At 57.7% G+C, this 115,343-nt stretch carries 85 protein-coding genes and 2 pseudogenes (1 of these 87 running past the window's edge); 41 read left to right on the forward strand and 46 right to left on the reverse strand.

All coding sequences use genetic code 11. The features are described 5' to 3' along the window. Positions 1 to 22: 22 nt before the first annotated feature. From ACR0E6_RS07005 to ACR0E6_RS07050, 10 genes are all read left to right on the forward strand, one after another. Positions 23 to 595, forward strand: coding sequence for a TRAP transporter small permease subunit (locus ACR0E6_RS07005; RefSeq protein WP_480581867.1), 573 nt, complete (start codon positions 23 to 25; stop codon positions 593 to 595). Continuing rightward, positions 592 to 1,920: a TRAP transporter large permease subunit gene (locus ACR0E6_RS07010; protein WP_170734429.1), complete on the forward strand. Its 1,329-nt coding sequence runs from the start codon at positions 592 to 594 to the stop codon at positions 1,918 to 1,920. Before ACR0E6_RS07005 ends, ACR0E6_RS07010 begins: the two co-directional genes overlap by 4 nt. Before the next feature lie 67 nt (positions 1,921 to 1,987). After that, the gene (locus ACR0E6_RS07015) at positions 1,988 to 3,025 is read left to right on the forward strand and encodes a TRAP transporter substrate-binding protein (RefSeq protein WP_480581870.1); all 1,038 of its coding nucleotides are present in this window, start codon (positions 1,988 to 1,990) and stop codon (positions 3,023 to 3,025) included. 238 nt (positions 3,026 to 3,263) lie between these two features. Beyond that, on the forward strand, positions 3,264 to 3,458 hold the full coding sequence (locus ACR0E6_RS07020; protein WP_170451767.1) for a hypothetical protein: 195 nt from the start codon (positions 3,264 to 3,266) through the stop codon (positions 3,456 to 3,458). A 92-nt stretch (positions 3,459 to 3,550) separates the two neighbouring features. Beyond that, on the forward strand, positions 3,551 to 4,696 hold the full coding sequence (locus tag ACR0E6_RS07025; RefSeq protein ID WP_480581873.1) for a hypothetical protein: 1,146 nt from the start codon (positions 3,551 to 3,553) through the stop codon (positions 4,694 to 4,696). Beyond that, positions 4,693 to 14,463 (forward strand): DUF6603 domain-containing protein, encoded by a 9,771-nt coding sequence (locus tag ACR0E6_RS07030; protein ID WP_480581876.1) that lies wholly within the window; start codon positions 4,693 to 4,695, stop codon positions 14,461 to 14,463. The genes ACR0E6_RS07025 and ACR0E6_RS07030 overlap by 4 nt, the downstream gene beginning before the upstream one ends. 2 nt (positions 14,464 to 14,465) lie before the next feature. Next, a complete protein-coding gene (locus tag ACR0E6_RS07035; protein ID WP_480581878.1) occupies positions 14,466 to 16,568 on the forward strand; it encodes a hypothetical protein in 2,103 nt (700 codons plus the stop codon). Beyond that, on the forward strand, positions 16,565 to 17,611 hold the full coding sequence (locus ACR0E6_RS07040; protein WP_480581881.1) for a hypothetical protein: 1,047 nt from the start codon (positions 16,565 to 16,567) through the stop codon (positions 17,609 to 17,611). The genes ACR0E6_RS07035 and ACR0E6_RS07040 overlap by 4 nt, the downstream gene beginning before the upstream one ends. Before the next feature lie 3 nt (positions 17,612 to 17,614). Then, complete coding sequence (locus ACR0E6_RS07045; RefSeq protein WP_480581884.1) at positions 17,615 to 21,457, forward strand: hypothetical protein; 3,843 nt, start codon at positions 17,615 to 17,617, stop codon at positions 21,455 to 21,457. Then, positions 21,457 to 24,918 carry a hypothetical protein gene (locus tag ACR0E6_RS07050; RefSeq protein WP_480581887.1) on the forward strand — a complete coding sequence of 1,154 codons (3,462 nt, stop codon included), beginning with the start codon at positions 21,457 to 21,459 and terminating at the stop codon, positions 24,916 to 24,918. Before ACR0E6_RS07045 ends, ACR0E6_RS07050 begins: the two co-directional genes overlap by 1 nt. A 76-nt stretch (positions 24,919 to 24,994) precedes the next feature. Here ACR0E6_RS07050 and ACR0E6_RS07055 read toward each other — a convergent pair whose 3' ends face one another. The 7 genes from ACR0E6_RS07055 to ACR0E6_RS07085 all read right to left on the reverse strand — a co-directional run bounded on the left by ACR0E6_RS07055 (position 24,995) and on the right by ACR0E6_RS07085 (position 33,094). After that, complete coding sequence (locus ACR0E6_RS07055; RefSeq protein ID WP_480581889.1) at positions 24,995 to 25,873, reverse strand: hypothetical protein; 879 nt, start codon at positions 25,871 to 25,873, stop codon at positions 24,995 to 24,997. Between the two features lie 174 nt (positions 25,874 to 26,047). Then, positions 26,048 to 26,470, reverse strand: coding sequence for a hypothetical protein (locus ACR0E6_RS07060; RefSeq protein ID WP_480581892.1), 423 nt, complete (start codon positions 26,468 to 26,470; stop codon positions 26,048 to 26,050). 17 nt (positions 26,471 to 26,487) lie between these two features. After that, positions 26,488 to 28,023, reverse strand: a complete 1,536-nt coding sequence (locus tag ACR0E6_RS07065; protein WP_480581895.1) for a c-type cytochrome — start codon at positions 28,021 to 28,023, stop codon at positions 26,488 to 26,490. Next, positions 28,020 to 29,372 (reverse strand): NADH:flavin oxidoreductase, encoded by a 1,353-nt coding sequence (locus ACR0E6_RS07070; protein WP_170451782.1) that lies wholly within the window; start codon positions 29,370 to 29,372, stop codon positions 28,020 to 28,022. The genes ACR0E6_RS07065 and ACR0E6_RS07070 overlap by 4 nt, the downstream gene beginning before the upstream one ends. Then, complete coding sequence (locus tag ACR0E6_RS07075) at positions 29,369 to 30,241, reverse strand: hypothetical protein (protein ID WP_480581898.1); 873 nt, start codon at positions 30,239 to 30,241, stop codon at positions 29,369 to 29,371. Before ACR0E6_RS07075 ends, ACR0E6_RS07070 begins: the two co-directional genes overlap by 4 nt. Before the next feature lie 3 nt (positions 30,242 to 30,244). Continuing rightward, positions 30,245 to 31,984 (reverse strand): peroxidase family protein, encoded by a 1,740-nt coding sequence (locus ACR0E6_RS07080; RefSeq protein WP_480581900.1) that lies wholly within the window; start codon positions 31,982 to 31,984, stop codon positions 30,245 to 30,247. Positions 31,985 to 32,185: 201 nt separating this feature from the next. Then, positions 32,186 to 33,094, reverse strand: coding sequence for a LysR family transcriptional regulator (locus ACR0E6_RS07085; RefSeq protein WP_480581903.1), 909 nt, complete (start codon positions 33,092 to 33,094; stop codon positions 32,186 to 32,188). A gap of 196 nt (positions 33,095 to 33,290) precedes the next feature. Here ACR0E6_RS07085 and cuyA point away from each other — a divergent pair, with 196 nt between their 5' ends. The 6 genes from cuyA to ACR0E6_RS07115 all read left to right on the forward strand — a co-directional run bounded on the left by cuyA (position 33,291) and on the right by ACR0E6_RS07115 (position 40,716). Next, a complete protein-coding gene (gene cuyA / locus ACR0E6_RS07090; RefSeq protein WP_480582229.1) occupies positions 33,291 to 34,304 on the forward strand; it encodes a D-cysteate sulfo-lyase in 1,014 nt (337 codons plus the stop codon). A 43-nt stretch (positions 34,305 to 34,347) separates the two neighbouring features. Then, positions 34,348 to 35,307 (forward strand): ABC transporter substrate-binding protein, encoded by a 960-nt coding sequence (locus ACR0E6_RS07095; protein WP_170451792.1) that lies wholly within the window; start codon positions 34,348 to 34,350, stop codon positions 35,305 to 35,307. 71 nt (positions 35,308 to 35,378) lie between these two features. Further along, positions 35,379 to 36,434 carry a quaternary amine ABC transporter ATP-binding protein gene (locus ACR0E6_RS07100; RefSeq protein ID WP_480581905.1) on the forward strand — a complete coding sequence of 352 codons (1,056 nt, stop codon included), beginning with the start codon at positions 35,379 to 35,381 and terminating at the stop codon, positions 36,432 to 36,434. Beyond that, the gene (locus ACR0E6_RS07105) at positions 36,431 to 37,972 is read left to right on the forward strand and encodes an ABC transporter permease subunit (protein ID WP_170517472.1); all 1,542 of its coding nucleotides are present in this window, start codon (positions 36,431 to 36,433) and stop codon (positions 37,970 to 37,972) included. Before ACR0E6_RS07100 ends, ACR0E6_RS07105 begins: the two co-directional genes overlap by 4 nt. Beyond that, entirely contained in the window at positions 37,969 to 38,694 is a 726-nt protein-coding gene (locus ACR0E6_RS07110) for an alpha/beta fold hydrolase (protein WP_480581908.1), read from the forward strand. The genes ACR0E6_RS07105 and ACR0E6_RS07110 overlap by 4 nt, the downstream gene beginning before the upstream one ends. 138 nt (positions 38,695 to 38,832) lie before the next feature. Beyond that, complete coding sequence (locus tag ACR0E6_RS07115; protein ID WP_480581911.1) at positions 38,833 to 40,716, forward strand: SLC13 family permease; 1,884 nt, start codon at positions 38,833 to 38,835, stop codon at positions 40,714 to 40,716. 19 nt (positions 40,717 to 40,735) lie between these two features. Here ACR0E6_RS07115 and ACR0E6_RS07120 read toward each other — a convergent pair whose 3' ends face one another. Then, the gene (locus ACR0E6_RS07120) at positions 40,736 to 41,698 is read right to left on the reverse strand and encodes a LysR family transcriptional regulator (RefSeq protein WP_480581914.1); all 963 of its coding nucleotides are present in this window, start codon (positions 41,696 to 41,698) and stop codon (positions 40,736 to 40,738) included. Positions 41,699 to 41,826: 128 nt separating this feature from the next. On the opposite strand from ACR0E6_RS07120, the gene ACR0E6_RS07125 reads away from it, so the two are divergent. The 6 genes from ACR0E6_RS07125 to ACR0E6_RS07150 all read left to right on the forward strand — a co-directional run bounded on the left by ACR0E6_RS07125 (position 41,827) and on the right by ACR0E6_RS07150 (position 49,012). After that, entirely contained in the window at positions 41,827 to 42,834 is a 1,008-nt protein-coding gene (locus ACR0E6_RS07125; protein WP_170451802.1) for a TAXI family TRAP transporter solute-binding subunit, read from the forward strand. Between the two features lie 81 nt (positions 42,835 to 42,915). After that, positions 42,916 to 45,129, forward strand: a complete 2,214-nt coding sequence (locus ACR0E6_RS07130; protein WP_480581917.1) for a TRAP transporter permease — start codon at positions 42,916 to 42,918, stop codon at positions 45,127 to 45,129. A gap of 4 nt (positions 45,130 to 45,133) precedes the next feature. After that, positions 45,134 to 46,372, forward strand: a complete 1,239-nt coding sequence (locus ACR0E6_RS07135) for an NAD(P)/FAD-dependent oxidoreductase (RefSeq protein ID WP_480581919.1) — start codon at positions 45,134 to 45,136, stop codon at positions 46,370 to 46,372. 43 nt (positions 46,373 to 46,415) lie between these two features. Then, positions 46,416 to 47,156, forward strand: coding sequence for an aspartate/glutamate racemase family protein (locus tag ACR0E6_RS07140; RefSeq protein WP_170451809.1), 741 nt, complete (start codon positions 46,416 to 46,418; stop codon positions 47,154 to 47,156). 85 nt (positions 47,157 to 47,241) lie between these two features. Beyond that, on the forward strand, positions 47,242 to 47,979 hold the full coding sequence (locus ACR0E6_RS07145; RefSeq protein WP_170451811.1) for a TSUP family transporter: 738 nt from the start codon (positions 47,242 to 47,244) through the stop codon (positions 47,977 to 47,979). Positions 47,980 to 47,998: 19 nt separating this feature from the next. Continuing rightward, positions 47,999 to 49,012, forward strand: coding sequence for a D-cysteine desulfhydrase family protein (locus ACR0E6_RS07150; RefSeq protein ID WP_480581922.1), 1,014 nt, complete (start codon positions 47,999 to 48,001; stop codon positions 49,010 to 49,012). Between the two features lie 46 nt (positions 49,013 to 49,058). Here ACR0E6_RS07150 and acdA read toward each other — a convergent pair whose 3' ends face one another. Further along, the gene (acdA, locus tag ACR0E6_RS07155; RefSeq protein WP_480581925.1) at positions 49,059 to 50,279 is read right to left on the reverse strand and encodes a 3-sulfinopropanoyl-CoA desulfinase; all 1,221 of its coding nucleotides are present in this window, start codon (positions 50,277 to 50,279) and stop codon (positions 49,059 to 49,061) included. Between the two features lie 112 nt (positions 50,280 to 50,391). Here acdA and ACR0E6_RS07160 point away from each other — a divergent pair, with 112 nt between their 5' ends. Beyond that, a complete protein-coding gene (locus tag ACR0E6_RS07160) occupies positions 50,392 to 51,273 on the forward strand; it encodes a LysR family transcriptional regulator (RefSeq protein WP_170621443.1) in 882 nt (293 codons plus the stop codon). A gap of 46 nt (positions 51,274 to 51,319) precedes the next feature. Here the strand turns inward: ACR0E6_RS07160 and ACR0E6_RS07165 are convergent, their stop codons facing one another. The 9 genes from ACR0E6_RS07165 to ACR0E6_RS07205 all read right to left on the reverse strand — a co-directional run bounded on the left by ACR0E6_RS07165 (position 51,320) and on the right by ACR0E6_RS07205 (position 60,905). Further along, positions 51,320 to 52,423 (reverse strand): Gfo/Idh/MocA family protein, encoded by a 1,104-nt coding sequence (locus tag ACR0E6_RS07165; RefSeq protein ID WP_170517439.1) that lies wholly within the window; start codon positions 52,421 to 52,423, stop codon positions 51,320 to 51,322. Beyond that, positions 52,420 to 53,490 carry a Gfo/Idh/MocA family protein gene (locus tag ACR0E6_RS07170; protein ID WP_170517436.1) on the reverse strand — a complete coding sequence of 357 codons (1,071 nt, stop codon included), beginning with the start codon at positions 53,488 to 53,490 and terminating at the stop codon, positions 52,420 to 52,422. The genes ACR0E6_RS07165 and ACR0E6_RS07170 overlap by 4 nt, the downstream gene beginning before the upstream one ends. Before the next feature lie 14 nt (positions 53,491 to 53,504). Continuing rightward, positions 53,505 to 54,512: an ABC transporter permease gene (locus ACR0E6_RS07175; protein ID WP_480581928.1), complete on the reverse strand. Its 1,008-nt coding sequence runs from the start codon at positions 54,510 to 54,512 to the stop codon at positions 53,505 to 53,507. Next, positions 54,509 to 55,447 carry an ABC transporter permease gene (locus ACR0E6_RS07180; RefSeq protein WP_170451826.1) on the reverse strand — a complete coding sequence of 313 codons (939 nt, stop codon included), beginning with the start codon at positions 55,445 to 55,447 and terminating at the stop codon, positions 54,509 to 54,511. Before ACR0E6_RS07180 ends, ACR0E6_RS07175 begins: the two co-directional genes overlap by 4 nt. Next, on the reverse strand, positions 55,444 to 56,928 hold the full coding sequence (locus tag ACR0E6_RS07185) for a sugar ABC transporter ATP-binding protein (RefSeq protein ID WP_480581931.1): 1,485 nt from the start codon (positions 56,926 to 56,928) through the stop codon (positions 55,444 to 55,446). The genes ACR0E6_RS07180 and ACR0E6_RS07185 overlap by 4 nt, the downstream gene beginning before the upstream one ends. Before the next feature lie 75 nt (positions 56,929 to 57,003). Further along, a complete protein-coding gene (locus ACR0E6_RS07190; protein ID WP_170451830.1) occupies positions 57,004 to 58,032 on the reverse strand; it encodes an ABC transporter substrate-binding protein in 1,029 nt (342 codons plus the stop codon). Positions 58,033 to 58,085: 53 nt separating this feature from the next. Continuing rightward, a complete protein-coding gene (locus ACR0E6_RS07195) occupies positions 58,086 to 59,000 on the reverse strand; it encodes a sugar phosphate isomerase/epimerase family protein (RefSeq protein WP_480581934.1) in 915 nt (304 codons plus the stop codon). A 10-nt stretch (positions 59,001 to 59,010) separates the two neighbouring features. After that, on the reverse strand, positions 59,011 to 60,165 hold the full coding sequence (locus tag ACR0E6_RS07200) for a Gfo/Idh/MocA family protein (RefSeq protein ID WP_480581937.1): 1,155 nt from the start codon (positions 60,163 to 60,165) through the stop codon (positions 59,011 to 59,013). Positions 60,166 to 60,176: 11 nt separating this feature from the next. After that, the gene (locus tag ACR0E6_RS07205; protein ID WP_480581940.1) at positions 60,177 to 60,905 is read right to left on the reverse strand and encodes an SDR family NAD(P)-dependent oxidoreductase; all 729 of its coding nucleotides are present in this window, start codon (positions 60,903 to 60,905) and stop codon (positions 60,177 to 60,179) included. Between the two features lie 195 nt (positions 60,906 to 61,100). Between ACR0E6_RS07205 and ACR0E6_RS07210 the strand changes: the two genes are divergently transcribed. Continuing rightward, positions 61,101 to 62,135: a LacI family DNA-binding transcriptional regulator gene (locus ACR0E6_RS07210; RefSeq protein WP_480581943.1), complete on the forward strand. Its 1,035-nt coding sequence runs from the start codon at positions 61,101 to 61,103 to the stop codon at positions 62,133 to 62,135. A gap of 1 nt (position 62,136) precedes the next feature. Here the strand turns inward: ACR0E6_RS07210 and ACR0E6_RS07215 are convergent, their stop codons facing one another. Then, a complete protein-coding gene (locus tag ACR0E6_RS07215; protein ID WP_480581946.1) occupies positions 62,137 to 62,916 on the reverse strand; it encodes an oxidoreductase in 780 nt (259 codons plus the stop codon). Beyond that, on the reverse strand, positions 62,913 to 63,950 hold the full coding sequence (locus ACR0E6_RS07220) for a LacI family DNA-binding transcriptional regulator (RefSeq protein WP_480581948.1): 1,038 nt from the start codon (positions 63,948 to 63,950) through the stop codon (positions 62,913 to 62,915). The genes ACR0E6_RS07215 and ACR0E6_RS07220 overlap by 4 nt, the downstream gene beginning before the upstream one ends. 289 nt (positions 63,951 to 64,239) lie before the next feature. Between ACR0E6_RS07220 and ACR0E6_RS07225 the strand changes: the two genes are divergently transcribed. From ACR0E6_RS07225 to ACR0E6_RS07235, 3 genes are all read left to right on the forward strand, one after another. Next, positions 64,240 to 65,376 carry a fatty acid desaturase family protein gene (locus tag ACR0E6_RS07225; protein WP_480581951.1) on the forward strand — a complete coding sequence of 379 codons (1,137 nt, stop codon included), beginning with the start codon at positions 64,240 to 64,242 and terminating at the stop codon, positions 65,374 to 65,376. A 17-nt stretch (positions 65,377 to 65,393) separates the two neighbouring features. Continuing rightward, positions 65,394 to 65,702 (forward strand): MocE family 2Fe-2S type ferredoxin, encoded by a 309-nt coding sequence (locus tag ACR0E6_RS07230; RefSeq protein WP_480581955.1) that lies wholly within the window; start codon positions 65,394 to 65,396, stop codon positions 65,700 to 65,702. Positions 65,703 to 65,766: 64 nt separating this feature from the next. Then, entirely contained in the window at positions 65,767 to 66,831 is a 1,065-nt protein-coding gene (locus tag ACR0E6_RS07235; RefSeq protein ID WP_480581957.1) for a hypothetical protein, read from the forward strand. A gap of 95 nt (positions 66,832 to 66,926) precedes the next feature. Here the strand turns inward: ACR0E6_RS07235 and ACR0E6_RS07240 are convergent, their stop codons facing one another. From ACR0E6_RS07240 to ACR0E6_RS07250, 3 genes are all read right to left on the reverse strand, one after another. Then, a complete protein-coding gene (locus ACR0E6_RS07240) occupies positions 66,927 to 68,393 on the reverse strand; it encodes a uracil-xanthine permease family protein (RefSeq protein ID WP_480581959.1) in 1,467 nt (488 codons plus the stop codon). Between the two features lie 298 nt (positions 68,394 to 68,691). After that, on the reverse strand, positions 68,692 to 69,399 hold the full coding sequence (locus ACR0E6_RS07245) for an IS6 family transposase (RefSeq protein ID WP_480581961.1): 708 nt from the start codon (positions 69,397 to 69,399) through the stop codon (positions 68,692 to 68,694). 145 nt (positions 69,400 to 69,544) lie between these two features. Continuing rightward, complete coding sequence (locus tag ACR0E6_RS07250; protein ID WP_480581963.1) at positions 69,545 to 70,252, reverse strand: IS6 family transposase; 708 nt, start codon at positions 70,250 to 70,252, stop codon at positions 69,545 to 69,547. 112 nt (positions 70,253 to 70,364) lie between these two features. Here ACR0E6_RS07250 and ACR0E6_RS07255 point away from each other — a divergent pair, with 112 nt between their 5' ends. The 7 genes from ACR0E6_RS07255 (at position 70,365) to ACR0E6_RS07285 (ending at position 78,848) form a co-directional block, all read left to right on the forward strand. After that, a complete protein-coding gene (locus ACR0E6_RS07255; RefSeq protein WP_480581966.1) occupies positions 70,365 to 72,299 on the forward strand; it encodes a DUF3604 domain-containing protein in 1,935 nt (644 codons plus the stop codon). 266 nt (positions 72,300 to 72,565) lie between these two features. After that, positions 72,566 to 73,960, forward strand: a complete 1,395-nt coding sequence (locus ACR0E6_RS07260; protein WP_170556624.1) for an alpha/beta fold hydrolase — start codon at positions 72,566 to 72,568, stop codon at positions 73,958 to 73,960. Between the two features lie 4 nt (positions 73,961 to 73,964). Continuing rightward, positions 73,965 to 74,912 carry an alpha/beta fold hydrolase gene (locus ACR0E6_RS07265; protein ID WP_480581969.1) on the forward strand — a complete coding sequence of 316 codons (948 nt, stop codon included), beginning with the start codon at positions 73,965 to 73,967 and terminating at the stop codon, positions 74,910 to 74,912. 364 nt (positions 74,913 to 75,276) lie between these two features. Beyond that, positions 75,277 to 76,323, forward strand: coding sequence for a DUF1214 domain-containing protein (locus ACR0E6_RS07270; RefSeq protein ID WP_480581971.1), 1,047 nt, complete (start codon positions 75,277 to 75,279; stop codon positions 76,321 to 76,323). 131 nt (positions 76,324 to 76,454) lie between these two features. Then, positions 76,455 to 77,396 carry a DUF1254 domain-containing protein gene (locus ACR0E6_RS07275; RefSeq protein WP_480581974.1) on the forward strand — a complete coding sequence of 314 codons (942 nt, stop codon included), beginning with the start codon at positions 76,455 to 76,457 and terminating at the stop codon, positions 77,394 to 77,396. A gap of 46 nt (positions 77,397 to 77,442) precedes the next feature. After that, positions 77,443 to 77,724 carry a DUF3302 domain-containing protein gene (locus ACR0E6_RS07280; protein ID WP_170452293.1) on the forward strand — a complete coding sequence of 94 codons (282 nt, stop codon included), beginning with the start codon at positions 77,443 to 77,445 and terminating at the stop codon, positions 77,722 to 77,724. Continuing rightward, a complete protein-coding gene (locus tag ACR0E6_RS07285; RefSeq protein ID WP_480581977.1) occupies positions 77,721 to 78,848 on the forward strand; it encodes an HlyD family secretion protein in 1,128 nt (375 codons plus the stop codon). The genes ACR0E6_RS07280 and ACR0E6_RS07285 overlap by 4 nt, the downstream gene beginning before the upstream one ends. A gap of 491 nt (positions 78,849 to 79,339) precedes the next feature. Here the strand turns inward: ACR0E6_RS07285 and ACR0E6_RS07290 are convergent, their stop codons facing one another. Further along, positions 79,340 to 79,663: a 5-aminolevulinate synthase gene (locus ACR0E6_RS07290; RefSeq protein ID WP_170556606.1), complete on the reverse strand. Its 324-nt coding sequence runs from the start codon at positions 79,661 to 79,663 to the stop codon at positions 79,340 to 79,342. 576 nt (positions 79,664 to 80,239) lie between these two features. Here ACR0E6_RS07290 and ACR0E6_RS07295 point away from each other — a divergent pair. Further along, on the forward strand, positions 80,240 to 81,007 hold the full coding sequence (locus ACR0E6_RS07295) for an inositol monophosphatase family protein (protein ID WP_480581980.1): 768 nt from the start codon (positions 80,240 to 80,242) through the stop codon (positions 81,005 to 81,007). A gap of 6 nt (positions 81,008 to 81,013) precedes the next feature. On the opposite strand, the gene ACR0E6_RS07300 is transcribed toward ACR0E6_RS07295, so the two are convergent. The 6 genes and pseudogenes from ACR0E6_RS07300 to ACR0E6_RS07325 all read right to left on the reverse strand — a co-directional run bounded on the left by ACR0E6_RS07300 (position 81,014) and on the right by ACR0E6_RS07325 (position 87,744). Then, positions 81,014 to 81,580 (reverse strand): histidine phosphatase family protein, encoded by a 567-nt coding sequence (locus tag ACR0E6_RS07300; RefSeq protein ID WP_170660750.1) that lies wholly within the window; start codon positions 81,578 to 81,580, stop codon positions 81,014 to 81,016. 2 nt (positions 81,581 to 81,582) lie between these two features. Continuing rightward, on the reverse strand, positions 81,583 to 82,656 hold the full coding sequence (locus ACR0E6_RS07305) for an ABC transporter ATP-binding protein (RefSeq protein WP_480581983.1): 1,074 nt from the start codon (positions 82,654 to 82,656) through the stop codon (positions 81,583 to 81,585). Next, entirely contained in the window at positions 82,653 to 84,464 is a 1,812-nt protein-coding gene (locus ACR0E6_RS07310) for an ABC transporter permease (protein ID WP_480581986.1), read from the reverse strand. The genes ACR0E6_RS07305 and ACR0E6_RS07310 overlap by 4 nt, the downstream gene beginning before the upstream one ends. A 405-nt stretch (positions 84,465 to 84,869) precedes the next feature. After that, positions 84,870 to 85,910 carry an ABC transporter substrate-binding protein gene (locus ACR0E6_RS07315; RefSeq protein ID WP_480581990.1) on the reverse strand — a complete coding sequence of 347 codons (1,041 nt, stop codon included), beginning with the start codon at positions 85,908 to 85,910 and terminating at the stop codon, positions 84,870 to 84,872. Between the two features lie 789 nt (positions 85,911 to 86,699). Beyond that, a pseudogene (locus ACR0E6_RS07320) lies at positions 86,700 to 86,984 on the reverse strand (DDE-type integrase/transposase/recombinase); the annotation flags it as partial. 52 nt (positions 86,985 to 87,036) lie between these two features. After that, positions 87,037 to 87,744 (reverse strand): IS6 family transposase, encoded by a 708-nt coding sequence (locus ACR0E6_RS07325; protein WP_480581992.1) that lies wholly within the window; start codon positions 87,742 to 87,744, stop codon positions 87,037 to 87,039. On the opposite strand from ACR0E6_RS07325, the gene ACR0E6_RS07330 reads away from it, so the two are divergent. Then, a complete protein-coding gene (locus ACR0E6_RS07330; RefSeq protein WP_480581995.1) occupies positions 87,743 to 87,925 on the forward strand; it encodes a hypothetical protein in 183 nt (60 codons plus the stop codon). The two genes, ACR0E6_RS07325 and ACR0E6_RS07330, sit on opposite strands and share 2 nt — an antisense overlap. A 157-nt stretch (positions 87,926 to 88,082) precedes the next feature. Further along, on the forward strand, positions 88,083 to 89,894 hold the full coding sequence (locus tag ACR0E6_RS07335; RefSeq protein ID WP_480581998.1) for a BCCT family transporter: 1,812 nt from the start codon (positions 88,083 to 88,085) through the stop codon (positions 89,892 to 89,894). A gap of 21 nt (positions 89,895 to 89,915) precedes the next feature. Here ACR0E6_RS07335 and ACR0E6_RS07340 read toward each other — a convergent pair whose 3' ends face one another. After that, the gene (locus ACR0E6_RS07340; RefSeq protein ID WP_170565504.1) at positions 89,916 to 90,524 is read right to left on the reverse strand and encodes a TetR/AcrR family transcriptional regulator; all 609 of its coding nucleotides are present in this window, start codon (positions 90,522 to 90,524) and stop codon (positions 89,916 to 89,918) included. 171 nt (positions 90,525 to 90,695) lie between these two features. On the opposite strand from ACR0E6_RS07340, the gene ACR0E6_RS07345 reads away from it, so the two are divergent. Then, complete coding sequence (locus ACR0E6_RS07345) at positions 90,696 to 92,090, forward strand: aminotransferase (protein ID WP_480582001.1); 1,395 nt, start codon at positions 90,696 to 90,698, stop codon at positions 92,088 to 92,090. A 64-nt stretch (positions 92,091 to 92,154) separates the two neighbouring features. Here the strand turns inward: ACR0E6_RS07345 and ACR0E6_RS07350 are convergent, their stop codons facing one another. The 7 genes from ACR0E6_RS07350 to ACR0E6_RS07380 form a co-directional block, all read right to left on the reverse strand. Further along, entirely contained in the window at positions 92,155 to 93,723 is a 1,569-nt protein-coding gene (locus ACR0E6_RS07350; protein WP_480582005.1) for a trimethylamine methyltransferase family protein, read from the reverse strand. Between the two features lie 25 nt (positions 93,724 to 93,748). Further along, positions 93,749 to 94,948, reverse strand: coding sequence for an aromatic ring-hydroxylating oxygenase subunit alpha (locus ACR0E6_RS07355; protein WP_170380953.1), 1,200 nt, complete (start codon positions 94,946 to 94,948; stop codon positions 93,749 to 93,751). 8 nt (positions 94,949 to 94,956) lie between these two features. Continuing rightward, positions 94,957 to 97,023 carry an oxidoreductase gene (locus ACR0E6_RS07360; protein WP_170380955.1) on the reverse strand — a complete coding sequence of 689 codons (2,067 nt, stop codon included), beginning with the start codon at positions 97,021 to 97,023 and terminating at the stop codon, positions 94,957 to 94,959. Between the two features lie 94 nt (positions 97,024 to 97,117). Then, on the reverse strand, positions 97,118 to 98,173 hold the full coding sequence (locus tag ACR0E6_RS07365; RefSeq protein WP_480582008.1) for an extracellular solute-binding protein: 1,056 nt from the start codon (positions 98,171 to 98,173) through the stop codon (positions 97,118 to 97,120). Positions 98,174 to 98,191: 18 nt separating this feature from the next. After that, positions 98,192 to 99,292, reverse strand: coding sequence for an ABC transporter ATP-binding protein (locus ACR0E6_RS07370; protein WP_480562614.1), 1,101 nt, complete (start codon positions 99,290 to 99,292; stop codon positions 98,192 to 98,194). A 20-nt stretch (positions 99,293 to 99,312) separates the two neighbouring features. Then, on the reverse strand, positions 99,313 to 100,107 hold the full coding sequence (locus ACR0E6_RS07375) for an ABC transporter permease (RefSeq protein ID WP_480582013.1): 795 nt from the start codon (positions 100,105 to 100,107) through the stop codon (positions 99,313 to 99,315). Further along, complete coding sequence (locus ACR0E6_RS07380) at positions 100,104 to 100,967, reverse strand: ABC transporter permease (RefSeq protein ID WP_170380962.1); 864 nt, start codon at positions 100,965 to 100,967, stop codon at positions 100,104 to 100,106. Before ACR0E6_RS07380 ends, ACR0E6_RS07375 begins: the two co-directional genes overlap by 4 nt. Positions 100,968 to 101,157: 190 nt before the next feature. Here ACR0E6_RS07380 and ACR0E6_RS07385 point away from each other — a divergent pair, with 190 nt between their 5' ends. Beyond that, on the forward strand, positions 101,158 to 101,799 hold the full coding sequence (locus tag ACR0E6_RS07385) for a TetR family transcriptional regulator C-terminal domain-containing protein (RefSeq protein WP_170380964.1): 642 nt from the start codon (positions 101,158 to 101,160) through the stop codon (positions 101,797 to 101,799). A gap of 167 nt (positions 101,800 to 101,966) precedes the next feature. On the opposite strand, the pseudogene ACR0E6_RS07390 reads toward ACR0E6_RS07385, so the two are convergent. Both ACR0E6_RS07390 and ACR0E6_RS07395 read right to left on the reverse strand, forming a co-directional pair. Further along, positions 101,967 to 102,674: pseudogene (locus ACR0E6_RS07390) on the reverse strand (IS6 family transposase). A 56-nt stretch (positions 102,675 to 102,730) separates the two neighbouring features. Then, entirely contained in the window at positions 102,731 to 103,519 is a 789-nt protein-coding gene (locus ACR0E6_RS07395; protein WP_480582016.1) for a hypothetical protein, read from the reverse strand. A gap of 430 nt (positions 103,520 to 103,949) precedes the next feature. On the opposite strand from ACR0E6_RS07395, the gene ACR0E6_RS07400 reads away from it, so the two are divergent. Together ACR0E6_RS07400 and ACR0E6_RS07405 are read left to right on the forward strand one after the other, a co-directional pair. Further along, the gene (locus ACR0E6_RS07400) at positions 103,950 to 105,326 is read left to right on the forward strand and encodes an ammonium transporter (RefSeq protein WP_480582019.1); all 1,377 of its coding nucleotides are present in this window, start codon (positions 103,950 to 103,952) and stop codon (positions 105,324 to 105,326) included. Positions 105,327 to 105,578: 252 nt separating this feature from the next. Continuing rightward, positions 105,579 to 106,745 (forward strand): cytochrome P450, encoded by a 1,167-nt coding sequence (locus tag ACR0E6_RS07405; RefSeq protein WP_480582022.1) that lies wholly within the window; start codon positions 105,579 to 105,581, stop codon positions 106,743 to 106,745. On the opposite strand, the gene ACR0E6_RS07410 is transcribed toward ACR0E6_RS07405, so the two are convergent. From ACR0E6_RS07410 to ACR0E6_RS07435, 6 genes are all read right to left on the reverse strand, one after another. Further along, positions 106,742 to 108,055, reverse strand: coding sequence for an NAD(P)/FAD-dependent oxidoreductase (locus ACR0E6_RS07410; RefSeq protein ID WP_170375259.1), 1,314 nt, complete (start codon positions 108,053 to 108,055; stop codon positions 106,742 to 106,744). The two genes, ACR0E6_RS07405 and ACR0E6_RS07410, sit on opposite strands and share 4 nt — an antisense overlap. Further along, positions 108,052 to 110,424 carry a trimethylamine N-oxide demethylase gene (locus ACR0E6_RS07415; protein WP_480582025.1) on the reverse strand — a complete coding sequence of 791 codons (2,373 nt, stop codon included), beginning with the start codon at positions 110,422 to 110,424 and terminating at the stop codon, positions 108,052 to 108,054. Before ACR0E6_RS07415 ends, ACR0E6_RS07410 begins: the two co-directional genes overlap by 4 nt. Before the next feature lie 4 nt (positions 110,425 to 110,428). Continuing rightward, positions 110,429 to 112,414 carry an ABC transporter permease gene (locus tag ACR0E6_RS07420; RefSeq protein ID WP_480582028.1) on the reverse strand — a complete coding sequence of 662 codons (1,986 nt, stop codon included), beginning with the start codon at positions 112,412 to 112,414 and terminating at the stop codon, positions 110,429 to 110,431. Continuing rightward, a complete protein-coding gene (locus tag ACR0E6_RS07425; protein ID WP_480582031.1) occupies positions 112,414 to 113,433 on the reverse strand; it encodes a quaternary amine ABC transporter ATP-binding protein in 1,020 nt (339 codons plus the stop codon). Before ACR0E6_RS07425 ends, ACR0E6_RS07420 begins: the two co-directional genes overlap by 1 nt. Before the next feature lie 75 nt (positions 113,434 to 113,508). Next, complete coding sequence (locus ACR0E6_RS07430) at positions 113,509 to 114,462, reverse strand: ABC transporter substrate-binding protein (RefSeq protein WP_480582034.1); 954 nt, start codon at positions 114,460 to 114,462, stop codon at positions 113,509 to 113,511. A 67-nt stretch (positions 114,463 to 114,529) separates the two neighbouring features. Next, on the reverse strand, positions 114,530 to 115,343 hold the 3' portion of the coding sequence (locus tag ACR0E6_RS07435; protein ID WP_480582037.1) for a flavin-containing monooxygenase. Its footprint extends 521 nt past the window's final position; 814 of the gene's 1,335 nt are visible here — the last part of the coding sequence; its start codon lies off the right edge, out of view; its stop codon occupies positions 114,530 to 114,532.

The raw sequence follows: 115,343 nt of genomic DNA on the forward strand, positions 1-115,343 counted from the left end.
CAGAACTTGCAAAGGCGGCTTCGTGACGGGTGTGATGAAGGCTTATGTCCGGCAAGTGGACCGCGCCAACCGTATGCTTGGTCGGATCATCATGTATGGCATCTTCGTCATGATGGCGATCCTGCTGTATTCGTCCGTGTCCAAAACCTTCTTTGTCCCGTCGCTGTGGACGCTTGAAATGGCGCAGTTCGCGATGGTGGCCTATTACATCCTTGGCGGGCCATACGCGATGCAGATGGGCGCGAATGTCCGCATGGACCTGCTGTACGGAGAGTGGTCGGACCGGCGCAAAAGTCAGATCGATGTGATGACGGTGCTGTTTCTGATAGTCTACCTGGCCTTTCTGCTGTGGGGCGGCTGGGACAGTCTGATGTACTCGTTCCAATACGGAGGCGAGCGGTCCTCGTCCGCGTGGCGCCCTTATATCTGGCCCATCAAGACCATCATGGTGATTGGCATCTTTCTGATGCTGCTTCAGGCGATCTCGGAACTGTTCAAAGACATCTTGCGGCTAAAAGGCCATGACATGGGCCCAAAGGATGACGAGCCCGTGCACATGGCCCCCGAGGACCTTGAAGGAGGACACCGCGGGTGAGTTACGAACTGATCGCCGCGCTCATGTTCTCGACCATGATGCTGATGCTGCTGACCGGCCAGCGGGTCTTTGGCGCCATCGGGTTCGTCGCGGTGATCGCCGCGTTTTTCCTGTGGGGCGACCGGGGCGGATATGATCTGGGCTTTGCGGCCGCGATCAAGGTGATGCGCTGGTATCCCCTGCTGACGCTGCCGATGTTCATCTTCATGGGCTACATCCTGTCCGAATCCCGGATCGCCGATGACCTCTACCGCATGTTCCATGTCTGGATGGGCGGCCTGTCCGGCGGGCTGGCCATCGGCACGATTGGCCTGATGGTTCTGATCTCGGCCATGAATGGGTTGTCGGTGGCAGGTATGGCGATCGGGGCGACCATCGCCCTGCCCGAGTTGCTGCGCCGAAACTATGACAAACGCATGGTGACGGGGGTCATACAGGCCGGGTCATCTCTGGGTATTCTTGTGCCACCATCGGTCGTGCTGGTTCTTTATGCCATGATCGCACGGCAACCGGTGGGGCAACTTTGGCTGGCAGGCGTCGTTCCCGGTTTGATGATGGCGACCCTCTTCATCATCTACATTGCGATCCGCTGCCGTCTGAACCCCTCACTCGGCCCAGTGATGAGCGCAGAAGAACGTGCGCAAGTCACATGGGGCGAGAAACTGCGCCTCTTGGGGGCCGGTCTGCTGCCCATAGGCATCTTTGCGGTGATGATGGTGCCTTTTGTGAACGGCTGGACTTCGCTGGTCGAAAGCTCGGCCCTAGGGGCAATCGCTGCATTCTTGGCTGCGGTTCTGAAACGCCGCATGACGTGGCAAGTCTTTGAAACCTCGATCAAGCAGACGCTTGGGATCACCTGCATGTTCATGTGGATTATCCTGGCGGCGCTTGCTTTTGGCGCGGTGTTTGACGGCTTGGGTGCGGTCAAGGCGATTGAGAACCTGTTCACCGTGCAGCTGGGTCTGAACCCCTGGATCATCCTGATCCTGATGCAGCTTAGCTTTCTGGTGATGGGCACGTTTCTGGATGACACAGCCATGCTGGTCATCGTCGCCCCGCTATACGTGCCGTTGGTCGGCGCGCTGGGGTTCGATCTGATCTGGTACGGGGTCCTTTATACCATCACCTGTCAGATCGCCTATATGACCCCGCCTTTTGGGTACAACCTGTTCCTCATGCGGGCCATGGCCCCGCCAGAGGTAACGATTGGAGATATTTACAGGTCCATCATACCGTTTGTCGCGGTGATGGCCTTGGCTTTGGGATTGGTGATGGCCGTCCCAGAGATCGCATTGTGGCTTCCGGGCATCGTCTACGGAAACTGAGCACGTAAAGAACGAGAAACCGGGTCAACCGGATCAAGTTCAATGAAAAGCACAGGAGAGGACGACCATGACTACAAGACGCAGATTTTTACGGACCGCTGCCCTGGCCGGGCCCGCAACGCTTGCCGCACCGGCCATCGTCAAGGCGCAGGCCCCGATCAAGTGGCGGTTTCAGACCTATGCCGGGGGCGCGTTGGGCGAGCATGTGACCAAGCCTGCAATCGACTACATCAACGCCAACGCCAATGGCGAGCTGGAGATCGAGCTGTTCTTCGCAGATCAGATCGTCCCCACGGGTGAGCTGTTCCAGGCCCTGCAACGCGGCACGATTGACGGGGTGCATTCGGACGATGACTCGATGGCGTCACCCACGCCGCTGCGCGTGTTCGGCGGGTACTTCCCCTTTGCCACCAAGCACATTCTCGACGTGCCGGTATTGTTCAACCAATACGGTCTGGCGGATATCTGGCGCGACGAATACGCCAAGGTTGGGGTGCAGTGGCTGTCTGCCGCCGGTCAGGACCCGTGCAACTTCAACACTAAAAAGGAAATCACCTCGGTTGCTGATCTGGATGGGCTGAAGCTTTACACCTTCCCGACCGCTGGCCGCTTCCTGGCCAAGTTCGGCGTCGTGCCGGTGAACATTCCTTACGAAGATGCCGAGGTGGCGGTTCAGACCGGCGAGTTGGACGGCATGGCTTGGTCCGGCATCACCGAGGATTACACCGTGGGTTGGGCCGATGTGACCGATTACTTCCTGACCAACAACATCTCGGGCGCGTGGATCGGATCGTGGTTTGCCAATCAGGAACGCTGGAACGAGCTTCCCGACCACCTCAAATCCATCGTGATGGCGGGCATCGAAGCGGGCCACACCTACCGCAACCAATGGTATTGGGGTGGCGAGGCCGCGCTGCGGGCCAACGGCGACAAGCTGGAACTGCGGTCAGTACCAGCCTCTGAATGGGCCGAGGTCGAAAACGCCGCCAAAGAGTTTTGGGATGAGATCGCACAGGAAGGCGAAGTTCACGAGAAGATCGTGGGAATCTTCCGCGAATACAACAGTGTGATCAATCAGGCGGGTGCACCGTATAACTTCGAATAAGACGTTTCCAAGTGGCCTCGGACCGGGGCCACTTGGACTTTTTTCATCGCGTTTTGACGTCGGCCCACAGGGCGTACGGCGTGAAACTGGTGGGTTGAATGCTTCTCGGTCAGCGACGCAAACGACGGACCTGTTTCGCCGCCATCGGCTGTTTCCCGCCACCCGGAATCATTGACCCAACGTCAACTTCGATGTAAAAATCAAGGCATCCTGAATTCAAATTTGGGGCAGTCATTTCATGTTTTCTCTTTTCAATGCCAACGGCCTGCGCACCGTTCTCGAGCAGGAATTGATACCGTTCTCAGTGTCCCTGGTTATCGCGCAGGTGTTCTTCAAATGGGGAAGCTTCGGTCTGGAGCTTCTTGGTTTTCTCGCACTTTGGTTTGTGCTCGGCCTCATCGTCGTTCCCCTCCTGAGAAAACTCAAAAGATAAATCCGGTTCGCCCCGCTTTGCGGGATTTTTGCGAACTCAATTCCGGTGCATCGCTCTCACGTGCGTGATCGCTGCGCCTTGAAGGTACGCCCATGAGACCGCCAAGGGGGTCCGGCAGGGACCCGTTCGACGACGACAATGACAATGGCCGCTCGGGCGGGCTGCGCCGCCGCATCGAACGGCTTGTCACCGAACGGTCGGTTCCCGACCAGATCCGCAAACGTGTCACCAACGCGCTGCAAGATCTGGAACGCGTAGAGTTGGGCGGTCGAAATCTGGGCGATCTGATCCTGTCGCGCGATGATGTGGACAATGACACCGATGAAGAAAAGCAAAGCGATGTAAGCGCCGTTCAGTCAGCGCGTTTGCAGCGGGCCATCGGGCGCGCTTTGGGGGATACCGTGCTGTCCGATCTGGACCGTGATCGCCTGAGGAACGCAACCGATCAAATCGCCCAGATCGATTTGGGTGATGGCCGCACCATCGGCGATTTCATTCTCGACATAGACGATATCCGTCCACCCGGCGGCGGAAAGGTTGATATTCCCACCGGAGACCTGAAGATCGATGTCGGCGTTCTGGACAAGTTCGTCGAGGCCGAGCTTTACCGGCCAGAAACCCGTGGGCAGGGATTGAGTTCCGTAATTGACGGCGCGCTGGCCAATATCCGCGACACCTCGCCCAACCTGCTGCCCAATCGGCCATTGAAGGTCGGCCGCCCCGGAGCCACGCTGCCACTGGCCGCGCCTGCGCTGGGAAATCTGGTTCGGCTGGCTGCCGCACAGAACTTTGCCGATCCAACATCTGAACCCGACCCGGATACGGCTTCGGAGCCTGTGATCTGGGATGACGGCACAAATGAGTTGTTGGTCTATCCCGACAAGGTCGAAACCGAACTGGACGATGGCATTGTGCGGGTCACGGTGCCTGTCGAAACTGATGCGGGCAGCGCCAAGATGGTCGTGCCCTTCGCCGTGGGCAGCGAAAAGCGCGTGACGGGGCTGATAGCAGCCGCACCCGACCGCCCATTGGGCGATCCCCTGATCGCCGAAATCTGGGGCGAGGCGTTGATCGCTTTTGCCTACAAGGCCCTGCTGGAGGTCGCTGACAACATCGCGGGCGCGTCGGGTCGAGACGTCTTTAATGACCGGCTTATCGCGCAAGGTTTGGCAGTTCGGGATGGTGCCTTGGTCGTGCAATCGCAAGCCGCATTCCGTTATCGGAGGGACAAGCCGTGAACGCGTTCTCACCCGGTGATTTTGGCGAACTGTCCTCTCTGCTTCAGGCGTTGGGTCTGTCGAACGCCGAAGGTGAGTTCAACGCCGATTGGATCACGGGGCCCGAGGATTATCTGGCCAGCATCCTTGCCGATGATGACCAGCGCGCCGCGCTGCTGGACTTTGTCGCGACGGTTCGCGAAGGCGAGATTGAGACGGACGCAGATGGGCGGCAATGGATCGAGCTGTTCTCGGAACAGGTTCAGGCCGGATTGGATGTCGCGTTTTTCGTGGTGGTCGATGACCAGCCGGCGGGTCAGGTAAACCTGTTCCTTGGCATCCGCATGATCACAAGCGGCGCGCTGGCGGACAGCACGTCATCGCTGATGTTCCCGCTGTTTCGCGCGGCCAAAACCAACGGCCCTGCCCCTGCCGACGCGTTTCTGGCCGGTCAGGAAGGCGGCCATATTGCGCTGTCGTCCGAGATTACTGTCGGGCCGCCACCACAACCGGGCGAGGCCGGGCTGGCACGTGTTGGTGTCCGGATCGCCTTGCCAACAGCGGCGGGTGATGGCGCGCCGGATGTGGCCCTGTCCCTGGGCGGTCTGCAATTGCCCGGCGAACAGGCCCCGCGGTATCTGGTTCTGTCGCTCACCGATCCCGACGCGCTGCAGGATACGGCCACAGAGCTGATCCTGTCGCTTCTCGAAGCGCAACTGCGAGGCGGCGGAGGAGACGAGGTTCGCGCCCTTGCAACGGCACTGGGCCTTGGCGGCGCGCCCGAGATCCCGGCCATTCCCGCCTCGGACTTGCTGGACCGGGGTCTGGACGCCGTCGCGGACTGGATCGCTGACGTCCTTGGCAATGCACCATCGCGCGCCCGCTGGCTTGAGGCTTTGGCCGATATTCTGGGGTCCGGGGCCGCGGCGGACCAAACCGGCATCGACCTGCCGCTGGGCGGCGGAACCGTTCGCATCGGCTTCATGGCCGAGCCCGGAGCCACGGCGCGGCCCAAGGTCACTGTTTCTCTGGGCTTCGGCTTGACCAGCGGCACTGCCGAGGCGCGTTTTGCCGCCGACATCCTGCAATTGGATCTGGGCACTGCAGATGCAATTGCCGTGCCCGCACTTGAAGCATCGCTGCGCTTCGATCTGTCGGGTCTGGCCATGCCCGACGTATCGATCGAGCGTCTTATCCTTGGCCTGACGCTGAACGAAGATCGGCGTCCCGATGTTGTGGTTGCGGTCGAAAACGCCGTGATTTCCCAAACCACGCACCCCCGCTTGGATCTGACCAACCCGGATGCTTTGGCGGCGGCCGCAGCACAGGCCGTGACCGACATCCTGACCGAGCTGTTGTCCAATCTTGGCCCCGGCGCGGAACTCATCGGCGTTGCATTGGGCTGGCGGGCCCCCACCGGCGCAGGGTCCGGGTTCCCGACGCTGGATCCGATCACCTTTCTGGGCGATCCAATCGCCCGCCTGCGCGACCATTGGCTGACAATCCTGGAAGACCACACCAGCGACGTCACGGCGGTGCTGCAAAGCCTGCGGACGCTGTTGACCGGAGCGGCCGACGTCACCGGCACGGGCACCGAGGTCGATCCATGGCGGCTGTCGATCCGGCCCGGCATCTATGTGGCCATCTGGCGGACAGACACCGGTGCGCTGGCGCTTGGTCTGGGCTGGATGACGCGAGTGGACGATCTGGGCGACCGCTGCACCGTGCTCGAGATGCGCGGGCGTCTGGCTTTGGTGTCGATCAACCTGTCCTCGGGCGCGACGGCCTTTGTGCCGTCTGTCGATATTGCCGCGACCGGGCGTCCGCGCGGTGGTGGCCGGATGCAAACCGGGGCTGGCGGGCTGTCGGCTGAGGTTGATCACCTTGGCTTTGTGGCATCATGGGCCGCTCAGCCGGGGCTTTCATTCAGGTTTGACGCACCCAACCCCACGATTTCAGTCGAAGGAATTGAGATCCCGCTGGACCTGCCCGATCTGACCAGCGACATCGACGTCGATCTGATCACGCCCGAGCAATGGGATGGCATCGAACGGCTGCTTGGCCTGCTGGCCGAGCGCAGCGGAAACGCATTCCTGCTGGCCATTATCGACTGCCTCGGCTGGCGGCGCGAGCGGCGGGTGTTCGGCGAACCCGATCCCAACCGCCTGCAGCTTGCCGCCCTTGTCTCGGAACCCGCTGACGCGCTGCGGGACTGGCTGGGCAAGTTGCTGTCCGACCCGATTTCGCGCATCGCCCCCAGATTGGAGGTTTTCGCCGCCACATTGGAAACACCCAGCGGGCGCGTGTCCGGTGCCGGTACGCTTGGGGATCCGTGGCGTATCGAGCTGCCCGGTATTGAAAACGGCCCCGGCCTGGCCGCATGGCGGATGCCCGAACGCTCGGAACCTGCGCCGGACCGGTTTGATTCCCTGCCCCTGCGCAGATGGCGTCCGGGTAACACAGGGCTTGAGGCAGGCGCGCTGGCTTTGGCCTTGCAAAGTGAATTGCCCGCCGCGCTGAACGGGTTTGGCACCGCAGAATTTCAGGTCGGGCTGGACGCCCTGACGACCGAATGGACCCTAAGTGATGGCATGGTGCGGCCGCCGGCCAACGCCCCCACCGGGACGGTTCTGCACATCATTGAAAACGCGGACGCGGACAGCCTGATCTCGCTTGCCGATGCCGAGCCCTATCTGGGTGCCGCACCGCCCGTTCTCTTCGTCGTCAGAACGCTGTCCGAGAATGCCCCGCCACCTGCGGATACAACGGCTGCTCGGCGCATCGATCTGCGCATCAGCGACCGCGAACCAACGGCCTTTCCGCAGGTTCCGGCGGATGCCAGCGGCACCTGGACGATATTGCTGGCTCCGCGCCCGGACACACCGGAAGGCGGGGCAGCCGGGCAAGCCGCGCGCCTTGCACATGCTCTGGCACCGGCATCGAATATTGCCGATGCCGCCGTCTTGGCGGACCGGGCGGCGGGTCACGCGGCGTGGCTTGCGCTGAACGGTATGGCGGCTGGGCCGGACCGGTTGCTGATTGCCGGTCTTGCGGGGGCGAGTATCGATCCCCTTTCGTCCGAAGCATCCGAGGCGCTGAGCCGTTTGGACGAGCTGTTGCCCCCCATCGATCCGGCAGAGCCTGACGATCCTGATCTGGCACTGGGCCGACAATTGATCGGTCAACGGCGCAATGGCCGCCCCCTGTCCGAACTCGCGCCGCCCGCCGGTTGGACCGGCGCGGTGCGTGCGGGCCTTGAAATCCATCTTTTGCACGGCGTGATCCAGCGCGATGTGATCCAGCGCGCGATGACGGCCGTCACGGCCGCCGGGCTCAGCACTTACGCGGTGGGCCGTGCCGCACGATCCAGCGCCAAACGTATCGAGGCGGCAGGGCTTGGCGTCTACCTGCCCGTTGGTGAAGCCCCGGCAAACGGCACCATCGGCTTCGAAGGTCGTGCCATGGCCGAGCTGTTGTCGACCGGTCTCGACCGCGATGGCCTCTCGGTGCCGCTAATCACCGCCCGCCTTGCCAGCAAGGTTGTGGTTTCGGGCCGGATCACCCGAGGAAATGGCTGGTTGATCGGCGGTCCGGACAGCGACGATGCCGTTGCCCCCCTCGCGCTTCGGTCCATCGAAGTATCGGCCTGCGTCGGTACGGGCGGCACATCCGAGCCCGAAACGGATGGCATAGAACTTATCTTCCACGGTGTTCGGATACTGGGCGAAAGCCACGCCCGGCTGGCGATCACCCCCGACAGCCTCAGCGATCCGGGCCTCGCCAGCGCGGCCCCGACAGCCCCCGGCATACGCGAGTTGCTGGCTGAAATCGTTGCCGAAGCCTCGATCACACCTGCGGCAGGCATGGCCGAACTGCTCGACCTGCTACGAGCGACCGGCATTCTTGGCGCAGACGATGCCTTTGATCCGCTGTCCCTGTCGCATTGGATCGACGACCCAACCGCGCAGCTTCAGGTCGCGTTGGGCGACCCCAGCCTTGGCGCGGACCTGTTGGCGTTGGTGCAGTCCTTCGTGGCAGGCACCGGCAGCGGAATTTCATTCGACAGCGCTCAGAACCGGCTAAACGTCTCGCTCAGCGGCAGCGCCGATGACCTGATCTTTGGTCAGTGGTCGCTTGAGGCCAGCCTTGGCGCGTCCGGCCTTTTGTCAGGTGCGTTGGAGTTTGGGGTTCCCGATGGCCTTGGCCTACAGGTGGGCTTCGCGCCCTTCTCGGCGCAGATCACCCTGCCCGGCGGGCTACCTGACATTCCCGCATCAATGCCGTTGTGGCCCGATCCGAACTTCGTGACCCATCTGCGGGCTGTGCCTCCGATCCTGTCCGCACTTGCGCTTTCCCGGCTGCTGGAAGGCTTGCGCAGTTTCGATCCCGCCGTGACGCCTATTGTGGATGCAGGGCTTGCAGCCTTTGGCCTGAACACCGAGCCGGTTCGGGTGCCTCCGATCCTGTTCACCAATCCCGGCGTTTGGCTTAGCCAGGCGGATGTGCTGGGCGGCCCGGGTGGTGGCGTACGCGCGGCGCGGGTAATTGCCGTCATGGATGCGCTGCGGCCATTGATTGGCGTGGGCGGCGGATCCGGCATCTGGACGCTGTCGCAGGGCGTCGATCTGGTTGCACGAGACGCCGGCGGCCTGGTGCTGGAATTCCAGATCGATCCCAGCGCCTTCCTTCCCGACGGCGACATTGCCTTTGGCGGAGCCTTTGGTCTGCGCTTTCCAACCTCAGGCGGGCAGACGCGGCCAGAGGTATCGTTCTTTGCCGGTTTGCCAGGCGGAACCCCCGGTACACGCGCGGTCCACCTGTCGGTCTCTGGCGACGTTGTGCGCTTGCTGCTGCGACCCGATACCGGTGCCGACATCGAAATTTATCCCGGCCCACCCGACCTGACCAGCCTGCTGACAACGGCCCTGGTCGCGGCATTGCCGCAGGCTTTGGACGCCATTGTGGATACCGGCACCGATGTCGGGGATGTGGTGGCCGATATTGGCGACGCCCTCGCGCTGCGCGTCGCGGGCAGCTTTGACGCGGGTGAGCTGGCTGACTGGGCCGCTGATCCGCAAGGCAGTCTGGCCGCCCGATGGCCGACGCTTTTGTCCAGCGGGTTGGCACAACTGGGTCCGGTTCTGCCAACCGGGGTTTCGGTTGCTGGCACAGCAAGCGGGCTGCGCGTGACCGTCGCCAATGCAGGCACACCCGGTTCATCGGTATCGGTGGAACTGTTCACGGCACCTTTGGCGGTCGAGTTTGCCGCCGACCTGACGGCCATTCCTTTCGTAGAAGACATCGACGTGCTTGTCCGCGTCGATACTGGCGGTCTGGCCCGTCTGAATACCACCATAGGCCCCGCCGAGATACCGGTCGCCGACGGATTTGTCCTGCGCCCGATTGTCGAAATGGACGTCGGCAGTAGCGTCGCAACCCCCGAGATCAGCACGGGCCTGTCCTTCGATCCGGCTGCAAATCAGGTGCTGCGTCTGACCTACGACTTCCAGACACAGCAGTTCCGACTGGGCGTTGGCGCGGACACCCCAGCCGAAATCGCCGCCGCGCTGATGCATCTGGCGGTGGAACTTGTCGGTGGGTTTGTCCTTGGCCTTGAAGAGGTTGACGCGTTGCTCGATCTGCCTGTCGGATCAAGCGATGTGCGCGGCATTTTGGGCGGTGTTATCCTGACGCCCGGCGGTGCGTTGGACGCGGACTTCTTCCGCGTTCTGCCGGGTGACGGCGAAGACATCGAGGCGCTTCTGCTGACCAAGCTGGACCGGCTGCTGACCCTGATCGAAAACATCGCCGATGCCGGGCCAAGCGTGCGCGTCGGTGGCGAGGTGGATATCGGCATCGCCCGCGTCGGAAACTCCATCGGCCTGTCGCTGGCCATCGCCAACAGGTTCGAGATCGTCGGCGGAGACATTGCGATCTGGCTGGAGAATGACAGCCGCTGGATCAACGGGGATGTGGATCCCGGCCTTCAGATCGGATTGCTCAGCACAAGTGGCGGGCTGGATTTCGCCCCGACGCTGGCCGTAAACGGGATCGGGATCAGGATCGGGCGCAGCAACGCTCCGCTTGTGAAATCCCCCATCGCGCTGGGATCAATTGCGATACACGCCTTTGCACGCGTCGAGACTGGCGAGGTTCTGGGCGGTGCTCAGGTCGAACTTGCCGAAGTTGGGGCGGCCGTCGGCGGCGGGTCCGGCGACAATGCGGTGGCCTCTGGCCTGCTGAGCGAAACCAATGACGGCGACGCCGCCCTTGCCCCTGCGTTCAGCCCGGCGCTGTCGGTCCAAACCTTGTCCGGTGGCGGTTTCCGTTTCGGGTTCCGCGCAGGCGAAGGATCGGGGCCTTGGTGGCTGCCGATTCGCAAGGGCTTTGGCCCGCTTTATGTCGATCAGATCGGTCTGGGTGCGCAATCGGATGAAACCGACGGGCTGCAATCCATTTCGCTGCTGTTTGATGGTTCGGTCACGATTGCGGGGCTGGCGGCCAGTGTTGATGATCTGGAACTGATTTACAGAACGGATCGGGGTGGCCTGCTGGACAGCGCATCCTGGGGCGTCGATCTGGCCGGGCTGGGTATCTCAGCCGATCTGTCCGGGATCAGCCTTGCCGGTGGATTGCGCAAATTCGGTGAAACGCCGGATATCGAATATGTCGGCATGATCGCCGCGCGGTTCGCGGTTTACGGCCTGTCGATCTATGGCGGCTACGCCTCCACCTCGGACGATCAGGGGCGCTATACCGCCTTCTTCGCGGTCGGGTCTTTCCTTGGTCCAATCGGCGGAGCCCCAGCTTTCTTCCTGACCGGGATCGGCGGCGGCTTTGGCATCAACCGCGATTTGGTCCCACCCACGGATCTGGGCGATTTCGGAGATTTCGTTCTGATTCAGGCACTTGACCCTGCGGCAGACTTGCCCACGGACGTCATTGCCTACCTTGAGGAAGTGCGCAACACATTCCCCGCCATTCGCGGCAAGTTCTGGTTCGCTGCAGGGATCAGCTTTACTTCCTTTGCGCTGGTCGACGGGATCGCCGTTGTCGCCGTCGAATTCGGTAACGGGTTCGAGTTGTCGATCTTTGGCCTGGCCCGGATGGCGCTTCCCAGACCGCAATTCGCGCTTGTTTCTATCGAGCTCGGCCTGCTGGCGCGGTTCTCGACCGAAGAGGGTGTGATCTGGATTCAGGCGCAGCTGACCGACAATTCCTGGCTACTGCACCCCAGCGCGCGCCTGACCGGCGGCTTTGCCTATGTCAGCTGGTTCAAGGGGCCGAACAGGGGGCAATTTGTCCTGACGCTGGGCGGTTATCACCCGAATTTCGACGCCGAAGGCTATCCGGTTGTTCCCCGGCTTGGATATAACTGGTCGGTTTCCTCGAACATCGTCATCAAGGCCGAGAACTACTTTGCTCTGACCTCCGAGGCGATCATGGGCGGCGGATTGTTCGAAGCCTCGGCCAAATTCGGGCCAGTGTTCGCGTCTCTGGGCTGGGGCGGCAACGCCATCGTCTACTTCGATCCCTTCCGCTACGAGGCCGACGCCTATGCACGGATTTCGGCGGGTATCCGGATCAAGACGTGGTTCGGAACGATCAAACTGTCCTTCACGCTCAGCGCTGAAATTCAGGTCGCCGGGCCGGAGTTCCATGGCAAGGCACGGATCAAGATCGGGCCCATCGACGTCACGGTCAAATTCGGCAAACAGGGCGATCCGCCGATCCAGTACATCTCGTGGGTGGACTTCTCGGCCAAGTATCTGGAACTGGCAAATGGCAATCTGGCCGAGGCACTGTCCGGCATCGCCGGGCGCGGTGCACTGCCGCCCGCCAGCAATGACGGCGAACCGCCCGGTACCGCCGACGGGTCCGAGGCCAATCCGTTCGACGTCATGAGCGAGTTTGAGCTGTCGCTGACCAGTACCATTCCGCTGACCCGGATCATCCGGCCGGGCCGCGCTCCGATCGAGCGTGATCCCACGTCCACGCTGGGGGTGGCCCCGGTCAACCTGATCGTTTCCGAAATCACTTTGTCGCTGCAACTGCGCCGCCTTGACCGCCCGAATGACGAGCGGCTGGATGATCTGGACAAGATCAAGATGACCACCCGCAACACCGGCGCATTCCCGGTCGGTGTCTGGGGCCCGCCACAAGGATTGGACGACAAGAAAGTGCCAAAGGGCAAGGTGATCGGCGCGACCGAAGGCGTGGACCTGCGTTTTGAGCCCGAGTTCTTCAACCGCCGCCCGGATGCCTCCACCGGCGGTGTGGCGTTCAATCAGGTCGAATCCGATCTGCGCAAACCTCTGCCATTGCGGGATGTGGGGCAGTTCTTCATCGCGGTGGCGATACTGGCCACCGAACATCGCACGTTGCTGAGTTCAATCAACGACCTTCAGATGGCGCAGCTCTCGGCAGAATTTCAGCAAGATCAACGCCTGCGCGTCGGCGCAACCGGGGCCCGTGCCTTTGACCGCAGCCGCCGGACACCGATGCGGGTTGGTCTGCTGACCGAACGCATCGTCAGTGACGCGGCCCCCGGTGCCAAACGCGAAGTGCTGCGGACGCCGCCCGAACGCCGCCCGATCCGCTTTGGCACGCCCCGGCTGCGCGGGCAGTTGGCGCTGCCCAACGTGTCACTGGGCGAGGCTGGTGGCGCACTGGCCGCGCGTGTCACCCGCGTTCCGGCCGACCGGGCGCGCCGTGCGAAACGTGTCCGCCCGCCTGTGCTGGATGAGGTTCTGGCCGCACGTCAGGATCGGGCACCTGCCCTGCTGTTGCGTGCCGCGTCGGCCGGTGCGCAGGTCGGACGCACGGTTGTCGCTGAACAGCGCGTTCCGCTGACATTGGCGGCTGGTGTTCAGGCGTCCTCAAGCGCGACGCGCGCCTCTGGCGCGACCCGAGACCGGCTGGCAGCTACCGCACTTATGGCTGGCGCGAAACCGCCACGGGGGGCGCATACGGACAACATCAAACCCACAGGGCTGGCCCCCGGAGAAATCGCTGTTTTCGATCTGCCGGGCGCTGCCCGCTCGCCCCGGTTTGAAACAAGCGGTGTGGTCGCGCTGAACGGTCCTGCCCGTATTGTCGCCATCGGTCTGGACGGGCGCGTCCTGTCGGACAGCGCCGGTGACGCGCGGCGGGTCAAACTGCCCAAGGGAACCGCCGCCTATGCCGTCGTGTCCGGTGACGACGGGGCCGCCGCCCCGGAATTCGCCGGGTGGACCGAATCCGAGTCGGTTGCCTATTTCGCGCGGTCACTGGCCCTGTGTCGGGGCGGCTTCCTCTATGCCGAAGGTGCAAGCCGCGTGCGCGGCGGACGGGCTGGTGGCACCGGCTGGTTCCGGGCATCGTACCTGACGGATCAGTCTGCCTTGGTCGAAACCCGCTTTGACCGGCCCGCCACATCCGTCGCCCTGTTGCTGGAAGGTGAGGTTGTCGCAGAGGATCTGGAATCCCTCGCAGTTTCCGTGCGCGGGGCCGAGGTGCTGGACGACAAGCCCATCCTCGCCCCGTTCGATGGCAAAACCCTGGTCGTTTACGCGCTGAAACCGCAGGACGACGCAGGCTTTGCGGTTCGGGTCGCCGGGCTGGTCCCCGGTCGTCTGGATGGGGTCATCGCGGCACAGCTTCAACCGGACCGCCTTGTCACCCGCTTGCTGAACGAAAGCGTATCGCTCTCGGTCGGTCTGCTGCGCGGCAAGGGCGCACGGCTGACGTTCAAATGGAGTCCCCCGGCGGATGTCACGCCGCGGCAGGACGAATACCAGGAGTTCTAGCAATGGTCGCACGTGGTCGTTTCTTTCTTTACGACAGCATCGTTCCTGCCCTCGAAGCAGGACGGTACAGGCTGCGCGGCGATCTGGATATCGAAGCCACGGAAGATGGCGATGCGGCCTCGAACCTCGGGGTACGCCCGTTGGAGACCCATATCAACGTCACCGCGCCACGGCTGAAACTGCCGCCGGATCAAGCGCTTATGACGTTTCCGCCTGCGAATTCCGAAGGCGCTTATGAATCCCGCCTGCCGCAGATCGTCCTGAAAAAGAAAACCCTGCCATGGGATCGAAAGGCGGCGCAGGATGGCACCATGTTCGGCGATCAGGAGGTGACTGAGCGTACGCCATGGCTCGCCCTTGTCATCATCGCCGAGGGCGAAGGCCAGATCGAACATGACATTCCATGGCAAGACTGCGTGACCGAAGGGGTCGATCTGCCCGGTGACAAGGATGTGCCGACCGCCACCCGGCTTTCGGTTGCCGCATCCGTGGTCAGGCGCGTGTTCCCAACCGTCGAAGATCTGCCGCTGCTGACCCATGTGCGAGAGGTGAATATAGACGACACCGAGGCCGCGATGGGCGATGATGACGGCTTCCTTGCGGTGGTCATTGCCAACAGGATACCGCAGTTCGATCGGGTGAATTGCCGACCCAAGGCCTATACCGCCTGTCTGGTGAACCTTGAGGGGCAACTGGGTGCCCTGCCCGCCCCGCTGCCGCCCAGACCGTTTTTCGATATCTCCGATCTGGTGTTCAGCGACGAACTTGCGGTGGTCAACAACGCCATCGAGACCGGGGCGGCGATCACGCCTCAGATCGATGGTGAGATCAGGGATCTCGACACCACGGACGGCAACGCGATGGCCGAAGCCATCCGTCGGGGTGAGGTGGTGTTTCATGACGGAACCATGATCGACCGGGCGGGGACAACCAATGGTGGCCTGGCCAATCTTGGGCCGATCTCCGGCGCTGCGTTACTGGACGGAGACTTTGCAACCCTGTCCTCCAACCAAAGCACAACCTTCAAACTGCAAGGCGTGTTTGACGGGTTTTCAATCCCGGTCGACAAGGTGTTTCAGGACCAGATCTTGCGCTTTCCGGTTTTGACCTCGTGGCGGTTCACCTGCAGCGGTGCGGGCAGTTTCGAACAGTTGATGAAAAACCTCGATGTGGGGTTGCTGGGTCGCCGCACCGGCAGCGGGTTCGCCCGCCCGCTGGCCGATTGCACGCCAGACACAGGCGGCGACAGCTCTGGCCCAGCTCCGGCCTCCCGCCTGCCGCTGGAGGTGGCGGAAAGCGGGCATCTATCCCTGCCCTACAGAACCCGCGTCGGCGATGGTGAAAGCGCGTGGTACCGGGGGCCGTTCTCACCCGTTCGGCTGCAACGTGATTTGCCCGGCACCTCGGGTCGAACACTGGCACATGTCAGCGACCACCTGCGGACGATGACCCCCGGGGGTGAAGAGGATGTCTCGCTTGCCGTGGCCTTTGAAACCGGGCGTCTTCTGGCCCTGTCGCAGCCATCGTTCATCGCCGCGCTCAAACGGTGGCGGGCGGAACGGTTTGGTGCGGCACGGGCCAAGGCTGGGATCGACTTCGCGATCAATGACCAGCTGGGGCTTGCAGCGGTCGCGGTGCCAAATCCAAACGTCTTCGACACGCTGCTGAAAGCCCGCTTTGCCCGAGAGCTTGAGGCCAGTCTGATCCAAACCGTCAGCATCAACCCCGAAACCAGCGTCGCCGCCCTGCGCCCGCGCGTGGATATCGGCAACCCTGTCCCCGAGTTGGACGACGACCCCACCCGCATTCTGGCCGAAGGTCTGCAACTGGACCGGGCCGTCGTCGGCGCCTTGCTACGGCAGCCCGATGACGAGGGCGCGCTGGCCCAACTTATGGAGCAATCGCCAACGGTTGCAGGGGCCACCATTCAGCCGGATGCAGAGATCGCGGCGCGGCTTGTCGATACGCTGGATTCCGGCGTGCGGCAGCTTGCACAGTTTGCTGTTGGTCCCGACGCGCTTGAGGCAGGCGATCTGAATCAGGTGCAGGACTTTGACAATCTTGGCGATTTTCTCGCCGACCGTATCGAAAGGACCCGCAGATGAAGCTGTCAGACAAGCTTGGGTATGAACAACTGCACGCGGCCCTGAACCTCGATCTGTTTCTTGCGGCCCCTGATGGAGAAACCGTGGCGACGGACAGTGTACTGACCTTTCTGGCGCGGCTGCGCATGCTGGAAGGCGTGCCCTTTAACACTCTGGTACCGGATTCCGATCTTCTGCCGGTCGAATCGATACGGTTCTTCTATCTCGACAGGGCCTGGACGGACGCGCTGGTGCAGGGCGCACTGAGCGTCGGAACCGCGAATTCGCTGGAACGTGCGCAATTGGAACGGCTGTATCCGCAGATCGAGGAAGAAATAGACGAAGCGGAACGCCGTGTCCGCTCACCCGGGTCCGAGCCGAACCTGACCGGATCCGCCGGGATCGTGACCGGGTTCCTGATGCGCTCGGCCGCCGTGGCGGGCTGGCCGGGGATGCACATCCGCGCCTATGACGCGGAACCGGTGGACAATGATGAAGACATCGTGCCGGAGTCTCATCCCGACCGGATCAAGCTGCTGCGGCTCGAACGACTGGCCCCGTCGGTGCTGTTGGCGCTGTTCGACGGCATTCCCAATGTCATCCATATCGAAGAACCCCGGCAGGGTCTTCAGTTTGGCGTCCGGCTGGATGAACAATCCAGCGGGCGCTGGCGGGCCTTTGTGCCCGCACGGGACGTGCGGACCGCCGGATATGTGGATGATGATGGCGTTGCAGTTGAACCGGATGACGATGACCCCACCGCCCTGTCGGCCCTGGCAGCCCAAATCCCGGTCCGCTTTCGCCCCGGGTCCGCCGGGGTGCTTGATCTGTCGAACACCGCCCGCGCTTTTGCCGATGCCGAGGGCACCGGTATGACAGACCCCAATCCCGGCACGGAAATCGACGGGGCCGAGTTTGCGATGCAGATGATCCGCTTCCCCTACCGTCAGGTCTTTGCACAGACCACCACGACCGTTGTCATTCAGGATGCGGCCTTTACGCCGAACCTGGCCGTCACGCCCGATTACGCCGAAATCCTTCGCCACCGCCTGGACGAGAGCTGAGCCATGGCCAACCCGATTGATCCGCAGCTGATGCAAGCCATCCTCGCCCGTCCGGGCTGGTCGATGGCCGTTGAACTGGGCGACACGGCGGTGTCCCGCCTCGACCGGTTCGCAACGCCGCCACCGCCGCCACCCGCGCTGATCGTTCCGGTGGATGTCCGCGCGCTTTACGTGCCGGTCAATCATGACGAAGACTATGTAAGGCTTCCGATGGAGCTTGGCGGACCGGCCAGCGATACGGATGAACCCGCCCCGCCCTTCTCGGATCCGCAACCCCGGGACCCCGGCATACACATTCACTGGGCGCTGCCCGATGGGTTGTTGCGCGGTGATCTTGAGGACGACGAGGATAGCCCGCTTTCCCTGCGTCCACTGCCGAACCGTTGGCTGGTGGTGCGGATGACCGGCCCCGAAAACACACGCACCGTTGATCTGCGCGCCTGGGTTGTGGCATCAGAAACAAGCCGGGTCTACGATCTGGAAGATTACCCCGATGGCGACAGCGCAGGCGACGGCGATCAGTTGGAACCCGGCGAGTTGGACGGGGTCGTGGGCGGCTCGCCAAGCTGGACGGCGGGGTATGACTCGACACGCAACCGGTTCGGGTTTCACGACCCGCTGACGGATTTGAACCCGAACCAGATCATTACGCGCCTTGCCTCATACGTGATCATTGGCTGGTGGTCCGAACGGGCGTCGGACCCGCTGGCGAAAAGCTTCTGGCCCTTTGCCGTCTCGCGCACGCTGGACGAGCTTGGCTGGACCGCGTCCCCGGCCCCGTATGAAGGTGCAATCTCACAACCGGTTCAATCCGGTTTGGCGGGCTTTGCGCAGACCCAGTTCCGCGCATCCTCCTCTACGGTGACCGACAGTTTCGACACACCGGTCGAGGCCGTCTCGGCCCGTGGCCTGCGGGTCACCGATACGCGCACCGCATTGTCACTGTCCAGCGCGCAGGCTGCATTGGCCAGCGGGTACGAACCGCTTGTCTTCGATGCAGTGGCAATGTCGCTGGTGACCATGCACTACGATACTGTTCTGCATGGCCGGGTCATGGGGGTTCGTATCACCGGGCCGGTTGGCCGCGATTTGGCCCCTCGCCCGCCTGCCATTGGAATTGCGCTTGGGCCGACCCTTGAACGATTGATCGCCGCACAAGTGGCCGACAGTTTCGGGCTGACCGACGGCGAGGAACGGGAATACACCGAAAGCCTGCTGACCGCCGTCGCCAATGGGGCCATTCGCCGCTTGGGCGAACAGGACGGCATCATCGCGCTGGACGAAGCCGAACATGGCGACGGATTTGAATCCTTCCGTGGTCGCGAAGTCTATGAGGACGTGATTGTCGAGCGGCGGCAGACCGACATCAAGGCCGGGCGGCCCGTGCGCACAAAGATCGCCACGCTTGCCTCAAAGCCGCCGCCAAAGGCGGACGTGATGTGGCTTGGCACCAAATCCGGGTCCAAAAAGGCCGATCTGAACGAACTGCGCCGCACGGCAAAGCTGGAAACCGACAAGCGGTTCCGCACCCAGCCCGACGACGAAGGCCCAACCGTCCGGCGCATTCGCCGCCCCGCGCCCCGCTATCATCGCGCGGTGCCTCCGGTTGTTGGGTTGCGCGATTTTGGACGCTCGAACCGGTTTGACGACTGGCGTTTCACCGAAGACAGACGTTTGCGCTGCCATTGGGCGCGTGAGTTGCCAATCGCCTTCGGTCGCCGATTTGAAGCGCGCGATTATGTACCCGCGCTGCCCAACCTGTCCAACTTGCCGGGCCAGACCCGCCGGATATTGGAACACAGCTTCCTGTTCGACATCTACATGCTGGCCTGGATGCTGCAAGCCATCGAGCAAACTTCGGAACCGGCAGAGGCCCCGGCGGTGCAAACCCGCGTGCGGGCCGAAATGGCGCTGCGGTTCTCGCCCGAGGGCAGCTATGACGGCACGCCGCCACTGGCCGCGAATACCACACCGATGGCGCGGGCGACGCTGAGCGACGAGTTGCTTAGGTTCTCGCTTGCCGAAGGGCGCGAGCCCAGCCCGGTTGGAATAACCATGTGGTCCCAACCCTGGGTGCCGGTCTGGCTGGAATGGGAGGCGCGTCTGGAAACCGGCCAGGATTTTGACGGCTGGAAACTGGGCCGGATTGAATTCGAAGGGGCCTCTGACGTTGGCGGGCAATCCCTTAACATCCTCGGCCGTTCGCCCATTACCGATGGTCTGCACGATGCGTGGACCAGCCTGATTTCCGACTATCTGGACGCCGAAAACCAGCGCGACGAGGATGAGGTTGGCGAGATTTCCGAGGCGCATGAGGCGCGCCTTGCGCAGCTCAGGACCTATCTGGATCTTGCGGATCTGGGGTCGGTCACGCTGGATCAGGTGGGTGACCTGTGGCTGGGCCTCGAACCCCAACCCGACGGGCAAGAGCGTGACGTGCCCGAAGCAGTCGCCGATAACATTCGGGCGGTCGGGCTTCCCCGTCTGATCGCAAGTGGCCGCCTGAGCCTTGTCCGGGCGCGGATCGTCGATTGTTTCGGGCGGTTCCGCGACCTCAACACGCAGCGGTTGGTGCGCCCACACGCGCTGTCCAGCACGGATGCCGAGGATCGCCCGGCCCTTGAACTGCCACCTCGGTTGTCGCTGCCCGGTCGGCTGATGTTCCGCTTTGTCGATCCGGCGGACACATCTGATGAACCCGCCGAAGCCCGTCTGAACCAGGCGAACCCGTCTCAGGGGATCAGCCCCATCGCGGGCTATATCCTGCCGGATTTCATCGACGAGTCGCTTGAGATGTTCGATGCGCAAGGCAACCCGCTGGGCGAGATTCTGCAGGACCCGGTCGCCGGTGGTCTGGTCTGGGAAGGCGCTGTTGGCCGCCCCGGACCGGCTGTTAACGACCCCGAAGTAGGCCTGCCCCCGGCGGCGCAGGTGCTGGGCCGGATCGCGCGTGGGATGATCGACGCCGATGCCTTGCGTACGCAAGACCCTGAGACCGCAGAAGACGAAAGCGCGCTGTCGGCCTTCCTGCGCGCGGTTGATACAACGATGTGGGGTGTGGACGAGGCGCAGGTACAGGCCGGAGCCACGATTGCCGGGCTGGTCGGACGCCCGGTCGCCGTGGTGCGGGCGACGCTGTGGCTGGATATCCCAACCGACCTTTCGCAGATTGATGCCTTTGGCGAAACAGCCGAAGGATTGTCCCAACTGCTTGACAACGAAGGCGTATTCGAAGCGATCAAAGCGCGCGCCTTCGAGATTGCGCTGGGTGAGGTCGCCAAGGGCTATGACGGGCTTTACGGCTATTTCGTCGGCGACGATTTCCGCCGCTTCCGCCTGATCGAAAAGTCCGTCAGCAAGGCTGCGCCCGCTGCCGGGTTGGGGTTTGGGTTCCGCGCCATTCTGGGCTCGGCCACACTGGCGGAACCGTCGCCGCTGACCTCGCCCTACATCGAGCCGGGCGGGCGTATCTTCACCCATTCGGGGCAGAAAGTGCAGTTGACTTTGCTGATGAACCCCGCCGCGCGGGTGCATGCGACATCCGGGATTTTGCCGAGAAAGTCATTGGAATTGCTGCGTGATTGGGTGGCTCCGGGGCTTGAAAAGATTGCCCCGTCAGCGCGGATCGGCCCGGTTCTGATCGATCCCGACAAGGTGCGCCTGCCGAAGATCGCGGCCTTCGGCAAAGACCAGCGGTGGACGCGCCGCAACAGCCCAATCACCTGGCGCGACGATCCCATTCTGGCGGCAACGCAGGCTGCCATCCTGCCGGACGGCCCGGTTTCGGTTGAAGAAGGCTGGATACGGATCGGGGCCAGCGACGACAGCGAGGAAGGAGGCACCTGATGGTACGCTATGACTGGCCACGCGATCTGAGGAAACCGCCCGAAACCCTCGCTGGTCGGGCCGAGACCAACGCAGCGCGCGCCAATGGAACGGCTATCGGAGGGGATCTGGGTAATCTCGCAGCATTGGGCGAAGTGATCGAAGGGGCCTTTGACGAAGAACGCCAATGGATGCCGCTGGGCCCCTTCATTCTGCGCAACGGTCAGGCGGACGGCGACCCAGTGGTTGCAGGGCGCATTCGCGATATTCAGGTGCATCCAAACGGCCACCGTGCCTATGCCGGGGCGGCCAATGGCGGTGTCTGGTACACCGACGATGCCGGGGAAAGCTGGGCACCGCTGGGCAGTTGGGTCCTGGCCGCAGCCACAAGCCGGGACGATCTTGTACTGACCGTCGGCGCATTACTGGTCGAGTGGGGAGAAGACGGCGGAGGTGCCGACGACCCCGCCTTGGACGCGGTTTATGTGGGAACCGGCGAGCTTAACCCATATTTCTCACTCGGTCCCGGGGGCAAACATGCGGGGATCGGGGTACTTCGTCTGAATGGAACGGTCGAGCAGGCTGTATCGCTAGTCGGGGTCAACCCGTGGCAGCGCGAAGGCGGCGAGGAGCTTATCGGCGCGGGAATCTACCGTCTGGCCCGTGACCCCGGAACCCCTCTCGCCCCTGACCTGGCAAATGAGGCGACCCTTCTGGCTGCCACATCCCGTGGTCTGTTCATGCGCCAAGGCCGTTTTGTCGAAGACCAAAGCTGGACATTTGTCGACTTCACGGATGGTGAGTTCACCGAAGTTGACGATGGGGCCTGTACCGATTTGCTTTGGACCGATCAGGGCCTGTTTGTCGCGCTGATGGGGGCGGACGAGGATCTGGATGGCATCTGGCTTTCGACCGGAGGGCCGACCGGCACGTTCCAACGCATCGCGCTGCCGGACCATGATACCGGCACACGCCTTAGCCTTGCGGCCTCCCCTAATGAAGCAAGGCGAATTTACGTTGCCGGGCTGAAAGAATCCAACGTGGCGGACAAGAGAGGCCTTGGCCAGGGGTGGCTGATCGATCTGTCACACACCCCTGCCGGAGTGTCCGGAACGCCCGTCGCAGCGGTGTCGATCGATGACTGGCCCGTGGGTGTCTATACGTCCTCGGTCACTCAGGACGGGACCGATTATGTGATCGAAAGTGACCAATCACATTATGACCAGTGCATCACGGTTGTGGACAATGGTTCGGGCGACGATGTCGTCTTCATCGGCGGTCAGGGAATGAACAGCAACGCGCTGATTTTCCGTCTGCCAATCACGGGCACCGCTGCGGCAAACGATCTGTCCGCCGGGTTCACCGCCGCCAACCAGACGACAGCCGATACCGACCCGACCTTTGCCGGCCGTGGCATCCATGCAGATGTTCACGCCCTGCGTCCGGCGAATAACACGCTTTGGGTTTCGTGCGATGGCGGTGTCTTTACCCGGCCACTCACGGCGGGTGGCTCGGGGACGTCGCGCAATGTCGGTCTGCCGACATTGGAACCGGGCTACATACAATCCCACCCAACGCTTGACGGCCACCTGATTGCGGGTTTGCAAGACAATGGGTTTATCGAACGCATTGGCGGCAGTTTCTGGGACCAGATTTATGGCAGCGACGGGGGTGGATGCGCCTATCACCCAACGCGACCGCATATGGTGGTCAAGCAGACCTTCAATGCAGACTGGGATTTCATCCCCGCCCGCCAGCCACGCGGACCCGCTGTCCGGCATGCATGGAATCGAAAATGGGATTCCGAAAAGGCAGAAAACGGCCGGGCCAGTTTCTACTCCAACCCGCTGGTCCTGCCGGGGGAAACAGACGACACAGCACGGGTGTTCATAGGGACCGACCGGATCTGGATGACCAACGACTGGTACGGGCATCGCCTGCGAACGGATTGGATGAGTTGGGTGACACTTCCATCTGCCACCGATCCCCATTCGGCCCGCAGCACCACCGAGCCAGGCCGGGATTCGCGGAACCGCGTCTTTCGCGACCAGCTCCGTTTTGAAACCCTCAGCGACAAGGTCGTCGCATTGGATGCACTGGTCGAGGGCGAACCGCCCGATTTTGAAGGCACCAGCATCGCGGTGCTGTGCGAACGCACGGTCCGGATATTCACGTTCGAGGGAAACAACCCCAGCTGGACCGGGCGCAGGGCCGCCATCATCAGCGGCAACCGGCCCAGCAACAAAAAGGCCGAAGGCGATGAGCCTGATCCGTTTCTGGACTACCTTCCCTACTTTTCCGGAACCTCGTGGACTGCCATCGCAAGACACACAGATACGACGCTGTATGTCACAACCTCGGGCCGGACGCGCCGCGACGGGGATGGTGATCTGATCACGGATCCGAACTTCGATACTCTGTGGTGGTATAACGGCGACGGTCGATGGTATCCAACCGGGCTGCATTCAACCGAGCCGGACGTGGCAACCGGCACCAGCGGCACCCCTGCCTCGGCCCATGCGGTGCTTGTGGACCCAGACAACCCGGATGTGGTCTGGGTCGGCACGCGGGTTGGTGTTTTCGAAGGACAGATCGACCAGTCCGGGGCGCATCCGAGCTGGACCTGGCGGCCTATCATGGACGGCTTGCCCCAGACGCTGGTCGAAGACCTGTCTCTGTTCCGGTCCGGCGACCGGCGGTATCTGCGCGCGGCCCTTGTGTCTTTGGGCGTTTGGGAACGTGACGTGTCCGACACCCCGCATTCGGTCGGGCGCAGCTATATCCGGACCTTTGAGTTCGATACCGGGCGCGGCGATCTGCCAGACCCGGCCTGGGCCCCGCGAACGGACCCGTCCAATCCCAGCAACCGCCCTCTGGTCACGCATAACAGCCCGGATATTCTGTTCGTCGACACTCCGCCGATTGAGGTGCTTCTGAACGCAAACGAAGTCAATTTCGCAGCCGCACGGAGCCTTAACCTGGCAACCGCATCAAATGGCTTCAGCGCTTTTGTGCAGGTTCACCATCGGCACGTAACCCCCTTACCTGCAGCAGATATTCAGATAAACTTGTTCTACCTGAGTTTCGCGCGCGGCCTTGGGCTTGACGACATTGAGGTCAGCGACAATCTACGCAACGCAATTTCTGCGGGCGTGACCGGAACGAACGCCCAGCGCGATTTTGCGATACCAGATCCCGGTCTTCACCTTCGCTTCCTGCGCAGGGCGAACCCCGAAAACCCATTGTTCAGCCGCAAGACCGGTATAGCCCATTTCGACACGGTCGATCTAACACGCGCCGCTGGCGAGGCACCACGGGACAGGGTTGCCCTTATCGCCGTACTTGATCCTGCAAACCGGCCCTTTGACGTTGCAGAGATTTCGCCCCGCTCGGGGGAAACCACTGTGACGCTGGATCAGGTGATGCGCCGTTCGGCCTATCTGGCCGCCCGGGCCTTCAATCGGTTCGACCCAAGCCCCTGAGGTTCAGCCGTCTGGGCTCATGCGATCCGACAGAGGATGAACGGTGACACGCAAGCGGGCCTTCGGGTTCAAACGATCAGCCGATGTCGTACTCGTCCGCCCCGCTCCAGGACAAACGCTCTTTCACATAATCGGCCACCGATAATGAAACCTGTTCAAAGCCTGCCCCCCAATCCAGGTCTTCGGACGCTTCATCTGAATCACAAAAGGTCTTCAACACAGCAGCTAGATCACCGCAATCTGACGCACGAGAATAGGTGTAGAGCAATAGCCGCATGGTATAGGCATGGGCCAAAAGGGCTCGGGCCAGAACGGGCCGGTTGGTGAAGTCAAATCCACGGAATAGTCTTGCGGGCTCGGCCATCACTTTCTTAAGCTCCTGATCGTTACGACAAAGCTCTTCAAACTCACCATAATCAACTGTTCGTTGCGACTGATCATCACCAACGATCATGGCGTCTATCAGGCGATCCAGATGTCCGATAACCAGCCCTTGCCGCCGGTATTGCGATGGGTTTTCAAGGATTTTCTCCTTCCAGTCCGGAACGTTAGGAGAATACGCCAAAGAAGGTTCAAGCCCGGCAAGCTCAAAGTCGTCGGTGAACGCATAATAGGACAGCTTCAGCAAAAAATACCGGGCGCGGATGTTTTCATCCAGTTCGATGTCGACAAAGGTCGCGGACCTCTGAATCAGTCTGAATATGACGAGCGGCAGGAACAGTTGGTAGATCGTCGACCGAAGGTAGTAACCCTCTGTCGCAAGCCAGCTTCCCTCTGTTTCGCCCAGATGCCCTTGCCGCTGCGTGCGCACCAAACTGGCGACGCGAAAATATCCGCCTTCGGCGGCCTCGAACAGTTGGAAGAACAGCGGCTCGATCTCATCATACAGTCTCTTGCGTGCTTCGAATTCATATGAGGTTCGCGCGTCACTAAGCGCCGCGTCTTTGGCCAGCATGGCCTTTAGCTTTTCCAACCGGCGCGCGCTGAATGGGCTTAGAAAGGCGACAAAAACAGCGACCAGCGCGCTGACCAGGGCAGACACGACCGTCGCCTGCCCAGCCGGCGTCAGAGAGTTAAACCAATCAAGCACAAGCCTTACCCAATCGCCAGCCGCCGGGGAAGAACATCGTCAGGGCCGGGTCATCAGTTCGGCAATCACCAGTCGGCGAAAACTAAGGAAAATAAGCACGCCAAACACGGCGTCGAAGGCAGCGAACCATAGGAACGGCCCCCCATGCGCAACGAAGGTTGCCACCATCAGCGCCCGCCCCAGCACGGCAATGACATTGGGATAACGCTGACGCACCGGATCAAGCGCGCCGGGGATTTGCATGACGGTCACAAAGATCAGCGTCGCCCCCCAGACCGAGGGCCAGGGGTTCTCGGCCCCCGCAGGCAGGCCCACAACACCCAGCGAAAACGCCGGGCAAAACAGGAACAGCGCGCCGATGACGATTTGAAGCGCCAGCACAAATCCGAACAGACGGCGATGAGATTTGATCCGGTTGTCGGCCTGGGCGCGGGTCCAGCCGATGGATAACGTATCGGTCATGTTACTCATCTCCTTGTTCAGAAGGTTTTCAGGTATTCGAGTAAATCGGCTTTTTGGTTCGGGCTTAGATGCGTGCCGTAAACGTGGCCCGCGTTGGAATTGCCCGGCTGGGATGTGTCGAAGCAATAGACACCTTCATCCTCGCACGGGGGTGACATGAACCCGCCATTCACCGGGTCGATTACATCCGAATTGCGCTGGAATTTTTTGGGGCGATCTGCGGGGGCGTTGAGTAAATCTGCCAGCGTCGGCACCGATCCGTTATGCAGATACGGGCCGCGCACCCAAAGCCCATCCAGCGGCATATTTGCGTAGCCGTCGGTTTTGCGGAACTGCCGGAACGCGTAAGGCGTGTCCGCAAACAGTTCTGTTACCTGGCGCTGCTGGAACTCGTTTGTGTAGCTATCCAGCCGCGCGCGATCCGTCCCAATGGACGCGATTGGCTGAACGGTTCCCAGCTTGTCGCCCGAGAACTCGTACTCTGTCCCGGTCCAACGCCCGTGGCACTCCAGACAGAAGGTCGCATAAAGGTTGGCCCCCCGTTCGGCGGCCTCGGCATCCACCTGTATCGGGTTCGAAGGCGGCGGCAGATCGCTGAGCCATGCTGCAACGCGCTCGATCCCGCCATGATCCGCAGTTTCCGCTGTCACCCCGGCCCCAAGCGCCGCCGACAGGTTTCGTTCGGCCAGCGAGGGGTTGTTGCCATCCCAGTGCAACCGCATGCCTTCGCGCGGGCCTTGCAGAAAGATGGAGGGAAAATCAGACGCGCCGATAACCTCTTGCGGGGTCAATGCATCTCCGTTCATGTCGAATTCCAGCACCTTGTAGGGGTTGAACGTGTCCACGCGCCCAGTGCCCCAATCCGGTTGGCGCGCCAGCAGGGGCTGCAAAGCGGCGCGGGTCGCCAGCAATTCCTCGCGAATGCGGGGGACAACTGCAATGCGCCAGAACAGCCGCTTGACGGGTCCAAGGCCATTGCCGCTTTGTTCGATGGCGTCGAACAGCGGTTCGGCGGCCAGTTTCGGACTGGTCGAAGCGTCCAGCAGGAACTCGATAAACGCATGAAATTGCAGGTTGTTCGACGGCATTCCGGGCACGATCACCGCCTCGGCCTCAGCCGTTTCGCGATAGGTGCCAGCGTGACAGACGGCGCAGTTGAACCAGACCAAGGTGATGCCCAACTGATCGCGGCGGGAAATGCCAATTGGCAGGTCAGTGCGACCTTTCTCATCCTCCTGATACAGGAACCCAAACGCCTCGTAGGTCGTCTTGCCCTCAAAGGCTTCGGGGAAGAGATAGGGCAGCGCCTGCCAGACCTCATACGGCAATCCGCTGGAGGTTTCCGAACCGATAGAGCCGTGCAGGAAGTGTTGTTCGTCGTCGCGGAAATGCTCAGGCCCGCCGCGCAGCCAGGCCAGAAGCAACCACAGGACCACGATCAGGGCCAGCAGGCCAACCAGAGCCATCAGCGCCACAAGAATGGTCAACGGCAACCGTCGGCGGCGGCGTTGTTTCAAGGCCTCTTCAACAAAGGTGACAGACTGGTTCCTCATTCTGCCGCCTCCCTGTCAGGGGTCGGGATTTGAAGGATCGGCTTGGTTTCGTAGATCGACATCAGCTCGTCGATCATCGATTCGCGGCTTTCGAACCGGTCCTCCTCATAGCAACCCATCGGATGTTTCGGCGCATTGCACAGGCATTTATTGCAGCGTGTGCAAGGTTTTGGCGGCTCATCTTCACCTGCGGCCCAATGCTTGACCAGATCATTATTGGCAACCAGAGCCCGCGCGATGGACACCCCGTCGCAGCCGCCCGAGGTGATGGCATCACGCACAACCCGCGCGTTCTGATAGCCGCCGGTGTTGATCACAGGAATGGTCACCGCCTGTTTGATCGCACGGCATTCTTCCAGGCTGATACCTTCATCCTCGCGGCCTTTTTTCAGCCGGAACCAAAGCCGCAGGAATAGCGGGCGCAGCAGGGGGAAGCGGAAGAACAGGTAGTTTCTGAACCCGTTGACGCCCGATGCAATCATCGCGTCGTAAGTAACGGCCAGAACCTCAAGCGGCAGGTCCCCCGGTGGGTTCATTGGATGCGGAAACAGCGAGCCGGTCGAGACGTGTAGGGCATCCACCCCCGCAGCCTCGCACCATTGCGCGACCTGCACCGTGTCGGACAGGGTGTTGCCCTTGCCTTCCCACGGCAGGACGTTGTTGTGGTCCACGGCAGAGAGTTTGACTTGCAAGTGGAACTCGCGCCCAACCTTGGCGCGAATGGCGTCGATCACCTCAAGCAGGAACCGCGCGCGGTTGCGCAGGGAGCCGCCGTAATGGTCGGTCCGGTCATTGATCGCGGAACTCAGGAACTGGGTGAACAGATAGCCGTTGGCGGCGTGCAATTCGATCCCATCCAGCCCGGCCTCACGCGCGCGCCATGCGGCCTGGGCGAAATCTTCGACCATTTCGCCCACTTCATGCGTGCTCATGGCGCGGGTTGGGAAGCCGTGCAGGGTTTCGTACGCGTTGGTGGGGCTTGGGGTCGGGCGGTGCTGATTGTGGATGCCGGGCAAATCCATCTGGCGACCGGAATGCGACAGTTGAAGGATGTATTTGGATCCGTTGGCGCGGACCGCCTCACCCAGCTTTTGCCACAGAGGAATGAACTCATCCGTATGAATGGTGGCGTACCCGGCGATGATACGGCCATCCATGCGCACGGGCACATAAGATGAGATCACGGCCCCTACCCCGCCCCGCGCAAACTTGCATTCCCAGTTGATCCGCGTCTGCGTCAGCGCCCCGTTTTCGGCGTCGAAGCGACCCGAGATATTCGACCGGAAGACCCGGTTCTTGACCTCAAGGTTGCGGAACTTGAGCGGAGTGAAGATGATATCGTCGCTCATCCGGTTTCTCCCGCCTGTTTCCAGATTTCTGCCAGCAACGCCATGACCCAGTGCTGGGCCGGGCAGCGGCTCCAACTTGATCCCAGAAAGGCCAGATCGGCGTCCATGCCTGCGCCCGCCGCCCTGCGCGTGTTCATGGCGACCAAGGTGACTGGCCGCACGCGCCCGCCGATCGTGTCGCCATGGCGCTTTCCGGCCCGCATCACGGTGCGCGGCGCGGCAATCACGCGCAAAGCCGCCTGTTCCGGGGTAAGGTGGGCGCGCAGCCGCTGATCGGCCCATGCCGCTTGCAACCGTTCCAGGCTGAGCGCCAGATTATGCACCGCGATCCCGGTGCCGTGGACAGCGCCCTTGTCGCCCTTCGCGGCCTGACCCAACACACCTTGACCGTCCCGCAATGCGCCGGACAGAAAGGCGATGAGGCGCCGAAGGGGGTTAAACGTTTGCAGATGTGTCTCGATCGCTTTGGCCGCATCCCAGGTTTCGGCGCTTGCCGCATAGGTCGGATCAAACACCCGGCCCGTGATCTGCTGCGCAAGCTCACCCACGGGCCTGCTCAGATCGCCCCGCACATAGCCCACCATCTGAGTCAGCGTGTCGGAATCCCAATTGCCCGGCGCGAACATATCGGCGATGTCCTGAGACATCCGACGCCTTTCGGGGTCGTCCCGCATCATCGCGCTGGGCAGCGGATTGCCACCAAGCGACAACGCCGATCTGACGCGGTGCGCCAGTATCCGGTTGATCAGCGGCCCCCGCGGGCGAAACCCGCGATCCAGCGCGGCGTGGTCGGCAAGCTGTCCGATCTCATCCGCGTCATCGGTCAGGATCAGATCGGCAAGCAGTGGGATGCGAATGTGACGGGCCATGCCTCAGCCCCCCGCGATCCGCCAGGGGAAAAACGGGTTGCGGGCATCGACCAGAGCTTCGGCAAGGTCCGGGCAATGGCGACGCACCACATCGGAAAATCCGTTTTCGGCAACCCATCGGAACCCGGCCTCTGTGTAAATTTCCGGTCGGAAATCATCGGTATAGAAGCGGTCGCTTTTCAGCCTGCGCGAGGCCATGAGGATGAAGATACGAAACGCCGTGTCCGAAAAGCCAAAGCGCGGCGGCTGGTTTTTCGACTTCGCCTCGGCCAGTGTCCCGACCAGCAGATCGACCTTTTCGACGGTGCCATAGACCTCCTGCAGCGCGGACTGCCAATCGGGGTCATCGGTGATGTCTTCAAAAGTTTCAGGCCGCGTCGCGCCGATGGCGGCCCGGAAATCGGCATAGCGCGGCACGCCCCGCTCGCGGTCACGCAGGACGTCAACTGCGGCGAGGTCGAGGAACACATTCGCCTCAACCTTCTTGTCCAGACGGCGCAGGGTTTCGGGGAAGTTGTTCAGCACCAAGGCACCCGGATTTTCGGTCGCCAGAGAATACAGCACGTCGTCGAAACTCAGATTGTCATACAGCTTGCGTGCGCCCGGACCTGACACTTCGGTCAGCCCGGCGCTGTGCAGATGCGCGTTGTCGGAATGGCTGCGGAATTCATATGCGTCCGGCATCAGCGAGTGCAGCCGGTAGACCGAGCCGAACTCCTCGGTCATCGCATAGGGGCTGCCATGATGATCCCGCGGAGAGCCGGGAATGCCCGACATCACCTCGCTGTCCGAGACCCGACCCACCGCGTTGAACACGGTTTCGCCCATCAGGCCCCAATAGTTGCCACGCATCGCCATGCGGCCTTCGGGGCTGTCCATCAGCGCGGGCGTCCATTCTACGGTGTGGATCTTGGCCATCAGCGCCGAGTTCACCAACCGCGCCTTGTGAAACAGCCAGTCTTCGCTTTCATCCGGATGATCAATGCGCAACCGCGCCACGATGGAATTATGCTCGCGCGCGAACAGAGTGTGCAGCACCGACAGCCCGGTCCACCAGTTGCCGTTGACACCTGCCAGTTCCTGACCTTCGCGCTTGGCCTTTTTGTCGACGGGTAAAAGACCATCGTCCAAAGCAATTTCGGCCGATTTGGGCCGGCCCTTCAGTTTGGCGGTGCGGACGTAACGCAGACGTTCCTCGGTCGAGCCATAGATTTGCGATCCATCCCACCAACTGGTTTCGACATTGCGGAAGGTAGGTGGACGGTTGGCATCAGCATCCGTCACCTGTTTGTCGGGCATCGTGCGCCGTACGGTCATCTTGCCGCCCGGCCAGTCGTCACCTTCGGGTAGCGGCACGTCCAACGGCTCGGCATCCGGATCGTTGGGACCGTGGCTGAGCCAGTCATGCACCATGAACTGAATCCAGGCAGCCGCCAGCACGTTCAGATGTGGAACGGGTACAAATTCATGCCGCTTGAGAAGCTTTTCGCTGACCAGTCTGGGGCTTGGATCCATCAGATCCGCGTCGCTGGGCGGATAGGTGTCCCTCAGCGCGACATTGCGTCCGAACCGGGTGCCCGTCGCGCCCATGCGGGGCTGCGAAAGGTCGTTGAATTGCCCGTCCGCGGTGCGCCATCCGATAATGTCAAAATCCTCGGGCCGTTCGCCATCCAACGGCGCGGTTTCGGTATCGATCAGGTTGTTGTGCCGCAGGTTGACACGGTGGCCCAGAATAATCGCCAACGCAGGCAAAAACGGCCAAGCGTGCCAAACTCTAAATCTTTGAGAAATAGAGGCAAATCTGCCGAGCAGAGAGTCCAGAATTCTTTCGAACATCGAAAATGTCCTTAAAGACAGTGGGATAACAATAATCAAACTATTGTTTGTGCATATCACAAAATCCGTGACTTTGACAGTTGGGGGATTCCGCACCTTGATTGGCGGTCAGCGGTGTCGCGCCTTCGACCCCTGGTTGCTCCAGATCCCGAACAATTCGGCAGCAGCTGATTCCGTGCGGTCCGCGTAGATCGCGATGTCCATGGGCTCACGCCCCAACGCATTCGCCAGCGAGATCACCTCGCCGCTTTGCAATTCGCTGTGCACCATGCTGAAGGGCAGCCAACCGACCCCAAGGCCCTTGCGGACCATCTCGAGAATACCGGTCGAAAACGCCGTCTCGCAAATCGGGTTGGTGCTGTACCCAGCCGTCCCGAACCGGCGTTCCTTTCGGCGCAGAACCTGCCCGAAATAGCTGTTGTCCGGATAGACGATTGCCGGCGCAGTGTCGGAAATGTCGCCCACGTCTTTCACCGCAAACCGAAGGGCCCCGCCCACTACAGGGATCAGATAATCCCGCCCCCATATTCCGCGCAATACGCCCGACCCGAACTCCAACGGCTCGGCCAGATCGGACTCGTAGCACAGCAGCATGCTGGCATCCTTGCGCAGGAACATGCTGACGCAGTCGCTTAGGTTAGCGGCATGCAGACGGAACCTGACGCCCGGCAGGTGCGACCGGGCCTTCAGAGCCATGTCCGGGAACCGGGAAAACACCTGCGCATGTTGTGCCGCGATCCTGACGGTGGTCGCCTTGGGGTCATGATGGGCAATTTTTGTGCGTAGCTCGCGAAGCTGGACCAGAAGCGCACGTATCTCGGGTTCGTTTGAAATCAGCGCGGCGCTGATCTCGACCCGGTTGGTTTTGCGGTCCAGTATGGTGACGCCCAGCCAGTCTTCGAAGGACCGGATACGCCTGGAAAACGCGGGCTGGGTGATATGTCGGCGCGCGGCAGCCCGGCTTAGATTGCCCTCTTCCAGCAGAACAAGAATGTCCTCTAACCATTGTGTATCCATAAAAAGCGCACCCCTAGCCAAAGCAAAAGTATGAGTGGCCGTACAAAAAAGCACTGTTTTTCTTCGATTTGATAGGAAACGCTTTGAGAAATCCCAATGGTAAGGACCTCAGAGCATGGCAGAGTCGGCAGAAATCTCGGAGAATACTGCGGGCGAAACCGCAGACCTAACCTTTAGCCTGTGCAAGGAGCTGTCGATCAGTCTGGCCCGGTTTCCACGGGTTTCCTTCGGGCATCTTCCGACACCTCTGGAACCGATGGACAGGCTTAGCGAGGTGCTGGGCGGCCCGCGCCTTTGGGTCAAACGGGACGATTGTACCGGCCTGTCGACCGGCGGAAACAAGACCCGGAAGCTTGAATTTTTGATGGCGGACGCCGTTGAAAAGGGCGCGGACACGATCATTACCCAGGGCGCTACGCAATCCAATCACGCCCGCCAGACTGCTGCTGCTGCGGCCAAACTGGGGTTGGAATGTCACATACTGCTGGAAGATCGCACCGGGTCCGAGGATCAGAACTACATCATGAACGGAAACGTGCTGCTGGACCGCCTGCACGGGGCCTCGGTGTCCAAACGCGACGGCGGTGCAGACATGAATTCCGAAATGGACAGGTTGGCCGATCACCTGCGGAGCGAGGGCAAGAAGCCTTACATCATTCCCGGAGGGGGCTCGAACGCCATCGGCGCGCTTGGCTATGTCAATTGCGCCCGTGAATTGACCGAACAGGCCGCCAGAATGGGATTGTCGATTGATGCGCTGGTTCATGCGACCGGCAGTTCCGGGACCCAGGCCGGGCTTGTGGCCGGGCTGGCGGCAATCAAAAGCACCACGCATCTTCTGGGCATTGGCGTTCGGGCTCCGCAGGACAAGCAGGAACAGATGGTGTTTGAACTGGCGACCAAAACCGCAGCGCATCTGGAACTGGACGCGCAGATCGCCCGCTCAGAAGTGCGCGCGAATTGCGATTATGTGGGCCCCGGCTATGGGCTGCCGACCGACGGGATGATCCGGGCGGTCAAGCTGTTGGCCCACACCGAAGGGCTGCTGTTCGATCCGGTATATTCAGGCAAGGGCCTCGACGGGCTGATCGATCAGATCCGCAAGGGTTATTTCGACGGCATGAGCAATGTCGTGTTTCTGCACACTGGTGGAAGCGCGGCCCTGTTTGGGTATTCCGATGCCTTCGGACTGCCCGGTTACACACCATAAAAACAAGAACAAAACAAAAAGCGACCAACAAGGAGAGATCACTATGTCACTGAAAAAAACCCTCATCGGCGCGGCGCTGCTGACCACGTTTGGGGCGACCGCTTATGCCGAAGACGTCAAGATCGGCGTGCCGTCCTGGACTGGTGCTCAGGCCATCGCCTATGTGCTGGGCGAGATCGTCGCCACCCGCATTGGCGGGACGGTCGAATATGTTCCTGGCAATAACGCCACGATCTTTCAGGCGATGGATCAGGGCAAGGGTGACATCGATGTTCATCCGGACGTCTGGCTGCCGAACCAGGAGAGCTTTACCAAGAAATATGTGGATGAGGCAGGCACAGTGACGCTGTCATCAAATCCATACGAAGGGAACCAGGGGTTCTGCGTGTCCAAGGATTTCGGTCAGGCCAACAACATTACCGACATCGCAGATCTGGGTCGCCCGGATGTGGCCGCGCTGATGGACAGTGATGGCAATGGCAAGGGCGAGATGTGGATTGGCGCGCCCGGCTGGGCGTCGGCAAATGTCAACGAGGTCAAGGTGCGCGACTATGGCCTATTGGACTTCATCGAACCGATCCGGGCCGAAGAAAGCGTCAAGACCGCACGCATCAAGGACTCGATCGCCAAGGGCGAAGGATATGCGTTCTATTGCTACAAACCGCATGCGGTGTGGTTCATGTTTGATGTCGAGATGCTGACGGAACCCACCTATGACCCTGCTAAATACGTGATGATCCAACCGTCCGACGATGCCGACTGGTACGAAAAATCCAATGTGGCAACGAAAGACGCCCTGAAGCAGGTTCAGATTGCTTGGTCGAACTCGCTGGCGGACCGCTCGCCCGCCATTGCCGAGTTTTTTGCCAACTTTGCCCTGACCGCCGATGATGTCAGCGGTCTGGCCTTTGAAATCAGCGCCAATGGTCGCGAACCGGCTGATGTTGCGAAGGACTGGGTCAATGAGAACTCGGACCGCGTCGACTCGATGCTGGGGCTGTAACCGCCCAACTGAACTGCCGGTACCGGTTTCGGCTGGTACCGGACCTGATCTCTTCAAACAGTGGCGCAAAAATGAACGCAGAAACCGTCATCGAGATTTCGAATGTCTGGAAGATTTTCGGGGCTAAACCACAGGCCGCACTGCAAGCTGTTCGCGAGCGCAACCTGAGCAAGGCCGAGGTACTGGCCGAGTATAACTGCGTTGTCGGTGTTGCGGATGTCAGCCTGTCGGTGAACCGGGGTGAAATCTTTTGCATTATGGGCCTGTCGGGCAGCGGCAAGTCGACCCTTGTGCGCCATTTCAACCGTTTGCTGGAACCCACCGCGGGCAAGATCGAGATCGAAGGCACCGATGTGATGGCGTTGGGCACGAAAGACCTGCAGCACTTTCGCAACCAGAAGATCGGTATGGTGTTCCAGAACTTCGCGCTGATGCCGCACCGCTCCGTTCTGGACAACGTGGCGATGCCGCTAGAGATCAGACAGGTCGCCAAGAATGAACGGATGCGTCAGGCGGCGGCCATACTGGATATCGTCGAGCTGGGGGCCTGGGGGGCCAAATTCGCCCATGAACTGTCCGGCGGGATGCAGCAACGCGTCGGCCTTGCACGGGCGCTGGCGGCCAATCCGGATGTTTTGCTGATGGACGAGCCGTTCTCGGCCCTTGACCCGCTGATCCGGCGGCAATTGCAGGATGAATTCATCCGACTGTCGAAAATCCTCAAAAAGACGACCGTGTTCATCACCCACGATCTGGATGAAGCCGTTCGGATCGGGGATCGTATCGCCATCATGCGCGACGGCAAGGTTGTGCAGATGGGCACGGCCGAAGATATCGTCATGCATCCCCAGGATGACTATGTCGCCGACTTTGTCGCCGGGATATCGCGTCTGAAAGTGGTGCATGCCAAGGTCGTCATGCGCCCGATTGAAGACTGGACGTCCCGGAACGGCCCCCTGCCCGCCGATCTGCACCGCGTCAGCAGCGATGAGACGCTTAGCAATCTGATCAATCTGGCCATTGATGATGAAAATCCCATCGTCGTGGCCGACGCGGGTGCCGATATTGGCGTCATCACCCGCGCCGACCTGCTACGTACCGTTATCGAAGGGACCGAGGTGTCATGAGGGACGAAAATATCAATCCGCTGGAAGACACCGAAAGCGAGGCCGCGCTGGCCTATGCGGAAGAGCGCAAAGAGAACATTCGCACCTTTGTTCGCACGCATCCCGACTATTACATCGCCAATTTCGACAAGGTCGGTGCCTCGGCACGGTTTACGCCGACCTTCAACTTTTTCGCGGGCCTCTTCGGGCCGATCTGGTTTGGTGCGCGCGGCTTGTGGTCCTGGGCGCTGTGCTTTCTGATCATCGAGGCGATAGGCTTTGTCCAGATCGCCCGTGGCCTGTTCGGAGATCTCGCCTCGGACGCCATGGCCCGGATCGCGTCTATCGAGGGCACCTTAGAGTTACGCAAACAACAGCTTGCGGCGGCAATCGAGGCGGGCTCGGACAGGGTGGACGCGTTCCAGCGCGCGGTGGATGGGCTAGAGGCGAACATCGGCGGCATTCGCGCCGAGGCCGAGGCGCTGGCAGAGCAAGGCCCAACCATCGCCCTGACTGGCCTTGTCATCTTGATCATCGCCAAGGCGGCGCAGTCGGTGATGGCCAACTGGGCGCTCGAAGCTCGGTTTTCCGAATGGCTGTCGGACCGGTCGATCCGGTCCGGGATGCCTGTATCCCAGATCGTGTTCAGCGCGGTGTTCATGGTTCTGATCGTGACGGTCGCCATGATCAACTACAGCTTTCCGGGGCGTTTCACGATCCTCAGCGATTTTCCGACGGACCCGGAATTCCGACTGCTCAGCATCGACGGGGTCGAGGCATTCTTCAATTGGGCCGTTCTGAATGGTGAGGCGCTGTTCGATGGGATCACCTATGCCATCCGTCTGGTGCTGGACGCGCTGGAGCTGGTTTTTGTCAGCACCCCGTGGATCGTGATTGCGTCGCTGATCATTTTGCTGACCTGGCTGACGGCCGGTGTGCGAATGGCGATCTATTCCGGAGCGTTTCTGGCCTATATGGGCCTGCTTGGGTTTTGGGAAAAAGCCATGACAACGCTTGCTTTGCTTGGAACGGCGGCATGTCTGTCCATCGTCATCGGAATCCCACTAGGCATGTTCGCGGCACGCCGTCCCCGGTTCTATGCGTTTATTCAACCGATCATGGATTTCATGCAAACGATGCCCGCCTTCGTGTTCATGATACCGGTGATTGCGTTCTTCGGAACAGGCAAACCCGCTGCCGTCGTCACAACGATGATTTTTGGCGGCACCCCGGTGGTACGCCTGACCGTTCTTGGTCTGCGCGGCGTCCCCGAAAGCGTGCGCGAGGCGGCGATCAGCTTTGGGGCCAACAAATGGTATCTGCTGACCAAGGTCGATCTGCCATTGGCCAGCCCGTCGATCCGGGCGGGGATCAACCAGACCATCATGCTGTCACTGGCGATGGTGGTTGTCGCCTCGCTGATCGGCGCCAAGGGGTTGGGTGAGGATGTTCTGGAGGCCCTGCAATATGCCAATGTCGGACAAGGTATCCTTGCAGGGTTCGCCATCCTGTTCTGCGCCATGATCCTGGATCGCATTGTTCAGGGCCAGCGCAAGTGACGCCCCTTGTTCTGGTGCACGGCCTGATGGGCGGCAGCCCGCAGTGGAACTTGCAATACAAGGCCCTTTCAGACCATTTCGAGGTCGTCGCCCTTGACCTGCCCGGCTTTGGCAAGAACGCACATCTTCCCGCGATAGACCGCATCGATGGTCTGGCCGACTGGGTGATCGCGCATCTGCACGCGCGCGGTACAGACAGGTACCACCTTCTGGGCCACTCGATGGGCGGTATGGTGGTGCAAGAGATCGCTCGCGCTGATCCAAGCGGCGTGCAGAAGCTGATCCTGTACGCGACCGGTGCAATTGGCGTCCTGCCCGGACGGTTTGAAACCATCGACGAAAGCAAAGCCCGCGTTGAACAGGACGGCGTCGCAGCCACCGCAAGCCGGATCGCGGCAACGTGGTTTTGGGAAACCGAGGCCGCGCCCCATTTCAAGGATTGCGAAACCGTTGCCCGAATGGCCACGAAAGACTCCATTCTCGCCGGTCTGGATGCAATGCAAAATTGGTCCGGAGCAGAACACCTGCAAGACCTGCAACAGGAGACGCTGGTAATCTGTGGCGACCGGGACCGAACCTATTCGTGGGACCAGACGCATCTGCTTTGGTCCAGTATTCCCAACGCCAGCCTGTCCGTGATCCCTGGATGCGCGCATGCGGTACATATGGAGAAGCCCGCGCTTTTTAACGGCATTTTGCTGGACTACCTCGTGACCGGTTAGCTTGCACGACCAGCAACCCAACCCGGCTTGAAATTAAATTACGTTATCGCCCGTGAAATCGAAACAACATGACAAGGCCATCATGATCGTTTAGGTGTTCACTTAAAACGAAAAGAAGACAAAGTTACCGAGAACTCTGTGGAACAGGTTGTTTTTACGTTCGAGATGGGAGTCGTTTGCGCGCTGTTGGCGTTTACCGTGTTCCTGTTTGTTTCAGAAATCGTCAGGATTGATCTTTCGGCCATATTGGTGCTCGTTCTGGTCGGCCTGCTGAGCTATGCGCCGGGTCTTGAGAACCTGGCGGATGTCTCTCACCTTTTCGATGGGTTTGCGTCAAACGCCGTAATCTCGATCATCGCGGTTATGATCGTGGGTGCCGGGTTGGACAAGACCGGCATCATGAACAAGGTCGCGGCTGTCATTCTGAAATACGGCGGTACTGCTGAAAACCGGGTGTTGCCAATCGTTTCGGGCACGGTCGGCGTCATCTCATCCTTCATGCAAAACGTGGGCGCGGCGGCGCTGTTCCTTCCTGTGGTCAGCCGCATATCCTCACGGTCTGGTATACCGCTTTCGCGTCTGCTGATGCCGATGGGCTTTTGCGCCATCTTGGGCGGCACGATGACAATGGTCGGGTCATCGCCGCTGATTTTGCTGAACGATCTGGTTGTGACCGCGAATGAGGGGCTGCCGGACGATCAGAAAATTCAGCCGTTTGGCCTGTTCTCGGTCACTCCGATTGGCGCGGCGCTGATCCTGACCGGGATCGCGTATTTTCTACTGCTTGGCCGATGGGTACTGCCCGGCGACACCGGATCCGACAATACCGGCACCAGCCAAGGCACGCAGGAATATCTGCAACGGGTCTACGGCCTGAAAGCAGATGTTTTCGAGGTTGTGGTCCCCGCAGACAGCCCCTTAGTCGGTCAGGTGTTGGCTGACATCAACCACGAAAACCACCTGTATATCATCTCGACCTTCTATCGCGGCAAAACATCGATGGTGCAGGTTCTGACGGCCGAAATTGCCGCGCCATGTCGGTTGGCCATCATCGGGCGCCGCTGGGTGGTAGAGGAATTTGCCCAGAAGTTTGGACTGAAGGTCCTGCCCGAGTTGGACATTTTCGTCGAAGAATTCGCACCCACAAATGCCGGTATTGCCGAAGTGGTCGTGACACCCGACAGCAAACTGATCGGGAAATGCCCCCGCGAGTTGTTGTTCCGCAAGACCTACGGAATGTCCCTGCTGGCCATCCACCGGGGCGAAGAGACACTCAGCCATGTCGAAACGGACACGCACGAGTCCACGCAGATCGGTCTCGAAACCTTCAAAGCAGGTGACATGCTGGTGGCACATACCAGATGGGACAACCTGATGCGGATCACGCAGGATCCTGACTTTGTCGTGGTCACATCCGATTTCCCTCAGGAAGAGTTGCGCCCGCAAAAGGTTGGCTGGGCGCTGGCCTTCTTTGCGATTTCCCTGTCGTTGATTTTGTTCACCGACGTGCGGCTGTCGCTGTGCCTGCTGACCGGTGCCGCCGGAATGATGCTGACCCGCGTGCTGAGCGTGGATGAGGCGTATCGCGCCGTGGGATGGAACACCGTTTTCCTGCTGGCCTGTCTGATCCCCTTGGGTCAGGCGGTGCAAAATACCGGCACGGCGGCGTGGATCGCCCAACAGATCATGGTTCTTTTGAATGGCTGGCCGATCTGGGCGCTGCAGGCCGGTGTCGCGATACTGGCCACAGCGTTTTCGCTTGTGATGTCAAATGTCGGGGCCACCGTATTGCTTGTGCCGCTGGCCGTGTCCATTGCAGTTGCCGCCGGAGGAAACCCGGCTGTTTTCGCCCTTACGGTGGCCATTTCCACCTCAAACAGCTTCATCATTCCGACGCACCAAGTGAACGCCCTGATCATGGGGCCTGCCGGCTACAAGGTCATTGACTTTGTGCGATCCGGCGGCGTGATGACGATACTGTTTTTGGTGGTTTCGATGTTGATGCTGAACTTGATTTACTAAGCTTGAAAAGCTGGCGACTTCATTCGCCACTCTGCTCAGAAATCATTTTGGCAGTTGGCTTGGCCCCCACGTCGTCAAGCATTCTGATAACTTCGGCTTTCCAACCTGCCTTGATCTTCAGGGCCAGTTGCGACGGCGGGCGGTGTTCCGGTTCCAGAATTGCGTATTCATACCGAAGGGGGTTTGCGAACGGCAGGAACACAACCTTTCCGGCAGACAGGCCCAGTTCCTGTTCCGTCGCGACGGTCAAAGGGTCCACGATTGTGCAGCATTGGCCCGAGCTTACAAACGGGATAAGGGGCAGAAAATACTGGCAGGTCACTGTCGAGTTGTAGCGGGCTGATACCTCCTGAAACTTGCTGCGAATCTTGTGCTGGAACGGGTGCGTTGCGTGCAGCCCACCCATCGGAACCCCGTCGAGGTCCGAGATCGAGATACTGCCGCGCGCAGCCAGCGGGTTGTCCCGGTCAATGGCACAGAAACAATCGGCCCGGATCAGCTCGGCTGAATATTGCGGCTCTTTCCCAGTCGCGTGTTCGAAATCGGCAAAGCCAAAGTCGATATTCTGCGTCCCGGCAAGCTCTATGATCTGGGGAGAACTGCGGGTGGACAGCGTGATGCGGATCTCCGGGTTTTCTCCGACCGACTGGCTGATGAAACGCGGGAACAGAAAGGCCGAAGGCCCCGGCATCGTGGCGATGTTCAGGCTACCGGAATGGCCCTTGATCAACCCCTCCATCGTGCTGGAGATTGCGGCGAGACGGTCCAGAATGCCGGTGGTTTCGGCCAGCAGGTAGTGCGCCTCGGGAACCGGAACCAGCCGCCTGCCCTTACGCTCGAACAAGGTCAGGCCAAGGGTTTGTTCCAGATTCTTCAGGGCCAGGCTGATCGCGGGCTGGGTGCGGTTCAGTTTTCTGGCGGTCTGAGAGATGGAGCCGGTTTCCATCACCTCGCGAAAGACTGTGAGCTGCGTCAGGTTCATTCCTGTCGTATAAGCCAAACTTTAGTTTTGTGAAATATAACAAATTTGTATTTATGCCATTTGTCTTTACGCTTTTGGGATCGAGGTTCGGTCAAACCGAATCCCACGAACCAACAACGGAGACGACGATGAAACTCGTGAAATGCCTGACAGGTCTGGCTTTGGCTGGCGCGCTGGCCGCCCCAGCGCTGGCGCAGGATCCGACCTTTTTCCGTATCGGCACCGGCGGGGCCGGTGGAACCTATTTCCCCATTGGTGGCACCATCGCAAACGGTATCTCTGCCCCTCCGGGCTCGCGCCCCTGCGAGGAAGGCGGCCAATGCGGCGTGCCCGGTCTGATTGCCATCGCGCAATCCACGACAGCGTCGGTGTTCAACAACGCCGCCGTCCAGAATGGCGAGCTTGAGGCCGGTCTGGCCGCAGCCGACGTGACCCGCTCGATGTATCTGGGCGAGGGTAAGTTCGAAGGCAAGCCCCACCCCAACCTGCGCATCGTCGCAAACCTGTTCCCCGAGGACCTGCATCTGGTGCTGCCAGCCGGTCAAACGATCAACGATCTGAGCGATCTGGAAGGCAAGCGCGTGGGTATCGCGCAGGCCGGTTCCGGCACGCAGGTTGCCGTGTTGCAGATGCTGGACGCCTGGGGCGTCAATCGCGACAACATGGACGAGGCCGAGCTGAACAACAGCCAAAGCGCCGAGCGTCTGGCCGATGGTCAGCTTGACGCCTATTTCTACGCCGCAGGCTGGCCGGTTGCCGCGATGGTGCAGCTGTCCTCGACCAAGGGGATGAACCTGCATTCCTTCACCGACGAGGATATGGCCAAGATCAATGAGATCATCCCGGCCTATATCCCCTCGACCATTCCGGGTGGCGTTTATGAAGGCATCGACGGTGAGACCAAGACCCCTGCGGTCAGCGCGATGCTGGTTGTGTCCTCGGAATTGTCCGACGAACTGGTCTATGGCCTGACCAAGGCGCTGTGGAACGACAACACCCGCAAGCTGCTGGACAATGGCCACGCCAAGGGCAAGCAGATCACGGCTGAAACCGCGCTGGACGGTGTCGAGGCTTTGGGTGTTCCGCTGCATCCGGGCGCCGAGAAGTTCTATAAAGAAGCCGGTCTGCTTCAATAATCGCAACCGACTGAAACCTGTCGCCGGTGCCCCTTATGCGGGGCACCGCATTCTGGAATTATGCGAAATCAGGGGGCCATCATGTCCGAGACCCAGAAACTTGATGACCACGAACTGACGGCCGAGGAACTGGCGGCCATCGAGGAACAGTTCGACGAAGGTGCCGCCGTCCGGCAGGTCACGCCCGCCATGGGCAAGGTACTGCGCGTCGTTGCCCTGATCTTTGCGTTTTATGAATTTTTCACCGCAGGCTTCGGCCTGCCCGCCGATCACTGGCATATGGGCATCTATCTGGCGCTGCTGTTCATTCTGGTCTACGCCACCATTCCGATTGTCGGGGCCAAAAGCCTTTATGCCCTCAAGATCAGCCGCTTTCGGATCGGCAATATCCCCCTTTATGATCTGGTTTTCATGGGGTTCGGCATCGTCGCCGCGCTTTATGTGGGCGTTGCCTGGCGCGGCATCCCGTTTGTGGGGATCGAGGAACAGACCTTTCGCATGGGCAACCCGAACGGCTATGACGTGTTCCTTGGCGTCGTCATCATCCTGCTGGTGCTGGACATCGCCCGCCGAACCTTGGGCTGGGTGCTGCCGCTGATCATCTGTGTGTTTATCTCATACGCGCTGCTGGGGCCGTATTTCCCAGGCTTGCTGCAACATCCCGGTGTGAATTTCAAAACCTTCGTGTCGTCGATGTATTTCCCGCAGGAAGGCATCTATGGCGTCACGCTGTGGGTGGTTTCGACCATCGTCTTCCACTTTGTCCTGTTCGGCGTCATCGCACAGCGCACCGGGTTGGGGCAGCTTTTCATCGACAACGCAACCATTTTGGCGGGCCGTTATACCGGCGGTCCGGCCAAGGTGTCGGTGGTATCCTCGGCGTTTTTCGGCACGATCTCGGGGTCTTCGGTGGCCAACACCGTATCAACCGGCGCGCTGACCATTCCCAACATGAAGCGCCTTGGATACCCCGGCCATTTTGCAGGCGGGGTCGAGGCCGCGTCCTCGGCTGGGGGTCAGATCACCCCGCCGATCATGGGGGCCGCTGCCTTCATCATGGCCGAGTTCCTTGAGGTCCCTTACACGACCATTGTCATCGCCGCGATCTTTCCGGCGATCCTGCATTATGTCGGCGTCTTTGCCGTGGTGCACCTGATGGCGCGCAAGCTGAACCTGAAAGGCTTGGCGAAAGAGCAACTGCCGCAGATCAAGGCCGTCTGGGCCGAGGGCTGGGCCAATATCGTGCCGTTGATCGGCCTGCTGGTCGTGCTGTTTACAGGCTACACGCCGTTCATGTCCGCCTTCTGCGGCATATCGCTGGCGGTGATTGCGGGCATGTCGCGGCTGAGACACCCTCCGACACTGATCTACGCGGCGGCGTTTCTGGCCTTTGTGCTATGGAAATTCTCGGATGGCGGGTTCGACCTGACCATGACGGCCATTCTTTGCGGACTGTCGCTGATCGCGACCCTCAACCCCCAGAAACGGATCGAAGTGCCCGAGATGCTGGCCGCGGTCGAACTGGGCGTGAAATATTCGCTGGCCGTGGGGGCCGCCGCTGCCGCTGTCGGCATCGTGGTGGGTGTGATCAACACCACCGGCATCGGTTTCCGCATTGGTTTCATGGTGACGCAGGGCGCGGGCAATCTGGCGGCGGATCTCTACAATATGATCTCGTTCGGCAGTTTCCAGCTGTTCGCGATGGAAGACCTGCAATTGTTCATCTCGCTGGTCTTTATCGCCATCGTCTGCATCCTGATGGGCGCAGGCATCCCGACCACCGCGCTTTACATCATGCTGGTCTCGGTCGCGCAGCCCGCGCTGGCCCAGCTTGGCGTCCCGCCCATCGCCAGCCACCTGTTCGTGCTGTATTACGGCGTGGTGTCCGAGATCACGCCGCCGGTCTGCACATCCGCCTATGCGGCGGCGGCGATTGCCAACTCGAACCCGTTCCGAACCGGCTTGTCGGCCTTCGCCCTTGGGCTGGGCAAGGTCATCGCGCCCATGGCATTCGTCTATGCGCCGGTCCTGCTGTTCGTGTCCTCCACCGGGTTCAATCTGTGGGAGTTCACCTATACCGCAACCAGTTGCATCGCCGGGGTCGTGGCCCTGTCGGCGGCGGTGGTGGGCTATTGGCTGAAGCCGTTGAACATGGTGTCACGCATCCTGATGGCCATCGCCGGGGTGATCTTTGTCGCGCCAAGCCTGACCGCCGATCTGATCGCGCTGGCCGTGGCCGCTCCGGTCATCGTCACCCAACTGATCGCCCGCAACCGCAGTCATTCCACGGCCTGATGCGATGACAGAACAGGTGACCATCATCGGCGCAGGGATCGTCGGCATTTGTTGCGCCCTTTCGCTTCAGGAACGCGGCATTCAGGTGCGCCTGATCGACCGGGGGGAACCGGGACAGGAGACCTCGTTCGGGAATGCGGGCGTAGTGTCGCCCTGGTCGATCATCCCGCAGGCCATGCCCGGGGTGTGGAAACAACTGCCCCGGATGCTGCTGAACCCCAAAAGCGCCTTGTCAGTGCGCCCGAGTTTCTGGCCAAAGATGATCCCATGGGGCCTGCGGTTTCTTGGCAATTCGAGCGAGAGCAAAGTGCGCAGCACGTCAGAGGCGATGGAACTGCTGTGCCGCCCTTCGATCGACCTCTACCGCAAGCACCTGAATGGAACGGGGCACGAAGGCCTGATCACCGACAGCTATTATGTGCACGCGTTTCGCCGCGCGGAAGATGCCAACCTGAACGGTCTGGATTATCAAATCCGCAAGGAAAAAGGCGGGCAGATCGAACGGGTCGACGGGGCCGAGCTTCGGCGTATTGAACCGGCCTTGTCCCGGGATTTCAAAGCCGCCGTGTTGATCAAGGGACAGGCGCGGGCGCTGTCTCCGGGCCGCATTGGCGCAGTGCTGGCCGAGAAAGCCCGCACTCAGGGTGCCGAGTTTGTAAGAACCGAAATCAAGGCAATCTCGCAAGCCCCTGATGGGCGCTGGGACCTGACGACCTCGGACAAGACGATACAGGCCTGCCACGTCGTCATGGCCGCCGGGGTGTGGTCGGCAGACCTGCTGAAACCGTTGGGCATCAAGCTACCGCTGGTGGCCGAGCGCGGGTATCATATCGAGTTTCCGGACGCCCACAGCACGCTCAGCCATTCGGTGATGGACGTGGACGCAAAGATTGTCGCCAGTTCCATGCAGGACGGCCTGAGGGTTGCGGGAACGGCCGAGTTTGCCCAGATCGACGCCCCCCCGGACCCGCGCAAAAAGGCACTGCTGACCCAACAGGCGCAGATGATGATGCCGGACCTGAACCCGCAGGGCGCGCGGTTTTGGATGGGGCGGCGTCCGTCCTTTCCCGACAGCCTTCCGGCCATTGGCCAGGTGAACGGCAAATCGGGCATCTATGCCGCCTTCGGGCATTCGCATTACGGATTGATGATGGCCCCAAAGACCGGAGAGCTGGTGGCCGATCTTTTGTCCGGTCGGCGGCTCAACATCGATCTCGATCCGTATTCACTGGGGCGGTTCTAGGCACCCTGCCCGCGCCGCAGCTTGGCTAAAGAAAGGAACACCCATGCCGGTTTTCAATGGCGGACAAAATATCTGCGGCGCGTCCATTGGCGTGCTGTGTCTGGAAAGCTATTTCCCCAAGCCGCCCGGCCATATCAAGAACCCGTCCAGCCTGCCCTTTCCTGTGCTTTATGAAATGATCGACGGCATCACCGTGCCGGACCTGTTGAACGACCCCAAGCCCGAATTGCTGGACCCGTTCATCAAAGGCGCACAACGGCTCGAGGCCGAAGGCGTGCGCGCAATCACCGGCAGTTGCGGTTTCCTTGCCTTGTTTCAAAAGGAACTGGCCGCCTGCGTCTCGGTCCCGGTGTTTGCCTCAAGCCTGATACAAGTGCCGCTGGCGTTCCACATGACCGGGGCCAAAGCGCCTGTTGGCGTGTTGACCGCAGATGCCCGGGCCCTGACGCCCCGGCATTTCGAAGGCGTCGGAGCCGCAAACATCCCCGTCGCCGTAAGAGGGCTGCAAGACACCGAAGAATTTGCCGAGGTGATCCTGCGGAACACGCGGACACGCATGGATACCGACCTGATCGAGGCCGAAGTTCTGCAAGCCGCCCGTGACCTGCAACGCGAAACGCCTGACATCCGGTCTGTGGTGCTGGAGTGCACAGACCTGCCGCCCTACGCCGCGCAAATACAGGACGCGCTGAAGCTGCCGGTCTTTGACCTGACGACGCTGGCGCAGATGGCGCACGCGGTTTCGGTGCGGTCTGCGTATTCTGGCATTATGCCTTGGGCTTGATCATTCGTTGCCTCGACGCTCGCTTTTGGGCCGCCTCCAAACTAGACGTTAACGTGGATCGATGAGGCGATGAGCGTGGCAAAAGGTGTTTGAAGTTTCTCTGGAACTGTCCTTGTTGATGATCGCCGTTTTTCTGGGCGCCTTGCTTCAGGTTGGCATCGGCATCGGGTTCAGCATTCTGGCCGGTCCGCCCATGATGATCCTGCTGGGGACGGCGACAGCGGTTCCGGCGCTTTTGCTGCTGAACACAATCGTTTCGGTGGTCGCCACGGACTGGCGCATCGTCACGGTCGAACGACGCACAATCACAACGGCGATTTTGGGCTGCCTGATTGGCGTGGTTGCGGGGCTGATGGTCTATCCATGGCTCAGCGAAGCCTTCGTGCTGGCCCTGACCGGATTGCTGTTGCTGATCGGCGTTGTCACGACCCTGCTTCCGATGCGGAACGCGATTGGCGCGACCGGCTTTGCCGCCGTGTCCGGGCTGTCCGGGTTGGCAACCGTCTGGGCCGCGACACCCGGCCCATTGATGGTGTTCGGGCTGATCGCGCGGGGTTTTGAGGCCCGGGCGGTGGCCCTGCTGGTTCAACCCATCGCGCTGGTCGCCTATGGCGCGGCGTTTCTGCTGCATGGCCTTTCCGATTGGCAATCGATTCCACTCGGCCCCCGACTGTGGACTTTCGTGGCCATCGCAATTTTCGGTAGTCTGGTCGGACGCGCGGTCAGATCGCGCCTGCCCCAACCCCTTGTCAGAACCGCGATCCGGGCCATCTCGCTAGTGGCCTGCTATGTTCTTTTCCAACGCGCGTATCTTGTCGCATGAGCTTTACAGGTCGAACCCGATGACACAGGATCTTCTCTCTAAATTCCCAAGGGCCCGCTTCATGACCGGCGCGACGCCGGTTGAGCGTCTGGGCCGGATGTCGGAAAAGCTGGGGATCGACCTTTGGCTGAAACGCGATGACCTGACCGGGCTAGGTTTTGGCGGCAACAAAACCCGGCAGCTTGAGTTCTACTTTGGCGACGCTCAGGCACAGGGCGCGGATACTGTTCTGATTACCGGGGCGGTTCAGTCCAACTATGTCCGCTCGGCCGCGGCTGCGGCGGCGCGGCTTGGCATGACATCCGTCCTGCAACTGGAAGAGCGTGTTCCGGATATGGGCCCGGAGTATTATCAATCGGGCAACGTGTTGCTGGCCCGGATCCTTGGGGCCGAACACATGCATTATCCTGTTGGTGAAGACGAAGCCGGGGCGGATGCTGCCCTGCACGCCCGGGCCGAGGAACTGCGGGCGCAGGGGCGCAAACCCTATGTCATCCATCTGGGTCTGCATCATCCGCCATTGGGCGCGCTAGGCTATGTTGCCGCCGGGCAGGAATTGTGCCAGCAGATGCAGGATTTTGACGCTGTTATTGTCCCTTCGGGCAGCGGTGCGACCCATGGCGGGTTGCTGACGGGCATCAGAACCAGCGGCGTGTCCGCGCCGGTTTATGGCATCTGCGTTCGCCGAAACAGCGCGCGGCAACAGGACCGGATGGTGACAGTCCTTGAACTGCTGTCGGACCTTCTGGGCATTGATCCGGCAAGTGTGGCGGGCGACGTCCGAACATCGGACACCGCGCTAGCCCCTGGCTATGGCAGGCTGGGGCCAAAATCCCGTGCCGCACTGGAACTGATGGCGCGGGTCGAGGGGATTTTCCTTGATCCCGTCTACACGGCCAAGACCTTTGCCGGGCTGATTGATCTGGTTGAGCGGCAACAGATCAAGCCCGGGCAAAAGGTGATGATGATCCATACCGGAGGGCTGCCTGCCCTGTTCGGTTACCAGAACGAACTCGGCCCTGCACACGACTGACACGGCCATTTGGATCCGCAGCGCGTAGTTTAATACATCACAAGCCTTATTCGGCGGCCAGGTTTTGCATCGAAAGGTCCTGTTCCAGATACCCATCCCGCGTTTGCGGGCACTTGATGCCCAAAGCGGAGCTGGCGATCTGATTGCGCAAAATCTGCGCGGTTCCGCCGCCAATCGTGAACATCCGGACATCGCGGTACATGCGCTCCAGCGGCTCGCGGTCGCTATAGCCGCGCGCTCCGAACATCTGTAGCGCATCGTTCACGACCTTGATCGCCATTTCCGACGCGAAGAGTTTTGCCCGCGCCGCTTTGACCATATCTGGAAACTGGCCTTGGGCACCGGTTCGTGATCTTGCAGCGTCTTGCAACATCAGACGCGCCGCGTGGACCTGCGTGTCCATATCGGCCACCATCCATTGCAGCCCCTGAAACTCTGCCAGGGGTCGTCCGAATTGCTGGCGCTCCAGCAGATAGCGTTTCGCCCTTTCCAACGCTCCGGCTGCCACGCCCATCGCAATCGTGCCCGCACCAACCCTTTGCGAATTATACGCCTGCATCAAGTCGGCAAACCCGCGCTTTAACCCGGAGGGGGGCTTCAAAAGCCAATCCTCATGCACCTTGAGATTGGTGAACTTCAACTCCGCCTCGGGCATGCCACATAGACCAAGCGTGTTTTCCCTGCCGGTGATCTCAAACCCCTCTGGCAGGTCCGCGTTCATCGGATCAGCAAACACAATAAAGCCCCCAATGCCCAACTCATCGCCCGCCTCATCGATCACACGGGCAAAAATCAGGTGCAGCTTTGAAACACTACCGCCGGTGATCCAGTGCTTCCGGCCATTTATGACGTAGGTGTCGCCTACCTTCCGGGCCGTCGTCTGCATATCGGTCGCCGCACTGCCTGCGTCCGGCTCGGTAATGCAAATCGCCGGTTTGTCCCCCGCCAGAACATGAGAGGCACAGAACGCCTTTTGCTGTTCGGTGCCATAGGCCATGACCGCGCTGATGCCGCCCATATTCGCCTCGACCACAACACGGGCGGTCAGCGTGCACACTTTTGCGATCTCTTCGACCACTTCCACAACGTCGAGGAAACTTGCCCCCTGACCGCCAAACGCCGTTGGGATCGTCATTCCCATGATCCCGACTTCTGTCAGGGCGGTGACATTGCTCCAGCAATAGCTGCGGGTTTTGTCCCAATGGGCGGCCCGCGCGTCGAACACGGGCGCGAGGTCTTTGGCTGTTTCGACAAATCGATGAGTCATTGCGGGACTCCTGTGCGGCACTTCACGAAAGCGTGATAACCTCAAGGTAACAGAAGCTGTAGTTCAGAAAAACAAACTTACATTTGATATCTAATTCAGGTACACTGAATTTATGCAGACCCGTTCACTAAAAAGTCTTGTTAAGATCTCTCACGTTCAGTCTTTCAGCGACGCGGCTGAACAGCTTGGAATGACGTTACCTGCGCTGTCTATGCAGATGAAATCATTGGAAGAAGCCTTGGGCACCGAACTGTTCGACCGCTCGGTCAGACCACCGCGCCTTACGCCAGTTGCGCGCGCAATCGTCGAAGAGGCGGTTCCTTTGCTGCGGCACGAAGACAATCTGATCGAGATATGCCGACAAGGCGGAGGGCTGGCAGGCAAGTTTCGTTTGGGGTTTGTCACCACAGCGGCGGTGCGCCTGCTGCCCGGATTTCTTCAGACCGCCAGTCGGGAATTGCCGCAGGCCTCGTTCGAATTCGAAACCGGTTTGTCTGCCAGCTTGCAGCAAAAAGTCGTCTCGGGGCTGCTGGATGCGGCGATCATCACCGACGCAGATGGTCTGCCCAGCCAACTGGCATCCGAAGTTTTGCGGCAGGAGCCATTTGTATTTGCAGCCCGCAAAGACCTTCTCGATCAAGGTTTGCCCAGTTTGTTGTCCGAAGGCGTGTTCTTCCACTTCATGCCGGATACCGGGATCGGGAAGCTGATCGCGCGGGTGATGGTCAGCCATGAACGCCCTGCCCAGTCCAAGACTGTCGTACTGGATAATCTTGAGGCCATCATGGAATGCGTCTCGGCCGGGTTAGGCTTTACGCTGCTGCCTGTCCCTGACGTCGAACGCTACCGCGCGCCGGACCTGGTTGTGCTGGATGCCAAAGCCACGATGCAGCGCAAACTGGTTCTTGTCACGTTGCGCGACAGCGTTCTGGACCGGTACCGGAGCGAACTGGCATCCTCGCTGGGCCGCACTTCGAACGATGGTGTCACATAGTCCCGTCGATTTCCCCTCAAATCGAGGGATAGGTGCGCCCTGATGGTTACATCGGCGGTTCAATCTCGACAGGTTGGCCGCTGCGCTGCGATTGGATTGCAGCAAATGTCAGCGCCAGAGATTTCAGATTGCTCCGGGCGGAATTGTCCGGTGAGCGATCTTCTTCGATGGCGCAAAGCAACTCGCCCATTGCGCCTTGAAACCCGTCATTGAACCAGGCGCCCTGCAACGCGGGCCGGCTATACCCATCTGCAGTCGTCAGGGTGATCGTTTGCTGCCCTAGGTCTGCTCCGGTTGAGGATATGCTTCCCTTGGTGCCGGAGATATAGGTCGTGTCCAGTGGCCCGTGTTGCGTGCTGCCGTCGAAAACCAGACTGGCCTGCCCCTGTTCCAGACTGACCACGGCCTGCGCCAATAACGGCACCTTGTTATCCTGCCCCCGCGCGTGAGAGGCGCTGGCGAACACCGATTTCGCCCGGTTGCCAACAATAGAAGACACGAAATCGAACCAGTGAATCCCGAAGTCATACAGGATCAAATCCTCGATTTCGTCGAACGGCGTGCCTGCGGTCCAACCATGGTTCCAGTGAATGGAGGTGTGGACGGACTGGACATCTCCAATATGCCCAGCGCGACACGCTTCGCGCATCCAGGCCATGTGCGGCGACCATCGTCCATTCTGGTTAACCGCAAGCTTCACGCCTTGTTTGTCGGCCAGTTCTACCAGCGTTTTTCCGGTTGTCAGATCGGATACAAAGGGTTTCTGGCTTAGAACATGCTTTCCCGCTTTCAGAGCAGCCTCGATTACTGGCGCACGTATGTCGGTGGGCAGAGTTATGTCGATGATGTCTATTTCGCGGTCTTCCAAAAGGTCTTGATAGCGTTCAACAATGCGGGCATCAGGAAAGAACTCTGCCGCTTTGCCTTCCGCTTTTGCACGGCTTCGGTTCCATAGCGCCACGACATCCCAACCCGCAGTGCGGTATGCATCCAGATGGCTGTTCGAAATACCTCCCGTTCCGATCATGCCGATCCGAGGGCGATAGGTTCGGGGGTTTGGTGGAAGGTAATCGACCTCGGGCGCGTTGATCTGCGGCAAGTCCTTGGATTTCAGCGCGTAGGTGTCTGTGTCGGCGGCATCGTCGCTCATGGCAGCAGTTCCAATGTGCGTTTTTCGGCGGCGGATTGAACGGCTGTGTCCACGATCCTCTGCGCCGTCAGGCACAATTGCGGATTCAGCGGACCGGCCACCGCTTCGCCGCGGCTGATGCAGCCCAGAACGTACTCGATTGCGTTTGTCTGGCCTTTGGGCAGCGGATCAGCAGGGATTTCATGCCGCTCTGGCCGGGCGCGGGTTTGGACGGTCACGTGGTCGGCATAGTCGGGCGAAGAGATCGTTCCATCCGTGCCGACAAAGACAAACCCACAGGTAGGCTGCGGCTGAGTGGTCCACGGATCAGTAAACGTTCCCCAACGGGTTTCCATCTTGGACAAACCGCACGCATAGCGGCAGACAGCAATGGCATGTTGATCGACTTCGATACCGGGTGTTTCGTCGACGGTGCATGTCACCTCAATCGGGGCTTCCCCGTCCATGTACCACGTCCCCAGTGTCGCGCCGTATCCGAGGTAGTCCAGCAACGACCCGCCGCCCGAGGATTTCTTGTACCACCAAGAGGTTGGCTTTTCCTGTTCAACCTCTTCCGGGCTGACCTCGACCTTGTCGGCAAGGTGAAAAAGCGGGCCGCGATTGCCGTCGTAGAAATGCACCTCTCGCAACTCGCCGATCAGTCCTTCATCGATCAGGCGCTTGGCGGTAACGTGGCTTTCCACCCACCGCAAAGGCCAGTTGATGATCAGTTGTTTCCCGGTCCCGTCCATGGCCGCGATCATGCGGCGCGCGTCATCCGAGGACGCAGCGAATGGTTTTTCGACGAAGACATGCACGCCATGCGCTGCCAGTTTTTCAGTGTAATCGGCGTGGTCTGCCGTGGCGACGCATAAAACGGCCATGTCATAGGTTCCCGCGGCCATGCAGGCATCGAAATCGGTAAAAACCCGGTCTGGCGGAATATCGAAATTCTGGACCGCCGAAGCCATTTTCTGCCTGTCGGGATCATAGATACCGGCAATTTCCGCTTCAGGGTGTTCATGCACCATGCGGAGCAGATCGCCCATATGCATGTGGTCAAAGCTTATTCCAACAATCCGAAACATGGGCGTCCTCCGTTCTAACGGTTTCCCGTGATCCTGACATAGATGGCCGTCACCGCCAGGATGATCAGACCAAACAGCGCCGTTCTTGCGCCTTCGGGCATCTGCATCAGGGTCAGCATTGTATCCAGAACCCTGATGATCAAGGCGCCCACAATGGCACCCGCAAAACTGCCACGCCCGCCAAAGATCGAGGTTCCGCCGATCACCGCAGCCGCGACCGAGGGCAGCAGCAGCGGATTGGCAAGGCTCAGCGAGGTTTGCCGGATCATACCAAGATATAGCAACCCCGCGACCGCCGCGATCACCCCCGACAGCGCGTAGAGCGCCAGATAGACCTGCCAGGATTTGACGCCCGAAAGCTTGGCCGCGTTTTCGTTCGAGCCCAGCGCGAACAGCAACCTGCCAAAGCCGGTGAATCGCATCAGCCAGAAGATGAACAAGGCGAAGGGCACAAACAGAAACAACCCGTTGGGCATGGACAAGGTGCGCCCGGTTCCAAGCCACGCCAAAAAGGCCGGGATCTCGGACCCGGCATTGATCACCATCCGCTGATAGACCTGCAGACAGCCCGTGGCGATCAGGCCGGTGCCAAGGGTCATGATCAACGGATGCACCCGCACCAACCCAACCCCAAGGCCGTTGACGACCCCGACAACCAGACCGGAGGTCAAGGCGACCAGCACCGCAGGCGTCACGCCCCAGATCGAGCTCAGGGTGGCGCAGACAAAGGCCGCGACGGTTGCGACAATGCCCGCCGACAGGTCGATCCCGGCGGTCAGCATCGTCAGCACCTGACAAGCGGCCAGCATCGCAAGCGGTATTGCAAACTTGATCAAGTTGCCAACCCAGAAGGTCGAGACCAGCCCATCGCGCCCCGCCCTGAACGGCGTGACAATACCGGGCCGCATGAACTCCAGCACAGCGATCAGCAAGACCAGAAAGATCAAAAGCGGTATCACAGGATTATCCCGCAGATACCGTCCAAAGCGGACGACGGGTGGGTCATTCACGGCCATGCTCATCGTCTTGCTCCTCGCGCGGTGGCTGCGGTGCCAAGCAATACGACGGCCACCATGATCGTCCCTTCGATGATTGTCGTGACATTGGGGTCCACGGCCAGAAATGTCAGGATCGTGCGCACGATGCGCAGGATGAACACAGCGACAATCGGCCCAAGCAGCCCGCCGCGCCCGCCCCCCAGAACCACGCCGCCCAGAACAACGGCGGCGACCGAGGCCAACAGATAGGGTCCGGGCACCGGCTCACCAATGCCGGTCAGTGCCGCAAGGCTGAGCCCGCCGAAGGCACAGAAAAGCCCACAAATTCCGTAGGCTGCGATTTTGACGCGCCCGACGGACACCCCCGATCGAAAGGCCGCGCGTTCGTCTGATCCGGTTGCATAGATCGAGATACCAAGCTTGGATCGCCGAAGGGGCAGCCATACCACCGCAATACATCCGACCATGATGGCCAAGGCGCTAGGTACCCCAGGAATGACACTGCCGCGAATGCTCTGCTGGACCCAATCGGTGGTTGACCCGCCCGGCGTTTCCAGGATCAAAAGCGCTACGCCTTCCCAGACAAAAAGCATCGCCAGCGTGACCACGATATCAGGCACTCGGGTCAGAACGATGAGGGCGCCGTTGATTAGTCCCATCGCCAATCCGATGCCAAGCACGATCACGATGGCCGGTAGTCCGGACATCCGCTCCATCAGCACAGCGGCAGAGACGGCACATACAGCCATCATCGATGCAACCGACAGATCGATCCCGCCGACGATCACCACCACCGCCATGCCCGCCGTTGCGAAAGCAAAGGGCAATGCGGCGCGGGCAACGCTTTCCAACCCAGACGCACCGAAAGAGGGCTGTATGAGTTTTGTGACAGCCAGCAAAACCAGCAGCAACGCGACAAGACCCAGAAGCCAGGAGTGTTTGCGCAGGGTCTTGGTCACGCTGCACTCTCGTTTTCAGTTAGCCCATAAGCCGCGCGCAGCAGGGTTTGCTCGTCCGCGTCTTTGGCGTCGATCACATCCACAACACGGCCATTGAAAATGACCAGCGCGCGGTCGCAGGCCAGCGGCACCTCCTCCAGTTCCGACGTATAGAACAGGACCGAGGCCCCGTTTTGCGCCAGTTCCCGCACCAGAGGGTAAATCTGGCGTTTGGTCCGCACATCGATCCCCCGCGTCGGGTCAAACAGCAACAGCGTCTCGACCCCTGTGGCGAGCCATCTGCCAATGGTCACCTTCTGCTGGTTCCCGCCCGACAGGCGCTGCACCTCACCCTGCGCGCGTGTATCGATTTGTAGCTTCTCAATGGCATAATCGACCCGCTCACGCTCTTGCCGCAGGTTCAGTTGGCCCCAATCCTGCAGGCGCGCCGAGAACGGCAGGGCGATGTTCTCTTTGACCGATCGTTGCGCCAGCAGCGCATCGGCCCGGTCACCCGGTACAAAGGTCAACCCGGCCGAGATCGCATCGGCAGGGTGCCTGAACCCAACCTGCGATCCGTTCACCTCGATCACCCCGGCAGTCGGAGGCAGAAAGCCAGCCAAACAGTCGAACATCTCATCCTGCCCCTGCCCTTCAAGCGCGACAACGCCAAGCACCTCGCCCGGATGAAGGTCGAACGAGATATTCGACACCTTCGGCGCAATCGCCAAGTTTCGAACAGACAGGCGCGGATTGCCTTGCGCGACAGAACACGCGCCGTTGTTTTCGCGATCCCCAAGGTCCAGTTTCTGACCCAACATCAGTTCCACGGCCCGTTCTTCGACGCCCGGCTCAATCCTCAGATCACCAACAGTCATCCCGTCGCGCAGAACCGAGGCCCGGTCGCACAGCTCAGAGATTTCGCTGAACCGGTGCGACACGTAGATGACGCCCATGCCCTGATTTGCCTGCTCGCGCACAACCGTCAGAACCCGCTCAACCAGATCGGTTGGCAGCGCGGCTGTCATCTCATCCAGCAAAACCACATCCGGCTCGGACGCCAAGGCGCGCGCGAGGTCCAGAATACGCAAAGTGGCAAGCGGCAGGTCTGCGATCAGGTCCGAGAGGTTCAGCTGTTCAATCCCAAGCTCACTGACCCAATGCCTGAACGGCGCAAGCGGTGTATCGGTCAGCCGAAGGTTATCGGCCACATCCAGATCGGGGATTAGTGAGGGTTCCTGATAAACCGGAACAAGGCCCGATTTGCGCGCCTCTGCCGGGCTGCCAACGCGGGCCACCTGTCCCCGGATCAGCACCTTGCCGCTATCCGGCCTCAAGGCGCCGGTGATGATTTTCACGAAGGTGGATTTCCCGGCGCCGTTTGCCCCCATCAGGGCGACCACCTCGCCCTTGGAGACGCTCAGATTGGCATCGGTCAAAGCACGGACAGCACCAAAGTTCTTGGCAATCCCGGACGCGTCGAGAAGGTGTGTTTCGGTCATCGGTGCCCACTATTCCAACTTGGTTGCCCCCTGCCCGATCCGGGCAGGGGGAATTCACACAAGGCCAGACCGCTTTTAGCTGTCGCCCGGCCCTTTGCATTCGATGATCTGTTCCATCGAATAGTCCGTCCAACCGGGAACCGTGACCGAAACGGGCCATTCGGGATCAAGGTTGGGGTTTTGCGCCGCAGTGATGGTTGCAACGCCGTCATCCGTGGCGTTTTCCCAGAGCACCGGGTCCACCAGAACGGTTTTGTCGTCAGGCGCGTTGCCGTTCAGAATATCGACAGCCAGAGCGATCCCTGCACCGCCAACAGATCCGGGATTGGTCACCGCGGCCCCTTGCAGACCGTCAACTTCGGTCAGGTACTGCACGAACCCGGCATTGTCCGCGCCGACAATCGGCACCAACGGCGCGCCGGATTCCACAAAGGCATCTACGATCACGTTGTCAATTCCGCTGGTCCACACACCGTTGAACGGAATGCCCGTGGCCAGAAAGTCAAACATCTGCTGTTTGCCCTGATCCTGCTGCCAGCCGGTAAACACCTCGTGCACCACATTGATGCCGTCATATTCGGCCAAGGCACGCTTGAACCCGTTGTCGCGGTCGGTATCGGCAGACACCCCCGCGATGCCGCGCATATAGACGACGTCACCCGAGCCGCCCAATTGCTCGAACAGCCATTTCGCGCCCAGATAAGCGTATTCTTCCTGATTGTTCGACAGGATGTACGCGCCATCCGCCGTCACGCCCGCATCCACGGCGACCACGACAATGCCCTTCTCCATCGCCGCATCCAGCGCCGAATTCAACGCGTCCGGGTTTGACGGGTTCAGAACAATCGCATCCACACCCGCTTCGATCAGGTTGTTGATATCCTCCAACTGTCCGGCTGAATCCGTGTTGCGATGCGCCACGATCAGGTTCGACACATCCTCTTCGACCAGGGCCTGAGCCCGCATGGCGCAGATCATCTGTTCGCGCCAGCCGTTGCCCTGCACGGTGTTGGACACACCGATCGTGTAATCGGCAGCAAACGCCGCCGGTGTGAACGCCGCAGCAACAGCTATGGCCGCCGCACCTGTAAGTAGCTTTTTCATTGTAGTACCTCCCATTTGAACACTCAGTGATATGTCCGGGGCTTTTCGCCCTTCTATTTGATGAACGGTTGCAGCACGTCGCGTGCCAGCAAGAACCCGCGCTTTACCTTTTCGTCGGTCCCTTCAAACAGCCTGTCCTCATGCTCGATGATGACGGGACCATCGTATCCGACCCGGTATAGGCCCGAGAAAAAGTCGGACCAGTCGACATCGCCCAGGCCGCAAAGGCGTGGCACCTGCCACCCCATGCCCGCCGACATGATCCCGTGTTCATAAAGCCCGTCGTGATCCACCATCAGGTCTTTGGCGTGGACATGCGCGATATTGGGGCCGAATTCCTTGATGAACCGGGTCTGATCGATGAACTGCCAGATCAGGTGGGACGGGTCGAAATTCATCCCGACATCCTCGCCCCATTCCTCGAAAATCCTGCGCCAGATCTTCGGCGAATAGGCGATGTTATGACCGCCGGGCCATTCATCATAGCTGAAGATCATCGGGCAGTTTTCAAAGCACAGGCGAACACCCTGCCCCCGGGCATGATCGACGATGGGTGAGATGATCTGCTGCGCCCGCGCCCAGTTCTGGTCCACATTCAGGGTTCTGTCGCCGCCGACAAAGGTGTTGACCACCGACAGGCCCATCGTGCCTGCGGCAGAAATTACCTTTTTCAGGTGTTCGATCACCTCGTCCCGGTGCGACGTGTCCGCATGCAAAGGGTTGGGGTAATATCCAAGGCCCGAGATTTCGATACCCATTCCGGTCAGCGCATCCACGATCTCCTTGCCCTGCGCGGCCGTCAGCCCATCGACATTGATGTGGCTCGTGCCCGCATAGCGCCGCTTTTCACCGCCGGAGGACGGCCAGCATGCGATCTCGAGCGCTGAAAACCCGTTGCCAGACGCCCATGTGGCAACGTCCATCAGGTCCGTATCTTCAAATGGCGCGGTCAGCAGTCCCAGTTTCATGTTGCCCCCCTTAAACCTCGTCCAGATCGACCCAGCGATCTTCGCGGGCCGATTTCACCACGGCATCGCAGAACCGCATTTCATAATGGCCGTCCTCAAACGTCGCCCAGGTGCTGTCCGGCCCGCGCTTGCCTGCGCAGACGTCAGTGTAAACGGCACGGAAGAAGTTGAAGAAACTGTCCGCAAACCCTTCGACATGACCGGGCGGCAAGGTCGCGGCGCGGGTGCCCGTGGCATTCATCAGCGTAAAATCCCGCATCAATATCTGATTGGCGTCGTCGCGATGCCCGATGAACAGGTGATCCGGCGTTTCGCTGTTCCACGCCGCACTGGCCGCGCTACCTGCAATATCCCAAACCAATGAGTTCTTGCGTCCGATATTGATCTGAGAGGTGGTCATTACGCCCTTCGCGCCGTCCTCGTACCGGATCATGATCGCCGAGGCATCATCGGTATCGACGGCCACAGTTTCGGTTGTCCCTTCGGCGCTGGAGAATGTTTCAACCGGGCCGGTCGGCCGCTGCCGTTCGGGCAGAAAGGTCGTCAGGTCGGCAAATACGGATTTAGCTTTCAGCCCTGTGACAAAACTCGTCAGATCAACCCAATGCGTCCCGATATCCCCGACCGAGCGCAACACGCCCCCTTTGTCAGCCTGCAACCGCCAGTTCCAGTCCGTTGGCTTTGCCAGCCAGTCCTGATGATAGTGGCCGGTCACAAAGCGGATGCGCCCCAACTCTCCCTGAGCAACCATTCCATGGGCTTGCTGGTTCAGGGGGTAAAAGCGGATGTTGTAACATACCGCGCAAACCTTCCCCGACGCGGCGGCCATCTCCACCATCTCAGCCGATTGCGCGCTGGTCATTGCCAGTGGCTTTTCACAGATCACGTGCTTTCCGGCTTTCAGGATCGCCATGACCTGCGGGAAATGGGCGTGGTTCGGGGACGTGACGTGGACCACATCAACACTGTCATCTGCCAGCAAGGCCTCCAACGAAGGATACGCTTGATGGACACCAATCTCAGCAGCCCGCGCCGATCCCCGTTCCGCTGACGACCCGAGCACGCCAACAACCTGCACTCCAAGACGGCGCAGGGCCTGCACATGAACCGTTCCGATGAAGCCGGTTCCAATCACTGCGGCCCGGATGGCCGAGACATCAGACATTATCACCTCCTTCAGACAACCGAGTATCCTCCGTCCACGGGCATGCAGATGCCGGTTACAAATGCGGCTGCGTCCGAGGCCAGGAACAACGCCGCGCCGACAATATCGGCGGGCATTCCCCATCGGGACATCGGCGTTCGCGCCTCGACTGCGTCGACGAATTTCGGATCCTGTCTGGCCCTTGCGGATTGTTCGGTCACGATGAACCCCGGCGCGATGGCGTTCACGCGAATACCGTCTGCGGCCCATGCGACCGCCAAGGATTTGGTCAATTGCTCGACCCCCGCTTTGGACGAGCCATAGGCCGGGTTTTGCGGTGATCCAAAGCGGGCATACATCGACGCGATATTGATCACCCGACCCTTTCGGGCCAGAAGCGCGGTATGCAACGCCCGCGCGCATCGCATCGTTCCGACCAGATTCACATCCAGCACATGGTTGAAGAATCCAGGCTCCATTTCCTCGCCCCGCCGCGTGATCGCTGCGCAATTCACCAGCACATCCAATTCAAGGCGGTTGCGGCCAAATGCTTCGACCGCGTCAGTGTCCACGACGTCGAGCTGGGTATAGGGGAACCGGGCGGCATCCTCAGGAAGGCACTCTGGCTCGGCCCCTGTGATTTCGACCTCGGCACCGGCGTCGTTGAAAGCGCGGGCAATGGCCGCCCCAATGCCACCCCGGCTGGCACCGATCACGGCGACCTGCGCGCCGGAGAAGTCGAACCGGGCCGCGGCAGTCAAATCGCCACCTCGGTCCACAGGTCGTTGTTGCCAGCTTTGGCAGCACGGATCATTACATTCCCCCGATTGCGAATTATGAACCTGCAAACGATTACATTTGCAGAAATTCGCCCTTTTCAATCCTTGAAATCGATTACATAATCGACAGCGTCAGGGATTCGAGTCAACCGAAATCTCACTTTGCAACCAGGACCCATGATCCAGAAACCCGCAACCATCCAAGATGTCGCCCGCGCAGCAAGGGTGTCCACGGCCACCGTCAGCCGGGTTCTGTCCAACCCTGATGTTGTCAAGAAATCCACCAAAGATGCGGTCATGCAGGCGATCCAGAGCACGGGATACAGGGCAAACCAGGCGGCCAGAAACCTCAGGATGCAGCGCGCGAATGCGGTTCTGGTCCTTGTCCCGAATTTGGGCAAGCCCTTCTATTCCGGCATTCTGGCGGGCATCAGCGAGGCGTTTTCCGGCACCGGTTATGCAGTTCTGATTACGGATACGGAAAGCAATCCGATCCACGATTCTACTCTGGCCGAGTATTTTCTGGACGGGCGTATAGACGGCGCGATTTCGCTGGATGGTCAGTTGTCGGATACAGTGCTGAACAGGTGCATTCAGGCCGGAGCCCGAGACAAAATCGTGTTCCTGTGCGAATGGGTCGAAGACCAGTCTTTTCCGGTGGTCAAAAGCGACAATGTCGAGGGGGCCCGGCTGGCAATCCGCCATCTGCACAACCTCGGCCACGAGAAAATCGCTCATGTAACCGGGCCGCAGGGCAATGTTCTGACAAGCGCACGTCGAGAGGGTATGGTGTCTGAGCGCGCACGTCTTGGCCTGCCTGCCCCGACCGAGTGGATCATTCGCGGTGACTTCTCGCTCGAATCCGGACACGAGGCCGCCGCGCGCATTCTGGCGATGGACGACAGGCCCACGGCTGTATTCTGCTCGGCCGATATGGTGGCATTTGGGCTGATCGCAGGGCTTCAGGCTGGTGGTGTTCGGGTGCCCGAGGACATGTCTGTAGTGGGTTTCGACGACATCGAGATGTCGGAATACTATGTGCCTGCACTGACCACGATCCGTCAGAACCGGCACTTTTTAGGTCAACGGGCCGCAAAACTGCTGCTTGGTCGGCTTTCGTCTGGGCTTGGCGCAAATGAACCGGAAGCCCCGGTTCCTGTTGAACTGATCGAACGGGCAAGCACTGCGCCGCCCAAAGCAAGCGGTTGGTAACCTAGCGCGGCGCGCCCAGAACAGACTGTTCAAGATCGACGCATACCCCGGTCATCGGGAAAGATTCCGGGCTTAGAAGGAATACGGCCAACCGAGCCGCTTCGTCAGGCATCAGCAACCGGCCCAGCGGAAGCCCCCGCCCTGCCTGTTCCGCCCAATCCTGCGCTTGGCCCAAAGCTCCGGTTTGCGTTTCATGCTCGGACTCAGTCAGCGCCCAGCCCAGATTGATCCCGTTTACGCGAATACCATCGTGCAGATGCGCGTTGGCCGCATTCTTGGTCGACGTCTGCAACGCCCCTTTCGACGCCGCATAGATTGCCAGATCCGGCGCGCCGCAATGGGCATTCATGGATTGAATATTCACGATCCCTCCGCCAGACCCACGCGCTTGCATGTCCCGGATCGCTTCCCCCATCAGCAGAAAAGGCGCGCGGGCGTTGACCGCAAAAATCTTGTCGAAATCCTGCGCCGTTCCGTCAAGAAAACTGGCGCGGTTCGTTAGTCCCGCAGCATTCACAAGGCCATCAATCCGACCAAAAGCGGCCCGCGCTGCCGCCGCGACATCCGCGCAAGCGCCAGCTTCGGCCAGATCGGCGACAATGGTCTTGGTCCGGGCAACGCCCGACAATTCCGCTGCAAGGCTTAGCAGACCGGCCTGATCTCTGTCAGTCGCCAAAATCTGGCGAACTCCCTGCGCACCGGCCCGGCATGCGATCGCCCGGCCGATGCCTTTGGCGGCTCCGGTGACGACAAGCGCCATATCTTGCAGCGGGATACTCATGCGGGCACCCGACCGGCTGGAATATTTTCCCTTAGAATGATCCTCGGCTCGATATGCTCCATCGGCAATTGGACAGGCCCCGACGCAATTGCCCCAAGCAGACGAATGACAGCTTGTTCCCCGATAAGATGAGCGTTCTGGTCGATCACCGCATGGATCAACCCTTCGGCCAACCAGCGCCGCGTGTCCTCTGTCAGGTCGTGCACGACGACAAGGGGCCGTTCGGCTTGCGGGATGGTTTCAAGCGCCTGCACCAGACCCTTCCGCCCCGCCCCCACGCAATAGACCCCAACCAGACGCGCGCCGGAACGGTACAGCCGCGTCAATTCGCGGTACAAACGCTCTCCATTCTCACCGGTCTCGACCGATGGCAAAGCGGTAAGCGTCGGGTAATACGCGGACAGGCAGGACCGAAACCCCAATTCCCGCTCGCTGTGTCCGTGATACGCATGCGTTCCAAAGAAGACCGCGACATCTCCGGTGCGGTCGCTGGCGGACATACCCAGTATCTGAGCGGCCGTGCGCCCCGCGACCATATTGTTAACACCGACATACCCCGAGCGCGGCGTTGCCAGCACATCCGAGGCTAAAGTGACCACACGAATACCGGATTCACACATCCGGCGCAGGGCATCCCGGCTGCGCGGGTCGTCTGTTGCCACGACACCGATCCCGTCGGTATCTGGCGGCAGGTTGTCCAAAGCCTCGATCAGCGGGTCCGGGCCTATGCCGTCCAGCACCTGTATTCTGCAACTTTCGACCAAGGGCTGAGCGTCCGAGAACCGCGTGATGGCCTCTGCCATATCCTGCAGGAACGTATTGCCACCGGTCGGGATGAGAAAGCTCAGACGCGCAGGTCGCGAGGGCAGCGCCAGAATACCCTCGGACGGGAGATACCCCAAAAGCCGGGCCGCCCGCATCACACGCTGCCGGTTGGCGGCGCTGACGCCCTTGCGCCCGTTCAGCGCCCGGTCCACGGTCGCCGTCGAGACCCCGGCCCGTTTGGATATGTCGGCAATTGTGGCGCGCGTCATGCCCTTAAAGACCTCAATCGATTGCTTTGTAGCGGACCATACTGGCACGATAAAAGCCGCTCGTCTTGTTTTGAGGCATCAAATTACATCAATTTGGCGGTGTTGTTTTTCTAAATTACGCCCCTGCTGTGCCCTAGCGCGATATAACCCGAAAATAGCTGATGTAATCTGATGGGCATGGCACTTGATGCGACAGGGTGATGTGCCAAAGCTATCAGTGGACCGGACAGGCCGTCTGATCGCTCAACACGGCCTGCACTTGGTAGAACCATAACAGCGGCGTAAACCGATGACCGACACGCTTCAACAAGGGCCCTTGCCCGAAACAGTTCGGGATTATTCCCTGACCGGCGAGACCGGCAAAAAAGCGCAAGAGATCGGGCTTGCGGCGGCAGAGTGGTATCACAGCGCCGTCCCCCGCAAGACGATGAAATCCCTGATGAAACGCCGCGACGGCCCTGCCCTGCGCGACACGGCATTGTGGGTTGGGCTTCACATTTTGCTCGCGGCCGGGGGCATCTTCTTCTGGGGGAGCTGGCTTTCGGTCCCGTTCTGGCTGGCCTATGGCGTGGTCTATGGCTCGGCCTGCGACAGCCGTTGGCACGAATGCGGCCATGGGACGGCCTTTCGAACGCGCTGGATGAACGATGTTGTGTATCACATCGCATCCTTTCAGATCATGAGGAACCCTGTGAACTGGCGGTGGAGCCACGCGCGTCACCATACCGACACGCTGATCGTGGGCCGCGACCCGGAAATCGCCTGGATGCATCCGATCAACCTGATGCTAAAGGCACTAGCGTTTGTCGGCATCTACGACACCTGGCTGTCACTCAAGGTCCTGTGCCGCAATGCGCTGGGGTATTTGTCGCCGGACGAGATGGACTACATCCCGCAATCCGAATGGCCAAAGGCCGTGTTCTGGGCGCGGATCCATATGCTCATCTACGCGGTCGTGTTGCTGGTTTCCGCGTTCATGCTGGCAAACGGCATGGGCTGGAAATCGACAATCCCCATCCTGCTAATCGGCGGGCCCCGCGTTTACGGGTGCTGGCATTTCGTCATGACCGGCCTGTTGCAACATGGCGGCTTGCCCGAGGACGTCATTGACCACCGGCTGAACTCCCGCACGGTCTACATGAACCCGATCAGCCGCTGGCTGTATTGGAACATGAACTATCATGTAGAACACCACATGTTCCCGATGGTCCCCTATTACGCGCTTCCTGCCCTGCACGAGGAAATCAGGGATGACCTTCCCGCGCCCAACACCTCAATCTGGGATGCCTACAAAGAGATGATGGGGGCCGTGATGCGTCAACGCTCTGACCCCGGCTATGCGTTGAGGAAAACGCTGCCGCCAACGGCGCAGCCCTACAAGGAACATCTGCATTCCCATGTGCCAGATCGGAGCGGTGACGGTTAAAATGGTAGGAGTCCAACATGCCCTGGATCGAAGCAATCGCCATTGATGACGTTGAAGAAGAGGACGTCATTCGCTGGGACCACGTCGGTCGAACTTTTGCAATTGTCCGTGGCCCAGACGGAGATTTCTTTTGCACCGACGGTTTATGCACTCATGAACAGGTTCATCTGGCCGATGGTCTGGTGATGGACTACGAGATCGAGTGCCCCAAACACAACGGGATTTTCGATTACCGCTCGGGCCAAGCCTTGCGTGCCCCTGCCTGTGTAAAGCTTGGAACTTATGAGACGAAGATTGAAGGTGGCAGAGTTTTCGTTTTGGTTTGAAGAATAATCTCACCGGGCACGCAGCCCTCAGACGAACAGCGTCCAAAAACCACAAGGCGGTCCCATGTCCGAAGACACGATCAACCTGAATGCAGACGGCATCCGCCTGTCGTTCGACGCCAGTATCGGCATGATCAAAAGCTTCACGGTGATGGACGGCGACGCTGGGATATCCCCGTTGCACCGCGCGCCTTGGGTCGGAATGAACGAGGCCCTTCCCGATGGGCTAGCGCCCCATCTATACAAGCTGGGAGGAGATTTTTTCTGCGCACCGTTTGGGCAAGAAAAAGACGGGGCACCCCTGCATGGTTGGCCTGCAAACGCATGCTGGTCGATCATTGATCTGTCGCCGGACCAATTGTCAGCCCGGTTGGATCACCGCGTCAACGATGCGGAAGTCATCAAAGCGCTTTCACTGCGCCCGGATCACCCCTTTGTTTATCAAAAACATACGTTTGTAGGCGGGTCCGGGTCGGTTCCGGTGGCCAACCATGCGAATATCTCTCTGCCAAATGGTGGCTTTATCCGGACCTCTGCCAAATCCTGCTGGATGACGCCTGCAACACCACAGGAAACCGACCCGAAACGCGGCAGGTCGGGGTTGGTCTACCCTGTGTCCAGTGACGATCCAACGCGTTTCCCGTCGCAGGACGGCACCACAGATTTGACGCGCTATCCCTGGTTCCAAAGACATGAGGATTTTGTTGCCGGTCTCGATGCACCCGGTGGCGGGTTGGGCTGGACAGCCGTCACCAGACCGGTCGAGGGTGATCTGTTCCTTTCGCTCAAGCGATCTGAACACCTGCCCATGACGATGCTGTGGCACTCGAACGGAGGGCGGGATTATCCGCCGTGGTCGGGCCGTCATTTTGGCTGCCTGGGCATCGAGGAAGGCACGGCCGGGCATGTTTTGGGACCTGATCGCAAAAAGGCACTGTCCGGGCCCGGTGCTTTGCAGCTGTCTCCGGCCCGCTCTGCCGTTGTCAAACACGTAATCGGCGCGATTGCCTGGCCTGCGGGTTCTCCGCTTCACTCCATAAACCTGCATGGTGACGGGCTGGAGGTTTTGGGGGATTGCGGAACACGCAAACGCATCAGCTTTGACACCGAATTCTTGCAGGGTTCCTAACACCCAATCGTCGCAGTCCCCGCGCCTTGACTGAGAGGGATTGGGCGACAGCCGGCTCCCTAACAGGAACAAAGCCATCGCCCGCCGGTCAAATGTCAGGCGTGATCGTCCTTCACCAACTCGCCCCGACCATGTCCTGACATACCGCCAGAAACCTCCTCGGTCGCTTCATCCGCCAATGTCTCTGGCAGGATCAGGTTCAGGACAATGGCGATCAGGGCCGCAGGTAAGATCCCCGACGCACCCAGAATTCGCAGCGTATCCGGCAGGTGTTGCAACGCGTTGACCGACCCCGGCGCGACGTTCATGACCTCTAGCTGAAGCCCCAGACCTATCGACAGCGAGACCGCGAAGATCACCATGTTTCGGCGGTTCCAGACCACGTCGGACAGCATCGAAACACCCGCTGCAACAACCATCCCGAACATGACGATGACCCCGCCGCCCAGTACTTCGATCGGAACGGTGCGAATGATGCCACCGACTTTCGGGACCAATCCGCAGATGATCAGGAATATGGCTCCGATGGTCACGACATGTCGGCTCATCAACCCGGTCATTGCGATAAGGCCCACATTCTGGCTGAACGAGGTGTTGGGAAACCCGCCAAAGATACCGGCAATGGCGGTGCCGAAACCGTCGGCAAAAGTCGCGCCCTGAATCTCCTTATCCGTTGCTTCGCGCCCCGCGCCACCTTTCGTGATCCCTGATACGTCGCCGACGGTTTCTACGGCTGAAACGAAGGCCATAAGGCAAAAGCCGATCACAGCGGCCAGAGAGAACTCGAACCCATACTTGAATGGCTGTGGCAGCGCGAAAGCCTCAGAACGTTCCCACGAACCCGAAATCGCCTCGAGCGGCAGTTTCCCGACGAGTATGCAATAGACATATCCGACAAGAATGCCGATCAGCACAGCCGAGACAGACAGCATCCCGCGGGCAAAGAATTTCAGCCCCAATGTGACAAACACAACGATCAACGCCGGGGCCCAGCTGGACAATGAACCGTAGGTTTCAGACCCCGAAGCCTTGGCCGGAACACCACCGGCGGCGTATTCGATGCCGACTTTCACCAATGCAAGCCCGATCATTGTCACGACAAGACCTGTGACCAAAGGCGGCAGGGCAAAGCGGATTCTGCCGATCACAGTACCCAGCAAGGCATGGAAAAGGCCGCCGATTATGACGCCTCCGAACAAGGCGGCCAGACCGTCGACGCCCTTTCCGGCGACCAGCGGTATCATGATCGGGATAAAGGCAAAGGACGTCCCCTGCACGATTGGCAAGGCCGCCCCGACCGGGCCGATGGTGACCGTCTGCAACAGCGTAGCAACGCCTGCGAACAGCATCGACATCTGGATCAGGTACAGCAGTTCCGGGAAATCCGGACTGTTCGAGCCAAAGCCAAAACCGGCGGCCCCGGCAACGATAATCGCTGGCGTGACGTTCGAGACAAACATGGCCAGCACATGCTGAATGCCCAACGGCACGGCACGATATATGGCAGGAAAATAGTTCGGATCACGAAGTTGCTCTGGCGTTCCGATAGATGAAGCAGTCATGGAGTCCCTCGCGTTGCGCCCCTGTTGCAGACTTTGCCGGGGTGTTGGCGCGCACGCTGTGACCTGCGTTCGACTCAGCGGCTTTGGACCTATTGGCCTTCTCTGTGCCTTGACCTCCACAAAGTGGAGTTAGGTTAGTGCAGAAAAGCGCGAGGGATTATCAAAAATACCCGAAAGGTGCTGTGCTGACGTGGGGGGCCGTAGGGCGGAATGCCCAAACAGTACGATACGGATTTTGGAGTGGCGGTGCTGTCAGACGAATTCGAACCAGTCTCAGTTTGCCGCGGAAACCGTGAACCTATCCAGAACAAAGTTGACGCCACTCTGCGAGAGCAGCGTTGCGTGTTAGCTTGTATGTATCTCTGCGGGTTAGCGATCTTTCCTGGTTGAAGTGGTTGTATACGGAGGTAAGGACGGAGGCGAATTTCTGCAGACTTCGCATGCGCCTGAAACGCTGCATCGCGCGTTCGCGTCGTCGAAACGGGAGGTGCGAATTCTCGACGCGGTTGTTGAGCCACCTGCCCGTCCGTTGTTTTTCAAGCGCGCCCATTTCTCTGAGCGCAGCCTTGTAGGAAGCGAAGCGATCTGTGAAGACCTCCTTGGCGCAACCGTGCCGCTTCATCAATTTCTTGAGGAATTTCAGTGCTGCAGCTTTGTTTCGGCGTTTGGTGACTACGGCTTCCAGTACCTCGCCTTCGTGATCGACGGCACGCCAGAGGTAGTGGCGTTTGCCGTTCACTTTCACGAATACTTCGTCCACATGCCACTTCCATTTTGAAAAGACTCGGAGTTGCTGAACACGCTTCCGTCTGATCTCAGCAGCAAACATCGGGCCGAACTTGTTCCACCAATATCGGACTGTTTCGTGGCTCACGTCGATGCCTCGCTCGTGCAACAGATCTTCGACATTCCGAAGCGAGAGCGGGAAACGGATGTACAGCATAACCGCCAAGCGGATGATTTCGGGACTGGTTTTAAAGTATTTGAAAGACCTGGGTCTGGTCATGGGAAAAAGCTACGCAATCGCCCTGCCCCGCTCAAGCAAAGTTCTTCTGACAAGGCCGAAAACACAACCGAGGTGAGACTTGTATGAGTGGCGGTGCTGTCAGACTAATTCGAACCAGTCTCAATTTGCTGCGGAAACCGCGAATCTATCTGGAACAAAGCTGACGCCACTCGCTAAGAGCGGCGGCGCAGGTCAGCTTGAAGGTATCTCGACTGGCTAGCGATCTTTCCTGGTTGAAGTGATTGTAGACAGAGGAATGGACGGCGGCGAATTTCTGTAGACTTCGCATGCGCCTGAAACGCTGCATCGCGCGTTCGCGTCGTCGAAACGGAAGGTGTGAATTCTCGGCGCGGTTGTTGAGCCACCTGCCCGTCTGTTGTTTTTCGAACGCGCCTATTTCTCTGAGCGCAGCCTTGTAGGAAGCGAAGCGATCTGTGACGACCTCCTTGGCGCAACCGTGCCGTTTCATCAATTTCCTGAGGAATTTTAGTGCTGCAGCCTTGTTTCGGCGCTTGGTGACTACGGCTTCCAGCACTTCACCTTCGTGATCTACTGCACGCCACAGATAATGTCGCTTGCCATTCACCTTTACGAAAACCTCGTCCACGTGCCACTTCCATTTCGAGAACGCGCGCAGCTGCTGCACACGCTTCCGTCGGATCTCAGCTGCAAACATTGGACCAAACCTGTTCCACCAATATCGGACGGTTTCGTGGCTCACGTCGATGCCTCGCTCGTGCAACAGATCTTCGACATTTCGAAGCGAGAGCGGGAAACGGATGTACAGCATCACCGCAAGGCGGATGACCTCGGGACTGGTTTTGAAGTACTTGAAAGAGGCAGGTTTGGTCATGGGCAAAAGCTACGCAACCGTCCTGCCCCGCTCAAGCAAAGTTCTTCTGACAAGACCCTTAGCAAACCTTCGAACTCAGTCGAAATAACTTCTCGAGCAGAGTTGTGGTAAGGTGTCTTCAATTATGGAGGAAAAATTGTTTCGCTTTCTTTTGTCAGCAGCTCTCATTCTGGGGAGCCCAGTCTTAGCTCAGGATGCAATAAATCCGACAGGCCTTTCCGGTCCTTCCGGTCGACCCTATTCACCTTACGCTGAGCGCGCATATCCAACTCAAGTCTATTTTGGTGACACTCACGTTCATACTGGTCTTTCCGGGGATGCTGGTGGAGGCGGTACGCGCCTCATGCCGCGCGATGCCTATCGGTTTGCGCGCGGAGAAGAAGTTGTGTCGAACACGGGGCAACCTGTAAAACTGTCGATGCCTCTCGATTTCTTCATGATTACAGATCATTCGGATGCGATGGGTGCTATCACCGACATCATCGGAGGTTCTCCCAACATCTTAGCAGATGAGCAAGGCAGATATTTCCATGAAGAATTCAATAAGGGTGGCGAAGCCGCACTAGCGGCAGCGCTCGAGCTTACAGCGGCGTTTGCTCAAGGACAGGTTTCGCCTGCGCTGAACTATAAACCGGGCAACCCCGCGTACGCCCGTGTTTGGGACGACATTATCGATGCCGCGGAAGAGTACAATGATCCAGGCGTGTTCAGCACCTTTATCGCCTATGAATGGACATCACTTGTTGCAGGGAACAATTTGCACCGAAATGTGATCTTTCGCGACGGCCCGGAGCTCACAAGACAGATACTGCCTTATACAACAACGCCACCTGTGGGCTCACCTAACCCTCGTGATCTTTGGAAATGGTTGGAGAACTATGAGCATACGACAGGCGGGCGTGTTCTTGCTATTCCACATAATGGGAACTTGTCTAACGGCTGGATGTTCCCGTTAGTCGATGACTTCGCGGATGGGGTGCCGTTAGATCCCGCATACGCAGAAGCGCGAAACAAATGGGAAAGACTATACGAACCAACTCAGATTAAGGGAGATGGTGAGGCCCACCCGTTCCTATCACCAGACGATGAATTTGCTGACTTCGAAACATGGGACTACGGCAATCTGGATGCTTCTGTTCCGAAAGAGCCAGAAATGTTACCTGGTGAATATGCTCGATCCGGGTTACTTCGCGGCCTATCTTTGGAAAAGGGTTTGGGAGTAAACCCTTTCAAGTTTGGCCTGGGCGGGGCTAGTGACACACACACGGGCTTAACGGCTCCAGATAACGACAATTTCTTCGGGAAGTTCACCGGTTATGAGCCCAGCGAAGAGCGCAGCCAACATGTCAGCAAGACCTATGCAGACGGGAATGTTGCGCTGCTTTCGTCGCAATATATTACTGGCGGTTTGACAGCTGTATGGGCGCAAGAGAATTCCCGCGAAGCCATTTGGGATGCGATGCATCGGCGTGAAACCTACGCAACTACAGGACCTCGAATGCGCGTCCGAATGTTCGGAGGATATTCTTTTACCGAAGAGGATGCCTTGCGGCGGGACTTGGCGCTTGTGGGATACACCAAGGGTGTGCCGATGGGTGGGAATCTTGGCCCAGGGGAAGGCGCACCTTCTTTTTTGGTATATGCGCTTCGTGATCCGATGGGAGCAAACCTGGATCGAATCCAGATCATAAAGGGCTGGATAGATGCAGATGGAGAGCAACGGGAAAAAGTCTACGACGTGGCCTGGTCTGGTTCCCGCGAACCAGATGCCGCTGGTAAGTTGCCGTCAATAGGCACCACAGTGGACCTTTCTATCCCCTCGTGGACTAACACGATTGGAGCCTCTGAGCTGGGAGCCGTGTGGGAAGACCCGGATTTCGATCCCTCGGAAAGCGCATTTTATTATGCCCGGGTTATAGAAATTCCAACCCCGCGCTGGACGGCGTATGATGCAGTGAAGTTCGGAATAAACATGCCGGATGGTGTCCCTATGACAGCACAGGAACGCGCCTATACTTCGCCGATTTGGTACTCGCCACAACAATAGTTTGAATTTACGATGTCGGTCGGGCATGGGCTCAGAGCAGCCATTCGCTGCGTTCCGTCTGACTGACCTCTTAGCAGACAAATCCGCCGTTCCCCGAGAAAACGGATAGGCATACCTTTTTAATGATCGCCTCCACACGTCTTCCGACAACTAGAGATCTTAGTCACCGATCATGCCACCGCCCGTTGGCAGGTATTAGGCAAGTTGCCGGTTCTAACAGTCTTTTAACGTGGTAGTGTTTTCGAGCCAACTTGCGGGAAGTAACCATGAGTCAACGTCGCCTTGCTGCAATCGTGTCTCTCGATGTCGTCGGCTTCAGTCGGATGATGCAGGGTGGCTCCAAGCTACTTCTCAAAACACTGAACACCTTGTACCGCGATTTGGTAACGCCGATCGTTGAGCAAAAGTCTGGCCGGGTGGTCAAACTGTTGGGTGACGGAGCATTGATTGAATTTCCGTCGGCCGGAAACGCCCTAGAAGCGGCAATTGCGATCCAAACCGAGCTAAGAGAGCCAGACCATCCCTATTTGGTTCCGGAACGTATCCAGCTTAGAGCGGGTTTGCATGTCGGCGACGTCACCGTCGATGGCGACGATATCTTCGGAGACGGCGTCAACATCGCTGCGCGGCTCCAATCGGCAGCCGTACCCGGGGGCATTCTGGCCTCAAAGGTACTTTGTGATCTTGCCGGAGCGGATTATGCCAAACGATTACGCCGGGAAGGTCTACATACGTTCAAAGGCATTGAACAGCCGATCGAAGTGCTGTCGTTCAACTTCACCGATGAACATGTGTCCAAATCGCGTGCTAGCTTCGCCAAAACACAGGAAATTCGTTTTTGCAAAACTGACGACAACATTAGTCTGGCCTGGAGCTCAGTTGGAGACGGTCCTCCGGTCGTAAAGGCGCCAAGTTGGATTGGACACTTGGAGCTTGACTGGCGCAATCCGGGGAAAGCTCCAATTTATACGTCCATCGCTCAACGGCATCGTTTGGTCCGTTTTGATGCCAGGCTCAACGGTCTATCCGACTGGGACGCCGAAACATGCACGTTCGAACGGTTCGTTGATGACTTGGAAACCGTTTTCGACGCAGCGGGTATCAAGCGCGCCCCGATCCTTGCGATATCGCAGGGGTCAGCAGTGGCAGCCGCCTTCGCAGCGCGCCGACCTGACCGCGTGTCTGCGATCGTAATGATAGGTGGGTTCCCCGTTGGTCGGGCAAAAAGAACATCGCAAAAAGATGTGGAACGCGCCAACGCAATTAAGCAAATGATGACTGCCGGGTGGGACGATGATTATCCGTCTCTGCGTGATTTGATGGCGCAAATCATCGTGCCGGGCGCGAGCCAAGAAGAACGGCGGCAATATGCCGAAGATATGCGCAAGATGATTTCACCCGAAAACATGGGGCGGTATCGCGGTGTGATTGATAACATCGATATCTCACCGATATTGTCCAAGGTCGAGGTGCCGTGCCTTGTTTGTCATGGGACCAGTGACAGGATGCAACCGGTCGAACAAGGACAATTGTTTGCGAAGGGATTACCCAACGCGAAGTTCATCGCCTACGAAAGCTCCAACCATACCATCCCGGACAACGACCCGGAATGGCCACGTTTTGAGAGGGACGCCCTGGCTTTCTTGGCTGAACACAGCTGAATTATTGCTCCAAGTATCTTCGGGTCTGGCGCTATATCTCTCAAAACAAATGCAACAAGAGTACTTCGCCAGAGAAATGGAACAGAGAGTTGCAATAAATGCGGACAGGCTGTCCTACGCCCAAGACGGCGAAGGAGAGCCCGTGGTCTTTGTTCATGGATCGAATGCAGATCATCGGGTTTGGGATGCGCACCGTGATCTAATCGCCCCACACTACCGGATGATCAGATTGACGATGCGTTACTTCGGAACAGGTGCGCGGCCAGACGACGGAGAGAATTTCAGCATACAAGTCCTTGCAGATGATCGCGCCGAGTTCATTCGAAGTCTGAAGCTTGAACCGGTGACACTTGTTGGGTGGTCTTTGGGCGCAGGGGTTTGTCTAACGATGGCAGTACAGCATCCAAGGCTCGTTAAGCGCATGTTCCTTTACGAACCCGCGTTGGCAACGTTTGTTTCTGACGAGGAAAAAGCCCAAGAGGCTCTAAACGATCGAGTCACAATGAGCGAGAAAGCTCGCATTCTAGCCGAAGCAGAAAACCTTGAAGGTACGGTTCAGCAATTCGTGGATGACGTTAACGCGCAGTATGGCGCATTTAATGGGCTTCCCGAGGATATTCGGGGGATGATGGTTGAGAATGCGAGGATGCTGCCGCTGCTCTTCGCCGGACCTCCGGCACCACCAGTTTTAAGCCAAGATCTGCAGGAGTTGGCACTTCCTGTTGCGATCGCTTTGGGTGCTCAAAGCCGCACTTTCTACCAAATTACCACTCGTGCCGCACACTCGTTGATCCCATCAAGCCAATTGAGAGTGATCGAGAATGCCCGGCACTTGTTCCCCGTTCAGAAGCCGGAAGAGTTTTGCATAGCGGTGTTGGACTACTTGAAGCACGATGTACCTGCCGAGACGAGGTGGGCCTGTTTAACGCTCGTCGCGCTAGATATCACATGACAGTTTAAACCATCTAAAAAGTCTGTTCTGGGCCCGATGCGGACATTGGCCTGAATATCGCGAACGGCTGCAATGCGGATGAAACGGCCATTCGCCGCAAGTTTGCCAACGACCGCTTTTGGGGAAGCCAGTCGAAGGCGGCGGTATATGATCAACAATGGTGCCGAAACTTGGTGAGACAAAGGCTCATTCTTGAAGGGTTTTGGGCCACGTCAAACTCATCCGTTTTCTACGGACATACAACTCCCGTATGAATTGTGCGTCACAACAGCACCCAATCCCCAGAAGTTTGACCTAGATTGGCTCAGTGTTACGTTCAAGGTGATAAACTCGAAATCACTGGATCAAGAAGGTACGAAACGACATGTTGATACGCAAGCTGTGCAATCTGATATTGTTTCTGCCGTTCTTTGCTGTTCCTGCATTTGCTCAGGACACCATCGAAAACTATATCCGCGAGTATCCCAACCAGGAACAGGTGCGCATGATGCAGCGCTGGCTCGAAACCAACGAGCCGGGCAGCTTTCAGTTCACGGGACTCGTCGATCCCACCGATGACACGGTGATCACGCCCCAGGCGACGGTAAATTACGGCTATAACTGGTTCAGCCTGTCCGAAGGCCCGGCGATCATCCACACGCCGCAATACGACCGCTACTTCTCGGTGTCGATTTTTGACATGAAGCACAACATACCGGGCGTCATCGTGAACCCGGATTTGCCGATCCTGCTGTACCGGCCCGGGCAAACCCTGCCCGAGGGCGACTTTCACAAACTGGCCCTTGAGACCGACCAAGGGCTTGCCTTCACCCGCATGGTCGTCGTCGACAATCTTGACGAGGTCATGACGCTGAGCGGTGAGATTGTGATGGAAGGCGGCCAGGGCGACATGGACCGCGACGTGCAGCGGTTCTCGCCCAATACAGAGGCGGCGGCGCTGAAGCTGATCGAGACAGCGGTGCCGCTGGTGGATACCGACAAGCTATTCGGGTCAGTTTCCGGTGACGTGGGCGAAATTCACGCCGCGGTCGGCGTTTTTCAGGGACAACTTGGCACACCGTCCAACGTGGTGAGGTACGGCCTACTGGCGTTTGATGAACACGGCCAACCTTTTAATGGTGATGACACATATGTTCTGACCGTGCCTGCAAACATCGTCGAAGATGGCGGTTACTTCTCCGTCACAGTTTATGCCTCCGCCAACAAGCTGCTGATCCCGAACGATAAGGGCATCTACGATCAAACCAGCTATACAGCGGAGCCGAATGAAGACGGCACCCATACCGTGACGCTCAGCCCGTCCGGCGAGGGGCAGAACGGCATCCCAACCGGAACGCCGTTTTACGGCGTCCTTCGCGCCTATGTTCCGGTTCCCGGCGCTGACTTAACAGTCGAGGTTCAAACAAAATGAAAAACGCATCCAGCAAGTTCTACAAGATTGCAGCCGCCCTGCTATGCAGCACTCTGATCGCACCAGCGGCGGTCGCGGATATCCCGGACATAGACAGTTCCGGCTGGTCCACCGATCCGAACGATTACGGGATGAGCGCCGCCGAATATATCAATGCAGATAGCCGGGCGTTCTTTGCGAACTTCATGGGCCGCTCTGGCATAAACCAATTCTTTCACTTCACGAACCTGTCTACCGCCGACGACCGCTGGGTCGTTTCGCCAAATAACGACACGATCTATTCGATTGCAATCGTTAACGCGCGACAGGGGTTTACGCTGGATGTGCCAGATGTGGGCGACCGGTTTCTATCGATCCAGATCATTACGGAAGACCACATGACGCCGTTCTACCTGTACGGGGACGGTCAATACACTTTCTCGTCCGAGGATTTCGAGACCGATTTCGTCGCTGTTGGCATTCGGACAGGAACAAATGCCACGGCCGACGATGTGCGTTTGGTGACTGAAGAACTTCAGCCACAATATGCGATTTCAGGCGCCGCGCCAGAGGATGATCTGCCAAGCTTTGACGCGGAGGCACTTGAAAGGGTGCGGGCCGCCCTGCTGGCTGAGTATTCCAAGCTGCCTTCATCGTTCGGTGCGATGCAGAAGCGGGTCGCCGATGTCGAGGACTGGGAATATTTCACCTACGTCACGGCAGGCGCCTGGGGTTTGTCAGCGGACGAAAACGCAATGTACGCTATCGGTGGTCCTGAAAACGCTGTGGGAGGCGCTTGCTACACTGCAACTTTCCCGAAAGTGCCAGTCGATGCATTCTTTTCCATCACGGTATATGGGCCGCAGAAATACTTGATGTCGGACACGGATAGCATCGTCAGCTCAAACCAGGGCGTTGTCAGCAACGACGACGGCTCGTTTGACGTTGCATTCGGTGGCGAGGACTGTCGCGCACTTGCTCCCAACTTCGCCTTCACACCCGAAGACGGTTGGAACCTGCTGCTTCGGGCATATCGACCGGATGTCGAAGAATTTCGAGCCTACCGTGTTCCGGAAATTGTTCCGGCGAATTAGACCAACATAGCTCGGTGGGCACAGCTAATACAGGGAGGCATTTAGAGTGAGCGGCTTGGACATTTTTGCGTGGGTCGTGCTTGTCATACTGATCCTCACAGCCATCGTAGGATTTGTGATCCTGGCAATGTTACCGGGGAAAATCGCGAAGCAACGCGAGCATCCCCAAGCAGATGCGATCAATGTCGCTGGCTGGGTGGGAGCGATTACTTTTGGCATATTTTGGCCGCTTGCATTGATTTGGGCATTCACAAAGTCGCCGCTGCAAACAATAACGAATTCAGCAACCGAAGCTGAAACCAGTGCTCGGTCGAAAGGCGCGTCATGATTGTCTTCCTGACCCTCATATATGTTGCTGTCCTTTTCATTCTTGTAAAACTCAAGGTTCTTCCAAACTCCAAGGCGACGTGGCTGTCCACCATTGGGTGGATGGTTATCCTGCTCATCTTCCTTTTCATTCCCATGCAGTGGGGTGCACCCTCCGGGCCGGTCAAGGTTCTAACCAGAGCAGTTTCAATCGTGCCTAACGTTGCTGGCGAGGTTGTCGAGGTCGTGGCAGAACCGAATGTTCCGATGCAAGAGGGTGACGTGTTGTTCCGTATTGATCCGGAACCCTTCGAAATTGCGGTTGAACGAGCGCAAGCAACTGTTTCACGTGTCGAGGCACAAATTCGGCAGGACCGTGAGAACCTTGCGTCCGCCGAGGCGCAACTGCGTCAGGCAATTGCGCAAAGAGACTTGGCTCAATCACGCTTTGAGGATGATAGTAGGCTTGTCGAAAGCGGGGCTATTTCGGAAAATCGGCTTGAAACCCGTCAATCCAATCTCGAAGCGGCACAAGGCTCGGTTGATCAAGCACAGGCGGCCGTGTCTCGGGCACAGGTCGAACTCGATGCCCTCACACCGGATGGCGTTGTCGCTAAGCTTGCGGAGGCGCAAGCGGCGCTTGATCAGGCGCAGTGGAATCTGCAAGAGACAATTGTCCGTGCTCCTTCGGAAGGCTTTGTGAACAACCTTGCCATCACAGAAGGTCAAAGAGTGGTATCGTTCCCGTTTTCGCCCGCGGGAGTGTTCGTTGACACTGCTGAAAAAGCCTTGGTCGTTCAGGTACATCAGATCTACCTCCGCTATCTTCGGCCAGGTCAACCTGCTGAAATTGCCTTCAAGATCAGACCGGGAGAGCTGGTAACCGGCACGGTGGATACGATCTTCGATATTTCTTCACAGGGACAAGCTCAAGTCAGCGGAACTGTCTTTCAGGCTGGGGAGATCGTAAGCGAGCCCTTCATCGTTACCATTATTCCGGACGACCCTGATGTACTGGCATCGATTCCTCCGGGCGCAGCCGGTTTGGCGGCGATGTACACTGATTCAGCAGCGGCAACGCACGTGATCCGCAAAGTAATTGTCAGGATGAATTCGATCCTGAATTACATCAGACCAGGACTGTAGGCGCACGGACGCCACTCGAAATTAGTACATTCGCTAGGTGTTTTCGGCAGAACCAGAAATATTTTAGCCATGCTTAGCCCGTCATTAGGGCTGTAGAAACATCTCAAATTCATGCTAGCGCGATAGTTGACCTGTGTAGCAACCAGGAACCGACTCGATTTGCCGCTGGCATAGCCAAAATCCCCGATCAGAGATCCACTTTTTGCATAGGTCTTATCGAGAAGTGCTTTGTATGTTGCAAAGCAAGAGACTTTGAGGACCGACCCCTAGCGCTAAAGTGGAAGCGGACATCGGTACAAGCTGCAGCATTTGTCACTTTGGGCTCGAAGCAGCCATTCACTACAGTTTGTATGAGTGTCCGCTCTGCGTACAAAGCCGTCGTTGCCATCAGAACATTTAGAGACTGCTGCCGCCCCCATTGCACACCCATTACGCAAACAAGTCATCGTTGGCCCGAGCGTAGCGTGTAGAGCTGGTCACCTACAATCCGGTCAGTGTGAGACGATCGCGAGCCCGGCGAATATGAGCGCGCCGCCTGCCCAATCTCGCGGCTCTAGTCCCTCGCCGATGCTGTAGGCGTATGTCAGTACGATCAGCGTCTCGAGCGCGATTATTATTAGATACAGCTCGGAAAGTGGGACTATGCGCATCAGCACCACCTCAGACTGAGTTGCGGCCAGAAAACCGAGAAGGATCAGAGCGAGCGCCACCGCCGTCCATTCGGCTGAGGCCAATTTCATTCCGATTGTTGCAACGCCATATCCCGCTGCCGCAAAGACGGCCAAAGCCAGTGGCTTTAACGCTAGAAAATCCATGTTTCAAATCCTTCACCGTGCGCGAAAAAAATAACATACTTCAAATAACCAGCATTCTCCGCACAGGATTTTAGCATGCTTATGATGGCACATCAGTGAAGGCGGTTACATTATTTTAGCGAAATGAAAGCGGGTAAGAGTATTGCTCATTCAGAAGAAGCGAGTGGCTGCTCCCCTTTTCGAAACGAATCCTGCGCCTGACCCACAGTCTAAAAAGGGCTCGGTGCGGTTATTCGCCTGAATATCGCGAGCGACCGCTATGCGGACAAGGCAGTCGCTAGATTTATGGTCGGTCAAAGGTTTTATGGGCTTAAGCTGTACCGTCGGAAATTAATCGGCTTTGGGCTACAACGCGCTCAAAGCGGGCCTTCACGTAAGAGACATCAAATGCATAGGTCCGCTGTCCACGATTAGTTTGGGGCTTCATTTCGTTGTCGTAATATGTATCTGAAGAAACCGACGAAACGGGTTTCAATGTTGCTTAGTGGTGCTGACCCCCGGCACCGCCTATTGTTCATAATCAGAAACAGAATTTAACGGCAGGAGGGTCGAGTGCATAGCATCTCTGATCGAAGTATGTTCGCCACCAAATTGGCTGAAGAAGCAGGTGCATTGGCTATAAAATATTTTGGCAATAGAGACACTCTGGTGGTGGATGCAAAGGGTGCTCAGGATTGGGTCAGCGAAGCCGACCGGAATGTCGAGACGTATGTTCGCGAAAAAATAGCCGAGGCCTATCCCGATGACGCAATCTTCGGAGAGGAGCACGCTGCGAAATCAGGGTCCAGCGGGTTTGACTGGGTAATAGACCCAATTGACGGCACCACGAACTTCGTAAACGGCATTCCGGCGTGGACGATCGTCCTGGCGGTTGTTTCAGAGGGACAAACACAAATCGGTGTCATTCACGAGCCGAACGTGGCTGAGACCTATGTCGCCATGCGGGGGGCGGGAGCAACGCTCAACGGGCAGCCAATGCAGGTCGCATCAGGCGTCGATATGGCAAGCGGGACCGTCTCGGTCGGATATTCGAACCGCATCGAAGCGGCAAAGGTGATACCAATCATTTCAGCCATCATCGAACGCGGGGCCATGTATCATCGCAATGCAAGCGGCGCGCTGTCGCTTGCCTATGTCGCAGCAGGCCGGCTGTTGGGGTACGTCGAAGAGCATATGAACGCGTGGGACTGTCTTGCCGGTCAGCTGTTGATCACAGAGGCGGGCGGCGTCGTCGAAGAACAGGACGCGAATGAAATGATCCGCGATGGTGGCCGTGTCATTGCCGGTACGCCAAAGATCTTTGATGATCTCAAAGCAATTTGCGAGAAGGCGTGGCACGTCTGATTTGCGTCAGGCGATAGCCCGCCAGCCGGGGTTGCAGCACAGCGTGTCCAAATCAGCGCTCCAGAAATGCCCCTGCCCAGGCTGGTCGTGCTGGCGATCAATCCGCACCCCGGAGAGATGACACCACAGCAGCGTCCCAACCGCGCCGTGGGTTACGATGGCAAGATCACCACCATCGTGCGCGTCCATGATTGACGTGACTGCCCCGACAATCCGGGCCTGAGCATCTGTCGCGGTTTCCCAGCCGCGAAAGCTCACATCGGGTGCAGCGAAGAATGCATCGGCGGCGGCTTCGAACTGGTGCGGTGGCAAGAAACCGGTGGCACTGCGGTCATTTTCGCCCAGCGCCGGGTTTACCTTCACCTCAAGGCCGTGCGGTTTGGCCAGGATCGCAGCTGTCTGTTCTGCCTTGCGTTCGGTGCTGGACCAGATGGCGCTGACCGAGGCCATGATCGGCGCATTTGCAAATGCTTCGGCCCGGGTGCGGCCCACCTCACTCAGTTCCCAGTTGGTGATTGCGATCTCTGGGTTCACGACCACTTCCGGGTGCGAAATGATAACGAGTTTCGGCAATGTCAGCCCTTCGGCAGCAAAACCGGTCCCCGGTCTGCAAAGGCCATTTTGACGTCAGCGCCCGGTTTCAACGGATCATCCACGTCGTCCTGCACGGCAAACACCTGTCCGAATGCGCCGGTCAGCGTATATTCCATGCGCACGCCGACATAGGTAGCTTTGGAGACTTTTGCCGGGATGCCGGTTTCGTATCCGATCAGGATGCGGGACGGACGCACCGCCAGCGTTGCCGGACCCACGGGCAAATCGCGAGAGGGCAAGCTGTGGCGGTGACCTTCGATGTCGATTGTCGCCTGATCGCCATCGAATTCGACGATTTTGCACTCGATCAGGTTCGCTTCACCGATGAAGTCAGCCACGAAGCGGTCGATTGGTGCGTCATAGAGTTGCCGTGGTGTGCCGATCTGGGCGATGGCGGCGTTACGCATGACGACGATCTCGTCGGACACGGCAAGCGCTTCCTCCTGATCATGGGTTACATAGACAACCGTCAGTCCGAGGTCCCGCTGAATGGAGCGAATGTCTTCGCGCACCTGTCGGCGCAGTTTGGCATCGAGGTTCGAAAGGGGTTCGTCAAAGAGCAGCACCTGCGGTTCCAGCACCAGCGCGCGGGCGACTGCGACACGTTGTTGCTGGCCTCCTGACAGCTCGCTAGGCAAACGGTTGTCGAAGCCCTTGAGGCCCACCAGTTCCAACCCTTTGAGCGCGCGCGATCTGGCCTCGCTCTTAGCAAAGCCGGAGAATGTCAAACCGTACATCACGTTTTCCAGCACGCTCATATGTGGGAACAGGGCGTAAGACTGAAACACCATAGACACATCGCGATCGGTCGCGGGCAGCTTGGTCACGTCGCGATCGCCAATCACGATCCTGCCCGAGCTGGCCATCTCCAGACCGGCAATCATGCGCAGCGTCGTTGTTTTGCCGCAGCCCGATGGTCCCAGCAGCGTCACCAGTTTACCTGCTTCCACATGCAGGTCGATGTTGTCGACGGCCACGACATCTTTGCCAAATACTTTTGACACTCCTTCGAACCGAACCGGCGCGGCTTTACTAGCAATGTTGGTATCCGTCATGTCTTTCTTTCCGCTCCGATCTGGGTGCGCCGTCCGATCTGCACGCGGCCCACGAGGAATTGCAAAAGCCCTACAGATGCCAGCATCACGAAGATCAGCGTGGTGGAATAGGCGATGGCAAGGCCGTAGTCATTGTTCTCGACGCGCCCGATGATGTAGCTGGTCGCCATGTCGTATTCGGCCGATACCAGAAAAATGACTGCCGAGATCGCGGTCATCGCGCGGACAAAACTGTAGACGAGTGCCGCTAGGATGGCGGGCTTGAGCAGGGGCAGGATCACGCGACGGAACGTCTGCCACGAGTTTGCACCCAGAGTCAGCGAGGATTCATCAAGCGACCTGTCCAGTTGCGACATGGATGCAATGCCCGCACGCACGCCGACGGGCATGTTGCGGAAAATGAAGCTGATCACGAGGATCACACCAGTGCCTGTGATTTCAATCGGGGGAACGTTGAAAGCCAGGATGTAGCTGACCCCGATGACGGTACCGGGAATGGCGAAGGACAGCATCGTTCCGAATTCGAAGGCGTTTTTTCCGGAGAAATTTTGGCGCGTGAGCAAGTAGGCGGTCACCAGTCCTACAGCTGCCGTCAGCGGAGCCGCTATGGCCGCAATGCTGATGGTGGTCCAGAAACTGTCCCATGCGGCACCCGTCCAGCGGATACCTTCCTCTTCAAAGCGAACTGAGAAGGCGGTGAAATAGTGTTTGAAGGTGAGCGTGTTGTTGACACCCCAAAGCTCAACGACGCTGCCGTAAATGATCATGCCGTACACAACCGCTGTAAACAGCGCCCAGATGGTCGCGATGGCCAGCACGGGTATTGCCAGCCCATTGGGCATCAGCGGATGCACCCCGGCGTCCCCCTTGCCGGAAACGGTGGTGTAGCTTTTCCTACCGAGCCAGGCGCGCTGCGCGTAAAAAGCAGACAGCGTGAAGAAGAGCAGTACCATGGCCAGCACGGCGGCCCGACCCTGATCATATTGCGCGCCGACGATGGCAAAGAATATCTCGGTCGACAGAACGTCAAAATTACCGCCTAGAACAAGCGGGTTGCCGAAGTCGGCCATGCTTTCGATGAAGCCGAGCAGAAATGCATTCGCCAGACCGGGTCTCATCAGGGGCAGCGACACCGTTCGGAAGGTTTGCCACCTATTGGCGCGCAGCGTTTGGGCGGCTTCCTCCATCGACGGCGACACGCCTTCGACAACACCAATCAGCACCAGAAATGCGATGGGAGTGAAGGCCAGCGTCTGGGCGATCAGGACGCCCGGCATTCCATAGAGCCACCGCGACGGTTGCACGCCAAAAAGATCAGCGAAAAAGACTGTGACCGACCCGGACAAACCGAAGAGTAGGATCAAGGCCAGCCCGATTACGAAGGGAGGCGTGATTATTGGCAAAACAGTCAGCGCGCGCATCCCACGCTTGAACCGAAACCCTGACCTGGTGACCACAAGTGCAAAACAAAGTCCCAGAACCGTGGTGATCAGGCCGACGAGAATGGCCAAAAAAAGGGAGTTCCACGCGGCGCCGCATTTCGCACCCCAAAAACACCCCAATCCCCAGAGACGATCATCAAAGAACTTCGAGGCAAAAACAAATACCGAATAGGCGCCGTCTTCGGTCACAAAGGCCGAAAACAGCATGTTGGCAATTGGAAAGAACACGAAGGCGGTGACAATTGTAATGACACCGCCGATGGCGCTGACGACAAACACATCACCGTTGACTGCACCGCGCGCCGCGATGCCCTGCGTGAGCAGGAACAGGAAGGCCGACGCACAGAACATCGCGCCATACCCCATGCCGAACTGTCGGATTTTTGGCGCGCCAAACAGGGCCTTGAGCCAGTCGAAGTTGAAGCCGCGAATGCCGATCCCGAAGCCTTGCGCAATCAGCCAGCCAAAGCCCAGTGCACCCGCAAGTATCAGGATCTTAGCGTAGATCGGATCAGATTTAGGTTTCCCAAGCACCAGAATTGGCAATGCCAGCGGTATCAGCAAGGGTGCAAGCCAGAGCTTTTCACCCTGCCCGATCAGAAATAGAGCGGGCGCAAAATCTTCGTCATACGGATAGCCGTTAAAGAGCCATTCAAATGACCAAAGGCCATCCTCAACCATGTACCATGGCAGCAGGACGTAGCCGACCCACCCGACAATGATCCAGAAGATCAATACCGGGTGGGTCCTGGTTTTCGCAGTGTCAGTCACTTACTGCGGCAGAACCGAAACGTCTTCGTCCCACTTTTGCAGCAGACGCTTACGTTCATCAGAGGAGCCGTACTTTTTGAAGTCGTAGTCAATCAGCTTGATCTGGCTCATATCCGGGGCGCTTTCAGATGTTTGCGCACCCTTGTTGGACGGAACCTGGAAGGCATTGACTTCAAGCGCGAGGTTTTGCGCTTCGGCGCTCAGCGCCCAGTCGTAGAACTTTTTGGCTTCTTCTTCGTTGCGAGCGCCTTCAATGATCGACATCGAACCGATCTCGTAACCAGTGCCTTCGCACGGGGCGACAACCTTTACAGGGAAGCCCGATACCGCCTGCTTGACCGCGTCATGCATGAAGACAATGCCTATCGTGTTCTCGCCACGACCCGCGGCCTTGATGGGCGCCGAACCGGATTTGGTGTACTGATTTATGTTGGCGTGAAGGCCTTTCATGAACTCAAAGCCCTCGTCCTCGCCAAAGATCTGCACCATCGACGCCAGCGTCGTGTAGGCAGTTCCGGACGAATTCGGGTTCGCCATCTGAACGTGCCCTTCATACTCAGGCTTGAGCAGGTCCTTCCAGCAGGCGGGTTCAGGCAGGTTGTTGGCCGCCAGGAGGTCAGAGTTGTAGCCATAGCCCAACGCACCCGAATAGATACCGATGGTCTTGTTGCCAGCACTTTCGGCCTGTGAAATTGCCCAGTCATGCAACTGGTCACGCATGGGCGAGACATATTCCATAGTTAAACCTTCTTCGGCGGCTTGAAGGTGCGGGTCACCAGTGCCGCCCCACCAGACATCTCCTTTTGGGTTTGAGCTTTCCGCACGGATTTGCGCAAAAGTCTCGCCAGAGGATTTGCGAGTCATGTTCACGTCAATGCCGGTGGCGTCCTCGAAACTGCGCGCCATCAGCTGGCACCAGTCTTCCTGCGCCGAACAGTAGAATGTCAGCTTGTCGGCTTGCGCAGCACCCATGGAAGCGGCGAATGCGATCAGTGAGCCAGCAAGTGTGTTTGTCAATTTTTTCAAAGTCTTTCCTCCCATAGCTATCCAGCTTCCAGCTTTGAGCCGGGAACTGTCATGTCACCTGTGAGGGCGGCCACGCTTAATTGTGGCATCTTCTTATTTCACCGGTCTCGGTACGGCTTTTCCTCTTTGTGACTATGTAAGTCTGACCACTCTAACACTTGTTTCGCAAGGATTTTTGCAGAGCCACAAAATCAGTGCGATCCAAACGAAGCACCATTGCAAGCATTATTCAAAGGAAGATCGCAAGCTCACCCATAGCCTTCGAATGCGCGGAGCTTGATACTTGCGCCAATTGGCGAATGTGTTCTGGGCAATCAGATGGATTAGCGGTCATACAGATTTTGCCGCGAATGTTGAAAGCTAGCTTCCGATTTTGACCCCACTTGTGATGTGTGGGTTCACGCAGTGAGTGCGTTCTCATCGCGCTACTTGACCGAGGAAATTTACCCTCCGAACGTCAACAATGGGCTCGGAGCGGGCCTTCGCTGCAGTTGGCCCTAGCGGCAGCTTTGCGCTTCATCGCAGACGTTCGAGGTCGAAGACTTGATATCCAACCCCAGGTCGCTGGAAAACGCCCTCGCTGGCGTCAGAACCGCAAACGATCTTCCCTTCTTGGTCGTTCGGGTCGATAGTTGCCTTGGCGCCGGCCGGTGTAAGGATCTGTATCGAGATACCTCCCTTGGCTACGACGCATGTATTCAGCGAACTGGGTCAGGGCATCTACCTGATCATCTTTGACAGCATCCGGAAAGGTGCTGTCAGACAAATTCGAACCAGTCTCAGTTTGCCGCGTAAACCGCGAACCTATCCGGAACAAAGTTGACGCCACTCGCTAAGAGCGGCGGCGCGTGTCAGCTTGAAGGTGTCTCGGCTTGTAAGCGATCTTTCCTGGTTGAAGTGGTTGTAGACGGAGGAATGGACGGAGGCGAATTTCTGCAAACTTCGCATGCGCCTGAAACGCTGCATTGCGCGTTCGCGTCGTCGGAACTGCAAGTGCGAATTCTCAACCCGGTTATTGAGCCACCGGCCCGTCTGTTGTTTTTCGAGAGCACCCAAATCTCTAAGCGCCGCCTTGTAGGAAGCGAAGCGGTGCTGTCAGACGAATTCGAACCAATCTCAGTTTGCTGCGGAATCCGTGAACCTATCCGGAACAAAGTTGACGCCACTCGGCCAGGGCGGCGGTGCGTGTTAGCTTGAAGGTGTCTCGGCTGGCTAGCGATCTTTCCTGGTTGAAGTGGTTGTAGACAGAGGAGTGGACGGCGGCGAACTTCTGTAAACTTCGCATGCGCCTGAAACGTTGCATCGCGCGTTCGCGTCGTCGGAAAGGAAGATGTGAATTCTCGGCGCGGTTGTTGAGCCACCGGCCCTTCTGTTGTTTTTCGAGCGCGCCCATTTCTCTGAGCGCAGCCTTGTAGGAAGCGAAGCGATCTGTGACGATCTCTTCGGCGCAACCGTGCCGCTTCATCAATTTCTTGAGGAATTTCAGTGCTGCAGCTTTGTTTCGACGTTTGGTGACAATGGCTTCAAGCACCTCGCCTTCGTGATCAACCGCGCGCCACAGGTAGTGCCGCCGACCGTTTACCTTTAAAAAAACCTCGTCCACGTGCCACTTCCATTTTGAAAATGCTCGGAGTTGCTGAACCCGCTTTCTTCGGATCTCAGCAGCAAACATCGGCCCGAACTTGTTCCACCAATATCGGACAGTTTCGTGGCTCACGTCGATGCCTCGCTCATGCAACAGATCTTCGACATTCCGAAGTGAGAGCGGGAATCGGATGTACAGCATCACCGCGAGGCGGATGATCTCGGGACTGGTTTTAAAGTACTTAAAAGAGGCAGGATTGGTCATGGGCAAAAGCTACGCAACCGCCCTGCCCGCCTCAAGCCAAGTTCTTCTGACAAGACCCGTGCAGCAGATCTTCGACATTCCGAAGCGAAAGCGGGAAACGGATGTACAACATCACTGCAAGGCGGATGATTTCGGGGCTGGTTTTGAAGTATTTGAAGGAGGCAGGTGTGGTCATTCCTAAATGCTACGCAACTGCCCTGCCCCGCTCAAGCAAAGTTCTTCTGACAAGACCAATCCCGCTGCTACACTCCTAATCTGGCTAAAACTGAAATAGTCTGAAACCCAGCGACTGACACCGCGGCGTGCAAAGCAGTCAATTTATGTAAGACCGGGAAAACATGGCGCTTGAAGAACCTTTCACAGAACTCAAAATAAGAACTCAGGGAACTGGCTTTTACAAAGGATATAGCCTGCCGATTGCGCTGGTAAGCAAACTTTCGGTTTCTCTGCTCGTTCTCTGGGCGCTGGTTTGGCCACTATCTGCGAACGATACACTGCGATCCTGGAAGTCAGGAGTGCTGGCCGAGTTCAACACATTCTACAACCTTTCCGTTGGATTATTTGTTTTTTTCCTTTTCCTTATCGCGCTCATACCTTCAACCGGCCGGATGAGGCTGGGTTTAAAAGATGAGAAACCGGAATTTTCAAACTTCTCTTGGTTTTCGATGATGTTTGGGGCGGGTCTAGGCGTGGGCCTAATGGTCTATGCAACTGCCGAACCACTTGGCCTTTGGGAAACAAATCCCTTGACTATTTCCGGGGAAGTCGCTCCCAAAAGCGAGGACGCTATTGATGGAGCCTACCGCTATACCTTTTTGCACACCGGATTTCACGCCTGGGCAATATACGTCGTCACCGGCCTTAGCCTTGCCTATTACGCGTTTACAAGAGGCATGCCGCTAACAATCCGCACCGCACTGACCCCATTGCTTGGAGAATACTCAAACGGTGTTGCAGGCCATGTAGTCGATGTACTCGGCGTCGTTGCGACAATACTCGGCGTGGCGGTAACGATCGGCTATGGCGTTTCTCAATTGGTGGACGGTGCGTTTCTAATTACCGGCGCGAATTGGCTTGTTGAAAAAGACGTAACCAAAGTGATCCCGTCGACCGCCGGCCTAATTACGGCGTTGATCGTTGTTATGATTATGTCGACACTCTCCGCCGTCTCTGGCGTTGGGCGTGGTGTCAAATACTTGTCAAATATTAATCTTCTCTTTTCACTTGTATTGCTGGCGGTATTCATTGTTTATGGTTCATTCGCTTTTGCGGCGACGACCTACGCCACAGCACTGGTTGACTATATCAAAAACTTTGTCCCGCTGAGTTTCCAAGCTTTTCGACCGATTTCCGAAGGCGAGTTTGGCTCCGTATTGCCAGCGGAGGCTGCGCCCTTTGTCGGCGAACTCTTCGCGGGTGCAACTGATCCATGGGGAACAAAAGCAACCTATCTTGAGGGTTTGAGCAACGATACAGCCGATCTTTCTGACGCGACCAAGACTGCAGCTTATGACGCGGGCACACGAGGCAGGTTGTTCGGATGGCAGGCCGGATGGACTACATTTTATTGGTCATGGTGGATCGCGTTTTCGCCCTTTGTCGGCCTTTTCCTAGCGCGTATCTCCAGAGGGCGAACCGTACGCGAGTTCATATTTGGCGCGGTCATTGCCCCGTCCCTCGTTTGTTTCGCGTGGATGGCCATTCTGGGTGGAGCGGCCATCGATCTGGAACTAAATGGGAATGCAAGTGGATCAATCCTCGCAGCTTCAACGACGGCAACCCTGTTCGTCACATTGGGGGAAATGATATCGGGCAACTTGCTCGCGGTAGTGAGTGTCATGTGTGTGCTCTTAACAATGACATTCCTTGTCACGTCCGCCGACTCTGGCATCCTTGTGATGAACACGATCATGTCCGGCGGGTCTGAAAACACCGGCCTTCTTCATCGTATCCTTTGGGGTGTTCTTCTGACTCTTGTAATTGGAACTCTGCTGATCGCTGGCGGCGGCGGATTGGAAGCATTGACCAATTCGATGATCATCGGGGCATTGCCGTTCAGCGTCGTTTTGCTACTGATGTGCGTCTCTCTGGCCAAAGCAATGATCAACGACTTGCGCCGATTGAACCACAAGACTCGGACGGGTTCGTGATTGCCCGTGGCTAGTTCCCAGTCACCTACTCCCGCGGATCGACCGAGTGCCAAAGTGTTTAGGAAACATCGATTGCAGCACAAACAGGCAGATCTTCAAAGCCTCGGAGGGGTTGAAGATATCTGAGTGCAAATGGTAGTCGGTCCAAAGCCCTTCCAACAAAGCAACCAACGCGTCTGTTGCAAGTTTGGCGCTTACATCTTCGTATTCGCCTTCACCCTTTATTTGTTCCAACAACTCCAGGATCACCGCGCGGAAACCTTTGTCGCGCGAGTCGATGAAAGGAAATATGTTCGGGTTCGAGAGCGCTTCAGCCCGAAAGGAAAACCAGATCGCGACGTCCCGCGCATTTAGGACCAGTGGGTCGAAATCTGCCTTTATAATAGAGACTAACTTGTCTGCCGGGTCTAACTCTGGATTGACTGCAATGGCCGTCCACTGCTCCGCGTATCGGACTGACAATTCCTCAGCCACTGCAAGCAGCAGCTTTTCCTTGGAACCAAAGTGTAGGTTGACCATCCCTTGCGATAATCCCGACAATTCTTGGATTCTTGCCGAAGTTGTTCCGCGTATTCCGTATCTATAAATGGCGTCCGCAGCCGATTGGATCAGCAGCTTTCGGTTCTGCAATTTACCCAGGTCTCGGGCATTGGTTGGTGTATCACGCTCGAGATTAATCTTATTTCTCCTTCGCTGGGGTAGTCGCCTTTGTCTTCTCGCATTTAGCGTTAAGACAGTTCAAGGATTGACATTGAATGAATGCTTGTTCAATTTGTGATTTATATTACATTAAGGTGCTGCATGACCCTTTTCAACTCCGACTTTCGGTCCATACGAGAATGGGACAACGAACATTTCCTGCACCCTTGGGAAGGGATGTCACACCTTGGCCAAAATGAACGAACCTTTGCCGAAAGCGGCCTTGGCGTTCATGTCGTCACAGAGGACGGAAAGCGCCTGATAGACGGCCCTGCTGGCATGTGGTGCATTCAATTGGGCTATGGAAACAACGAGATTGCCGATGCGATGGCTCAGCAGGCGAAAGAGATGGCGTATTTTTCGCCCTTCAACAACGCCAACTCAACTCCGGCCCGTTTGGCACATGAAATCGCCAAGAGAACGCCGAGCGATTTGAACCATGTGTTCTTCACGACCGGTGGTTCAACGGCCGTGGATAGCGCTCTGCGGTTTGTACAATTTCGCAATAACCTGCTGGGAAAACCTCAAAAGAAAATCGTGATCTCGCGCCAGAAAGCATATCACGGATCGACCTATTTGGCGGCCTCGGTATCCGGAAAAGAGCGCGACAAAGGGTGGTTGGACCAAGCCTCGGACCTGACGCGGTTTTTGCCGAACGTGAATCCGTATATACGTCGCCCCGATCAGGCGGTCGATGACTTTCTGGACGAAAAAATTGCAGATCTGGAGAACATGATACTGCAAACCGGAGCAGACAAGGTCGCTGCCTTCATCGCTGAACCGATACTGTGCTCTGGTGGCGTCATTGTGCCTCCGCAGGGGTATCATCAGCGCTGTCTTGAAATCTGCCGGAAATACGATGTCCTGTATATTTCAGACGAGGTCGTAACCGGATTTGGGCGGCTTGGACATTGGTTTGCTTCAGAAGACGTCTTTGGGATTAAGCCCGACATCATAACCTGCGCCAAAGGCATGACGTCTGGGTACGTACCCATGGGGGCTTGTATCATCTCTGACCGGCTGATTGCAGATATAAGCGGAGACAATGCGCAGAACGCTACGTTTTCAAACGGCTTCACTTACTCAGGCCATCCAGTATGCGCGGCGGCAGGCCTGAAGACGATTGAAATCATGGAGCGCGACGGCGTTCTGGAACATGTCCGCGCAATCACGCCGCTCTTCGAAGAGCGCCTCCAGGCTCTGGCAGATTTGCCGCTCGTCGGTGATGCGCGCGGCATGGGGCTCGTTGGCTGCGTCGAATGTGTTGCAGACGCAAAAGCAGATAATGCACTGGACCTAGATAAATCTGTCGGCGCTTTGATTGATCATCATTGTCAGGAGAACGGGCTGATTCTGAGGCCGATCATCAACATGTGCGTGTTTTCCCCACCTCTAATCATTACCGAAGGCGAGTTGAACCAGATGTTCGACGTCCTTGAAAAAGGTATCCGGCTGGCAACCGAAGACCTAAAGCAGCAGGGTACGTTTAAACCTTAGGAACTGCCACGGCGCGCCATCGCAATTTTCATGGTTGCGATGCCTTCGCTTAAGTGCGCTGCGTTTACCCTGCCCGCATCACCTCTGGTGGCAATTTGATCGGGAACTTGGACCGAACCTCCGCATCCGCCTTGCTGCCAAAATAGTTTGGATAGTGATTGGATAGAATATCGTTCACGACTGACCGGCTCCGTTCAAACATATCCTGACGACCGGCTTTTTCCCAAGTATCGGTTAGCTCCCGATCCATCAGGGCTGGATAGACATACTCAGTCTCCATGTATTGTAAGGTCTGCGTGTTGCCGAGGAAATGACCGGGATCAATTGCACATTCGTGGATGACGTCAACCGACAGAGTGTCGTCGCTCACCTCGATACCACGCAGGGTTCGTGAGATCATACCCGCGGCCTCGTTGTCGATGACCATGGACTCAAAGCTGCAACCCATCAGGCTGCCGAGCATACCGCCAAATTCGCAGAGCCTGTTGGCCCCAGCATGAGCCGCTAATGCGAAAGTCAACGCCTTTTCCAGACCATATTGTGCGTCAGGAATCTTGGAGTCCGTCATGCCGCAACCAACGCTGGTCGGCAGGTTGTAGAATTTGCCCATTTGGATAGCCGCTGCGGATATCAATGCTTGCTCACCACTGCCACCCGTAAATGAACCAGTACGCAGATCAGTAATAAACGGCCAAGCTGCAAAGACAACGGGGGTGCCCGGGTTAATCAGGTTGGCAATGGCGACGCAAGATAGAGTCTCGGCGACGGCTTGCGCCAAAGTCCCGGCCAGAGGCGCAGGCGACGTCGCCCCAGCTTGCGGTGGAACAGCCAAATCGCAGACAAGCCCCATCTTCGCTGTATCAATCAGAATCTCCAAATTTTCCCGCCCGAACCGGAGCGGGGATACTATGGGACAACCGCCAAAAATGACTGAGGGTTTCTTTAGGAATTTACCCTCCCCGCCTGATGCCAGATCGAACAGATGAATCGCGTCCTGAATGTGCTCTCGAGTGCGGAACGTCAGGCAAGAAGGTTTTTCGCTACCCGCCAGAATGGCATAGAGCATGCTCATGTCGTGCTCGTAGTCCTGCGGCACATCCGTTGCCAGAACCGTGTCGCCAGTCATGTGAATGTTGTCGAGCCGGTCTACCAGACGGGTGAAATCGTAGATGTCCTTGAGAGTTGATGGCCGGTAACTGCGCGTTTCTGCGTCGAACGTTGTCACAGCAGTGCCGGAGTTTGCGTAGTACACCTTGTCCTTGGTGCAGTGCATATCGTCCTTACCGGCCCGAGATCCGCGCGCATGGACATAAAATTCGCTGGCCGCCTTAGCTAAAAGATCTTCCATCAACGCGCGAGGAAAGCACAGCCTACCATACTCGTTCACCGTTGCCCCTTTGGGCAGCACTAGATCAAGTACTTCCCGCGTTGGATCACCGACACCCGTACGCTCCAGAATGCCAAGGGCGGCTTCATGTATACGCGACATGTCCCCATCTGAAAGAGGCCTGTATCGTCCTCCCGAAATGCCCGGCCAGATTGCTTGGGAAGCGACATTGCTGGTCCGCACCGCTGCACGTGCTTCACGCCCACCACCGCGCCGTCGTGATCTGCGCTGCGTTAACTCTGTCATGTTTAGTCTCCGAATTCTGAGCGTGTCAGATCATGCTGAAGTAGTTGCGATAGAAACCGGGAATGCTCCATTCCATCTCGGACAACGGCCCTGGGACGAAATGGTGCGAGTTCACGCCTTCCTGATTGTGCCGTATGATCCGCTCGTCATCGAGCGATGTGACATGCCAGAGCCATGTCAGCGCATCCTTGTCATAGTCACGGCCCTGTTCTGCGTCGCTGCGCACGTACCAGACGATCTGAATATCTGTTTCTTGCAGAGCACGCGGGACGAACCGATACCCAACCACGTGATCTGCATAGACGAGGAAGTAGTTCAGTGTGCCGATGCCCAGATCAGTTGCTCCGCCATCGAGAGATTTCAGTTCGCCCAAAGGCGGCGCCAGAGGCGCTCCATCCTTGCTGCCGGTCACATAACCGGGGAACAAGGGGTAGCGCCGCCAATATACATCTGCGCCCGGCGCGTCCGCATTTTCTCCCGTCAGATCAAGCTCCTCAGTGGGAATTCCGGCTTCGTTCATCCGCTCATGAAGCGCACCGCTGAACTCCAGAACCTGAGCAGGGTCTTTCAGAGAATGGCTACGCGAATAATCCTGATGGGATGGCGCGCAGTGATAGCATTCCAAGTAGTTTTCCAAAGCCAGTTTCCAGTTTGCCGGAACCGGGTATGACGCCTCATGCGCGACCTTCAGGTTTTCAAAATCGAACGGCTTTGAAAGCGGGGCCAGCCTTTCAAGGGCAGCATCCAGCGGCGGAGCATCTTCTGCGGCGCAGACAAAGATCAGACCCTGAAAAGTCTTCACCTGAACAGGGAACAACCCATACTGGCTTGGGTCAAAGTCCTGTCCCATCGATCGCCCGTTTCGTAGCTTGCCGTTTAGGTCAAATGTCCATGCATGATACGGACATATGAAGTTGCGGGCTTTGCCTTTCTGTTCGATGCAAACCCGCGATCCACGGTGGCGACACACGTTCAGATGCGCGCGCACCTCGCCTTCGCGATCCCGAACGATGATGATGGATTCCGGGCCGTAATCGAACAGGAAGTAGTCGCCCGGTTCGGCGACCTGGCTGACATGGCCGACCCAGATCCAGTTGCGGTTCCAGAACGTGCTGATGTCGTTGTCGTATACTGCCTGAGAGGTATAGAAATGGCGCGGCATGGCGAAACCTTCCCGCTGCGCATCCATCAAGTCGCGCATTACTTGCAAGTCATCTTTTGGCATAGCGCACCTCATGCAGATTCAAGGGAAATGACTTCCCGGCGGAAGATTTCACGGTCGATGTCGTCCGCGTTACGTTCGAAATTCCGGGCAGCCATGTGACCCGAATATACAGCATCCGCGATCAAGCCGGGGTTTGCGGCATCTCCGATTAATTCCAACGTTTTCAGCGGACTTGCTGTCAAACCGCTAAGCTCGTCGTAAAGAGTGGTTTCTCGCATTCGCTGCGTCACCAGTACCACGGAGCTGCATTCAATGGAGTTCTCTCGCCCCGTGTAGACGCACTGCAATGTCGCCTGGCCGGGCGCGACACCGGCCAAGGTCTGGGACAGGTTCAGACGAACGCCTTTTTCCAACAGACTGCGTTGCACTTTAGTCTGCTCCAACGTCAATTCGGTAAACGGCGAAACTATTGAGGCCGGCGTTACAAAGACAACCTCTCGCCCAACCTGAGCCAAATGATCAGCCAAGGCTCCACCGAGATAGGCTTGATCATCATCGTAGACCACAATCGGGCCGTCCTGCGGCATGACTCCGGCCACAATGTCATCCGGAGTGAAAATCTGAGAACCTAAACCGATTGATACACCGTGAAATGCAGATTTCCCGCGCCCGTCTCGCCGCCATTTTGCGCCGGTTGCAACAAAGACGTTCGGTATACCCAACTCGATGACCTCACTGGCTGACAAACGGCTGTCGGTGAACAGTTGAACGTTCCCGCGTTGTTGCAGGTCGTAGATTCTGTGATCTGTCACGCGCTTCCAAGCGGATAGCCCGGTCAGGGCAGCTTCCTGCATCACACGGCCGCCGAACTCTTGCTTTGCTTCCGCCAGAGTTACCTCGTAGCCCCGCCGCGCCAATTGCATGGCGCATTCAAGTCCGGCTGGTCCGCTGCCGACAACAAGCGCAGCTTCCTCGTTTACCCGACGCTCAATGATCTCAGGATGCCATTTCCTCCGCCACTCTTCACCCATAGTCGGGTTTTGAGTGCAGCGTATTGGGACGCCGAGAGAGTCGGATGAAACACAGATATTGCAACCGATACACTCACGTATTTCTTCGATGCGATCTTCCCTAATTTTGTTGGGCAGAAACGGATCGGCGATGGATGGTCGCGCCGCGCCGATAAAATCAAGGATGCCCTTCCTGACCAGTGACGCCATCAAGTCCGGCGACGTAAGACGCCCGACGCCCACAACAGGCTTAGAAGTCACCTGTTTCACGAACTCGATATATGAGGTCTGAAAGCCGTCGCGGGGCTCGAACCGGGTCGTCGCAGAGTCGTTGCTCCAATCGGCCACATTAACATCCCAAAGGTCTGGAAGCTCGGCCAGCAATTCGACTACTGCACGGCCTTCTTCCTGCGCTTGCATCCCCTCTGACCCGAGCATTTCATCAACCGCAAACCGAAGGGCAATGGCGCAATCATCTCCGACCTCTTCCTTGGTTTCTTCCAGAAGCTCGCGGGTCAGTCGCACCCGGTTCTCCAACGAACCTCCATATTCATCCGTCCGATCATTGAACTGTGGCAGCAGAAAATGATGAGGCAATGTCATGTGATGCCCCGCATAGACATACACAATGTCGAACCCGGCTTCGCGCGAGCGACGAGCCGCCGCGCGATGCCACTTGCGAAATTCTCGAATGTCAGCCTTGTCCATTGCCCTTGCCTGTTTCGGATATGGTGTCTGCAAGACAAGCTCTGATGGGGCCAGCAGAGGCGCGCGGGTCAGGTGGTTTTGGGCATGGTGCCCGTTATGCGCCAATTGGATTGCCGCAAGCGAGCCTTTCTCATGAATTGAGTTAGTTATCAGACGCAGTGCAGGAATATCCTGATCGTCCCAAATTCGGTTTTCAGAATAAGGAGACAAATCTGAAGTCGGATGAATCTCGGCCTCCTGAGTGGATACAACCGCCCAACCGCCCTCGGCTTTCATCGCCCGCATGGCAGCTTCGGCCTGAGGTCGCAAATGACCCAAACCATTGCAGTGGGGCACCTGGTAGAACCGGTTTCGAGCCGTTACTGGCCCGATCTTGACCGGTTCGAAGAGAACAGAATATTCGTCAGCGCCTGACATTGCCGCGCTTCCTCCAAGGAAATTGGAAATTGGTTCGTGGGAATGGAAGGATTTCTACGTCCCCACCATTCCCGGGTGTGTTGTAAGAGTGCCCTTAGAAGCCAGCTTTGATGCGCTCGAATTCCTTCAACATCTTTGCCTCCAGCTCGGGGTTAACAGCGTCAAAGAACAGGCTGCCTTCAAAGAAGCTGTCCACATCCGAAAACCCGTAGGTTTCGATCAGCTCCGGGTCTGCCTGTGCAAAAGCGTCTTCATTTGCGTGGGCGTAACCCCAGCTTTCAATGATGTATTTACCGCTTGCCGCAGAGCTGAGCGCGTTCAGCATGTCATAGACTTGCTCATCCGACTGCTTGGCAGATTTCAGATGCACATAACCACAGACCCAGGTCGCGATACCTTTGTCCACATCACGCATCATGACCGCTGGCGTCTCGTTCCAGATTAGGTTCAGTTCCGATTGGTTCCATCCCCAACCCAGCGTGACCTCACCGCTGGCAATTGCCTGATCCAGTTGGCCAGCGTCAGACCAGTAAAAGCGCACGTTCGGATGAATCGCGCGCAGGTAGTCCGCCGCTTTTTGGAATTCCTCGTCACTCATATCGGTATAGCTGGAGGCGCCGGTTGCCAATGCCGCCATTGCAAAGGCACTGGAAGCGGCGTCCGGAATGGCGACTTTACCCTGATATGCAGGATCGGCAAGCAATTGCAGCGAAACGTCATCTGCCGAAATCATATCTGTTCGATAGATAAGACCAGTATTGCCCCATTCGAACGGAACCATGTAGGTCTGCCCATCAATGGTGATGCCATCGACCTCTTTGATCTTGGGCATCAGCTTGTCCCAGTTTTCCAGCTTGCTGGTGTCAATCGGCTTGATCATGTCTGCCGCTACCCACTTTCTCAAGGCATCCGTGCAGGGATGGGCCAAGTCAGCTTCAAAACCGGACTGAAGCTTTGTGAACGCTTCTTCCACGCTGCCAAAATAGGTGTAGCTAGGCGGGCCGCCGTATTTTTCGACATAGTCGCCGTAGAAACCCTGATCCTCATATCCGGACCAGTCAAAAACGGTCAGATCAGCGGCGTTCGCCAGAGCTTGGCTGGCGGCAAAGGTGGCAATTACTGCTGCCATAAGTGGTGCTGTTTTACTCATTTGTCTCCTCCCACAGATTCATGATTCACGTTTGCCCAAATCGATCACCGAGGCGCTTTGAACACCAAGCCAGACGGTATCGCCCCGGCTGTGATCGACTGTGTGAAAGTAGTTGGGCACTGCGACGGCGATGCTTTCGGGCAATCCGTCGATGCGCACATAATAATGGACGCTCTCACCATAGAAGGCGACGTCCGATACCACGCCTTGAACATAGGCGTCGTAGCCTTCCGGTTTTTCTGCGCTGATCTCCAATTGTTCGGGCCGAACGCCGACCAGCAGTTCTTTGTCATGCATATGAACGTTTGGATTCACCCCAATCGTCATCTGCCCAAACCCCTGAACAGTTACTTCCAGCGTTTCAGAATTTTCAGCCGTTACCTCAGCATCCAGAAAGTTCATTCCACCGATAAAAGAAGCCACTTCCCGATTGCACGGTTGAGAATACAGAACTTCGGGCTTGTCGACCTGCTTGAGCTGCCCAGCAAACATGACACCGATGCGATCGGACATGGTCATCGCCTCGTATTGGTCATGCGTGACCATGACGAAGGTAACTCCAAGCTTTTGCTGCAGACGGCGCATTTCCAGCTGCATGGCTTCGCGCAGGTTTTTGTCCAGCGCGGAAAGAGGCTCATCCAACAGCAGCACTTTCGGCCGCATAACCAACGCACGAGCAAGCGCCACGCGTTGACGCTGACCGCCCGACAATTCATTGGCCTTGCGGTCCTGCAAGCCGCCAAGTTCAACCATCTCAAGCGCTTCAGCAACGCGCTCCTTGATTTCCTTGCGCGAGAGCTTTGTCTTGCGCAAACCGAACCCGACATTGTCGCCCACATTCAAGTGCGGAAAGATTGCATAACTTTGAAACACCATATTGGTGGGACGTTTGTTGGCAGGCACCTCGCCCATAACGCGCCCATCAATCCGGATCTCGCCCTCTTCGTGATCCTGAAACCCGGCGATGATGCGGAGGGCCGTAGTCTTGCCGCAGCCCGAAGGCCCAAGCAGCGAAAAAAACTCACCCTCTTTCAAGGTCAGGTTCAGATCGGACACAGCCACAAAGGAGCCAAAGCGTTTTTCAACGCCCTGAATTTCGATGATGTTCTGTTCGCTCATCTTGTTCATTTCCTTTGGCTTCAATCCGAGGACTGGGTGGAACGGCGGCGGAAATACTCGGCAATCAACAACAGCAGGACCGAAGACAGCAAAAGCAACGACCCAAGCGCCAACGTGTTGGGCAATTTTGCCGGGAAGCGGATCTGGCTCCAGATATAGACCGGCAATGTCGGGCTGTTCCCGGATAGGAAAAAGGCCAGGACAAATTCATCAAACGACACGGTGAATGTCACCAGCAGGCTGGCGATGATGCCGGGCGCAACAATAGGCAGAGTGACACGCCGAAAGGTTCCCGCAACGCTTTCGCCGAGGTCGAAGGCAGCCTCTTCCAACGACTGGTCGAAATCGTCAAAGGCCGATTTCATGATCGATACGGAAAAGGGCAAAGCCACGAACACATGCCCAAGAATCACGGTTGTCAGTGAAGGTTTCAACCCGACGCTGATGAACAGTACCAGCATCGAACTGGCGACAATGATACCGGGCACGACCAGCGGGAGCATGACCAGACCTTCGGAGAATTCCCGTCCTTTGAAACGGTACCGGACATAGGCGCGCGCGGCGAACAGGCCCAGAGACGTCGCCATCAAGGCAGTCACACTGCCGACGATCAGCGAATTGACCATCGCCTGCAGCAACGTGTCTTGCTGACCCAACTGCGCGTACCACTTCAGCGTGAACCCCTTTAGCGGGAAAGCCACGATGGTTCCGTCATTAAATGAAAACAGCGGCAAGAGCAGAACTGGCAGGTAAAGAAACACCAGATAGGCGATCGCGTAAACAAGCAACCATTGGATACGAATAGCCTTGGTCATCTGATCCTCCGCCCCAGTGCGGTGACGACCACCACAAACAGGATTGCGACGCAACCGACCGAAAGCATGGCAAGCAGAGACAGGGTTGCACCCAATGGCCAATTATTGGCCGCGCCAAACTGAACCTGGATCAAATTGGCCACCATTTTTCCTTGCGAACCGCCGACCAGGGCTGGCGTGACATAGTCGCCAACCGTGGGGATGAAAATGATCAAACAAGCGGCGATGATCCCTGGCACCGTCAGGGGCAAAGTTACGCGCACAAACCGTTCCAACTTGCTGCACCCTAAATCGGTTGCGGCCTCCAAGAGACTGCGGTCGATCTTTTGCAGCGACACATAAATCGGCAGGATCGCAAACGGCGCCCAGGCATGTGCAAGTGTAAGGACAACGGCGAATTCATTGTAGAGCAGGAATGTAAGCGGCTCCTGTATCAGCCCCAGCGAAATCAATGCTGAGTTCATCACCCCATTGAAGCCAAGGATCAATTTCCAGCTGAACACCCGCAGCAGGTAGCTGCTCCAAAACGGGATGGTAATCAGCAATAGCCATAGGGTTTTTTTCTGCGTCCGAAACGCGATGAAGTAGGCAATCGGATAGGCCAGACCGACCGTCGCCAATGTCACTGCCCCCGCAATCGCGACCGACCGGATCATCAGATGTCGAACCAGCGGGTCGGTAAACGCCTCTTGGTAATTCGCCCAGGTCAGTGTGCGGTCAATCTCGACATAGGTCTGGGTCCAAAAGCTGTAGGCAACAAGAATGCAAAGCGGAACAGCCACGAGCAGGCCGACATAGAGCGTCGCAGGCGCGCTCAGTGCCAGGCCCTTGCCCGTTTCACTTCGTAGTACTCCGGCCATGCTTCCCTGCTGAGCTTCGTTTTCGGTGGCACGACAATGTCGATCACAAAATGGACAATCGTCCATTTAAATCTGGAATTTTTGGACTAGCTGTGTCAACTGATAATTTCGCAACTGGGGATGGCCAATTTCACACCGGCCATTAGAAGACACCGCAAGAGACTGAAAACAAACAGAGCCGCCTGATCCAATGACTGGAAGACGACAAGAAATACGTGAGCGAAACCGCCTTTCCCTGATCGAGGCAGTACTCGACTCGGTTGCAGAAAAAGGAATTTCCGAGACTTCCGTCAGCGAAATCATTCAACGCGCCGAACTGTCCCGCGGCATGATTCATCTTCATTTTGGCGGCAAAGACAATTTGGTTGACGAAGCCGCCCGCTACTCATCCGAACAATACTACAATGGCATTTACGACCTGTTGGAAACGACCGGGCAAACCGGACAGGAACATATTGAGATGATTGTTCGGGGCGACTTGAGTGAAGCCATTCTCAATAAGAAAAACGTTTCCATTTGGTACGCGTTTCGAGGCGAGGCCCGAAACAGAGCGGCAATCGCTGCGTTTTCAGATACCCGCGATGCTAAGCTTCGTAATCTGGTTTTCAACGCATTCGCTCGAATTGCGAAAGAAGCTGGAACCGAACACCCTAATCAAGTTGCTAGGGATGCTACGCACGGCACACTCGCAATGCTGGAAGGCATGTGGACAGATTACCTACTCCACCCGGATTCATTTGATCGCGACGAAGCAATGAGAATTGTTTTTCGATTTCTGCGCGCAATGTTCCCGAAGCATTTTGACCTAAGCGGCGCTTTGTTGCTTAAGTAGAGCTTGCGACAGGTTTCCTATTTGGCTGCTGTAGAAGTGGACAATCCCCACCTTCCAGTCAACATGATATCAGCGCACATTGGACGCAAAAAGTACAATTGAAGAAGCTGCCAAGTGCTGTCAGAAAAATTCTGAACCAGTCTCAGTTTGCCGCAGAAACCACGAACCTATCCAGAACAAAGCTGACGCCACGCACTAAGAGCGGCGCCGCGTGTTAACTTGAAGGTGTCTCGGCAGGCTAGCGATCTTTCCTGATTGAAGTGGTTGTAGACGGAAGAGTGGACGGAGGCGAATTTCTGCAAACTTCGCATGCGCCTGAAACGCTGCATCGCGCGCTCGCGTCGTCGAAACGGGAGGTGCGAATTCTCGACGCGGCTGTTGAGCCCCCTACCCGTCCTTTGTTTTTTGATAGCGCCAAGCTCTCTGAGAGCGGCCCGCTACGATGCGAAGCGATCCGTGACGACGGCTTCCGCCTTACCGTGTCGCTTCATTAATTTCTTGAGGAATTTCAGTGCTGCAGCTCTGTTTCGGCGTTTGGTGACAACGGCTTCCAGTAACTCGCCTTCGTGATCAACGGCCCGCCAAAGATAATGCCGCTTGCCATTCACCTTCATGAAAACCTCGTCCACATGCCACTTCCATTTGCAGTATGCTCTCAATTGCTGAACACGCTTTCTTCGGATTTCAGCAGCAAACATCGGGCCAAACCTGTTCCACCAATACCGTACAGTTTCGTGACTCACGTAGATGCCTCGCTCGTGCAACAAGTCTTCGACATTCCGAAGCGAGAGCGGGAAACGGATGTACAGCATCACTGCAAGGCGGATGATCTCGGGGCTAGTTTTGAAGTACTTGAAGGAGGCAGGTTTGGTGATAGGCAAAAGCTACGCAACACCCCTGCCCGCCTCAAGCAAAGTTCTTCTGACAAAACCTAATGAACGTCTACGACTCCAAAGCGGTAACGTGTACCATCGAGTTCGAATCCTAGTTCATATCGGGCTGCAACTGTTGAGATATCAACAAGCTCAAAAGCGCCTTCAATGAGCGTGAGAAAGTCTCCCGGCAGTCTTTTTGAACCTATTTCAAGTGAAAACCGATACAAAGCCCCCTCACCAACACTCTCCACGCTGGATACCTCCAGACTTCCGAATTTAAGAATCCCGTTTTCCACAACCACAGAGACTCTCTTTCTCAAAAGCCGCGCGTTTTCGTAGACTAGGACCTCAACTTCCTCAATCGCCAAGACAATGGGCAAAATTCTTAGGGCAGGTGGCCGGTTTTGTTCCAGCGCAATCTCGCTTTCCTTCACTTTCTGGTATGCCGAATTTGCCGATAGTTTTTTGTTTTCCTCACATGTGCTGTCGTTTATGAGCGCCATCAAAAGCTCAAGACTTCTTGGTTTCAATTCTCGAAACTCGCTGTCTCCTTTCGCGCTGGAAATCCCTCGAGAATCCAGCAGGATGTCAATGCAATCAGAAACCATTGCAGTTAATTGAACCAATAATTCAGCGACCTGCTCCTCTACATCAGGTATCGTGGGAGCCCCAATCTCCGTTGCGTAGTGAATTTTTTCGTTAATTTCTCCGGGCTTCGGTGAGGCACGCACAACTGAGATGTCTAGCTTTTCAAGAGCCAAAGACTTTCGGATGCTCTGAAATATCCGCTCACCTTCCAGCCGCTTTCTTTCTAACGCGCTGATTCTAAGAAGTATTTCTTCCATCGCCGACCCAAAGACACAGTTTTAGTTCGCGCAATCGTTTTATCTGAGTTCTTCCAAATGACAACGTTGCACTCAAAACATGAAGTCAATTTAGCCTGAAGGAACGGCATCGGGTATGTCCAATTTGTGCCGAAAAATTGACTGCTAGCGCGGATTGAAAAATCACAAAATTCGGGAACGTTGTAGCTTGGAGATGAACCCAATCGGGTTAGCAAGACTTGAATTCACAACGCCACAAGGATTCACAATAGACATAGAATTTACGGTCACCTGTTCCCAAGCGTCATTCTGCCCGCTGTTATTTGGTTTAGTTTTGGATCAATTTTTTTACTTCTGGTTTCGAATTGGTTTAGTGTAGCATTTTGTCGCAGACTCTTGAAACTTGTCTGCGGTGAACAAGCACGGTCGGGAACCAAGCAAGGTTGGGAACATGGAAGAGCAACTAGCAGAACTGGCGGCCAAGGTCGCGGAACTGGAAGAATCGACTTCTGTAACGAACACGATGTTTGCAGAAACCTACTATTACCTCACGATACCATTGATGGTCATCATCCATGCAGGGTTTTTGGCATATGAGATGGGCGCATCGCGCCAAAAGAACGTGCTTGCTTCGGGAATAAAAAACATTCTCGCCTTTGCGTTCATGATGCCCACCTTCTACTTCTTCGGGTGGTGGGTCTACTGGGGCTTCCCAACCGGGATCACTTTCTCCGAAGGTGCCATGGGGATCTCAGGCGCCACATACGCGTCGTTCGCTTGGCCATGGTCCGATAGTGCTGGCCCCAACCTAGACGATCAGTCAACCGGTGTGTTCTGGGGCGCATTCGCTTTGTTCGCGGCAACCACAGCATCGATTTTCTCGGGCGCGGTTATCGAACGGATCCAAGTCGTGGGATTTGTAATCCTAGCAGTCGTTCTGGGCTCTTTCGCGTGGGTTGTCGCTGCGGCTTGGGGCTGGCACGCAGACGGTTGGTTGGTCACCCAATGGGGTGTACACGACTTTGGCGCGGCAGGGTTGGTTCACGCAGTGGCAGGTTTCTTTGCTCTTGGTGTGCTCATCAACCTCGGTCCGAGAATTGGCAAATTCAATAAGGATGGAACGGCCAACCATATCGGCGGTCACAACATGCCGTTCACAGTTACAGGCCTGATGCTGATCATCGTTGGCTTCTGGGGATTCTTGATGGCCTGCGTAATCGTTCCAGGCGAGGCCTGGAGTTGGTATGCTGATAAAGCCACTACCATCTATGGCACGCCGATGACACTGAGCTCGCTGGCTTTCAACATTTTGATGGGCATGTCAGGCGGGATCATTGGTGCATGGGCCATCGCTAGGGACCCCTTCTTCATGATGTCAGGCGCCCTCGCAGGCATCATCGCGACCGCCTCAGGCTTGGATGTATATGACCCGTCCCTGGCATTTGTGATGGGCTTTGCTGGCGGTGCTCTGCTTAAGCCTTGCTATACTTGGCTGGAGAACCGGGGCATCGACGACGCTGTCGGAGCGGTCACCGTTCACGGCACCATTGGCCTGTTCGGTCTCATCATGTTTGGCATCTGGGGTGCAGGACTGCCTGCAATTCAAGGAGACGACGTCGCGACCGTTTCGCTGCTTGGCCAAATAGTCGGCGCCGTGGTCTTTTTCCTCGTCGGTTTCTTGCCCGGGTACGTCATCAGTTGGGTACTCAACAAAATGGGAATGCTGCGCGTGACCGAGGAAGCTGAAATTGCGGGCCTCGACCCAACGAAAGTGCCAATGCAGGCGTACCCCGAAGGTATTACGCCTTCGGCCAGCCCTGCCGAGTAATGTCAATAATAGGGAGACGAAATAATGGGATTTAGCCTAGCAAACGTGGACGAAATGAGCGGTCCGATCTTTATGGGTGCTGGAGGTTCCACACCGATGCTCTGGTTCGTACTTGCTGTTTTAATTTGCTTGTTTGCCTTGTGGAGCGGGCAAAAGCACGAACACGATGCTTACAAGAAACTAAAGGAATAAACGCAACCTAGCTAAACAGAGGGCCGCACGAAATGTGCGGCCCTTTCTGATTGGGAACCAATGGATCGAACTCTTCCCTTTCTTAACCTCAAAAAGCCGGGGTTTTCCACAAGGTCTTCGGAAGTACATGCCGCGCGTGAAGCATCTTGGTGCGCTCAGACGCCGTTCGGCTATGCAGTTCTTCGGCACCGAGAAGCCGGTTTGATTTTGCGAGACCGTAGGTTCCGTCAAGGCAGCCATGCTTGGCCAGAAATGGTAGGGCTTGAAGGCAGTTTTGCAGAGTTCTGGAAACGCAGTGTTATCTCGCTGGAGGGTGAAGGCCACGCCGCGTTAAGGAAAATCGCTCAGAATGCGCTTGCAAAGGAACACATCCTCGCACTGGAACCCACATTCACTAAAATCGCTGAAGCACTGTGTGAATCCTTACGGGGATCGGGTCCCTTTGAAATAATTGATCGCTTCACCGAGCCGTTCGCAGGACAGGCTATAACGGCGCTTCTGGGACTACCGATGCATATGTCTGAACGACTTGCGGCAGATGCAAAGTGTCTTGGGCTTGCGATGGGTCCTGAAGCAGTCCGCTACCAAACAGACGTCAACACATCGGTAGATCGGTTAACGGAACAGGCAATTAGATTAATCGATGCACCGCCGCGCGACAGTTTTGTATCTCGCCTGATGTCAGAAGAATACGGGGATCGTCAGGCAATAGTTGATCTGACCGTGATTTCCATCTTTGGTGGAGTAGATACCACCCGCGCGCAATTGGCATTCGCAGCACATCTGTTCTCGCTATACCCGGAGCAGTGGGCATGGCTACGGAACAATCCGCAAGCGGTTTCAGATGCCGTCGACGAGGTAATCAGAATGCGCCCTACAACGACTTGGGCGACCCGCGAAGCCTTGGAGGATGTCACTATTGGTGATGTCACAATTCGTTCGGGTGAAACCGTACACATTTTAGTACATGCTTCAGCGACTGACCCGAAAACTGGTCACAATGGCCAATTCGATGTTCGCGTCCGCCGAAAGTCGCATTTTGGTTTTGGAGGGGGCGCACACCACTGTCTTGGACACTTGGTCGCAAGAACAGATATGATGGCGGCGCTGAACGTCTGGTTGCGTCACTGGGAAACTATTGAACTTGTGGAAGAACCGGTTTTTTTGCCTGACAGCGGCAATACCAGCCCGCTGCGGATGTCCGTCTTACCCAAGTGGGCGAACTAGCGGTTTGCGTTTCTGTCCTCACTTCGATCTACCCAATGACGGTACCACAGATCAACTGGACGCAAGAAATGAGGCCGACCACCACGATGGAACCAACGCGAAGAAAGAGTCGTTTGCGAAAATGCTGTTTCACCGTCTAGCGTGCCTACGGTGCGTAGCGCTGCCTTGCGACCCAGCCATGGGGCCAAAACAGTTCCGCCGCCGGAGTATCCCATAGCATAGTGAATACCGTTTCGCTCGCCGACATGTGGTAACTGGCCAAAGGAAAAACCCGTATTACCGGTCCAGACATGGGATAATCGAACCTCCCGTAGTTTAGGCCATATCTCCACCATTTTTCTGTGCAGGCGACGCGCGGCTGTAGAAAGGTCGATATCCACCAAAGCCGCGCGACCACCAAACAAAAAACGGGATCCGTCAGGGGACACCCGGAAGTAGCAGTGGTGTCTTCTTGTTTCTACCATCATGCGGCGACCGGGTGCTAGCGCCTGTATTATCTCAGGCGCCAACGCTTCTGTTGCTATGATAAAACTCGGCACTGGAAAAACTCGACGGTTGAACCAACTGAATTGCTCGCCTGTGTAGCCATTGGTTGCCAGGATGATTTTGTCGACGGAGATGCTCCCTTGCGGTGTTGAAACCCGCCAAGTTGCTCCTGCCTTTTGAATATCTACCGCCGGGCAATTCGAAAGGACAGGAACGCCCCGGCGGGATGCAGCACGCAACAAACCGAGCAGATACTTCGCAGGATGCAACGCGCCGTGTGTTGGGAACAGGATCGCTCCCCTATAGAGCGGCGTCACTATATTGCTCGGCAACTCATCGCGGCTCAGAATCATACACGGCCCACCGCCTTTTTCCGAAACCTGCTTAGCCAACCTTTGTTGCGCCGCGAACTGGCCCGAAGTGTAGGCCAATTGAATGCGCCCGCATTCTTCGTAGTCACAACTAATTTGCTCTTTATTTAACAGGTCTTTGACCCACCTCAGCGCATCTGAAGCCTCCGAGAACAGAGCGTCAGCGACCAGTGGTCCATAGCGTTTTGCCAACGTGTCCCAGCCGACACGCGGGTGGGCTCCTAGCATACCTCCGTTTCGGGTCGAAGCACCCTGTCCTGGCTGACCGCTGTCTATGACCAAAACCCGGGCGCCTGCATCATGCGCCGCAATGGCCGCAGACAATCCAGTGTATCCGGCACCAATTACAAGAACATCCGTTTTCTTTGGTAGCCTGCCTTCAGGAGAGGGCCACGCCACACCATCCCACCAATAAGGACGCCCCGGAACAGCATCCTGTGTGAACAGGTTCAACCGTAGTTACCTTTCACTCGCTCTTTTTCGGGGTCGAAATGAGGGAACGTTACAACACGAGCCTTCAATCGCTTTTGCTGGCCGTCAAGCTGGCCGATTTGGATTTCGGTTCCGATCTCGGAATGTGCAGTTGCAACTCGGCCAAGTGCGATCACCTTTCCAAGTACCGGCGACTTAACGGCAGAGGTGATTTCGCCGACTTGCGCCTTGCCAATCCGAACGCAATCGCCGGGCGAGGGCACCGTCCCTCCTTCGATCTCAAATCCGACAAGTTTTCGGTGCGGATGCGCTTTGCGCTCTTCCAATGCAGCGCGACCAATAAAGTCATCTTCCTTTGACTTCAGTGGCACTGTAAAGCCGATACCGGCTTCAAACGGGTCAGTCGTGTCGTCAAATTCGCTTCCTGCGAAAATGAGTCCTGCTTCGATCCGCATCATGTCCAGCGCAGCCAGGCCCAACGGCGCGAGATCATATTCCCGACCGGCTTCCCAGACAGCGTCGAACACCTCGACCGCATCCTTTGGATGGCAGAAAATTTCGTAGCCCAACTCACCTGAATAACCGGTTCTGGAAATCACAACCGCAGTTCCGGAGTAGTCGCCAATGCGTGCGATTGTCATGCGGAACCAGGGCAGTTCCTCTACGGATGGTTGGGTTGGCGGCGTCCAAAAGACTTTCGTAAGTATGTCCCGGGAATGGCGCCCCTGCACAGCAATGTTGTGAAGCTGATCTGTTGATGGCCGCACCCAGGCGTTCAGACCCCGCTTGGCGGCCTGTTCCTTGAGCCACAACCCACTTGTGTCGTTGCCCCCTATCCAACGGAAATTGTTGTCCCCCAAACGATAGATCGTTCCATCGTCAATCATCCCGCCGTGCTCGTAGCACATGGCGGTGTAACTGACCTGCCCGACACTAATTTTCTTGACGTTCCGCGTAACGCAGGCCTGCATCAGCTCTTCTGCGTCTGGCCCCGTCACTTCGTATTTCCGCAGTGGCGACAGATCCATGACAGCTGCTTTTTCACGCACTGCCCAATACTCTGCAATGCTTCCAAGCTTGGGGATCGTGTTTGCAAGCCAGTAACCATTATATTCTACGAAGTCTTCGGTGTGGCGTGCAAAGCACTCATGGAACGCGGTTTTCTTTGTCTCTTCCACATCCGCCTCCGCAGATTTTCTATAGCCAACGGATTTCTTGAAATCCTCGGTGGCTCTGTATGTGCGGACCTGGATATCCGTCGGGTTCCATCCATTTGCCGGATCGACATCGCATGGGCACGCGGTGCTTACGCAAACCAGATCAGACAATGCTCTGAGCAACACAAAATCGCCGGGCCGCGACCAGGGATCGTCCATCCCTATCGCGTTTGTATCGTCGAGCATCGTGTTGAAGAAGAAATTGATCGCTGGCCAGCCTCCGCGCGGCCGAATGTTGAATCTGGCCAGATCCGCGTTCATGTTGTCCGAGCAATTGATATGCCCTGGGTAGCCGAGATCCTCATAGTAGCGAGCGGTACAAGCGAGACCAAACGTGTCGTGACGTCCGCAGGTGTCCTGTACGATCTCAACCAGCGGCTCCTGATCAACGGACCAGTATTTCGAGAAAATTCCCGGGTTGGGGTAGAGGCTTCCCATTAAGCTACGGGTTGTGGTCGGGTCTATCTCGCGCTCAAGGCCGTTGTCGAGCGCCCGCAACGAAAAGGCCTGAAAGTCAGAACATTCCCTGCCCTTCACGTCCAAAATTTGGATGTACTCACCTTTTTTGACTTCGTAGGCCGACGCGTGCCCTGGTTGGATGTTAAGGTCCTGCAAGGGATCGGCCAGCGGATCGGGTGGTCCGACCGTTTCTTTGGCCTGTTTTGGGTCGGCTCGGCGGATGTACAAGACAAGTTCGGTCGTTGCGTTCTGGGCCTCTGGGCTCATCGGCTTGCCCGGAGCTGCGCAGATCAATAAACCATCGCATTCCGCGGTAAAGCTTGTCGTATCCCCGGGCTTTGATCCTTCGGAAAAAACACTTACCGCATCCCCAGTTTCAATGTTGAACCCTGATGCTGCCAGCGCTTTGAGCACATTTGCACCGGAGCGTGAACCATTTGCCAGCGTTTCAATCGTTGAGGTGGGCCGTCCCTTGCCGATGGCCCCAAGCATCGCCGCATCCGAAGTTCGGTCGGGTGCAAAAAACACCAGTTCTCCTTGCTGGAGACCTTCTTTGTCGACGATGCTAATCTCGTCGCCGCGAAAGACCGGAACCGCTCGTGATCCGCCTCCTGGAACAGGATGTCGCTCAACACCATGTGGCAATATCGGGAGACCCGGTGAGACAATCCCACGTCTTTCCCAAGGATGCTCGATAAACTCTGGCTTGTTCATATCATCACCCGAGCCCCAGTACTTTTTTGCGCCTCTCGGCCCACGCCATGACAGCCAGATCAAATGTCAGTGCCATAAACGCAACGTTCATCCCCAGTACGATGTTCTTACCAAGCTCAGTGCCTGCCAGCGTCCGCTGCAATTCCTGACCTAGGTCCTGGGTCCCAATGAAGGCGGCAATGATCACCATGAAGAAGGCGAACATTATTGCCTGATTAAATCCTACTGCCATAGTCGGCAGGGCCATTGGCAACTGAACCGTCCATAGCTTCTGCCGACGTGTCGCGCCGGACATATCAGCCGCTTCGGTTATTTCTGGCGGAACTGTGCGCAACCCTTCAATCGTGTATCGCGTTAGCGGAACAGTAGTGAAGATTACTATCGCAAACACAACCGCAACGTCATTAACGCCGAACAGCATAATAGCTGGGATAAGGTATATGAAACTGGGGAATGTCTGCGCAGTATCACAAGCAAGCAAGATACGGTTTGACCACTTTGCGGACCGCGCAGCAAATATACCCAGGGGGATACCGATCAACATTGAAATTATGACGGCAGAGATCACCGTATAGAGCGTGATAACGGAACGGTCCCACCAGCCCGAAAGCGCGACAAGTGTAAAGAAAACGAACCCATAAATAGCGGGCCGCTTGCCACCAAGCCAATACGCCAGCGCAGTAATCAGCAAAATGAACGCGGGTGTTGGAATCCAAAGCAGCGAGTTTCGGAATGGTATCAGAACTTTGACATTTAAGAACCAGCGCAACCATTCAGTCACGGCATTCACGGCATCTATTGCCAAAAAACCTTTAATTAAAGCGTCAATCTCTTTTCCTTTAGAGAATGATTGACGTCGGCCGATTTCGGCAAAGACATCAACGAATTGCGCGACAATACAGAACACGGAAAAGACGGCTAGACCGACCAAGAAGTAAGCATGTTGCTTCCACCAAGGGGTACCTTTCTCAAAGTGCTCCGGTTGTTTGACAACCCACGCCTTTGACAATCGATCGAGCATTATTGCGAACAAAACGATGGTCACACCGATCTCAAAAGAACGGCCGAGTTTGAAGCTGCCCATCATGGCCAGCAACTTTGCTCCGAGGCCTGGCATTCCAATAAACGCCGTCAGTACAACCATTGCGAGACACAGCATGATCACTTGGTTCACACCGACCAATATCTCGGTGCGTGCTGCAGGCAAATAAACACGCGTCAACATCTGCCATCGAGTGCAGCCTGACATCTTTCCCGCCTCGACAACTTCTGAACTGACTTTTTTCAGGCCCAACGTGGTCATCAATATCATAGGTGGGATAGCATAGATGATGGTGGCAACCGCCCCTGCTGTTGGACCAACTTTAAAGAAGATCACCGCTGGCAACAGATAGGTAAAAAACGGAAGTGTCTGAAGCACGCTCAGGATCGGCTTGATCGCGGTATCCACCCAACCGTACTTCCAAGCAGCAATACCCAACAAAAGCCCAAGCAAAAATGCGATCGGAGCCGCGACGACCAATACAGACATGGTCTGCATTGCAATGTCCCATTGGCCGATGAGCGCAGTCCACACAAACGTCCCCCCCGCCAAAGCGGCAAGCCTCCAGCCGCCGAGGTAGTAGCCAAGTACCGCCGCCGCAGCTGCAATTGCCGTCCATGGGATCGGCCCCAGCATGGGCCAGCGGCGTTTTCCATAAAGCAGGTTTGCAGTTGCATCCAAAAGGAACTCAAGTGGTCCCTCCGCGATGAATCTGGTCACATAGATAAGGCCCAAATCATTCTGAACAAAGGCGAAAACAGCGTCCAGTGCCTCTGCAGTTGGCGGGATCATCGCCTCTGGAATCCGCTGTAACCAAGGTGGCAGCACGCCGAATGCATGCGCCATGATAAAAACCAGTGCAGTACCAATCAATGCCAACAAAACCGGATCTCGACGGCCACCATCGTAGGCGCTTGCGCCGACTTCGGAGGCGTGCGTGACGGCCATCAACCAGCCCCCAACAAAAGATCGAGTGCTTCTGAGCGCTGCATTACGCCAACAACTTTTCCAGAATTGTCCGCCACCGGAATCTCTTCGCGGGTTTCGTTAACCAATTGTCGCGCCAGATCCTGAATTGTGGCCTTCGAATCAACCGGTTCGCCTTCCAGTGCATGACCATTTATCGGTCGCGACAAGCCGCGGGCATGAACAACACGCGCTTTGTCGATATCCTCAGTGAATTTCCGGACATATTCGGTTGCGGGGTTCATAACGATCGCGTCTGGCGTATCACATTGTTCGATCGCGCCGTCTTTCATAATTGCGATCCGGTCCGCCAACCGAAGCGCTTCGTCGAAATCGTGGGTAATGAAAACGATCGTCTTACCCAGCATCTCCTGCAAACGCAGAAACTCGTCCTGCATTTCTCGGCGGATCAGAGGATCGAGTGCCGAGAAAGGTTCATCCAAAAACCAGATGTCCGGCTCAATTGCCAGAGATCTAGCAATACCAACACGCTGTTGCTGCCCACCCGACAGTTCGCGCGGGAAATAATCTTCGCGCCCTTCAAGGCCGACCAAGCGCACGACTTCCAAGGCACGTTCGCGCCGCGTGTGTTTGTCTTGCCCACGCATCTCCAATGGAAACGCAACATTTTCCAGAACCGTTCGATGCGGCAAAAGGCCAAAAGACTGAAACACCATTCCCATTTTGGACCGGCGCAATTCAATCAGGTCTTTTTCCGCCAATGACATAATGTCCTGACCCTCGACCTCGATGGTGCCGCCAGTTATATCGTGCAACCTGGAGAAACAACGAACCAGAGTCGACTTCCCAGACCCAGAAAGCCCCATGATAACAAGCATTTCACCTTGGCCGACATCTACAGATACATCTTTGACACCGGCAATATATCCGTCGGCACGAATATCGTCGAAACCATGACTCTTCGGCATAGATCGCAGGTACTTTTCTGGGTGAGCCCCGAATAGCTTCCAAACATTTCTGGCCGAAATTACCGGTGCCATGCCATTCCCCTGTCGTCCGGTCACCTGCCCCCCATGGTCTCGCGGGACAGGTGTGTTTGTCAAATTAGCTAAATATCAGCCCGAACATTCCTGAACCCACGGATCAACAACGTCACGGTTTGCTGCAAGCCATTCGACCGCGGCCTCATCCGGTTCCAGCTCATCAGTATCCACCAACTTCGCCATTTCAGCGATCTGAGGGTTGGTGAAAGATATCTTTGTCAGCACGCAATACGCCGTTGGCCACTTGTCTTTCATGCCATCCCAAGCCGCCTTTTTAAGATAGCCGGTGGCCGGATTACCGCAGTCATAGAGGGCGTCCGGGTTTGGGCCTACTGCAGGATCGGTGTCACAGCCGTCTTCCCAAGCAGGAAACTCAACGAATTCACCTGGCCAGACAGCCTCGGCAAAGTTGGGTGTCCAATTGAACACAACAACGGGTTTCTTTTCAGCCTCTGCAGCACCGATTTCCGCCCAGAGCGCCGCAGCAGAACCCGCGTTCACAACGACAAAGTCCATACCCAGCGCCTCGACCCGCTCCTGGCCGTGTTTCAACCAATCGACCGGGCCATCAAGGTAACGTCCTTTATCGCCTGTCTCAGCAGTCGCAAACACTGCAGCGCAGTCGTTCAAAGCTTCCCAATCCGGTAATCCGGGGCAAGCGTCCTTGGTCCACATTGGATACCACCAGTCTTCGCGCGTTACGGCGTCATGGTCACCGGCGTCATGCAGCCCTCCTTTGGAAAGCGCCTCGCGGAAAGAAGCGCCGAATGCACCTTCCCAGACTTCAAGCTCTAACGCGACGTCGCCCAGGCGGACCGACTCGTACACAGCCTGACTGTCGGTTGTGACGTACTCAACGTTCAGGTCCATTTCTTCGAACATCTGACCAACGACATTCGACATCACAATTTGGCTGGACCAATTGTGGATCGGGATTACGATCGGATCTTCGCTGTCGGCTGCATGCGCTGCAGCACCCGATATTGCAACCGCACTTGCAGAGGCCAATAAAGTCAGTCTTTTCATTTTCATTCTCCCAGTTGTTTCGGCGATGCCGCTACGCCCGTTCAGGGCGAGGGTTTACTCGCCCTGTTCAAGTCTTCAGGTAGTCCTCAAGACTGTCGTCCAGCGCATCCTTCCAGACCGTATGGTGTGGGGGCGCCTTTGTGCCGGTCATTGGGCTGGTGTAGCCATGATCCCGGAATTCCATAATTCCTTGCTTCTTGTGCTTTTTCCATTCGTAGAAAGCCTGGTTTGCTGCTTCGATGTCGAATGAAGGGTAGTCGGTCTCATTGATGAGCTCGCCAGTGTACGCGCCCTGATACGCGATGCAGGCATAGTCATCTTCAAGAGCGTCTTCGTCGGCCTGTCGTTTCTGCCAATCCGCCTCCATTGTTGCGGCATCCGGCAATGCTATGCGGCCCATTATCACGTCCCGCACCCACCAAGCCTGCGCGTCAAACATGTTGAATGTATACCACTGGTCTTGCATGCCCAAATAAAAGAGATCAGGATTTCCTGTGTACACGACACCTTTATAAAGGTCGTTTGCAGCCAGTCGGTTAGCCGTTTTCAATCGCAAATCATCTGGCAGGAATGGGAAATGATGCTTGTATCCAGTGCACAGAATAATCGCATCTACTTCACGAGAGGTTCCGTCAATGAAGTACGCGGTTTTTCCGTCCACTCTCTCCAGCGCTGGAACTTCCGCCCAATTATCCGGCCAATTGAAACCCATGGGCGCTGTCCGATGTGCCACCGTTACTGATTTGCATCCGTACTTCCAACACTGAGAGCCGATATCTTCAGCAGAATAGGATGTTCCTAGGATTAGGATGTCCTTGTCCTTGAACTCCACCGCGTCCCTAAAGTCATGTGCGTGCAGGATGCGACCTTTATAGGACTCA

Source organism: Ruegeria sp. AP12 (assembly GCF_056540025.1).

Coding starts and splice junctions, on each gene's coding strand:
- ACR0E6_RS07015 (WP_480581870.1), top strand. CDS start 1,988: ATGACTACAAGACGCAGATTTTTACGGACCGCTGCCCTGGCCGGGCCC.
- ACR0E6_RS07020 (WP_170451767.1), top strand. CDS start 3,264: ATGTTTTCTCTTTTCAATGCCAACGGCCTGCGCACCGTTCTCGAGCAG.
- ACR0E6_RS07025 (WP_480581873.1), top strand. CDS start 3,551: ATGAGACCGCCAAGGGGGTCCGGCAGGGACCCGTTCGACGACGACAAT.
- ACR0E6_RS07035 (WP_480581878.1), top strand. CDS start 14,466: ATGGTCGCACGTGGTCGTTTCTTTCTTTACGACAGCATCGTTCCTGCC.
- ACR0E6_RS07040 (WP_480581881.1), top strand. CDS start 16,565: ATGAAGCTGTCAGACAAGCTTGGGTATGAACAACTGCACGCGGCCCTG.
- ACR0E6_RS07045 (WP_480581884.1), top strand. CDS start 17,615: ATGGCCAACCCGATTGATCCGCAGCTGATGCAAGCCATCCTCGCCCGT.
- ACR0E6_RS07050 (WP_480581887.1), top strand. CDS start 21,457: ATGGTACGCTATGACTGGCCACGCGATCTGAGGAAACCGCCCGAAACC.
- ACR0E6_RS07055 (WP_480581889.1), bottom strand. CDS start 25,873: ATGCTGGCCAAAGACGCGGCGCTTAGTGACGCGCGAACCTCATATGAA.
- ACR0E6_RS07060 (WP_480581892.1), bottom strand. CDS start 26,470: ATGACCGATACGTTATCCATCGGCTGGACCCGCGCCCAGGCCGACAAC.
- ACR0E6_RS07065 (WP_480581895.1), bottom strand. CDS start 28,023: ATGAGGAACCAGTCTGTCACCTTTGTTGAAGAGGCCTTGAAACAACGC.
- ACR0E6_RS07070 (WP_170451782.1), bottom strand. CDS start 29,372: ATGAGCGACGATATCATCTTCACTCCGCTCAAGTTCCGCAACCTTGAG.
- ACR0E6_RS07075 (WP_480581898.1), bottom strand. CDS start 30,241: ATGGCCCGTCACATTCGCATCCCACTGCTTGCCGATCTGATCCTGACC.
- ACR0E6_RS07085 (WP_480581903.1), bottom strand. CDS start 33,094: ATGGATACACAATGGTTAGAGGACATTCTTGTTCTGCTGGAAGAGGGC.
- ACR0E6_RS07095 (WP_170451792.1), top strand. CDS start 34,348: ATGTCACTGAAAAAAACCCTCATCGGCGCGGCGCTGCTGACCACGTTT.
- ACR0E6_RS07100 (WP_480581905.1), top strand. CDS start 35,379: ATGAACGCAGAAACCGTCATCGAGATTTCGAATGTCTGGAAGATTTTC.
- ACR0E6_RS07105 (WP_170517472.1), top strand. CDS start 36,431: ATGAGGGACGAAAATATCAATCCGCTGGAAGACACCGAAAGCGAGGCC.
- ACR0E6_RS07120 (WP_480581914.1), bottom strand. CDS start 41,698: ATGAACCTGACGCAGCTCACAGTCTTTCGCGAGGTGATGGAAACCGGC.
- ACR0E6_RS07125 (WP_170451802.1), top strand. CDS start 41,827: ATGAAACTCGTGAAATGCCTGACAGGTCTGGCTTTGGCTGGCGCGCTG.
- ACR0E6_RS07130 (WP_480581917.1), top strand. CDS start 42,916: ATGTCCGAGACCCAGAAACTTGATGACCACGAACTGACGGCCGAGGAA.
- ACR0E6_RS07135 (WP_480581919.1), top strand. CDS start 45,134: ATGACAGAACAGGTGACCATCATCGGCGCAGGGATCGTCGGCATTTGT.
- ACR0E6_RS07140 (WP_170451809.1), top strand. CDS start 46,416: ATGCCGGTTTTCAATGGCGGACAAAATATCTGCGGCGCGTCCATTGGC.
- ACR0E6_RS07150 (WP_480581922.1), top strand. CDS start 47,999: ATGACACAGGATCTTCTCTCTAAATTCCCAAGGGCCCGCTTCATGACC.
- acdA (WP_480581925.1), bottom strand. CDS start 50,279: ATGACTCATCGATTTGTCGAAACAGCCAAAGACCTCGCGCCCGTGTTC.
- ACR0E6_RS07160 (WP_170621443.1), top strand. CDS start 50,392: ATGCAGACCCGTTCACTAAAAAGTCTTGTTAAGATCTCTCACGTTCAG.
- ACR0E6_RS07165 (WP_170517439.1), bottom strand. CDS start 52,423: ATGAGCGACGATGCCGCCGACACAGACACCTACGCGCTGAAATCCAAG.
- ACR0E6_RS07170 (WP_170517436.1), bottom strand. CDS start 53,490: ATGTTTCGGATTGTTGGAATAAGCTTTGACCACATGCATATGGGCGAT.
- ACR0E6_RS07175 (WP_480581928.1), bottom strand. CDS start 54,512: ATGAGCATGGCCGTGAATGACCCACCCGTCGTCCGCTTTGGACGGTAT.
- ACR0E6_RS07185 (WP_480581931.1), bottom strand. CDS start 56,928: ATGACCGAAACACACCTTCTCGACGCGTCCGGGATTGCCAAGAACTTT.
- ACR0E6_RS07190 (WP_170451830.1), bottom strand. CDS start 58,032: ATGAAAAAGCTACTTACAGGTGCGGCGGCCATAGCTGTTGCTGCGGCG.
- ACR0E6_RS07195 (WP_480581934.1), bottom strand. CDS start 59,000: ATGAAACTGGGACTGCTGACCGCGCCATTTGAAGATACGGACCTGATG.
- ACR0E6_RS07200 (WP_480581937.1), bottom strand. CDS start 60,165: ATGTCTGATGTCTCGGCCATCCGGGCCGCAGTGATTGGAACCGGCTTC.
- ACR0E6_RS07210 (WP_480581943.1), top strand. CDS start 61,101: ATGATCCAGAAACCCGCAACCATCCAAGATGTCGCCCGCGCAGCAAGG.
- ACR0E6_RS07215 (WP_480581946.1), bottom strand. CDS start 62,916: ATGAGTATCCCGCTGCAAGATATGGCGCTTGTCGTCACCGGAGCCGCC.
- ACR0E6_RS07220 (WP_480581948.1), bottom strand. CDS start 63,950: ATGACGCGCGCCACAATTGCCGACATATCCAAACGGGCCGGGGTCTCG.
- ACR0E6_RS07225 (WP_480581951.1), top strand. CDS start 64,240: ATGACCGACACGCTTCAACAAGGGCCCTTGCCCGAAACAGTTCGGGAT.
- ACR0E6_RS07230 (WP_480581955.1), top strand. CDS start 65,394: ATGCCCTGGATCGAAGCAATCGCCATTGATGACGTTGAAGAAGAGGAC.
- ACR0E6_RS07235 (WP_480581957.1), top strand. CDS start 65,767: ATGTCCGAAGACACGATCAACCTGAATGCAGACGGCATCCGCCTGTCG.
- ACR0E6_RS07240 (WP_480581959.1), bottom strand. CDS start 68,393: ATGACTGCTTCATCTATCGGAACGCCAGAGCAACTTCGTGATCCGAAC.
- ACR0E6_RS07245 (WP_480581961.1), bottom strand. CDS start 69,399: ATGACCAGACCCAGGTCTTTCAAATACTTTAAAACCAGTCCCGAAATC.
- ACR0E6_RS07250 (WP_480581963.1), bottom strand. CDS start 70,252: ATGACCAAACCTGCCTCTTTCAAGTACTTCAAAACCAGTCCCGAGGTC.
- ACR0E6_RS07260 (WP_170556624.1), top strand. CDS start 72,566: ATGAGTCAACGTCGCCTTGCTGCAATCGTGTCTCTCGATGTCGTCGGC.
- ACR0E6_RS07270 (WP_480581971.1), top strand. CDS start 75,277: ATGTTGATACGCAAGCTGTGCAATCTGATATTGTTTCTGCCGTTCTTT.
- ACR0E6_RS07275 (WP_480581974.1), top strand. CDS start 76,455: ATGAGCGCCGCCGAATATATCAATGCAGATAGCCGGGCGTTCTTTGCG.
- ACR0E6_RS07285 (WP_480581977.1), top strand. CDS start 77,721: ATGATTGTCTTCCTGACCCTCATATATGTTGCTGTCCTTTTCATTCTT.
- ACR0E6_RS07290 (WP_170556606.1), bottom strand. CDS start 79,663: ATGGATTTTCTAGCGTTAAAGCCACTGGCTTTGGCCGTCTTTGCGGCA.
- ACR0E6_RS07295 (WP_480581980.1), top strand. CDS start 80,240: ATGTTCGCCACCAAATTGGCTGAAGAAGCAGGTGCATTGGCTATAAAA.
- ACR0E6_RS07305 (WP_480581983.1), bottom strand. CDS start 82,656: ATGACGGATACCAACATTGCTAGTAAAGCCGCGCCGGTTCGGTTCGAA.
- ACR0E6_RS07310 (WP_480581986.1), bottom strand. CDS start 84,464: ATGGGGTATGGCGCGATGTTCTGTGCGTCGGCCTTCCTGTTCCTGCTC.
- ACR0E6_RS07315 (WP_480581990.1), bottom strand. CDS start 85,910: ATGGGAGGAAAGACTTTGAAAAAATTGACAAACACACTTGCTGGCTCA.
- ACR0E6_RS07330 (WP_480581995.1), top strand. CDS start 87,743: ATGGGCAAAAGCTACGCAACCGCCCTGCCCGCCTCAAGCCAAGTTCTT.
- ACR0E6_RS07325 (WP_480581992.1), bottom strand. CDS start 87,744: ATGACCAATCCTGCCTCTTTTAAGTACTTTAAAACCAGTCCCGAGATC.
- ACR0E6_RS07335 (WP_480581998.1), top strand. CDS start 88,083: ATGGCGCTTGAAGAACCTTTCACAGAACTCAAAATAAGAACTCAGGGA.
- ACR0E6_RS07345 (WP_480582001.1), top strand. CDS start 90,696: ATGACCCTTTTCAACTCCGACTTTCGGTCCATACGAGAATGGGACAAC.
- ACR0E6_RS07350 (WP_480582005.1), bottom strand. CDS start 93,723: ATGACAGAGTTAACGCAGCGCAGATCACGACGGCGCGGTGGTGGGCGT.
- ACR0E6_RS07355 (WP_170380953.1), bottom strand. CDS start 94,948: ATGCCAAAAGATGACTTGCAAGTAATGCGCGACTTGATGGATGCGCAG.
- ACR0E6_RS07360 (WP_170380955.1), bottom strand. CDS start 97,023: ATGTCAGGCGCTGACGAATATTCTGTTCTCTTCGAACCGGTCAAGATC.
- ACR0E6_RS07365 (WP_480582008.1), bottom strand. CDS start 98,173: ATGAGTAAAACAGCACCACTTATGGCAGCAGTAATTGCCACCTTTGCC.
- ACR0E6_RS07370 (WP_480562614.1), bottom strand. CDS start 99,292: ATGAGCGAACAGAACATCATCGAAATTCAGGGCGTTGAAAAACGCTTT.
- ACR0E6_RS07375 (WP_480582013.1), bottom strand. CDS start 100,107: ATGACCAAGGCTATTCGTATCCAATGGTTGCTTGTTTACGCGATCGCC.
- ACR0E6_RS07380 (WP_170380962.1), bottom strand. CDS start 100,967: ATGGCCGGAGTACTACGAAGTGAAACGGGCAAGGGCCTGGCACTGAGC.
- ACR0E6_RS07385 (WP_170380964.1), top strand. CDS start 101,158: ATGACTGGAAGACGACAAGAAATACGTGAGCGAAACCGCCTTTCCCTG.
- ACR0E6_RS07395 (WP_480582016.1), bottom strand. CDS start 103,519: ATGGAAGAAATACTTCTTAGAATCAGCGCGTTAGAAAGAAAGCGGCTG.
- ACR0E6_RS07400 (WP_480582019.1), top strand. CDS start 103,950: ATGGAAGAGCAACTAGCAGAACTGGCGGCCAAGGTCGCGGAACTGGAA.
- ACR0E6_RS07405 (WP_480582022.1), top strand. CDS start 105,579: ATGGATCGAACTCTTCCCTTTCTTAACCTCAAAAAGCCGGGGTTTTCC.
- ACR0E6_RS07415 (WP_480582025.1), bottom strand. CDS start 110,424: ATGAACAAGCCAGAGTTTATCGAGCATCCTTGGGAAAGACGTGGGATT.
- ACR0E6_RS07420 (WP_480582028.1), bottom strand. CDS start 112,414: ATGGCCGTCACGCACGCCTCCGAAGTCGGCGCAAGCGCCTACGATGGT.
- ACR0E6_RS07425 (WP_480582031.1), bottom strand. CDS start 113,433: ATGGCACCGGTAATTTCGGCCAGAAATGTTTGGAAGCTATTCGGGGCT.
- ACR0E6_RS07430 (WP_480582034.1), bottom strand. CDS start 114,462: ATGAAAAGACTGACTTTATTGGCCTCTGCAAGTGCGGTTGCAATATCG.